Below are 98,972 nucleotides of genomic sequence, written 5' to 3' on the forward strand. Positions count from 1 at the left end.
CTTCGACAAGCCAGAACCTAGGCAGGACAACGGCGTGCGCCATCACCGACGCGCCCAACCACCCACAAACACGTCACAAGACCCATATTTATGACGGAGAGGTATACCGCTGGAGAGTGGACTGCCATCGTGCGGACATGACGGAGAGTCGCCTGGTCCGGCAGATCGCCCATGCCCTACGGCACGAACGCGAACGGGCCGGCCTCACCCAGCAGGCGCTGGCCGCCCGGGCCGGGCTGAGCCAGGCCGCCGTCGCGCGGATCGAGCGAGGTGATCGGCTGCCCAGCCTGACCACTGCGGAGCGCCTGCTCACCGCGCTCGACCGCCAGCTGCGGATCGACGTCGAACCACTGGACAGCCACCTGGACGCGGCACTCGACGAGATCGCCGGGGCCGACCTGGGCGAACGGCTCGAGAGTCTCGGACTGGACCGCCTGGTCGACGCGCTCGGCGACCTGCCGTACGTGCTGGCCGGCAGCACGGCGGCCGTGCTCCAGGGCGCGCCGATACCGGTGGAGGCGGTCGAGGTCGCGGTGCGCTGGCGGGACTCTCCCGCGTTCACCGCGTTCCCGGAGCGGGCCCACGCGCAGCGGTGGAACGCCCGCTGGGAGGAGTGGGGCGGAGTGCGCCACGAGCCCGAGGAGCGGGGCGAGCACCGCTGGCTGACCCGCCACGGCGAGCTGTGGGCCCGGATGGTCGACGAGCTGCCCGAGCCGATCGAGGTGCGGCTGGGCGAGCGGACCTACCCGGTCGAGCCGCTGGTCCAGGTGGAGGTGGCCGACCGGCGCGCGGCCGAGCTGCTGCGCCGGCACCGGCTTCGCCTGTCGGCAGCCACCGGCGGCACCGGCGGCACCGGCGACACGACGGGCCACACCGGCGGCACCGGCGACACGACGGGCGGGGCCGGCGACGCGACGGCTGCGGCGGGCGGGTCAGCCGGCTGAGCGTGCCCAGTCGACGGTGGGCAGACCCGCGTCGGCGAGCGCCTTGTCGGCCGCGCTGAACGGGCGGCTGCCCAGGAAGCCCTTCGGATTCATCGGGCTGGGATGCCCGGCCTCCAGCACCACGTGCCGCGGGTTGGTGACCAGCGCCGCCTTCTTGCGCGCGTAGCCGCCCCAGAGCAGGAAGACCACCCGCTGGTCGAGCGCGTCGAGCGCCCGGATGGTGGCGTCGGTGAACTCCTCCCAGCCCCGGTTGGCGTGCGAGCCGGGGGTGGCCTGACGGACCGTGAGCACCGAGTTGAGCAGCAGCACGCCCTGGGCCGCCCAGCCGTCCAGATTGCCGCTGCGCGGCTTCGGCACGCCCAGATCGGCCTCCAGCTCCTTGAAGACGTTGCGCAGCGACGGTGGCACCGGCACACCCTCGCGCACGCTGAAGCTCAACCCGTGCGCCTGCCCCGCCTTGTGGTAGGGGTCCTGACCGAGGACGAGCACCCGGGTCTCGGTCGGGCCGCACAGCCGGTAGGCGGAGAACAGGTCCGCCAGCGGCGGGAAGACCGTGGCGGTCGCGTACTCCCGGGCGACGAACTCGGCCAGCGCCGCGGTGCGGGCCGGGTCGAGGTGCGGGGTGAGCGCCTCCCGCCACGGCTCGGGCAGGAGCGCCAACAGGTCGAGGGCGGGGGCGTCGTCGGGCATCGGCAACCTTTCGCAGTCGTCCCCGGGACTCTAGGCAGCGGGTACGACAGCGCTCAGTCGAGGGTGGCCAGCCGGGCCGTCCAGTCGCCGCCGACCGGTTCCAGCGTGACCACCCGGGTGTCGTCCTCGCGCCGGTCGATGCGCACCCGCAGGTGCGCGTCGACCAACTGCTCGACCATCCCCTCGCCCCACTCCACCACGGTGACCGCCTCGTCCACCGAGGCGTCCAGGTCGAGGTCGTCGATCTCGGCCCGGGGGTCGGCGGCCTCACCCAGGCGGTACGCGTCGGCGTGCACAAGCGTCACCCGACCGCCCCGCGCCGGGTCCGGCCGGTGCACCCGGGCGATGACGAAGGTCGGCGAGGTGATGTCGCCGCGTACGCCGAGGCCGGCGCCGACGCCCTGGGTCAACGCGGTCTTCCCGGCCCCCAGCGGACCGCTGAGCAGCAGCAGGTCCCCGGCGCGCAGCACACCGGCCAGCCGCCGGCCGAACTCGTGGGTGTCGTCGACGGTCTTCAGCTCCACCACCACGGTCACCGGGAAACCGCTTCCAGGAACCGCTCCAGCGCCGCGTTGACCTCGTCGGCGTGCTCCAGCATCACCACGTGCCCACTGTCGTGGATCTTCACGAACTCGGCGTCCGGCAGCCGCCGGACGATCTCCTCCGAGTGGGTCACCGGCGTGATCATGTCCTTGTCCCCCACGATCACCAGCACCGGCGTGCCGGCCAGCGCGGCCAGCGCCGGGAACCGCGAGTGGGTGGCCAGCGTTCGCAGGTAGCGGGTGACCGTGTCGGCCGAGGTGCGGGAGTTCATCGTCTCCACGTACGAGACCAGCGCCGGGCTGGGCTTCGGGGTGCCGAAGCCGTACTTGCGGGTGAGCAGCCAGGCCACGTTCGAGGTCGACCTGCGGGCCTTGTCGATCACCGTGCCGCCGTACCGGGTGGCGTTGCTCATCATGTAGAGCACCGGCGCGCCGACCCGGCCGAGCAGCGCGGGAGCCACCAGCTTCGTCTCCGCCGCCAGGCCGCCCGAGGTGGCCATCAGCACGGTGCCGGCCACCCGGTCGCCGAACAGCTCGGGGTAGAGCTCGGCCAGCGCCATGATCGTCATGCCGCCCATCGAGTGCCCGACCAGCACCAGCGGGCCCTCCGGGGCCACCTCGTCGAGCACCCGGCGCAACGTGCGGCCCAGCGCGGTCAGGTCGTACTCGCCGGTCTCCAGCCGTCCGGACCGGCCGTGCCCCGGCTGGTCGTACGCGACCACCCGGTAGTCGCCCCGCTCGGCGAGCATCCGGCGCTGGAAGTGGAACGTCCCCATGTCCAGGCAGAAGCCGTGCACCAGCACGACGGTCGGGTGCCCGGCGACCGGCCGGGTCGGCTCGACCACCTCCACGTGGATGTCGGTGCCGTCCGGCATCTCCAGCCGGTACGCCTCGTCATGACGCTGCTGACCGAAGACCTCGCGGGCGTACCGGTCGGCGGGGTCGTTCTTGAGCCGGCGGACCAGCACCCGCTCGCTGACCACGCCCGCCGCGAGCCCGGCGGCGGCCACCCCGACCGCGGCGCCGACCAGCCCGGCGACCTTGCCGGCGGCACCGCGCGGACGCGGCACCCGGAGACGCTGACTCATGGTGTCACCTCAGCTCTTCTCGCCGTCGTAGACGCGGGGCACCCGCACCCCGCCGAACCGGGTGACGATCTCGTAGTTGATGGTGCCGACCGCCTCGGCCCAGTCGTCGGCGGTGGGCTCGCCGTCCGCGCCGCTGCCGAACAGCGTCACCACGTCGCCGGCGGCCACCTCGTCGTCGCCGCAGTCGACCACGAACTGATCCATGCAGACCCGGCCGGAGATGGTCCGCCGCTCGCCGCCGATCAGCACCGGCCCGGTGTTCGACGCGTGCCGGGGCACCCCGTCGGCGTAGCCGAGCGGCACCACCGCCAGGTTGCTCTCGTTGTCGGTGAGGTAGGTGTGGCCGTAGGAGACGCCGGTGCCGGCCGGGACCCGCTTGGTCAGCATCACCCGGGCCCGGGCGGTCATCGCCGGGCGCAGCCCGAACCGCTCGCCCGCGATCGGCGAGAGGCCGTAGACGGCGATGCCGGGACGGACCAGGTCGAAGTGGGTGTCCGGCCGGGTCAGCGTGGCCGCCGAGTTGGCCAGGTGCCGGTAACGGGGCCGCAGGCCGGCCCGCGTCACCATCTCCAGCCCTTCGTGGAAGACCGCGAGCTGACGGTCCGTCGTGGGGTGGCCGGGCGAGTCCGCGTACACGAAGTGGCTCCAGACGCCGACCACCTCGACCAGGCCGTCGGCCTGGGCCTTCGCGGCGGCCGCCAGCAGCTCCGGCCAGTCGGCGACCGTGGCGCCGCCCCGGGAGAGCCCGGTGTCGATCTTGAGGTGCAGCCGGGCCGGGTGGCCCGCCCGGCGGCTCGCCTCGATCATCTCGTCGAGCTGGGTGAGGCTGGCGCAACCGAGGTCGACCCCGACCGTGATCCCGTCGTGCAACGGCAGGCCCGGATCGAGCAGCCAGGCCAGCACCGGCGCGGTGATCCCCTCCTGCCGCAGCCGGAGCGCCTCGTCGAGGGTGCAGACACCGAGCTGGTCCGCCCCGGCGTCGAGCGCCGCCCGGGCCGCCGGCAGCATGCCGTGCCCGTAACCGTCGCCCTTCACCACCGCCATCAGCTCGGCGCTGGTGCCGGCCTTGAGCCGGCCCACGTTCTCCCGGATCGCGTCGAGATCGACGCGCACCTCCGACTGCCACATTCCCCCAGCCTACTTCCGCCGGTGATCATCGTGGCCGTGAGCCGCTCGGCCGGTGCCCCGGCCGGCCCCGGATCAGCCCAGACGGGCCAGCACCGGACGCAGCGCGGCGGCCACGTCGGGCGCGGTCACCGGCCCGCCGCGCGCCGCCTCCCGCCCGGCCAGCCCGTGCAGGTACGCCGCCGCGGCGGCGGCCCGCTCGGGGGCCAGCCCGGCGGCGAGCAGCGAGCCGAGCAGCCCGGCCAGCACGTCTCCGGTGCCACCGGTGGCCAGCGCGGGGGTGCCGGTCGGGTTGACGTACGCCCGCCCGTCGGGCGTGCCGACGATCGTCCGGTCGCCCTTGAGCAGCACCACCGCGTTCATCCAGGCGGCCAGCCGCAACGCCGCGGCGACCCGGTCCTCGCCCGGCATCTCGCCACAGAGCCGGGCGAACTCCCGGTCGTGCGGGGTCACCACGATCGGGGCGTCCCGCCCGCGCAGCCGGTCGGCGAGCTTGCCGTCGACCAGCAGTGTCAGCGCGTCGGCGTCCAGCACCACCGGCACCGGCGCGGCCAGCACCGCGCGCAGCTCGGCGGCGGACTCCTCGCCGGTGCCGAGCCCCGAACCGCAGACCCAGGCCTGCACCCGGCCGGCGTCCGCGACCCGCCCGGTGGCGATCACCGACGGATGCTGGTGCACCACCTCGACCCGGGCGCCGCCGGCGTAGCGGACCAGGCCGGTGGGACCGGCCAACGCGCCACCGACCGAGAGCACCGCGGCGCCCGGGTAGGTGGCGGAACCGGTCGCCACCCCGACCACGCCCCGGGAGTATTTCTCCGACGAGGGACCGAGCGCCGGCCACCAGTCGACCACGTCGGACCACTCGGTCACCCGCAGCGCAGGCGCACCGCGCAACCACAGCGTCAGCCCGATGTCGACCAGGTCGACCTGCCCGGCCAGCGCGGCGGCCGGACCGACCACCAGGGCCGGCTTGAGCGCGCCGAAGGCCACGGTCACGTCGGCCCGGACCGCGCAGGGCCGCCCGGCGGCGGTCAGCGGGACGTGGCCGGTGTCCACCGCGACGCCGCTCGGCACGTCCACCGCGACCACCGTGGCCCGGGCGCCGTCCCGACCGAGGCGCTCGGTCAGGCTCGCGGCGAGCTGGTCGGCGGTCTCCCGCAGGCCGCCGGCGCCGCCGATGCCCACGATGCCGTCGAGCACCAGGTCGACCACGCCGGCCGGCCGGTCGACCACCCGCCCACCGGCGGCACGCAGCGCGGCCAGGCCCTCGGCGTGCGCCCGCCCGGGGGTGAGCAGCAGGGCGTCGACCGCCGCGCCCCGACCGGCCAGGCGAGCGCCCGCGTAGAGGGCGTCGCCGCCGTTGTCACCGGAACCGACCAGCACCAGCACGCGGGCGCCGTAGACCCCGCCCCGATCGGCCAGCACCAACGCGCAGCGGCGGGCCAGCCCGGCCGCGGCCCGTTGCATCAACGACCCGGACGGCAGGGTGGCCATCAGCCCCGCCTCCGCCGCGCGAACGTCCGCGACCCGCCACACCGGTCTCATGCCATCCCGTCCCGTTCGATCCCGCCGGCCGGATCGGCCACGATCACGGCCTCACCCTACCGGCGGTCCGGGGTCCCGGGCCGGCCGCCGAAGGTGCCTGTGGAAAACCCGGAGACGTTGTCCACAGGGTCGGCGCGGGCGGTTCCGCCGCCCCTAGCGTCCCCGCTGTCCGGGACCGGCCGGTGGGGCCGGCGGGGTGGGGAGGTCGTCGTGGTCGAAGAGCCGTTCGTCGTCGATCCGGAGCTGCTGCGCGCGGTGGCCCGGGGGCTGGCCGACGACGCGTACCGGCTGGCCCACGGGCCGGGTGGGGCCCCGGGCCCGGTGGCGCCGCCGCCGGACGGGTGGCGGGCCGGTGCGGCGCTGGACGAGCTGGAGGCCGCGGTGCGCCGCTGGTCCGGCACGCTCGCGGCCCGGGTGGCGGCCACCGCCGGGGCGCTGCGCGGCGGCGCGGACGGATACGAGGCGGTGGACGAGCGGGCCGCCCGCCGCCTCGCCGGGACCACGAGATGAGCGGCGCCGGCGTGCGCGTCGGCCCGCGCCCGGTACGCGTCGACCCCGGCCCGGTCGGCTACGCGCAGCTCTGGCGGGCCGATCCGGGTGCCTGGCTCGCCGCCGGTGCGGCCTGGCGCGGGCTCGCCGACCCGGTGCGCCGGCGGGCCGACGGTCTGGCCGCGCACGCCGACGCCCTCCGGCCGGGCTGGTCCGGCGCCGCCTCGGCGGCCGCGCAGCGGCGGATCGGCGAGCTGCGCACCACGCTCACCGACGTGTTGCCCGTCCTGTTCGAGGTCGATCAGGCCCTCGCCGAGTTCGCCGCCCGGGTGGGCGCGGCGAAGGCCCGACTCGGCGCCGAGGTGGCCCGGGCCGAGACCGGCGGCCTGACGGTGGACCGGACCGGCGCGGTGCGGACCGACCCGGCCCGACCTCCCGACCGGGCCGGCCCGGCGGTGGTCCGGGCACAGGCCGGGATCCGCGGCGCGCTGGCGCTGGCCGGCGCGGCGGACCGCGAGGCGGCCGGCCGGCTGGGCGAGCTCGCCACGGCGGCGCTGAGCGGCTGGGTCAGCGTTCCGCCCGCCGGGCGGCCGGGGCCCGGGGCCGGGCCGGCCGAGGTGAGCCGCTGGTGGGCCGGCCTGAGCCCGGCCGAGCGGCGCTGGCTGGTCGGGCGCGAGCCGGGCCGCGTCGGCCGGCTCGACGGGGTGCCCGCGGGTGCCCGCGACCAGGCCAACCGGCTGCTGCTCACCGACCGGCGGGCGGAGCTGCTCGCCCGTCGCCGCGCGCTGCTGTGCCCGCTGCCGGCCGGCCCGCTCGAGGTGACCCGGCGCGCCCGGCTGGCCGGGGTGGAGGCGGCGCTGCGCGGCCTGAACGGGCTGGGCGAGCGGCTGGCCACGCCGGGCGCGCCGCGGGCGTACCTGCTGGGGTTCGACCCGGCCGGGGACGGGCGGGCGGTGGTGGCGTTGGGCAACCCGGACCGGGCCGGCGCGGTGCTGACCTACGTCCCCGGCATGACCGCCGATCTCGCCGACGCACCCGCCGAACTGGGCCGGGCCGCCCGGGTGCTGGAGCGGTGCGCGGCCATCGGGCCGGGCGAGGAGACGGCGGCGGTGCTCTGGCTCGACTACGACGCGCCGGACTTCCTTCCCGAGGCGGCCGGCGCCCGGCAGGCCGAGGACGCCGGCCCGGCCCTGCACCGGTTCCAGGAGGGGCTGCGGGCGACGCACGAGGGGCCGCCGGCCCGGCAGACGGTGCTCGGGCACAGCTACGGCTCGCTGGTGGTGGGCGCCACCGCCCGCGACCACGGGTTGGGCGCCGACGCGCTGGTCTTCGTCGGCTCACCCGGGGTCGGCGTCGACCACGCAACCGAGCTGCGGATGCCGGCCGGGCAGGTCTGGGCGTCCACCGCGCCCGACGACGTGATCCGGCTGGCCCGCCAACCGGACGAGCTGGCCCGCCGCGCCGTGCTGGCCGGCACGCCGCTCGGCCCGGCGCTGGCCGTGCTCGACCCGCACGCCGACCGACTCTGGTACGGCGCCGACCCGAGCGCGCCCGGCTTCGGCGGCCGGCGCTTCCCGAGCGCCCGGCACGGTCACACCGGTTACTGGGACGCCGACAATCCGGCGCTCGACGGGATGGCCCGGATCGTGCTGGGCCGGTGAGCCGCCGGGAAACGGCCCGGCCCCCGCCGCGTGGTGGGCGGAGAGGGCCGGGGCGTCGAGCCGAGCTACTCGACCGTGACCGACTTGGCGAGGTTCCGCGGTTGGTCGACGTCGTGTCCCCGGGCCGCGGCGATCTCGGCGGCGAGCACCTGCAGCGGCACGGTGGTCACCAGCGGCGCCAGCAGCGTCGGCGTACGCGGCACGTAGATCAGGTGGTCGGCGTAGCGGACCACGGCCTGGTCGCCCTCCTCCGCGATCACGATGGTGCGGGCGCCCCGGGCGCGCACCTCCTGGATGTTGGAGACGACCTTGTCGTGCAGCATGCCCCGGCCGACCGGCGACGGCACGATGCAGATCACCGGGGTGCCCTTGTCGATCAGCGAGATCGGGCCGTGCTTCAGCTCACCGGCGGCGAAGCCCTCGGCGTGCATGTACGCCAGCTCCTTGAGCTTCAGCGCGCCCTCCAGGGCGACCGGGTAGCCCACGTGCCGGCCGATGAACAGCACGGTCGGCTCGGACTTCAGCTCGCGGCCGAGCTCGCGGACCGGCTCGATCCGGTCCAGCAGCTCGCGCAGCTTGCCGGGCATCTCCTGGAGCTGGGACACCACCGCGCCCACCTCGTCGGCGAACTTGATGCCCCGCACCTGGGCCAGGTGCAGCCCGATCAGATAACAGGCGACGACCTGGGTGAGGAACGCCTTGGTGGAGGCGACCGCGATCTCCGGGCCGCCGTGGGTGTAGAGCACCGCGTCGGACTCGCGCGGGATGGTGGAGCCGTTGGTGTTGCAGATGGCGAGCACGCGGGCCTTCTGCTCCTTGGCGTGGCGCAGCGCCATCAGCGTGTCCATCGTCTCGCCGGACTGCGAGATCACCACGATCAGCGTGGACCGGTCCAGCACCGGGTCGCGGTAGCGGAACTCGCTGGCCAGCTCCACCTCGCAGGGGATCCGGGTCCAGTGCTCGATGGCGTACTTGGCGACCAGGCCGGCGTGGTAGGAGGTGCCGCAGGCGACGATGAAGATCTTGTCGACGTCGCGCAGGTCCTGCTCGCTCAGACGGACCTCGTCGAGCGCGATCTCGCCGCTCTCGGTGAGCCGGCCGAGCAGCGTGTCGGCGATGGCCTGGGGCTGCTCCTCGATCTCCTTGAGCATGAACCAGTCGTAGCCACCCTTCTCGGCGGCGGACGAGTCCCAGTCGATGTGGAAGTCCTTGCCGGTCGCGGGCTGGCCGGCGAAGTCGGTGATCTCGATGCTGTCGCCGGTGATCAGGACGATCTGGTCCTGCCCCAGCTCGACCGCGTCCCGGGTGTGCTCGATGAACGCGGCCACGTCGCTGGCGAGGTAGTTCTCGCCGTCGCCCCGGCCCACCACCAGCGGCGAGTTGCGCCGCGCGCCGACCACCGCGCCGGGGATGGCGGCGTCCACGGCGAGCAGCGTGAACGCCCCTTCGAGCCGCTCGCAGACGACCCGCATGGCCGAGGCGAGCAACTGCGGGCCGTCGGCCTCACCGGCGGACCGCAGGTCGGCCAGCGCGCGGGCGATCAGGTGCGCGGCGCACTCGGTGTCGGTGTCGCTGGTGAACTCGACGCCCTCGTTCTCCAGCTCGGTGCGCAGCTTCGCGAAGTTCTCGATGATGCCGTTGTGGATCACCGCGACGCGGCCGTCCGGGGAGAGGTGCGGGTGGGCGTTGCGGTCGGTCGGCCCGCCGTGCGTGGCCCACCGGGTGTGGCCGATGCCGGTGGTGCCGTCGCCGATGCCGATCGGGCTGGCGGCGCAGTCCTCGGGGTTGTCGGCGGCCCGCTCGGAGAGCACCTTCTCCAGGTTGGCCAGCTTGCCGGCCTTCTTCTCGGTCAGCAGTTCGTCGTCGCAGACGACGGCGACGCCGGCCGAGTCGTAGCCGCGGTATTCCAGCCGCCGAAGTCCGTCGAGCACGATGCCGAGCGCCGGGCGCGCACCGGCGTAACCCACGATTCCACACATGGTCCGCAGCCTAACCCAGTTTCGCTCACCGCGCGTGCGCGGAAGGCCGGTCAACGATCACTGGCCATGAGCGAACCGGTCAGCTGAGCTCACCCACCGGACAAAACACGCAGCTTCCGCACACGATCGACCCGGCGCCCGTAACGGATCCGTGGGCCTTGGCGGGTCCCGGACAGGCGGGAAGGCGGAACGACGGGTCCGCGGGGATGGCCGCCACGACCTACATTGAGGGCCCGTTCCACCCCTCCGCGGTCGTCCGCGCCGTACCCCTGTGAGCTGAGCCGATGTCCGAGACGACCCCCTCCCCCGAGCCGGCCCCCGGCCCGACGGACCCGACCGCGGCGCCGGCCGCCGGGGAACCCGCCGCCTGGATGCCACCGGATCCGCTGGCCGCGCCGCAGCCGTGGACACCGCCCGCGCCGTGGTCACCGTCACCCTCGGACGCCACCGCCCGGTCCGGCGCGACAGGCGAGGCCGCCGGTCCAGGAGCACCCGACGCGCCGGACTGGCCGCCGGCCGCGCACCCGGGCGGGCCGTACCCGCCGGGGCCACCTCCGGCCGGGCCGTACCCGACCGGGCCGTACCCGCCGGGGCCACCCCAGGCCGGGCCGTACCCGACCGGGCCGTACCCACCGGGGGCGTACCCGGCCGGGCCGTACCCACCGGGGGCGTACCCGGCCGGGCCGTACCCGTCGGGGGCGTACCCGGCCGGCCCGTACCCACCGGGGCCGTACCCTCCGCCCGCGTATCCCGGCGCGACGCCGCGCCGGTCGGGCGGGCGTTGGGTGCTCGGGCTGGTGATCGCCGTCGTGGTCGCGGTGGTGCTGGCCGTCTGCGGCTGCGTCGGGCTGGGCGCGCTCGGCGGCTTCGTCCAGGGGACGACCTCGTCCGGCGAGCCCTACGACAAGCCGTACATCTACGGGCCCGACGAGCCGACCCCGGCGCCGTCCACCCCGGTCACCACCCCCTCCAGCGGCCCCGGCCGGTTCACCGTCGTCTACGAGGTGACCGGGGCCGACCAGGTCTACCTGCAGTTCTACGACGCGGACGCCAACTTCCTCCAACTCGACGACGTGGACGCGCCCTGGCGGCTGCGGTTCACCGCGAACGACCGCGAGCGGGTACAGGTCATCGTGAGCCCGTCCGAGTCCGGTGCGGTTACCTGCCGGATCACCGTCGACGGCAAGGTCGTCTCGCGGGACTCGGGGGAATACGGCGCGACCTGCTTCGGCTGGTGAGGGCCCGGAGGTGGGCCGTAGGCTGGCCGCCGTGACGACGACCGATCCGCTGGTGGCCCGGATGCGGCCGTTCGGCACCACCATCTTCGCCGAGATGTCGGCGCTGGCCGTGCGCACCGGCGCGGTCAACCTGGGGCAGGGCTTCCCCGACACGGACGGGCCGCCGGAGATGCTGGCCGCCGCCGCGGAGGCGCTGCGCACCGGCCACAACCAGTACCCGCCGGGCCCGGGGATTCCCGCGCTGCGCGCGGCCGTGGCGGCCCACCAGCGCCGGTTCTGGGATCTGGAGTACGACCCGGACGGCGAGATCGTGGTGACCGCCGGCGCGACCGAGGCGATCGCGGCGAGCATCCTGGCGCTCTGCGAGCCGGGCGACGAGGTGGTCTGCTTCGAGCCGTACTACGACTCGTACGCCGCCTCGATCGCGTTGGCCGGCGCGGTGCGCCGCCCGGTGACGCTGCGCCCGGGCGGCGACGGCCGGTACGCCTTCGACCCGGCCGAGCTGCGCGCGGCGTTCGGTCCGCGGACCCGGCTGGTGCTGCTGAACTCGCCGCACAACCCGACCGGGAAGGTCTTCACCGCCGACGAGTTGGCGCTGGTCGGCGAGCTGTGCGAGGAGCACGGCACGTACGCGGTCACCGACGAGGTCTACGAGCACCTCGTCTTCACCGACGCCGCCGCGCCGCACGTGCCGCTGGCCACCCTGCCCGGCATGCGGGAGCGGACCCTGCGCGTCTCCTCGGCCGGCAAGACGTTCTCCTGCACCGGCTGGAAGGTCGGCTGGGTGAGCGGCCCGGCCTCGCTGGTCGCCGCGGTGCTGCGGGTGAAGCAGTTCCTCACGTTCGTCAACGCGGGTCCGCTGCAACCGGCGGTGGCGGTGGCGCTCGGGCTGCCGGACGCGTACTTCGCCGATTTCCGGGACGACCTGCAACGCCGGCGGGACCGGCTGGTGGCCGGGCTCGCCGACGCCGGGTTCGGCGTGCTCGCGCCGGAGGGGACCTACTTCGTCACCGCCGACGTCGCCCCGCTCGGCGGCCGGGACGGGGTGGAGTTCTGCCGGGCCCTGCCGGAGCGGTGCGGGGTGGTGGCGGTGCCCACGCAGGTCTTCTACGACGACGTGGCGGCGGGCCGCCGGTTGGTCCGGTTCGCGTTCTGCAAGCGGCCGGAGGTGCTCGCCGAGGCGGTGACCCGGCTGGGCCGGCTCCGGGAGGAAGGATGAGCGACGGGTACGCCGAGCGGCTGCGCCGGCTCGCCGCCCAGCGCGGCTGCGACACGATGCTCTCCGGCGTACGCCCGGCCACGGCGCGGGAGCAGCTGGCCGCGCTCGACGCGATGGCCGGCGACGACCTGCCCGACTTCTACGGCGAGGGCGGCGCGGTGGCGGAGCTGGAGGCGCGGGTCGCCGAGCTGCTCGGCGCGGAGTCGGCCGCGCTGTTCCCGTCCGGCACCATGGCCCAGCAGGTCGCCGTGCGCTACGGCGCGGAGCTGACCGGCCGACCCGGCGTCGGCCTGCACCCGCTCAGCCACCCGCTGCTGCACGAACGTGACGCGTACGCGCTGCTCGCCGGCGTGCGGGCGGTGCGCACCACGACCGCGCCGCGCAATCCGACGGCCGGCGAGGTGGCCGCGCTCGACGAGCCGATCGGCACGCTCTGCCTGGAGTTGCCGCTGCGCGACGCCGGCTTCGTGTTGCCGACCTGGGACGAGCTGGTCGCGGTCGTCGCGGCGGCGCGGGCCCGGGGCGCCCGGGTGCACTTCGACGGCGCCCGGCTCTGGGAGTCGACAGTCCACCTCGGCTACTCGACGGCCGAGATCGCGGCGTTGGCCGACAGCACGTACGTCTCGCTCTACAAGTCCCTGGGCGGCCACTCCGGCGCGGTGCTGGCCGGCGACGCGCAGCTGGTCCGGTACGCCCGCGCCTGGCGGCACCGGTACGGCGGCACGCTGTTCCAGCAGTGGCCGGTGGCGCTCGCCGCGCTGGCCGGGCTGGAGCGGGAGCTGCCCCGGCTCGGCGGCTACGTGGGGCACGCGAAGGTGGTGGCCGAGGCGCTGGCCGGCCTGCCCGGCGCCCGGGTCCACCCGACGCCGCCGCACACCCATCAGTTCCGGTTCTGGCTGCCGTACCCGGCGGCGGTGCTCGACTCGGCGAACGTCGCGCTCGCCGAGGAGGAGCGGGCCTGGTTCGTCGGCGGCTGGCGGGACAGCGAGGTGCCGGGGCTGGCGCTGGCCGAGGTGACGATCGCCGGGCCGGCCCTGGAGCTGGACGCCGACGGCGTACGCGAGCTGGCCGCCCGCTTCCTGCGCCGCCTCCGGACGAACTGACCGGCGGGTCGCAGGAGCGGACGGCCGGGTCGGTCAGGCGACCGGGCTGGCGGTCCGGACGTGCCCGGCGATGCGCTCGGCGACCTCGCGCGCGGTGGCCTCGGTGGCCGCCTCGACCATGACCCGCACCAGCGGCTCGGTGCCGGACGGGCGGAGCAGCACCCGGCCGGTCTCGCCCAGCTCGGCCTCGGCCCGCTCGACCTCGGCGCGGACGGCCGGCGCGGCGGCGCCGACGGTACGGTCGCCGACCGGCACGTTGATCAGCACCTGGGGCAGCTTGGTGACCACGGCGGCCAGCTCGGCCAGGGAGGTGCCGGTGGCGGCCATCCGGGCCATCAGGTGCAGGCCGGTGAGCACGCCGTCGCCGGTGGTGGCGTACGCGGGCAGCACGATGTGGCCGCTCTGCTCGCCGCCCAGGGCCAGGCCGGAGGCGCGCAGCTCCTCCAGCACGTACCGGTCGCCGACCTTGGTCTCGACCAGCCGGATGCCGTGCGCGGACATGGCCAGCCGCAGGCCGAGGTTGCTCATCACGGTGGCGACCAGGGTGTCCTGGGTCAGCTCGCCCGCGTCGCGCATGGCCAGGGCGAGGATCGCCATGACCTGGTCGCCGTCGACCTCCTCGCCGTCGGCGGTGACCGCGACGCACCGGTCGGCGTCGCCGTCGTGCGCGAGGCCGAGGTGCGCGCCGTGCTCGACCACGGCGGCGCGCAGCGCCTCGATGTGGTTGGAGCCGCACTCGTCGTTGATGTTGAGCCCGTCCGGCTCGGCGTGGATGGCGATCACCTCGGCGCCGGCCTCCCGGTAGGCCACCGGGGCGACGTCGGCGGCCGCGCCGTTGGCGCAGTCGACCACGACCTTGATCCCGTCGAGGGGGTGCGGCACGGTGCCGACCAGGTGCTGGACGTAGTGGTCGGCGCCGTCGAGCAGGTCGTTCACCCGGCCCACGCCGGCGCCGATCGGGCGTTCCCAGGCGGTGGTGGCGTTCGCCTCGACGGCCGCCTCGATCCGCATCTCGATCTCGTCGGGCAGCTTGTGCCCGCCGGCGGCGAAGAGCTTGATGCCGTTGTCCGGCATCGGGTTGTGCGAGGCGGAGAGCATGACGCCGAGGTCGGCCTTGATCTCGGCGGTGAGGAACGCCACCGCCGGGGTGGGCAGCACGCCGACCCGGACCACGTTGGCGCCGGCGCTGGTCAGGCCGGCGACGACGGCCGCCTCCAGCATCTCGCCGCTGGCCCGGGTGTCCCGGCCCACCACCGCGAGCGGCGGATGGCTCCGGTCCGTCTCGGCCAGTTTGTGTGCCGCGGCCACCGCGACCGCGAGCGCCAACTCGGGGGTGAGATCCGCGTTCGCCCGCCCGCGTACGCCGTCCGTGCCGAACAACCGGCCCATACCCGCCAACCTCCGTGGAACTGCCGTTGAGGAGAGAGAAACGCGGAACGGCCGGGCCGCCCCCCGGGAAGGGAGGCGGACCCGGCCGTCCGTCAGAAGTACAAGACGCTGTAGGAGATCAGCGCTTCGAGTACTGGGGAGCCTTACGGGCCTTCTTGAGACCGTACTTCTTGCTCTCCTTGACCCGGGCGTCACGGGTCAGGAAGCCGGCCTTCTTCAGGGCCGGGCGGTCGTCGGGCTCGTTGACGATCAACGCGCGGGCGATGCCCAGCCGGAGCGCACCGGCCTGGCCGGTGGTGCCACCGCCACGCAGGTTGGCGATCACGTCGAACTGCTCGAGCTTCTCGGCGGTGACCAGCGGGTCCTTGATGAGCTGCTGGTGCACCTTGCTCGGGAAGTACGCCTCGAGGTCCTGGCCGTTGCAGGTGATCTTGCCGGTGCCCGGGACGATCCGGACCCGGACGATGGCTTCCTTGCGCCGGCCAACGGTCTGGATCGGGCGGTCACCGCGGGGCGCGCGCGCGACTGGCGCCGGCGCCTCGGTGGCCTCGGGGGCGACCTCGGTCTCGGTGATGTCGGTCATGCTGCTTCCTTCGCCCGCGCTCACTGCGCGATCTGCTTGATCTCGAACGGCGCCGGCTGCTGCGCGCCGTGCGGGTGCTCGGCACCGGCGTAGACCTTCAGCTTCTTGATCAGCTGACGGCCCAGCTTGTTGTGCGGGAGCATGCCCTTCACGGCCAGCTCGACGGCCCGCTCGGGCCGCTTGGTGAGCAGCTCGTCGTAGCCGACCCGCTTCAGGCCACCCGGGTAGCCGGAGTGGCGGTAGGCGACCTTGGTCTGGCGCTTGTTGCCGGTCAGCGCGACCTTGCCCGCGTTCACGATGACGACGAAGTCGCCCGTGTCGACGTGCGGCGCGAAAGTCGGCTTGTGCTTGCCACGCAGCAGCGTGGCGGCGTGGGTCGCGAGGCGGCCCAGCACGACGTCAGAGGCGTCGATGACGTGCCACTGACGCTCGATCTCACCCGGCTTCGGGCTGTACGTACGCACAGGTCTACCTTGTCTCGTCGTCGGTCTGGGGTCGCGCGCCGAGGTAACCGGGGCTCCCCAGTCGAACCAGCGCGCACGAACGACCAAGCGTACCTGATGCGGCACGCCTAAGAATGTCGTACAACAGCAGGCAACGATACCCGGCTGCCCGGCGGCAGGTCAAAACGGGGTCACCTCACGCCGGCCTGCGCCAATGCATGGCGCCTGTCACACGCCGGCCAGCCTACCCGGCCCCGGCCGCAGGTAGACCGCCCAGGTCACCAGGAAGCACAGCGCGTACCAGCCGATGAAGGCCAGGTAGGCCGCGTCGGCGGTGCCCGAGGTCAGGAACGACTGCCGGAACGCCACGTTCACCAGCACCCCGCCGGACGCGCCGACCGCCCCGGCGATGCCGATCAGCGCCCCGCAGAGGCGTCGGGCCCGACGCTGCGCGGCCTCCGGGTCGCCGGTCCGCTCCACCTCGGCGGCGGCCCGGGCCCGGAAGATCGCCGGGATCATCTTGTAGGTGGAGCCGTTGCCGATCCCGGAGAACACGAACAGCGCCAGGAACCCGGCCAGGTAGAGCGGGAAGGACCGGTCCCGGGCGGCGGACAGCACCAGCGCCGCGCCGCCGGCCATCGCCACGAAGTTCCAGAACGTGACCCGGGCCCCGCCGAGCCGGTCGGCGAGCTGGCCCCCGAGCGGCCGGACCAGCGAGCCGACCAGCGGCCCGAGGAAGGTGAGCCAGGCCGCGTCGACCGGGGTCGGGAACCGGTCGTGGAACTGGAGCTGAAGCACCTGGCCGAAGGCGAAGCCGAAGCCGATGAACGAGCCGAAGGTGCCGACGTAGAGCAGCGACATCACCCAGGTGTGCGGGTCGCGGGTCGCCGCGCGCAGCGCGCCCGGCTCGTTGCGCGCCCCCGGCACGTTGTCCAACCAGCGCGCCGCGGCCAGCGCCGCGAGCACGATCAGCGGCAGGTAGACGGCCGGCACGAGCCGGGGGTACGCGGCCCCGGCGGTCGCCAGCACCGCCAGCCCGACGAGCTGCACCACCGGTACGCCGAGGTTGCCACCGCCGGCATTGAGCCCCAGCGCCCGACCCTTGAGCCGCTCCGGGAAGAACAGGTTGATGTTCGCCATCGAGGAGGCGAAGTTGCCGCCGCCCACGCCGGACAGGCAGGCCAGCACCATCAGCGTGGGGTACGACACACCGGGGGTGATCAGCAGCGCCATCGGCACCGCCGGCACCAGCAGGAGCAACGCGCTGACGATGGTCCAGTTCCGGCCGCCGAACCGGGCCACGGCCAGCGTGTACGGCAGCCGCAGCACCGCGCCCAGCGCGGCCGGCACGGCGGTGAGCAGGAACTTCCCGGCCGGGTCGATGCCGTACTCCGGGCCGAGGAAGAGCACCGTCACCGACCAGAGGCTCCACACCGAGAAGCCGACGTGCTCGGCGAAGATCGACACGTACAGGTTGCGCCGCGCGGTCCGGGCGCCGCCGGCGGCCCAGAACGCCGGGTCCTCCGGACGCCATTCGGTGATCCGCCCCGGCCGGCCGGTGGCGACCGGCGCCGGGGTCGTGCTGGTGCTGGTGCTGGTGGCGAGCGTGCTCACGGCGACTCCTCCTCGTCGGGTGACGAGGGGGACGCTAGGAACGGCCGGTTTCCGCGGGGTGCCCCGCGCGCGTCGGCACGGATACGGAGATCGCACGTCCGCCGCGCGGCGACGGTGAGGCGGTCACAGCTCCTGGAGGATCCGCAGCGCCCGGCCGACCCGCTGCATGGTCTCGGTGTCGGCCACGTCCACGCACTCGGAGAACCACTTCTTCATCGGCGAGGAGAGCCGGTCGGGCATCACCACGAAGTCACCCGTGCGTACGGCCAGCGGCGAGTCGCGCAACAGCGACTCCTCGACCACCTCGGCCACGATCACGATCGGCACGGCGGTGGCGTTGTAGACGTCCGAGCTGATGACCAGGCCGAACCGTTCCCGGGCGCCGGAGATGCGCCAGACCTCTCCCCTACGCAGCACGCGGGCGTCCACCGCCGAACAGGGCGTCGTCGACCATGCCGGCCTCCTGGGCGTCGGCCAGGGCGGCGGATTCCAGGTCCAGGCCGGCCCGATTGACCGCGTCGGCGTGCGCGGTGAACACCTCGCGCAGCGCCTTCTCCCGGGCGGCCCGGTCCATCCAGGCGGAGAGGGAGAGCCCTTCCCGCTTGGCGAACCGGCGCGCTTCCTCGATCGTCTCGTCGGAGAACGACAGTGTCACCTTGGCGGTCATGCCGAGCAGACTACCCACTGGTATGACCGCCAGTCATCCCCGCTCGCGCCGATCGGGGAACCGGACAGCCGGGGTCACCGGGGACGGCGACCGCCGAGGACGGCGAAGCGCCACTCCTTGAAAAAGCAGTCCACGTCCGCCAGCCCGGCCTCGACGAGCCAGCGGCACTGGTCGGCCACCGTGGCCGGCCGGTCGTACCGCATCCGCCCCCGGGAGGCGGCGATCTCCTCGGCGTCCGAGCCCAGTTCGGCGATCCGCGCCATCCACACCTCGTCGTAGCGCCGCTCCAGGGCCGGGGTCGGGCCGGCCACCTGCTCGGCGTTGACGAAGACCCCGCCGGGCGCCAGCGCGTCGGCCGCCCGCCGGTAGAGCGCCCGCTTGCCGTCGTCGTCCAGGTGGTGGATGGCCAGCGCGGAGACCACCGCGTCGTACCGGCCGGCGGGCAGCGGGTCGGTCAGGTCGGCGTGGACCGTGCGGTGCGGCACGCCGCGGGCGGCCAGGTGGCCGGTGGCCACCGCCAGCATGCCGGGCGCGCCGTCGACGAGCGTCAGCCGGACGCCCGGGACGGCCGCGGACAGCAGCAGGGAGAGCAGGCCGGTGCCCGCGCCCAGGTCCAGCACCTCGGGGGCACGCCCGGCGGCGAGCGCCGCCCGCAGCGGCGGCGCGGCCACCTCGACGGCTGCGCCGTAGAAGGCGTCGAAGCAGGGCACCAGCCGGCGTCGGGCCTCGTCGTAGCTGCCGGCCACGGCGTCGAACGCGTCCGTCACGCTCATGATCGTCTCCCAAACTATGAGACAGTTTTCTCACATTCTAGACCTTGCGGCCCGTCTCGTCACGCCCGTGCGGTGTGAGGCGCTCTTGACAGGACCGAAACAGAAGGGACCCGGACCGGAAACCGCCCGGCGGCACGCTTTTCCGACATGACAGACGGTGCACGCACGGCGACGCAACCGGGGGTGCGCCCCCGGGAGGCGGCCACGCACTGCCCGTACTGCGCGCTCCAGTGCGGCATGGTGCTGCGCGACTCCGCCGACGGCGTCGAGGTCGCGCCGCGCGACTTCCCCACCAACCGGGGCGGGCTGTGCCAGAAGGGTTGGACCGCCGCCGAGCTGCTCGACCACCCGGAACGGCTGACCACACCGCTGCTGCGCGACCGGCTCGGCGGCGAGCTGCGCCCGGCCGGCTGGGACGAGGCGCTCGACCGGATCGCCGCCGCGCTGCGCACGATCGCCGGCCGGCACGGCCCGGACGCGGTCGCGGTCTTCGGCGGCGGCGGGCTCACCAACGAGAAGGCGTACGCGCTGGGCCGGTTCGCCCGGGTGACGCTCGGCACCCGGCACATCGACTACAACGGACGCTGGTGCATGTCGTCCGCCGCGGCGGCCGGGAATCGCGCCTTCGGCATCGACCGGGGGCTCCCGTTCCCGCTCACCGACCTGGACCGGGCGGACACGCTGCTGCTGGTCGGCGCGAACCCGGCCGAGACCATGCCGCCACTCATGCGGCACGTAGCCGACCAGCGCGAACGCGGCGGCCGGCTGATCGTGGTCGACCCGCGGGCCACGGCCACCGCGCGCCAGGCCGACCTGCACCTGCAACCGCTGCCCGGCACCGACCTGGCGGTGGCGAACGCGCTGCTGCACATCGCACTCACCGAGGGTCTCGTCGACCGCGCGTACGTGTCGGCGCGGACCACCGGCTTCGACGAGGTCCGGCGGACGGTGGCCGGCTGTTGGCCGGCGGAGGTGGAACGCCTCTCCGGGGTGCCGGTGGCCGATCTGGAGACCGCCGCCCGGGCACTGGCCACCGTGGACCGGGCGATCATCCTCACCGCCCGGGGCGCGGAACAGCACGCCAAGGGCGTGGACACGGTCACCGCCTTCGTCAACCTGGCGCTCGCGCTGGGCCTGCCCGGCCGACCCGGCTCCGGCTACGGCTGCCTGACCGGCCAGGGCAACGGGCAGGGCGGCCGGGAACACGGGCAGAAGGCCGACCAGCTCCCCGGCTACCGGCGGATCGACGACCCGGCGGCCCGGGAGCACGTGGCCCGGGTGTGGGGGGTCGACCCGGCGACGCTGCCCGGGCCGGGGGTGCCGGCCTACCAACTGCTCGACTCGCTCGGCACCCCGTCCGGGGCGCGGGCGCTGCTGGTGTTCGGCTCGAACCCGGTGGTCTCCGCGCCGCGCGCGGCCCGGATCGAGTCCCGGCTGCGCGACCTGGACCTGCTCGTGGTCGCCGACTTCCTCCGCTCGGAGACCGCCGAGCTGGCCGACGTGGTGCTGCCGGTGGCGCAGTGGGCCGAGGAGGACGGCACGATGACCAATCTGGAGGGTCGGGTGCTGCGCCGCCGCGCGTTCCGTGAACCGCCCGCCGGCGTCCGTACCGACCTGGAGGTCCTCGCCGCGCTCGCGGCCCGCCTCACCGGCGGCGAGCCGTTGCCGACCGACCCGCGTGCGGTGTTCGAGGAGCTGCGGCGGGCCTCGGCCGGCGGTCCGGCCGACTACGCCGGCATCACCTGGGACCGGATCGACGCCGACACCGGCGTCTTCTGGCCCTGCCCGGACCCCGACCGGCCGGACCGCCCCCGCCTCTTCGCCGACCGGTTCCCCACCCCGGACGGCCGGGCCCGCTTCCACCCGGTCACCCACCGCCCGGCCGCCGAACCGGTCTGCGCCGAGTATCCGCTGCACTTCACCACCGGCCGGGTGCTCGCGCACTACCAGTCCGGCGCCCAGACCCGCCGGGTGGCGGCGCTGCGCCGGGCCGCTCCCGGCGGGTTCGTCGAGCTTCACCCCGACCTGGCCGCCCGGCTCGGCGTGACCGAGGGGACGCCGGTGCGGGTGGTCTCCCGCCGGGGCGAGCTGTGCGCGCCGGCCCGGCTCAGCCCGGCGATCCGGCCGGACACCGTCTTCGCCCCGTTCCACTGGCCCGGCGCGGCACGGGCCAACTCGGTCACCAACGACGCCGTGGACCCGGTCTCCGGGATGCCGGAGTTCAAGGTCTGCGCGGTCCGGGTGGAGCCGGCATGACCGGGCGGATCGTCGTCGTCGGTTACGGCATGGCCGGGGCCCGGCTCGTCGCCGAACTGCACGCGCGGGGCGGCGACCGGCGGATCACCGTGCTCGGGGCCGAGCCGCACCGGGCGTACAACCGGATCATGCTAGCCACGCTGCTGGCCGGGAAGGTCGACGAGGCGGACGTGGAGCTGGTCGAGGCCGGCGGCCCGGGCGTGGACGTGCGGACCGGCACGCCGGTCGCCGCGATCGACCGGGCCGCCCGGGAGGTACGCACCGGCGACGGCGGCCGGCACGGATACGACCATCTGGTGCTGGCCACCGGCAGCCGGGCCGTGGTGCCGCCGCTGCCCGGGCTCGACCCGCTGCCCGACCGGGTGGTCCCGTTCCGCACGCTCGCCGACTGCCGGCGGATCCTCGCCGCCGCCCGGGGCGCCCGCCGCGCCCTGGTGCTCGGCGGCGGGCTGCTCGGCCTGGAGGCGGCCCGCGGCCTCGCCACCCGAGGGCTCGACGTGACCGTGGTCCACCCGGTCGGGCACCTGATGGACCGGCAGCTCGACCCGACCGCCGGCGCGGTCCTCGCGGCCACGCTCGCCGGACTGGGCGTCCGGGTGCGCCTCGGCGTACCGGCGACCGGGGTGACCGTCGACGCCGGCGGCGTCCGGCTGCGCCTGGCCGACGGCGCACCGCTCACGGCCGACCTGCTGGTCCTCTGCTGCGGCGTACGCCCCGACACGGCGCTGGCCGCGTCGGCCGGGCTCACCGTCGACCGGGGCGTGGTGGTGGACGACCGGATGCGGACCAGCGACCCACGGATCTCGGCGATCGGCGACTGCGCCCAGCACGACGGGACGCTGACCGGGCTGGTCGCGCCGGCCTGGGCGCAGGCCCGGGTGGTGGCCGACGTGCTCACCACCGCCGATCCGCTGGTCCGCTACCGGCCCCGGCCGGTGGTGACCCGGCTCAAGGCGGCCGGCATCGACCTGGCCGCGATGGGCGACGTGGCCGGCGGGAACGGCCCGGGCGAGGTGGCGGGCGCGCCGAGGGCCGGCGCGCCGGGCGGGAGCGGTCCGGTGGAGGAGTTGACGTTCGCCGACCCGGCCCGGGGCACCTACGCCCGGCTGCGGATCCGCGACGAGCGACTGACCGGCGCGATCCTGCTCGGCGACAACCCGGCGGTCGGTGCCGTGGTGCAGCTCTTCGACCGGGGCGCCCCGGTGCCGGCGGACCGGCGTTCGCTGCTGCTCGGCCGGGCGTCCGGCACGGTTCCGGCCGAGCCGGCCGGCTCCCCGGCGCTGATGCCGGACGCGGCCACCGTCTGCCGGTGCAACGACGTGACCAAGGGCGCGCTGGTGGCGTGCTGGCGGGCCGGCGCGCGGACGGTCGCGGCGCTGTCCGCGGCGACCCGGGCCGGCACCGGCTGCGGCGGCTGCCGGGACGCGGTGGCCGGCATCGCCGGCTGGCTCGCCGAGGCCGACCCGCCCGCGAACGCGGAGGAACGGGACGGGGACCCACCGGCCGGCGCGGGCTGGGCCGGGGACGAACGAGGCGCGGGGACGGACCGCGCGGTGGTGGAGGTGACGCGATGAGCGAGCGAACCGGCAGGCTGGTGGTCGTCGGCAACGGCATGGTCGGGCAACGCTTCGTCGAGGCGCTGCGGGCCCGCGACCGGGACGGGCGCTGGCGGGTCACGGTGCTCGCCGAGGAGCGGTGCCCGGCGTACGACCGGGTGCGGCTCTCGGCCGTCTTCGACGGCGTCGGCGCCGACGAGCTGAGCCTGCACATCCCGGACGACGGGGTGGACCTGCGGCTGGGCGAGCCGGCCACCGGCATCGACCGGGCGCGGCGGGTGGTGACCACGGCGACCGGGGAGCATCCGTACGACGCGCTGGTGCTGGCCACCGGGTCGTCCGCGTTCGTGCCGCCGGTGGACGGCGCCGACCTGCCGGGGGTCTTCGTCTACCGGACCCTGGACGACCTGAGCGCGATCCGGGAGCACGCCCGGGGCCGGCGCACCGGCGCGGTGATCGGCGGCGGCCTGCTCGGCCTGGAGGCGGCGAACGCGCTGCGCCTGCTCGGGCTCGCCACCGCCGTGGTCGAGTTCGCGCCCCGGCTGATGCCGGTGCAGGTGGACGACGCCGGCGCGGCGATGCTCCGCCGGTACGTGGAGGAGCTGGGCGTCACCCCGTACCTCGGGGTGGCCACCACCGCGCTGCGGCCCGGGCCGGACGGGACGGTGGCCGCGCTCGCCCTCGCCGACGGCCGCGCAGTGGACGCGGAACTGGTCGTGGTGGCGGCCGGGATCCGGCCCCGCGACGAGCTGGCCCGCTCGGCCGGGCTGCCGCTGGGCCCGCGCGGCGGGGTGCTGGTGGACGCGGCCTGCCGGAGCGCGGACGAGCGGATCTGGGCGGTCGGCGAGTGCGCGGCGGTGGACGGCACCTGTCACGGGCTGGTCGCGCCCGGGTACGCGACCGCCGAGGTGGTCGCCGACCGGCTGCTCGGCGGGGCGGCCACGTTCCCCGGCGCGGACACCGCCACCAAGCTCAAGCTGCTCGGCGTCGACGTGGCCTCGTTCGGCGACGCGCACGGCGTCACCGCCGGCAGCCTCGACGTGACGTACACCGATCCGGTCACCCGGTCGTACGCGAAGCTGGTCCTCTCCGACGACGCGCGGACGCTGCTCGGCGGCGTGCTGGTGGGGGACGCGAGCGCCTACCCGACGCTGCGGGCGAGCGTCGGCGGCCCGCTGCCCGCTCCCCCGCTGGCGCTGCTCGCCCCGGCCGGCGGCCCGGGCGCCGGCGCCGGCGCGCTGCCGGCCGCCGCGCAGGTCTGCTCGTGCAACGCGGTGACCCGGGCCGACCTGGACGCGGCGATCGCCGGCGGGGCGACCGACGTGCCGGCGCTGAAGGCGTGCACCCGGGCCGGCACGAGCTGCGGCTCCTGCGTGCCGATGCTGAAGCAGCTGCTGGACGCCGCCGGGGTGCGGCAGTCCACCGCGCTCTGCGAGCACTTCGACCTCAGCCGGCAGGAGCTGTTCGACCTGATCCGGGTCCGGGGCGTGCGCACCTTCTCCCGCCTCGTCGCCGAGCACGGGCGCGGGCGCGGCTGCGACATCTGCAAGCCGGTGGTGGCCTCGATCCTGGCCTCCCTCGGCGCCGGTCACGTGCTCGACGGCGAGGCGGCGTCCCTGCAGGACACCAACGACCACTTCCTGGCCAACCTGCAACGCGACGGCAGCTACTCGGTGGTGCCCCGGATCCCCGGCGGGGAGATCACCCCGGAGAAGCTGATCGCGATCGGCGAGGTGGCCCGCGACTTCCAGCTCTACACCAAGATCACCGGAGGGCAGCGGATCGACCTGTTCGGCGCGCGGGTCGACCAGCTGCCGCAGATCTGGCGCCGGCTGGTGGACGCCGGCTTCGAGTCCGGCCACGCGTACGGCAAGGCGCTGCGCACGGTGAAGTCGTGCGTCGGTGACACCTGGTGCCGGTACGGGGTGCAGGACGCGGTCGGGCTGGCGGTCGCGCTGGAGCTGCGCTACCGGGGCCTGCGCGCCCCGCACAAGCTGAAGTCGGCGGTCTCCGGCTGCGCCCGCGAGTGCGCCGAGGCGCGCGGCAAGGACTTCGGCATCATCGCTACCGAGACCGGGTGGAACCTGTACGTCGGCGGCAACGGCGGCTTCCGACCCCGGCACGCCGACCTGTTCGCCACTGATCTGTCGACGGACGCGCTGATCACCCTGATCGACCGGTTCCTGATCTACTACATCCGGACGGCGGACCGGTTGCAGCGCACGGCCCCCTGGATCGAGGCGATGGACGGCGGCCTCGACCACCTCCGGTCGGTGCTCGTGGACGACTCGCTCGGGCTCTGCGCCGACCTGGACGCGGCCATGGCCCGGCACGTCGCCACCTACTCCGACGAGTGGCGGGCCGTGCTGGACGACCCGGCGCGGCTGCGCCGCTTCACCTCCTTCGTCAACGCCCCGGACGTGCCGGACCCGTCCATCACCTTCGCCGTGGAGCGGGGCCAGCCGGTGCCGGCCCGCGGCGCGCCGCCGGGCCCCGAACGCCGCCGCCAGCCCGTCGTGCTGGGCCTGCCGGAGGTACGGCGATGAGCCCGGCCACGACGCTGGCCTGGACGCCGGTCTGCCCGCTCGACCGGCTCGACCTGGACCGCGGCGTCGCCGCCCTGGTCGACGGGGTGCAGGTCGCGCTCTTCCGGACCGCCGCCGGGCTCTTCGCGGTGGACAACCTGGACCCGGTCGGCGACGCGTACGTGATGTCACGGGGCCTGGTGGGCAGTCGCGGCGGTGTGCCGACGCTCGCCTCCCCCCTGCACAAGCAGGTCTACGACCTGACCACCGGCCGCTGCCTGGACCTTTCGGGGGTGGTGCTGCGGCGGCACCGGGCGCGCTGCCGGGACGGCCTGGTCGAGGTGCGGCTGCGGCAGGAGGAGTGAATGCGGGACGAACTGGCGGGCTTCACCATCGGGGTCACCGCGGACCGGCGGCGCGACGAACTGGCCGCGCTGTTCCAGCGCCGCGGCGCCCGGGTGGTGCTCGCCCCGGCGCTGCGGATCGTGCCGCTGGCCGACGACAGCGACCTGCGCGAGGCCACCCGGGCCTGCCTGGAGCACCCGCCGGACGTGTTGATGGCCAACACCGGCATCGGGATGCGGGGCTGGCTGGAGGCGGCCGAGGGCTGGGGGCTGGCCGAGCCGCTGCACGCCACGCTCGCCCGCGCGTACGTGGTGTCGCGCGGGCCGAAGGCGACCGGGGCGATCCGCGCCGCCGGGCTGCGTGAGCACTGGTCGGCCGCCTCGGAGAGCTGCGACGAGGTGGTCGAGCACCTGGTCCGGCGCGGGGTGGCCGGCCAGGTGGTGGCGTTGCAGCTGCACGGCGACCGGCAGCCGGAGTGCACCGGGGCGCTGGTCGCGGCCGGCGCCACGGTGATCGAGGTGCCGGTCTACCGCTGGGCGCCGCCGGCCGACCCGGCGCCGCTGCACCGCCTCATCGACCTGGTCGCCGGGCGGCTGGTCGACGCGGTCACGTTCACCTCCGCCCCGGCGGCCGAGGCGCTGCTCCGGGCGGCCGGGGACCGGACCGAGACGGTGCTGGCGGCGCTGCGCGGCGACGTACTGGCCGGGTGCGTGGGCACGGTCACCGCCGAGCCGCTGGTGCGGCGCGGGGTGCCGGTGAGCGCGCCGAGCCGGGCCCGGCTCGGCGCGCTGGTCCGGACGATCGTCGAGGAGCTGCCCCGCCGCACCGTCTCGGTGAAGGCGGCCGGCCACGTGCTCACGTTGCGCGGTCACGCCGCCGTGGTGGACGGGGAGCTGCGCCAGCTGGCGCCGGCCCCGATGGCCGTGCTGCGGGCGCTCGCGGCGTCACCGGGGAAGGTGCTCTCCCGCACCGCGCTGCTGCGGACCCTGCCGCGCGGTGCCGACGAGCACGCCGTCGAGATGGCGGTGGCCCGGCTGCGGGTGGGGCTGAGGGCGCCCCGCGTGGTGCAGACCGTGGTGAAGCGCGGCTACCGCCTGCGGGTGGACTGACCCCGGCTCAGCCCCGTCGCGTCGCGCGTCCGCCGCCCCCGCCGCCGCCGACCTGAAGGTCGACCAGGGCGAGCAGGAACGCCGACGCGTGGCGGGCCTCGTCGTGCGCGATCTCGGCGAACAGGTCCGCCGCCTCGTCCTCACCCACCGAGGCCGCCTGCCGGGAGAAGGCCGGGTACATGGTGCCCGCCTCGTAGACCTCGCCGTCGACCGCGTCGCGGAGGTTGTCGGCGTCGGTGCGTACCAGCCCGGCGAGCGTGGCCGCCTCGGCGAAGTGCTCGCCGAGTTCCTGGCCGGCGGTGTTCTCCCAGAGCTGGGCCAGGCGCGGCCGGCCGCCGTCGCGGGCGTGCCGGGCGTAGAGGGTGTACTTCGCGTACGCGAACGCCTCGCCGCGCACCGTCGCCTCCAGGTTGTCCTGGGTCGCGCCGGAGCAGACCGGCCGACCGGCGACGATGGCCACCGGCGGGACGGCCTCGCCGACCGGTATCCCCACGCCGGAGCCCGGGTGGGTGATCGCGTACGACGCGAGGCGGAAGCGGGCGGCGTGCCGGGCCTCGTCGGCGGCCAGTTCCTGGAACAGCCGCGCGGCGCGGGGGCAGCGGTCCCGGCGGGCCTGCTGGGCGTAGCCCGGGTAGACCACGGTGGCCTCGTGCCACTCGCCGTTGATCGAGTCGCGCAGGTTCGCCTCGTCCGAGCCGACGAAGCCGATCAGCGCGGCCTCCTCGGTGAAGTGCTCGTTCAGCTCGGTGTCGCCGGTGGCCCGGAACAGGTCGGCGATGTCGTCATGGCCGTTGCCTGCCGCCTCCGCGCCGTACGCCAGGTACTTGGCGTGGGCGAAGGCCTCCCCCTCCATCGCCGTCAGCGTGTTGGCGCGGGTCCTGGCGTCCGTCACCGCGGCCTGCGCGGGCGCCGCCGTCAGGCCCGCACCGAACAGGGCGCCGACGACCAACGCGGTGATGCCTCTGACTGTCCGCATCGGGATTCCCCTCTCACTTGGCACGCCGTGAAGAGTCATTCACACAGCGTGACGATGTCCGGGGGAATCCTAAGTTTGCGCAGGTCAGTGGCGGAACAACCGCGATCCGGCGGGTCGCCCGGCCACTGCGGGCGCCGCCGCGAACAACGACAAATCCGGCTCAGCCCACCGAGGCCGGGTAGCCGTGCTCGGCCTGGAGCCGGAGCATGGCGTGCTCCACCACGGTCACCAGCACCTGCTTGACCGAGTCCCGCCGCCGGGCGTCGCACATCACCAGCGGCACGTCCGGCGAGATGGCGAGCGCCTCCCGGATCTCCTCCAGTTCGTAGTGCGGCGCGTCGTCGAACCGGTTCAACGCCACCACGTACGGCAGCTTGCGGTTCTCGAAGTAGTCCAGCGGCGCGAACGCGTCGGTGATCCGGCGGGTGTCCACCAGCACCGCCGCGCCCACCGCGCCCCGGATGATCTCGTCCCACATGAACCAGAAGCGGGTCTGGCCCGGCGTGCCGAAGAGATAGAGGATCAGGTCCTCGGCCATGGTGATCCGGCCGAAGTCCATGGCGACCGTGGTGGTCTCCTTGCCCGGCACCTTCGACGGATCGTCGATGCCCACGCCGGCCGCGGTCATCAACGCCTCGGTGGTCAGCGGCTGGATCTCGGAGATCGCCCCGACCAGGGTGGTCTTGCCCACCCCGAAGCCACCCGCGATCACGATCTTCGCGGAGATGATCTCCCGGCCGCGGCTCGCCCCGTCGGGGTCATAGTTCGCGAAGTCCACTTAGCACCCTTCCAAGCAGGTTCATCCGCGCCGCGAAACCCGTCGCGGGAGCGGCACTGTGTAGCGTCAGCAGGCCCTCGGCCACCATGTCGGCGACCAGCACCCGGGTGACGCCCAGCGGCATCCGGGTGTAAGCGGCGATTTCCGCCAGCGACTGTGCCCGGCCTTCACAGACCGAGGAGATGCGGTACTTGTCGTGCCCGGCGAAGCGCGCCTCGGCGGACTGGGTGGCCGTGCTCGACAGCACCGCCTCGAGCGCGATGTTCTGCAACGGCTCGGTGCGGCCGCGGGTGACCGCGTACGGTCGCACCAGCGCGCCGCGCGGATCACGTCGCGGTTCCATCTCGCGATCACCTCCCCTCGTACGGAGCCGGACCGGCCCCGGCTCACCCGGTCAATCAGCCGGTCAGGACCGGACGGCGTCCCTGGGCAGCGGCACCAGCGCCTGGCCGACCCGCTCCACCAGCAGCGCCATCTCGTAGCCCACCTGGCCGACGTCGCAGCTGCGCGCCGCGAGCACGGCCATCGACGAACCGTCGCTGATGGACATCAGGAAGAGGTATCCGCTGTCCATCTCGATCACGGTCTGCAACACCCCGCCGGCGCTGAACATCCGCGCCGCGCCCTCGGTGAGGCTGACCACGCCGGAGGTGATCGCGGCGAGCTGGTCGGCCCGGTCACCGGGCAGGTCCCGGGAGGAGGCGAGGAGCAACCCGTCCGCGGACACCGCCACCACGTGGGCGATGCCCGCCACGCTGTCGGCGAAGTTGGTGAGCAACCAACCCATGTCCTGCATGGCCGCAGGCCTGTTCATCGGTTCGTCTCCTTGGTCGAGGTGCTGTTCAGGTCGGTGCCGGCCGTACGGCCCCGCTGGACGCCACGGTGGTAGGCGGAAAGCAGACCCCGTACCTCGTCCGGCGTGCGCCGGCTGCGGTCCCGGCCGCTCTTCGGTTCGATCCCGCCGGGCACGAGCTGCGCCTGCGGCACCCGCTTGGGCAGGCCGGAGCGGGTGGTGCCGCCGGTGGTGGGGTCCGCGGCCTGGCTGGCCCGGCTCCATCCGTCGTCGGCCGCCGTCCGCCAGGCCTCCGGGTCGATCGCCGGGGCCGCGGCGGGCGCCGGCGCCGGCGCGGGCGTCACCGGCCTGGCCGGCGCGGCCGGCGGCGGCGCCGCCGGTGTGCTCGGGACCGCAGGCGGGCTGTACGCGGGCGGGGTGGTCAGCCCGGACGCCTGGGCGCCCGGGGTACGGGTGGGCAGCGGTGGCCGCGCGGCCGCGGCGGGTTGCGCCGGGGCGGGCGGCGGCTCGTCGAACCGGGGCCGGGTGAAGATGGTGGTCTCGTCCTCTCCGTGCGAGCGGAACCAGACCGCCTCCATCTCCCGGAATATCGGCGCCTCGGCCGGCCGGTCCGGTCGGGCCACCACCGGCGCGGCCGGCGTGGTCTCGACCGCCGGCGCGGCGGCGAGCGGCTGGTAGGCGGGCGGGGCCGGCGCGGCGGCCGGCTCGGCCTCACCGCCCGGCGTCCGCTTGGGCAGCGGGTCCAGGGCGGGGTACGCGACCGTCGGCCCGCCCGCCGACCAGCCCGCGGCGGCGGCCGGGGCGGCGGCGGCCGGGGCGGCGGCGGACAGCCCGCCGAACTGCACGGCCGGGGTGGTGTCCCGCACCTCGGCGGGCGTCTGCCACCGCGCGGGCGGTGGGGTGGTCGTGTTGCGCCACTGGTCGGCCAGGGTGGCGGTGCCGCCCCGGCCGGCGCCGGCCAGCGCGTCGGCCGCGCTGACCTGGCTGAGCGGCGACGGCTCCACGGCCAGCGGCTGGCGCGGCCGGGTCAGCGGAGCCTGACCCCGGTTGGCCGGCAGCACCACGGTGGAGTTCGGCAGGGTGACCTGGGCGACCGTGCCGCCCTCGACGTTACGGCGCAGCTCGACCCGGATCCCGTAGCGGGAGGCGAGCCGGCTGACCACGGCCAGACCCATCAGCCGGAACGCGGCCACGTCGACGGTCGGCGGCGCGGCCAGACGCCGGTTGAGCGAGTCGAGCTGGTCGTCGGTGAGGCCGAGGCCCCGGTCCTCGACCTGGATCAGCACGTAGTCGCGGATCCGCCGGCCGTCGGCCACCACCACGGTGTTCGGCGGCGAGAACCGGCTGGCGTTGTCGAGCAGCTCCGCGACCAGCCGGACCACGTCGTTGACGGCGTGCGCGGCCACCGAGATGTCGGTGTCCACGGTGCCGAACTCGATCCGGTTGTAGAGCTCCACCTCGGACTGGGCGGCGCGCAGCACGTCGACCAGGAGCGCGTCGTCGCGGCGCGGCACGGCCGAGTCGGCCCCGGCCAGGACCAGCAGGTTCTCGTCGTTGCGGCGCATCCGGGTGGCCAGGTGGTCCAGCTCGAAGAGCTGGGCGAGCCGCTTCGGGTCCTCCTCGCCGCGCTCGATCGCGTCGAGTTCGCCGATCATGCGGTCGACCAGGCTCTGCGAGCGGCGGGCCAGGTTGAGGAACATCGCCGAGACGCTGGTCCGCAGCGCGGCCTGCTCGGCCGCGACCCGGACCGCCTCCCGGTGGACCACGTTGAACGCCACCGCCACCTGGCCGATCTCGTCGCGGTTGGTCAGCTTGATCGGGTCACGCACCTGCTGGACGATCTCGTCCACGCCGCCGTCGCCGATGGCGTTGACGTTCTGCAGCCGGCTCACCGCGTCCGGCAGGTCGTGGTTGGCCACCGAGAGCGCGCCCTCACGCAGCCGGCGCAGCGAGTCGTTGAGCGAGCGGGCGAGCACCACCGCGAGCGTCACGGCGACGGCCAGGGTGAGCAGCACGAGCAGGCTCTCCACGAAGGCCTGCCGGATCACGTCCGTGCGCACCGCGTCGGCGTCGGCGAGCAACTCGTCCAGGAGTTGGATCTCCGCCCACCGCATCAGGTCGTCGACCGCGCCGACGGCCTCGGACGCCTGCTTCCCGGTCACCAGCGCGGGCCTGCCGACCGACCGGGACAGGTCGCCGGCGACCCGGTCGGCGAGCTGGACGGCGTCACCCGAGACGGTGCGGTCCACCAGGGCCCGCTGCTCGGGGGTGGCGGACCGGGAGAAGGAGAGCAGCGCCTCCTGCTGGCCGGTCAGCGTGGCCACGAAGGAGGAGAACTGCTCCTCGTCGATCCGGCCGCCGGCGGTGAGCGCGGTGAAGGCGACCGCTTCCTCCTCCTGCACCTCGGCCTTGGCGTGGGCGAACGCGGCCACCGCGCGGCGGGCGTCGGCGAGGCTCTCCGCGCCGGGCTGCTGGGCCAGCGTGTCGCCGTACGCGACCAGGTCGTCGAGGACGATGCCGTAGCGCAGGCTGGCCTCGGCCACCGGCATCTGCGTGCGGTCGAGCACCTCCTGGCGGGTGCCGTTCAGCGTCTCCAGGTGGTCGTCGATCACCTTGAGCCGGTCCCGGACCGCGGCCGGCACGTCGCCGAGCGTGCCGCGCTCCTCCTTGTACGCCGCGATCCGCTCGTCGGTCTGACGCACCCGCAGGTTGTAGGCGTCCGGCTTCTGGGTCGGGTCGGCCAGGAAGACGGCCGCCGCCATCCGCTCCTTGTGCAGGTCCTGGGTGAGCGCCGAGACGTCGACCGAGACCGCGGTCAGCGCGCGGACCTGGTCCGCCTCGTACGCGCCCTGACCCACGGAAATGAGTCGGATAGTTGCCAGTGCAATGACAGCCGCCACCGGAACGACCAGGATGAGGGCGAGTTTGGAGCGGATCCGCGCGTCACGCAGCCGGGGCAGGAGCCGTCGCCGGTTCCGCTGATCGGCGTTGGGGCTCCCGGGCAGGGTCGTAGGTCCGGTGCTCACGACATCGCCTCCGTCGTTTCTTCCCCGCGTGGCCCGCTGACCCGTGCCTGGTGCAGCGGCCAGCGCCACACGCGGCACGGCCGCGATTTCATCAGACGAGATCCTTTTTGGGAAGCCGCGGTGAGGCAGGAAACGGTCGGTGTCGTCGCAAGCCGTGATCCGGTCACCTAATACCTTCTTTTCTCCAACGCCCTGAACTGGGGTTGTCACTCCAGAGTGGTCACACGTATCTGAGCAGTAATTGTCAGTTAACGTTTCGTGTCCCCAACATGTGGGATGAGCGTCCCGAAACGACATCCGGCCGCCGCGCTTGACCGCAGGGCCCGGCATTGGCAAGGTTTTGCAGGCTTCGCGCACACCGTACGGCACACCAAACCCGTCGCTCTACTGAGGACGGACAAGCGGCGGTGGTCGGGCGCCGGCCCGTGCCGCACCATGGAGGACTGAGTTGAGCCCCATCCGCTCCGCCCGCATCGCGGCGCTCGCATCGGCCGTACTGGCCACCACGCTCACCGGCTGCGGGATCGGCGGGGAACCGCAGGACACCAGCCCGATCGTGATCGCCGCCGACCTCGAACTCTCCGGCGCTTCCGCGCCCATCGGCAAGGTCTACCAACGGGCCCTGGAACTGAAGGTCGACCAGATGAACGCCTCCGGCGCGCTGGGCGGCCGGAAGATCGACCTGAGGGTCAAGGACAACCGCTCCGACGCGGCCGAGTCCTTGCGCAACATCAATGATTTCAGCGGCGACTCACGGGTGGGCGCCGTCATCATGGGCGGCTGCAACGAATGCGCCGTCGGCGCGGCCCGTACGATCAACGACAAGCGCATTCCGACCATCGCGCTGGCTTCCGCCGGCGCGGTCACCGAACCGGTCGACCAGCGTCGCTACGTCTTCAAGCTGGCGCCGAATGCGGCCGACAGCGCGGCGGCCCTCGCCACCGAACTCACCCGACGCGGCATCCGCAAGGTGGCGGTGCTGCACAGCGCCGACGGGTACGGCCAGGAAGGGCTCACCGCACTGCGCCGCGAATTCGACAAGACCACATTGCGGCTGGTCGCCGACGAAGCCGTGCGCATCACCGACACCGAGGTGAGCGCGCAGATCGGTGACCTGATCGACAAGAAGCCGCAGGCCCTGATCCTGTGGACGCCCCCGGAACAGGCGACGCTGGCCGCCACGACGGCGCGGCAGAGCAAGTTCGGCGGGTCGCTCTTCTTCGACGCCTCGGCGGCCGGGGACCTGTTCCTCGGCCCGTCAGCCCGCTCCACCGAGGAGGCCACGCTGATCTTCACCCAGACGATGGTGATCGACGACGTGATCGCCACCACCCCGGCCAAGGCCGCCCGGCGACAGTGGTTCCAGGACTACACGGCCCGGTGGGGTGGCTACAACGGCTTCTCCTCGTTCGCGGCGGACGCCGTCCAGCTGATCGTCGACGCCGAGCAGCGCGCCGGCGGGAAGCCGGGCGAGGTCGACCGGGACGCCCTGCGCGAGGTCCTGGAGACCTCGCAGCTCGACGGCCTCTCCGGACCGATCCGGATGACGCCGGACAACCACTCGGGGTTGATGCCGCAGGCTCTGACGACGCTTGTCGCTCGTGGTGGTCGGTGGCGTCTCGCCGGGTAGTCACCGTGGTGGGTGTGGCCCCACCGCAACCGGCTCCGGGCGGGCTTGATCCCTCCGCCGGTTGCGGTGGGTCAGCGGGCGGAGGTGGTGGCTCGAACCCAGGGGAGGGCGAGCCGCTCGATCGCGCTCAGGGCCGCGTAGAGCACGATGCTCATCAGCGCCACCAGCACGATGGCCGCCCAGGCGGTCGCCGTGTCGCCGACGCCGTTGTACTGCAGGATCTGGTAGCCCAGGCCGGGCCGGTCCGAATAGAACTCCCCGATCACCGCGCCGATCGCGGCCAGCGGCATGGCGACCTTGAGGCCGACGAAGATCTGCGGCAACGCGGCCGGCAGGCGTACCTTGCGGAACGACTGCCACCAGGAGGCGTTGAGCGACCGGCCCAGCTCCGCCAGGTCGGCCGGGGTGGTGGTCAGCCCGGTGGCGGTGGACAGCACGATCGGGAAGAAGCAGAGCAGGAACACCATGGTCAGGATCGGCTTCTGGCCGAAGCCCACGGCCACCGCCAGCAGCGGGCCGAAGGCGATCTTGGGGACCGCGTTCACGGCCACCAGCAGCGGCGCGAACATCCGTTCCACCCGGCGGGACGCCGCCAGCGCCATCCCGATCAGTACCCCGGCGGCCGTCGAGAGCAGGAACCCGAACAGCGTCATCCAGGTGGTGATCCCCAGCGCGGGCAGCAGCACCTCGGTGGTGTCGGCCAGCGAGCGGGCCACCGCCTGCGGCGGCGGCAACGCCGCCGGGTGCACCAGGTGCAGCCCGGAGGTGACCAGCCACCAGACGGTCACCGCGATGACCAGCCCGAGCGCCGGCAACCCCAGCACGGTGGGGCGTGCGGCCCGGCCCGGCCGGGCGGGCGCCGGCGGGGTCGGCTCCTCCGGCGGCCCCGGCCGGGCCGCGGTCAACTGCGTCAACGTGTCCTCCTTCTCCGGCCGGTCGGGACGACCGGCACGCGCAGGGGGTGCGACCCACCGGGTGTCCGGCGGGTCGCACCCCCGTGGCCCGAGAGCCGACGGTCAGGACTTCGGCACCAGATCGAAGTCGATGATCTGGTCGGGGGTGAGGTTCTGCTTGAGCTGGCCCGCGCCCTGCAGCAGCGCGATGCTCTTGGCCACCCGACCGCTGTCCACCGTGCCGAGCGCGGTGCCGGAGTTGCTCGAACGGACGTACGCGGCCATGAGCCGAAGCTCGGCGGAGGCCGCGGCCGGGATGGCGGCCGGCACGTTCTTCTTCAGGATCTCGCCCGCCTCGTCCGGGTGCTCCAGCGCGTACTCCAGGCCCTTGAGCAGCGCGGCGGAGAACTTCTTCACCATCTCCGGCTTCTCCTTGGCCGTCTTGGTGGAGGTGACCAGCACGTTGCCGTACAGGTCCTGCATCACGTTGCTGTACGGCAGCAGGACGGCCTTCTTCTTGGTGACCGTCTCGATGGTGGGCTGGCCGACGACGAACTGGCCGATGCCGTCCACCGATCCGGAGCCCAGCATGCCGATCAGCGTCTGCGCCTCCCCGTTGACAAAGGTCACCTTGCTGGCGTCGATGCCGGCGAGCCGGGCGTACGTCGGAAAGAGGTTGCGCACGACGGAGGTCGGCGTGTCGGCGAGCTTCTTGCCCTCGAGGTCCTTCGGGGTGGCGATGTTCTTGCCCTCGACCGTGGCGATGGCGGCCATGGTGCGCTGCTGGATCGCCGCCACCGCGACGAAGTCCTTGGCCTGGCCGTTGGCGTACAGGAGGATGGCGCCGGTCAGGTCGACCGGGGCGAAGTCGGCCTGTCCACTGGCGACCTGGACCACCCCGCCCGTGCCCTGGCCGGGCTTGATGTCGACGTCGAAGCCGGCCTCCTTGAAGAAGCCCTTCTCCTTCGCCACCCAGGCGTAGGAGTCACGGCCGAAGTTGCCGAACGAGGTGAGGTAGGTCACCTTCTCCAGCGCCGCGCCGTTGCCGCCGCTGCCGCCCTCGGACTTGTCCGAGTCGCTGCTGCAGCCGCCCACGAGGGCGAGGGCGGTCGCCAGCGCCGCGGCGGCGACCGTACGGGTCAACCTTCTCATCAGTGCACCATGTCCTTTCCGACCAGGACATCTACGCCGGTCGGGTCGTGGGTCCGACGGGGTCGGCAGGAGGTTCGGCCGACTGGACCGTCGTGAGGGGACTCTTCGCGCGCAACAGCGTACGAGAAGGCTGATGACGCGCCGCAACCGTCCGGGTTGCGGAAAGGAAACGAAGTGGCGTGACGGGAAGCGGACTGACGTCCACCCCGGACGGTGCTATAAGCACAGTCCCGCTACGCTAGCCCGGCTCGCGTTCGCGACGATGTGGGAAGGGAGCCGGCGGGAGATGATCCGACTGTCCGGGGTGTCCCGCACCTTCGACGGCCGCTCGGGGCGGGTGGAGGCGCTGCGCGGCATCGACCTCGACGTCGCCGAGGGTGAGTTCGTCGCCGTCCTCGGGCGATCCGGCTGCGGCAAGTCCACGCTGCTGCGCATGATCGCCGGCCTGCTGCCGGTCACCGCCGGCGAGATCACCGTCGCCGGCACGCCGATCACGAAGCCACGTCAGGACGTCGCCATGCTGTTCCAGCGCCCGGCGCTGCTGCCCTGGCGCTCGGTGCTCGACAACGTCCTGCTCCCGGTGGAGATCTTCGGCTGGAGCCGGGCGAAGCACCGCGACCGCGCCCGCGAGCTGCTGGAGATGGCCGGGCTGGGCGGCTTCGAGAAGCGCCTCCCGCACGAGCTGTCCGGCGGGATGCAGCAGCGGGTCTCGCTGTGCCGCTCGCTGATCGGCTCGCCCCGGGTGATGCTCATGGACGAGCCGTTCTCCGCGCTCGACGCGCTCACCCGGGAGGAGCTCTCCGGCGAACTCCAGCGGGTGCACATGGACACCAGGGCGACCATCGTCTTCGTCACCCACTCGATCGACGAGGCGGTGCTGCTGGCCGACCGGGTCGTCGTGCTCAGCCCACGCCCCGGCCGGATCCGCGAGGTGGTCGAGGTGGCCGTCCCCCGGCCCCGCACCCTGGGCCGGCACGCGCACCTGGCCGACGTCGCCCGGATCAGCGCCGAGCTGCACGAACTGTTGATGGAGCGGGACGCCCCCGGCGTACCCGCGCCGGCCGGACCGGCGCAACCGCCGGCCGCGCCGGCCGAGGCGCCGCCGCGGGCCGCGGCGGCGGGAGGACGGTGAACATGCGGGTCTCGGTCTTCACCGAACCCCACCGCGGCGCGGACTACGAGGATCAACTCCGGTTCGCCCGGCTGGTCGAGGAGACCGGCTTCGAGGGCTTCTTCCGCGCCGACCACTACCGGGCGATGGGGGACGAGCCGGCGCTGCCCGGGCCCACCGACGCCTGGCTGACGCTCGCCGCGCTGGCCCGGGAGACGTCCCGCATCCGGCTCGGCACGCTCGTCACCTCCGCCACCTTCCGGCTTCCCGGTCCGCTGGCCGTCATGGTCGCCCAGGTCGACCGGATGAGCGGCGGCCGGGTGGAGCTGGGCATCGGCGCCGGCTGGTTCGAACGCGAGCACACCGCGTACGGCATCCCGTTCCCGACCGTCAGCGAGCGGTTCGACCGGCTGGCCGAGCAACTGGAGGTCGTCACCGGGCTGTGGCGCACCCCACCCGGTGAGACGTACAGCTTCAGCGGCGCGCACTACCGGCTGGTCGACGCGCCCGCGCTGCCCAAGCCGGTGCAGCGTCCCGGCCCGCCGGTGATCGTCGGTGGCCGGGGTCCGAAGCGCACCCCCGAGCTGGCCGCCCGGTACGCGGACGAGTTCAACATGCCGTTCAAGAGCGTCGCCGAGACGGCCGCCGCGTACGAGCGGGTCCGCGAGGCGTGCGACCGCACCGGGCGTGACGCGTCCGGGCGCGCGCCGCTGACGCTCTCCGCCGGGGTCGTGGTGGCGATCGGGCGCACCGACGCCGAGGCGCGGCGGCGGGCCGCCCCGCTGCACGTCACCAGCGCGCTCCCGCCGGAGGATCCGGTGGTCGGCTCCCCCGCCCAGCTCGTCGACCGGCTCGGCGAGTTCGCCGCGGTCGGCACCACCCGGGTGCACCTGCGGCTGATCGACTTCGACGACCTCGACCACGTGGAGCTCATCGCCGCCGAGGTGCTCCCCCAACTGGACGGAACGCGATGAGCGAGCTCTCCACCGACTTCGAACTCGGCCCGGTGGGCCAGGAGATCGTCTACGAGAACGACCGGGTCCGGGTCTGGCACATCCGGCTGGAGCCGGGTGAGCGGCAGCCGCTGCACCGGCACGACCACCCGTACCTGGTGGTGGCGGTGCAGGGCGCGAAGAACGTGGTGCAGACGATCGACGGCGCCACGATCGACGCCGACGAGCCCACCGGCGGGGTGGTCTACCGCGACCCGGGCGCGGTGCACATGCTGACCAACGTCGGCGACACCACGTACCTCGCCCGTCTGGTCGAGTTGAAGTAGCCACGCCGGCGCGGTTCGCCGCGCCGCGCGGTGGCAAGGTGGCGAACCACCCCACCGGGCCGTAACGTGCCCGACATGGCCTTTCGGACGTGGGGCAGGCTGCTGCTCACGGCGCTCGGGGTGAGTGTGCTGGCCGGTGCCGGCCAGCTGGGCATCGCGTACGGCTTCGGAGTCGTCCGCCTCGACGGCACGTTCGTCGACGGCTCGGTCAACCGGTGGCCCGCCCAGCTCGTCTGGGTCGCCTGGTTCGCCGCGGTCGCCACCGTCGCCGGGGCCGTCCTCACCGAGCGCCTCGCCCGCCGCGACGACCGTCCCGGTGGCACCACCGAGCTGCTCTCCATCGCCGGCGTCAGCGCGCTGGGCGCGATCGTGGTCGCCCCGCTCTGCATGCAACCGGCCCGCGCCGCCGAGCTGGGCGGCTCCGTCGACCCGGTGTGGGCGGCCGGCATCTGCGCCGCCCTGGGCGCCGTGGTGGGCGCGGGCGCCGCGATCGGCGTGCTGCTCAAACCACCGTTCGGCTGGGGCGTCGCGCTCACCGCCGGGATCGTCTGGCTGCTGGCCCTGCTCTCCGTCGCGCCCGCGATCGTCTCCAACCGGCCGCTGACCACCGTGCGGCTCGGCGTACTCGAGCCGTCCTGGCTCGACGCCGGGGCGGCGCAACGCCTGGCCATGCTGCTGCTGCCCACGCTGGCGCTGCTCGCGGGCGGCGCGCTCGGCGTGCTGGCCCGCCGGGCCGGGCACCCGCCGCTCGTCGGCGGCGCGGCCGGGGCAGCCGGGCCGGTGCTGGTGGCCTTCGCCTATCTGACCGCCGGCCCGGGCACGGCGACCGACCGCTACCAGTTGGCGCCCTACTACGGCGCGTTGATCGCGATCGTCGCCGGAGCGCTCGGCTCGACCGCCACCACGGTGCTCCCCCGGCCCGCCACCGGGACCGACGCCGTCGACCCCACCGACATCCTCGCGCCGCTGCCGCCCGGCGCGCCGCTGCCGGCCGGCACGTCCGACCCGGCGGCCGCCACGGCGACCCTGGCCACGGCCGGCGCGCCGGCCCCCGCGCACTGGGACTGGCCGGAGGCGGGTGGGTCGGCCACCGTTCCGTCCACCGCCCGGCACGTAGTGCCGGCGCCGCCCACCGCACCCGGCTCGCCCGCCCGCCCGGAGTCGTCGGCGTTGGCGCGGGACGGGGCGGGCCCGGCGCACGGCTCGCCGATGCCCGGCCTGCTGACGCCGGGGCGGCGGACCTCGGCCATCGACGTCCTCGCCGCCGGCCGCCCGGATCCGCAGCCGGCCGCCGGCGCGACCCCGGCCGACCACGACACACCCGGGCCGGGGATCGCCGCCCCCGCGCCGACGGCGGCCGTCGCCGAGCCGGTGGCAGCCGCCAGCAAGCCGACGGGTGACACCGTCCAGCCGACGCCCGACGCCTCCCCGCCGACAGCCGACGCCTCCCCGCCGACGGGGGACGCCCCCGGGCGGCCCGAGCCCGAGCCCGAGCCGCGAGCGGCGTCGGGATCGCCGGTGACCGGCACCGCGCCGGCCGACACCTCGTCCGCCGCCGGAGCCACGCGCGAGGCCGCCCCGCGCGCCACCCGGCCACGACGGAGCCGCGCCGCCGCCCGCGTAACGCCGCCGACTGACGAACCGTCGGCGACCGACGGCTCCACGTCACCGACCTCAGCCGAACCGACGCCGGCCGGCGGCTCCACCCCGGTGCCCGCCGGGAGCCGCCCCGCCACCGAGTGGCGGGATCCCGAGCCGGGCACGAAGAGCGACGCCGACGGGCGCCGCCCGCACGCGGCGGACCACGCCATCGACGGCCCGGCGCCCGGCGTGGAGGCGGCAGGGGTACCCCCCGTTCCCGGCCCGCCGACGACGGACACCGCAGCCGACGACCCGGCCGGAACCGCCCGGACCGCCCGTTCCCGGCGCACCCGCGCCCCGCGCGCCACCCGGAGCGACACCGACCCGGCAGCCGCGCCCCGGACCGACATCACCCGGACGCCCGCCGAGGCCACCGGGGCCGGCGCGCCCGCACCGACACCGGGCGGCACGCCCGCCCCGACGACAACCGGCACCCCCGTCCCGACGACAACCGGCACGCCCGTCCCGTCGGGAGCCGGCACGCCCGCCCCGTCGGGAGCCGGCACGCAAGCCCCGCCGGCGGGCGGCACCGACGAGCCGGCCGAGTCACGGGCGGAGAAGCCGGCGGGTGGCCGGCGGAGCTTCTTCTTCGACCCCGGCCCGGCCGACCGACCCGCCACGTCGCCCCGGCCTCGATTCCCCATCTTCGAGGACGTGACCGAGCGACCGGGCGAGGTGCGGCCGGCCTGGCCGATCACTCCGGCGGCAGGCCCGCCGGCCCGGCCGTCCGGTGCCGCCGCGCCGGGCGCTCCGGCCACCGGTCGGGACGGCGACGACACGACCGCCCCGGCCGAGCCGGCGCCCCGCCCCCGGCACCAGGGCCTGCCCGAGCCCGGCCGGAGCACCGGGTGGGACGCGCTCGCCACGAACGCCCGCCCCGGCGGCCGGACGGCACCCGACGCGGCCGGGCCGGCCCGGGCCACCGACGCGGAACCGGGCGCGACCGTTCCGGCCCAGGCCGGGCCCGGCACCTCGGACACCGACGCCGAGACCGCCCGGGGCCGGCACGCCGGCGCGGACGACGCCGAGGCCGCCGGCGGGAAGTCGAAGGCCCGGCGTGGCCTCTTCCGGCGCAGCCGGGGCAAGGGTGAGCCGGAACAGGCCGACGAGGCGGTCGAGCCGAACGCCACCCCGGACGACGAGTACGTCGACTGGGTCGCCGGTCTCGCGTCGGACGACAACGCCGACGACGCCCGGTCCCTGCGTACCGGCCGGCACCACCGCGACTGACCGGCCGGGGGCCGGGCCATCGACGGCCCGGCCCTCGGGCGGCTCAGGCCAGCGGCAGGTAGACCCGGGAACCGGCGGCGACGAACTCCTCGGACTTGCCGCGCATGCCCCGCGCCGCGTACTCCTTCAGCTCCTGGGTGATCTTCATGGAGCAGAACTTCGGCCCGCACATCGAGCAGAAGTGCGCCGTCTTCGCGGGCTCGGCCGGCAGCGTCGCGTCGTGGTACGCCCGCGCCGTCTCCGGGTCCAGCGCCAGGTTGAACTGGTCGGACCAGCGGAACTCGAACCGGGCCCTGGACAGCGCGTCGTCCCAGGCCTGCGCGCCCGGATGCCCCTTGGCCAGGTCGGCCGCGTGCGCGGCGATCTTGTAGGCGATCACGCCCGCCTTCACGTCGTCCCGGTCCGGCAGCCCGAGGTGCTCCTTCGGGGTGACGTAACAGAGCATCGCGGTGCCGAACATGCCGATCATCGCGGCGCCGATGGCGGAGGTGATGTGGTCGTACGCGGGCGCGATGTCGGTGGTCAGCGGACCGAGCGTGTAGAACGGCGCCTCGTGGCACCACTCCTGCTGAAGGTCCACGTTCTCCTTGATCTTGTGCATCGGCACGTGCCCCGGGCCCTCGATCATCACCTGGACGTCGTGCTCCCAGGCCACCTTCGTCAGCTCGCCGAGCGTGCGCAGCTCGGCGAACTGGGCCTCGTCGTTGGCGTCCGCGATCGAGCCGGGGCGCAACCCGTCGCCGAGCGAGAACGTAACGTCGTAGCGGGCGAGCAGCGCGCACAGCTCGGCGAAGTGGGTGTAGAGGAAGTTCTCCTCGTGGTGCGCCAGGCACCAGGCCGCCATGATCGAGCCGCCCCGGGAGACGATGCCGGTCACCCGGTCCACCGCGAGCGGCACGTACGGCAGCAGCACACCGGCGTGCACCGTCATGTAGTCGACGCCCTGCTCGGCCTGCTCGATCACCGTCTCGCGGAACACCTCCCAGCTCAACCTCACCGGGTCACCGCCGACCTTCTCCAACGCCTGGTAGATCGGCACGGTGCCGATCGGCACCGGGGAGTTCCGCACGATCGCCTCGCGGGTCTCGTGGATCCGCTTCCCGGTGGACAGGTCCATCACGGTGTCCGCGCCCCACCGGGTCGCCCAGGTCAGCTTCTCCACCTCGTCGGCCACCGACGACGTCACCGCCGAGGTGCCGATGTTGGCGTTCACCTTCACCAGGAACGCCTTGCCGATGATCGCCGGCTCGCACTCCGGGTGGTTGACGTTGAGCGGCAGCACCGCCCGGCCGGCCGCGATCTCGTCCCGGACGAACTCGGGCGTCACCCCCTCCCGGATCGCCACGAACTCCATCTCCGCCGTGACGGTCCCGGCCCGGGCGTACGCGAGCTGGGTCGGCCGCTTCCCGTCCACCCCGGCCAGCGGCGTGCCTGCGCCCCGGACCGGCGCGACGTCGCCCCGCTCGGCGATCCACGGCCCGCGCAGCGCGGGCAGCCCCACCTCCGGGTCGGAGCCGGGACCGGAGGTGTCGTAGAGCCGTACCAGTGGGTTGTCCCCGGTCAGCGTCACCTCGGCGAACGGCACCCGGACCCCCGGCCGGGTCCCCTCCACGTACACCTTGCGACGTGCCTGCATGACAGCCTCCCTGTCGCTCAAGCGGACCAGCCGAAGTGGTCCAGCGGGCCGTGACCCGCGCCCAGCGCCCAACTCCGCGCGCCGGTCAGCGCACGGGTCACGTACTCCTTGGCGGCGGCCACCGCGACCGGCGCCGCGTCGCCGGCGGCCAGCCGGACCGCGACGGCCGCCGCGAACGAGCAGCCGGTGCCGTGGTGGTGCCGCGTCACCACCCGGGGCGCGCGCAGCAGCCGCGTCGTCCCGCCGCCGGCCAGCACGTCCACCGACTCGCCGGCCGCGTCCACGTCGCCGCCGGTCACCACCACGAACGCCGGGCCGCGCGCCGCCAGCGCCTCGGCCGCGGCGACCATCTCCTCGACCGTGCCCACCTCGCGCCCGGTGAGGGCCGCGGCCTCCGCGCAGTTCGGCGTCGCCACCTCGGCGTACGGCAGCAGCCGCTCGACCGCCTCCACCACACCGAGCCGGTGCCCGCTGGTGGCGACCAGCACCGGGTCGACGACCAGGCGGGGCAGCCGCCCGTCCCGGGCCGCCTCGGCCACCGCCTCGGCGACCGCCGGGGTCCCGAGCATCCCGGTCTTCACCGCGCGGACGGCGAAGTCGCCGAGCACGCTGTCGAGCTGGTCGCGGACGGTCTGCGGAGGCAGCGGCAGGACCGCGTCCACACCCCGGGTGTTCTGCGCGGTGACGGCCGTGAGCACGCTGGTCCCGTACGCCCCGAGCGCGGCGAACGTCTTGAGGTCGGCCTGGATGCCGGCGCCGCCGCCGGAGTCGGAGCCGGCGATGGTGAGAACTGTTCTGGGCGTCACTGTCTCGTCTCTCCGGTGGTGGGGGTGGACGCCTCCTGGAAGGCTCTGCCGAGCGTGGTGGCCGTGTCGGTCGGGTCGGTGGCGCGCATGATCGTGCCGAGCACGGCGACGCCCGCCGCGCCCGCGGCGACGCACGCCCTGACCTGGTCCGGGGTTTCGATGCCGCCGAGGGCGAGCACCGGGACCGGGCTGACCGCGATCAGCTCGCGCAACCCGTCCGGGCCCAGCGCCGGGCCGTAGCCGGGTTTCGTGCGGGTCGGAAACACCGGCGACAGGGTCGCGTGGTCCTCGGTGGTGAGTCGGGCCAGTTCGGCGGCGTCGTGGCAGGAGCGGCCAACCAGCCCGAGGCGCGGCGGCGGGTACGGGCCGGCGGCGGGCAGGTGCACGGCGTCCCCGTCGAGCGGGTCGGAGCCGGCCACGATCAGGGTGCCGCCGGCGTCGGCGAGCACCGCGCGCAACTCGACGGCGAGGGCGAGGCGTTCGGCGCGGGGCAGGTCCTTCTCCCGGAGCACCACCCACCGCACTCCCCCGCCCACCGCCGCCGCGACGACCTCCACCAGCGCCCGTCGAGCCACCCACCGATCCGTCAGCAGCACCAGTCCGCTCGGGCGTCGGCGGACCTTGGTACCCATCCGCCCCTCGAGGGACGTGCGCGCACCAGGATCGCTCTCGATGGGCGTGCGCACGCCGGGATCGGTGGCGGCGGGGACGGTCACAGGTTCGGTCGGCCTTCGTCGGGGGTGGACGGGAGCGCGTGGTCGCGGCGCGGGATGCGACCCGCGCCGTACGCCAGGTGGCCGGCCTCGACCGCGTGCCGCATCGCGGTGGCCATCGCCACCGGGTCGGCGGCGCGGGTGACGGCGCTGGCCAGCAGCACCGCGTCGCAGCCCAACTCCATCGCGAGCGCGGCGTCGGAGGCCGTGCCGATGCCGGCGTCGAGGATCACCGGCACGTCCACGGCCTGCCGGATCAGCCGGATGTGGTGCGGGTTGCCGATGCCCAGGCCGGAGCCGATCGGCGAGCCGGCCGGCATCACCGCCGCGCACCCCACGTCGGCCAGCCGGCGGGCCAGCACCGGATCGTCCGAGGTGTACGGCAGCACGGTGAACCCGTCGGCGACCAGGTCCTCCGCGGCGCGCAGCAGCTCCACCCCGTCGGGCAGCAGCGTGCGCTCGTCGCCGATCACCTCCAGCTTCACCCAGTCGGTGTCGAACGCCTCCCGGGCCAGGTGCGCCACCTTCACCGCCTCCACCGAGGTCCGGCAGCCGGCCGTGTTCGGCAGCAGCCGTACGCCGCAGCGCTCCAGCAGGTCGAGCAGCCCACCCGTACCGCCCGGGGTGGTGTCCACCCGGCGCAGCGCCAGCGTCACCAGCTCGGCGCCGGAGGCGCGGATCGCCGCCTCCAGCACGTGCAGGTTGGCCGCGCCACCGGTGCCGAGGACGAGCCGGGAGCCGAACGCGACGCCACCGATCTCCAGGGACATCCCGCTCACCCGCCCTGCGCGGCGCTGAGCACCTCGACCCGGTCGCCGTCGCGCAGCACGCTCACCGGCCAGCCGCCGCGCGGCACCACCTCGCCGTTGACCGCGACCGCGAGGCCGCGCTGCTGCCCGGTGACCGCGCGGACCACCTCGGCCACCGTGACGCCGTCGGGCAGCGTCCGTCCCGTGCCGTTGACGATCAGTTCCACCTGGGCTCCTTCGGAAACCGGTCCGGGGTGAAGGGGGCGAGCGCCGGATCCGGCTCGCCGGTGACGATCAGTTCGGTGACGAGGTCCGCGGTGACCGGGGTGAGCACGATGCCGTGCCGGTGGTGCCCGGTGGCGGCGAGCACGCCGGTCCGGCCGGGCAGCGCCCCGATCACCGGCGCGTTGTCCGGGGTGCCCGGGCGCAGCCCGGCGACCGCCTCGACCAGCTCGTACTCGGTCAGCTCCGGAACCAGTTCGACGGCCGCGCGGAGCAGCCGCAGCACGCCGCCGGCGGTGACCTCGGTGTCCGCGCGTTCCTCGACGGTCGCCCCGACCACCACCTCGCCGCTGTTCCGGGGCACCAGATAGACCGGCTCGCCGTCGGCGTACCCCCGGATCACGTGCCGGAAGCCCGGCGGGCCGCCACCGGGCGCGCGGAGCCGGAGCACCTGGCCCTTCACCGGCCGCACCGGCAGCCCGGTCAGCGCGGCGGCGCCGCAGCCGGCCGCGACCACGGTGACCCGCGCGTCCACCTCGGACAGCGCGCCGACCCGGGCGGGCCGGAACACCACGCCGGCCCGTTCGGCCGCGACGCGCAACGCGGCGACCAGCCGGCGCGGGTCGACCTGGTGGTCGCCGGGAGCGACCGCGCCGCCGCGCACCCGGGTGGCGAGCGCCGGCTCGCGGTCGCGCAGCGCCGACGGACGCAGCGGCGTGATCGGCAGTCCCAACCCCCGCTGGTACGACCACAGCCGCCCCGCCTCGGCCAGGTCGTCGGCGGTGAGCCCGACCACAAGCGTGCCCTCGGTGCGGTGGCCGAGGTCGACGCCGCTCGCCTCGGCCAGCTCGGCGGCGAACCCGGGCCAACGTGCCGCGGACTCGACCAGCAGCGCGGTCAGCTCCTGCTCACCGAAGTACGCCTCGGCGACCGGGGAGAGCATGCCGGCGGCCACCCGCGACGCTCCCGACCCGGGCCGGTCGTCGTGCACACTCACCCGCAGCCCGCGCTGCGCGCACCGCCACGCGATCGCCAGCCCCACCGGCCCCGCCCCCACCACCCCCACCTCGGTAAGGAAGGGCCCCTTGTCAACGCTTCCGGTAGCGGAAGGGCCCCCGCTCAACACGTCAGCGCCCCGAGCAGCGCGGCGGTGGCGTGCGCGGGATCGGCCGCCGAGCTGAGCGCGCCGACCACCGCCACCCCGTACGCCCCGGCGGCCCGCAGCGCCGGCACCGACGCGGCGGTCACCCCGCCGATGGCGATCACCGGAACGGTCACCGCCCCGGCCACGGCGCGTACCCCGTCCGGACCGATCGGCGCGGGCAGGCCCGGCTTCGTGGTGGTGGCGTGGCACGGGCCCACGCCCAGGTAGCTGGCCCCGTCGGCCACCGCGGCCCGGGCGGTGTCCGCCTCCCGGGCGGTCGCGCCGAGCACCGCGTCGGCGCCGAGCACCCGGCGCGCGGCGGCCACCGGCAGATCGTCCGCCCCGACGTGGCCGCCGGACGCGCCCACCGCGAGCGCCACGTGCAGCCGGTCGTTGACCAGGCAGCGCGCCCCGTACGGCCGGCAGGCCTCGACCACCCGCCGGGCCAGCTCGTACGCCTCCCGGTCGGTGGCATCGTCCGCCACCCGCACCTGCACGACGAGTTCGGCGCGGGCCACCGGCAGGGCGGCACGCAGCACGCCGAGCGGATCCCGCCCGGGCCGGGTGTCGGTGATGAGATGCAGTCGTCCCAGGGACGGCACGGCAACGCTCCTCCCTGCGCCGGCATTACCCGGATCAGGTTCGACGGTCGGGGGCTGTCAGCCCCCCTCTCAGCCCGGTCCGTACCGGGCTCCCGTGGGTCACTTGCGGCCTACCGTACGACGGGTCCCCGGCCGGACGGAAGACCGGATGACGTTTTTCCCACGACGGCACCACTCGGCGGACCGGGACAGCGGGTGACCGTCGCATCACGACACGCTGCCCGGATGGCCACCTCCGCCCGTGTCCCGCCACGTCTGTCGTCCCTGCCGTTCCGGGGCAGCCGTGCCGTCGCCGAAGGACTGCTGACCTGGACGAAGCTGCGCGGGCCGACGTGGGTCCGCCTCCTGCCGGACGTGTACGTGCACCGGGGCGGACACCGCGCCGACGACCACCGGATGTGGTGCGAGGCGGTCGCGTTGCGGCTGCCGCCGGACGCGGTGCTGGCCAGCCGCAGCGCGGCCTACCTGTTCGGTGCCGACCTGCTCACCCGGGGCGATCCGGTGACCGTGCTCCTGCCGACGACAGCCCGGCTGCGCCCGCATCCCCGGCTGTCGATCGTGCGGTCACCGGCACCGGCACGGGATCGCACCCGGTTCGCCGGGCTGCCGGTCACCACCGCGCTGCGCACGGCGTTCGACCTGGGTCGCCTCGGTCCCCGGGTGGAGGCGCTGGTCGCCGTCGACGCGCTGCTGCGTCGCCGGGTGGTGGAACTCACCGCGCTGCGCGCCTACGCCGCGGACCGTCCCGGCTGGCCGGGCTCGTCACTGCTGCGCGAGGTGTTGACGCTGGCCGAGCCGCTGAGTGAGTCCCCGATGGAGACGCGCCTGCGGCTGCTCCTCCTCGACGCCGGCCTCGGCCCGCTGACCGCCCAGCACGAGGTGCGCCACGGCGGGCGCTTCGTGGCCCGGGTAGATCTGGCCTGGCCGACGCTGCGCATCGCGGTCGAGTACGACGGCGACCACCACCGGGAGCGGGCCCAGTTCCGGCGGGACGTGGCGCGCCTGAACGCGTTGCGCTCGGCGGGCTGGATCGTGCTCCGGTTCACCGCCGACGACGTGCTGCGCCGCCCCGAGGCCACTGTCGCCCTGGTCCACCAGGCCCTCGCCGAACGCCGCACCACCATGCCGGCCCGCTGACGCCCTACTGCCGCCGCTGGACCTCGTCGTGCTGCGCCGTGCCGGGCGACGCCGGGACATGCCGCGCCGGGGCGGGACACGACGCATCCGGCTGGGCGTCGCGACCCGCGCCCAGGTCGGACGGGCAGGGCCAGGAGGCAGGGGCCGGCAAGGCCGGGCCGGGCCGGCGCCCCGAGATACCCACAGCGTTCCACTCGCCAGGGTCGCCGTCCGTGAGTGGAACGCTATGGGTGTCAAAACGCACCGCAGACACCCATAGCGTTCCACTCACCCCTGGTCACGCCCCCCGGGCGGCGGGGGGCGAGGGCGGGGGCGGGGGGTGTCAGAGGAGGGCGTCGAGGGTGTCCAGGTCCTCGTCGGTGGGCTGCCAGGTGCCCGCGTCGGCGTTGGCGCGTACCTGCTCGGGCGTGGTCGCGCCGGCGATCACCGAGGTCACCGCGGGCCGGGCGGCCAGGCCACCGATGGCCACCTGGAGCATGCTCACCCCGCGCTCGGCCGCGTACGTCTCGATCGCCTCGATGGTGTCCCAACGTGCCGCGGCCAGCCGCTCGGCGTACCGGCCGCCGCCGGCGAGCCGGCTGCCCGCCGGTGGCTGCTGGCCCCGCCGGTACTTGCCGGTGAGCAACCCGTTGGCGAGCGGGAAGAACGGCAGCATGCCGAGGCCGAACCGCTCGCAGGCCGGGATCACCTCGTCCTCCACCCCGCGCTCCAGCAGCGAGTAGTGGTTCTGCGCGGAGATGAACCGGGTACGGCCCTGCGACGACGCGGTCCAGTCGGCGTCGGCGATCTGCCAGCCGGCGAAGTTGGAGTTGCCGAGGTAGCGCACCTTGCCGGCGGTGACCAGGTCATCGAGCGCGGCGAGCGTCTCGTCGATCGGCGTGCCCGGGTCGGGCTCGTGCATCTGGTAGAGGTCGATGTGGTCGGTGCCGAGCCTGCGCAGCGACGCCTCGACCGCGCGGGCGATGTAGCGGCGGGCGCCCCGGGCGCCGTGGTCCGGCCCGTTCGCCCCGTTCATGTCCATGCCGAACTTCGTGGCGACCACCACGTCGTCCCGGCGGCCCTTGAGCGCCTGGCCGAGCAGTTCCTCGGAGCCGCCCTGGGGTTCGCCGTAGATGTCGGCGGTGTCGAAGAAGTTGATCCCGGCGTCGAGCGCGGCGTCCACCACCGCCCGGGTGCCGTCGAGGTCGAGCTTGCGGCCGAAGTTGTTGCAGCCGATGCCGACCACGGACACCACGAGCCCGGAGTCGCCCAGCCGGCGATAGGTCATCTCACTCACGAGATCCACCCTATGCCCGCCACCGGCCGGTTCCTCGTCGATCACCCGACGTCCCAGACCGGCTCCGGCGTCTCCACCACGTCCCCGTCGCCCCGGAACAGCACGAACCGGTCGAAGGTGCGGGTGAACCACCGGTCGTGGGTGACCGCGATGACCGTGCCGTCGAACGCGCCCAGGCCGGCCTCCAGCGCCTCGGCGGAGGCCAGGTCGAGGTTGTCGGTCGGCTCGTCGAGCAGCAGCAGGGTGGCCCCGGACAGCTCCAGCAGCAGCACCAGGAAGCGGGCCTGCTGGCCGCCGGAGAGTGTGCCGAACCGCTGGTCGCCCTGGCCGGCCAGCTCGTAGCGGGACAGCACCCCCATGGCCGCGTGCCGGTCCATGCCGGCCCGGTGTTCGTCGCCCCGCCACAGGATCTCGACGAGCGTCCGCTCCGTCAGCTCCGGCCGGTCGTGGGTCTGCGAGAAGTGACCGGGCCGGACCCGGGCGCCGAGCCGGACCACGCCGCCGTGCGCGACCGGTGTGAGCGCGGCGGCGCCGTCGACCGGGGTGTTGCCCGGGTCGGGGTCGGAGCCGCCGCGGGCCAGCAGGCGCAGGAAGTGCGACTTGCCGGTCCCGTTCGCGCCGAGGACCGCGACCCGGTCGCCGTACCAGATCTCCAGGTCGAAGGGGTAGGTCAGGCCGTCCAGCTCGAGCTGCTCGGCGATCACCGCGCGCTTGCCGGTCCGCCCGCCGGTCAGCCGCATCCGGATGTCCTGGTCCTTCGGGGGTACGGGCGGCGGCCCGGCCTCCTCGAACTTGCGCAGCCGGGTCTGCGCGGCCTGGTAGCGGGAGGCCAACCCGTCGTTGTACGCGGCCTTCTGCTTGTACATCAGCATCAGCTCGCGCAGCTTCTGGTGCTCCTCGTCCCAGCGCCGGCGCAGCTCGTCGAGGCGGGCGTGCCGGGCCACCCGCGCCTCGTGCCAGCTCGCGAAGCCACCCGGGTGCACCCACGCGCTGCCGCCTTCCACGGCCACCACCCGGTCGGCGGTCTGCGCCAGCAGCTCGCGGTCGTGCGAGACGTAGAGCACCGACTTGCCGGACTCGCGCAGCCGCGCCTCCAGCCAGCGTTTGCCCGGTACGTCGAGGAAGTTGTCCGGCTCGTCGAGCAGCAGCACCTCGTCGGGGCCGCGCAGCAGCAGCTCCAGGGCGAAGCGTTTCTGCTGGCCGCCGGAGAGGGTGCGGACCGGCCGGTCCCGGGCGCTGTCCCAGGGCAGGTCCAGCACGATGGTGGCGACGGTGTCGAAGAGCACCTCGGCGTCGTACCCGCCGCTCTCGCCCCAGGCGGCCAGCGCGTCGGCGTACGCGAGCTGGGCCTTGCCGGCGGCGGAGCTGTACTTGCCGCGGACCTCGGCCGTCCGCATCGCCGTCTCGGTCTCGACGAGCCGCCGCCCGGCGTCGCGCAGCGCCGGCGGGGCGAGCGACAGGGCCAGGTCGGCGAGCGTCGACTCGTCGCCGATCATGCCGATGAACTGCCGCATCACACCCAGGCCGCCGGCGCGGGCGATCGCGCCGGTGCGCACCGGCAGGTCGCCGGCGACCATCCGGAGCAGAGTCGTCTTGCCGGCGCCGTTGGGGCCGACGAGCGCGACCTTGGCGCCCTCACCGACCCGGAACGACACCTCGCCGAACAGCTCCCGCCCGTCCGGGAGGATGTGCCCGACCGCTGCCACGTCCACGTATCCCACGCCGGCATCCTGCCCGAGTCGACGGGGCGGGCGACACCCGATTACCGGGTGACCCGGAGCACCCGGTAGCCCTTCTGGCTGGCGTGCCGCTCGACCTGCCAGCCCTGCTCGACGAGCCAGCGGTGCAGCGAGTCACCGCCGAGGTGGCGGGCGACGACGAGCCAGGCCACGCCGTCCGGGGTGAGCCGGGGCAGCCAGCGCAGCAGCAGGTCGTGCAGCTCGGCCTTGCCGATGTGGATCGGCGGGTTCGACCAGATCTGGGCGAACGTGACGTCCGGCGGCAGGTCGTCCGGCGCGACGGCCCGGACCCGGTCGGCGGCGCCGATCCGGGCGGCGTTGGCGGCGGTGAGGGCGCGGGCGCGTTCGTTGACGTCAACCGCCCAGACGGTGGCGGCCGGCGCGACGGTGGCCAGGACGGAGGCGATCGGGCCGAACCCGCAGCCGATGTCGAGCAGCGGGCCGGCGACGTCGGCGCCCGGCAGGTCGGCCTTGCGCAGCAGCACCGCGGTGCCGGGGTCGAGCCGGTCGGCGGAGAACACCCCGCCGGCCGAGGTGAGGGCGTAGTCACGCCCGGCGACGGAGAACTCGACCTCGCGCGGACGGGCCGGGGTCGCGGGTTCAGCGGTGAAGTAGTGGTCGCCGGTCACGACGGCATTCTCGCACCGCCGGACGGTGGGCCGGACGACGGTACGGCGGGCGGGGGCGGACGCCACTCCGCCGGAATTTCCCGATATTACCCCTGAAAGGGATAATCGGTCTTACTCTATCCCACATGGTGTACCGGTACGAGCCCGATGAGGACGCCTTCCTGGAGTACCCGGAGCCCGGGTACTCCCCGACCGGGCCCGCGGCCGCGACGCCGCCTCCGGCAGGCCCGTCGCCCTCCCGCTTCCCCACACCGTCGCTGCCGCCGGCCCGGACCACCCGGCCGGACCTCGACGACGAGGCCCGGGCGCCCGCCCCCGCGCCGCCCGCACCCGCACCCGCACCGACGCCCGGCCGACCCGCGCCGCCCGGGGAACCCTTCCCGGTGCCCCAACCCGCGCCGCCCACGCCGCAACCGGTGCCCGCCGCGACGACGCGCCCCACCGTGCCGATCCCGGCCAGCCCGGCCTTCCGTGCCACCGACGTGTCCGAGCTGCCCCGCAACCGGCGCGCCGACCGTCGCGGCGGCGGCCGGGTCTGGCAGACGCTGATCGGCGGCGCCGCGGTGCTGCTCCTGCTCTCCCTCACCGGCCTGGCCGTCGCGGCACTGCTCGACGAGCGGAGCGCCACACCCCCGGCGAGCGAGCCGACCCCGCAGCCGACGGTGGCGGAGACGAACCCGCCGAGTCGGTCCGACCTGGACTCCCGGGACACCGACCAGGCGTCACTCACCGTCAGGGAGCTCTTCCCCGGCAAACAACTGGTGGTCACCGACGGCAAGCCCGCCTACCGGGTGCTGAAGACCCAGACGAGTGCGAACTGCGCGGTCGCGGCCACCGGCGAGATCGCCGCTCTGCTGGCCCGGCTCGGATGCAACCAGGTCGTCCGGGGCACGCTCCGCTCCCCCGACGGCGACCACCTGCTCACCGCCGGCCTGTTCAACCTGACCGACCTGGCCAGCGCCCAACGGGTACGCGACCGGATCCGGCCGCTGCTGGACGACCGGCAGGGGCGGTTCCGGGGCTTGGCCGCGGGTGACGACACCGAGGCGGTGGAGAAGGCCGCCGCCCGGGTCGGCTGGCAGGTACGCGGGCACTACATCGCCTTCTGCCTGGTCACCCGCGCCGACGGGGAGCGGATCCCGACCGACGACGCCCGCGCCCGCGACATCATGTACGACCTGATCGAGCTGCACCTGAACCGGGGCGTGCTGGACCGGCGGGCCTCCGGCGGGACGGCCGGCCAACCCACCGACGGCCCGACCGAGGACAGCGCCGGTCAGCAGAGCACCGACTGAACCGAAAACAGCGACGGCCCGTCACCCGCTCCGGTGGCGGGCCGTTCCGCGCCGGCCGGTGGCGCGCGCTCAGCCCTCGGCGACCGGCACCCGCAGCCGGCGGGTGAGGTCCGCGCGGCGGGCGTAACCGGCCGGGTCGGCCGGGTACCCGACCTCGACCAGGGCGAGGCCGTGCGCGGGGGCCACGGTGACCTCGCTGGACCGTTCCCGGCGGGTCAGCAGGCCGGCCGGCCACCGCACCGGCCGCCGGCCGTCACCGGCGACCAGCATGGCGCCGACCAGGCTGCGCACCATGTTCTGGCAGAACGCGTCGGCCTGCACGGTGGCGACCAGGATCCCGTCCGGGTCGCGCCGCCAGTCCAGCCGGGTGACCTCGCGCAGCGTGGTGGCGTTCTCCTTGCGCCGGCAGTAGGCGGCGAAGTCGTGCTCGCCGACCAGACCGGCCGCGGCCTCGTTCAGCGTCGCCAGGTCCAGCGGCTTCGGCCAGGCCAGGGTGTCCCGCCGGCGCAGCGGCTCGGCGCCCCAGGGCGCGTCGGTGACCCGGTACTCGTAACGGCGGAAGGTGGCCGAGAACCGGGCGTCGAAGTCGGCCGGCACCTCGGTCATCGCGCGTACCCGGGCATCGGTGGGCAGCAGTCGGGCCAGCCGACGCAGCAGCCGCCCCTCGTGCGCGCGCCACACCTCGGTCGGCAGGTCGAGGTGGCAGACCTGCCCGGTGGCGTGCACCCCGGCGTCGGTGCGGCCGGCCACGGTCAGGCCGGTGACCGTGCCCGCGCCGAGGACGAGGTCAAGCGTCTCCATGAGCACCCCGGCCACCGTGCGCCGGGTGGGCTGGGGGGCCCATCCGGAGAAGTCGGTGCCGTCGTACGAGACGTCCAGCCGCAGCCGGGTCCGCTCGTCCACCTCGTACCTCCCGTTGACGGCGTCGGGCCCGGCACCCCGCGAGGGGATGCCGGGCCCGACGATGCTGCCTGCGATCAGGCCTTGTCGTTCTCGGTGGCCTCGTCGCTGTCCTCACGGGCGGCGGCGGTGTCGCCGGAGGCGGAGACCGGAGCCTCCGCGTCCTGGTCACCGGCGCTCGTCTTCGGGGCCTCCTCGGCCGGGGCCAGGGCCTCGACCTTGTCCTGCTGGGCGGCCTTGCGGGCGGCGGTCTTCTTGTTCGCCTTCGGCTCGGCGACCTGAAGCTCCTCCACCAGCTCGATGATCGCCATCGGAGCGGCGTCACCCTTGCGCGGACCGGTCTTCACGATCCGGGTGTAGCCACCGTTGCGGTTGGCGTACCGGGGCGCGATCTGGTCGAACAGGGAGTAGACCACGTCCTTGTCCTTGACGACGCCCGCCACCCGCCGGCGCGAGGCGAGGTCGCCACGCTTGGCCTTGGTGATGAGCTGCTCGGCCAGCGGACGGAGCCGCCGGGCCTTCGTCTCGGTGGTCTGGATCTTGCCGTGCTGGAACAGCGCGGTGGCCAGGTTGGCCAGCATCAGCCGCTCGTGCGCGGGGCTGCCGCCGAGGCGGGGGCCCTTGGTGGGCGTGGGCATGCTTGGTGCTCCTCAGGTGTGGCGGCAGCGCGGACTAGAGCTGCTCGGTCTCGCGGTAGTCGTCGGTGTCGTAGTCGGCCTCGCCGAAGGCGTCCACGACGTGCGCCGGGTCGAAGTTCGGAGCCGAGTCCTTCAGCCCCAGGCCCATCCCGGCGAGCTTCATCTTGACCTCGTCGATCGACTTCTGACCGAAGTTGCGGATGTCGAGAAGGTCGGCCTCGGTACGCCCGATCAGCTCACCAACGGAGTTGATGCCCTCGCGCTTGAGGCAGTTGTAGGAGCGGACGGTCAGGTCCAGCTCCTCGATCGGCAGAGCCAGGTCCGCCGCCAGCTGGGCGTCCTGCGGGGACGGCCCGATGTCGATGCCCTCGGCGGTCTCGTCCAGCTCGCGGGCGAGGCCGAACAGCTCCACCAGCGTCGAGCCGGCGGAGGCCAGCGCGGTACGCGGGCCCATCGACGGCTTGGTCTCGACGTCGATGATCAGCCGGTCGAAGTCGGTCCGCTGCTCGACGCGGGTCGCCTCGACGCGGTACGTCACCTTGAGCACCGGCGAGTAGATCGAGTCGACCGGGATCCGGCCGATCTCGGCGCCCGCCTGCTTGTTCTGCGCCGCCGTGACGTAGCCCCGGCCCCGCTCGACGGTCAGCTCCATGTCGAGCCGGCCCTTGCCGTTGAGGGTGGCGAGCTTCAGGTCCGGGTTGTGCACCGAGACACCGGCCGGGGGCTGGATGTCACCGGCGGTCACGTCGCCCGGGCCCTGCTTGCGCAGGTACATGCTGACCGGCTCGTCGTGCTCGGAGCTGACGCACAGCTCCTTGATGTTCATGACGAGCTCGACCACGTCCTCCTTGACCCCGGGGATCGTGGTGAACTCGTGCAGGACACCGTCGATCTTGATCGAGGTGACCGCCGCACCGGGGATGGAGGACAGCAACGTACGCCGCAGCGAGTTGCCGAGCGTGTAGCCGAAGCCGGGCTCCAGCGGCTCGATGGTGAACCGGGACCGGGTCTCGTTGATCGACTCTTCGGAGAGAGACGGTCGCTGGCTGATGAGCATCTTTTCTCTTCTCTTCCGGGGCGCCCGCTATTTGACGCCCACGACACAACTGTTCCGGTGGCCCGCCCCGCGGGGCGGGCCACCGCAACGAGCCCTTACTTGGAGTAGAGCTCGACGATCAGCTGCTCCTGGACCTGGGTGTCGATCACCTGGCGGGCCGGGAGCGAGTGCACGAGGACCTTCATCTGGCTGGGGATGGCCTCGAGCCACGCCGGAACGGTCTTGGAGCCGGCCTCGGCCTGCGCGACGATGAACGGGGTGAGTTCCTTGCTCTTGCCCCGGACCTCGACGATGTCGTGCTCCTTGACGCGGTACGACGGGATGTCGACCTTCTTGCCGTTCACCGTGAAGTGACCGTGCTTGACCAGCTGGCGGGCCATGTCCCGGGACTTGGCGTAGCCGGCCCGGTAGACCACGTTGTCCAGCCGCGACTCGAGGATCTGCAGCAGAACCTCGCCCGTCTTGGCCTTCTTGCCCACGGCCTCTTCGTAGTAGCCGCGGAACTGCTTCTCCAGCACGCCGTAGACACGACGGGCCTTCTGCTTCTCACGGAGCTGGAGCAGGTACTCCGTCTCCTTGGTGCGGCCGCGGCCGTGCTGCCCGGGCGGGAACGGCCGGGACTCGAACGGGCACTTCGGACCATCGCACTTGCTGCCCTTGAGGAACAGCTTCATCTTCTCCCGCCGGCAACGGCGGCAGTCAGCACCGGTGTAACGAGCCATCTCTCTCTAACCTCTCAGACCCGGCGACGCTTCGGCGGACGGCACCCGTTGTGCGGCTGCGGCGTGACGTCGGAAATCTGCCCGACCTCGAGGCCCGCGGCCTGCAGCGAACGGATGGCGGTCTCCCGGCCGGAGCCGGGACCCTTGACGAACACGTCGACCTTGCGCATGCCGTGCTCCATGGCCCGACGCGCGGCGGCCTCGGCGGCCAGCTGCGCGGCGAACGGGGTCGACTTGCGGGAGCCCTTGAAGCCCACCTGGCCGGACGAGGCCCAGGAGATGACCGCACCGGTCGGGTCCGTGATGGACACGATGGTGTTGTTGAAGGTGCTCTTGATGTGCGCCTGCCCGTGGGCGACGTTCTTGCGTTCCTTGCGCCGGACCTTCTTGACAGCGGCTCCGGCACGAGCCTTCGGTGGCATAAGTCTGTGCGCTCCTAGTTACTTCTTGCCGGGCTTCTTCTTGCCGGCCACGGTCCGCTTCGGGCCCTTCCGGGTCCGCGCGTTGGTCTTGGTGCGCTGGCCACGCACGGGCAGACCGCGGCGGTGCCGGATACCGGCGTAGCAGCCGATCTCGACCTTGCGGCGGATGTCAGCGGCGACCTCGCGGCGCAGGTCGCCTTCAACCTTGTAGTTGCCCTCGATGTGGTTCCGGAGCTCGACGAGCTCCTCGTCCGTGAGGTCCCGAACGCGCTTGTCCGGCGAGATGCCGGTCGCGGCGAGCGTCTCCAGGGCGCGGGTACGACCGACCCCGAAGATGTAGGTGAGCGCGATCTCCATCCGCTTCTCGCGGGGAAGATCCACGCCGACTAGACGTGCCATGTGCGGGCGTACTCCTCATGATTGTGGCGGAGGTGTGGACCCGTCCCACCCCGCTGCCCGAGCGGGCCCCGGCCTCCGACCGGGGGTCAACCACGAGGGGTACGCGGTGCGCGCACCGTCCGCGGCTGGGACGAGCTTGGTGATGTGGGGCGTCAGCCCTGGCGCTGCTTGTGGCGCGGGTCACTGCAGATGACGATGACCCGACCGTGCCGGCGGATCACCTGGCACTTGTTGCAGATCCTCTTGACGCTCGGCTTGACCTTCACGGTTGCCTTACTTCCCATCTGGCCCGGAGACGCGACGATGCGCGACCCGGACGTCGAAGACGGACACGGGGACGTCCCGGCCGTCGTCAGGCTTACTTGTAGCGGTAGACGATGCGCCCGCGGGTCAGGTCGTACGGCGAGAGTTCGACGACGACCCGGTCCTCCGGCAGGATGCGGATGTAGTGCTGCCGCATCTTGCCGCTGATGTGAGCCAGCACCTTGTGGCCGTTCGCGAGCTCCACCCGGAACATAGCGTTCGGCAGAGGCTCGATGACCCGACCCTCGATCTCGATGGCTCCGTCTTTTTTCGGCATGTACTCCGCTGTCCTGACGTCGGTTGCTCCGGACGGCCCACAACGTCTTACACGGGCCACCCGACCAAGATCAGGAAGCCCGCGCCAGCCGCGGCTCCGACTCCCACCGAAGCGCAGGGTGGGCATGGCGGAGTGGACGCTGTGCGCCGATCTGAAAGTCTACGCCCGCCCGCGCACCGTCGCCAAACCGGCCGGCCCGGACATCGCCCGGACGGCGGATTTTCCCGCCAATTGTGACCAGCGGCACAGCTCAGCGCCGGCGGTCGGACCGCTTCCGCCCGTGATCCACGCCGATCAGCCCCACCGACTGCATCAGCACCAGGCCGCCCCACGGCCCCAGCACCCAGAGCGGCCAGCCGCCGGCGACATGGCCGGTGGTGATCACGCCGATCAGCCAGATCGGCAGCAGCAGCGCGGCGACCCGCAGCCAGGGCATCCAGAGCCCGAGCAGCCGGGAGCGGGTCTCCGGCTCGGCCGGCGCCTCCGGCCCGGCAACCTCGTCGCGCGCCCCGGGCCCGGAGGTCGTGGCCGGCACCCCGGAGGACGCGCCGGACCCGGCGGGCGTCCCCGGAGCGGTGGGAGTCGCAGGCGCGGCGGGCGGAGCCGCTGCGGCGGGCACCACGGCCGACCGCTCGGCGGTCGCCGGCCCCGGCAGGTCCGCCACCACCTCGTCCAACTCGGCGTAGGTGCGGGCGCCGTACGTGCGACCCAGCCGCTCGTCGTACTCGTGCAGGCCGAGCCGGCCCTCCTCCAGCGCCACCCGGAGCCGCTCCGCGGTGGTCTCCCGGTCGCTGTCGGCTGCCCGCAACTGCCGCTGCCCGTCCATGCAGGCAAGGATGCCACCGAAGCGCCACCGGACGAAATCCGCTGCCGCACGGACCGCAGCCGGCCTCGCCCGCAGCGCCCGGTAGCGTCCCGGCGGGCCCGTCGCGCCGGATGACGCGGCGGGGCCGAGCGACGGCCGGCGGGCCGGTCGGGTGACGGACCGGTCAGCGGGCCGGGGAGTCCGCGGGCTGGCGGGAGGTGACCAGGTCGCCGAGGCGGGCCCGGCCGCCGTCGACGGCGGTCAGCACCCACACCCCGTCGTCCAACAGCGCCATCGAATGCTCGACGTGCACCGCCGTCGAACGGTCCCGCGTCACCACCGTCCAGCCGTCGGCCAGTTCGACGGTACGCGGGGAGCCAGCCGTGATCATCGGCTCGATGGCGAGCGCCAGGCCGGGCACCAGGCGCGGACCCTTGCCCGGGCGGCCGTGGTTGAGCACGTGCGGGTCCTGGTGCATCTCGGTGCCGATGCCGTGGCCGCCGTAGCCGTCCACGATGCCGTACCGACCGCCCTTGCGGACCGCCGTCTCCACCGCGTGCGAGATGTCGGTGAGCCGGCCCCGACCCGAGGCAGCGCCCCGGGCCGCGGCGGCGATCCCGGCCCACATCGCGTCCTCGGCGACCTCGGCCATCCGCAGCAGCGCCGGGTCGACCTCCCCCACCGCCACCGTGACGGCCGCGTCGCCGTGCCAGCCGTTCAGCACCGCGCCGCAGTCGATCGAGATCAGGTCACCCTCGCGCAGCACCTGTCGCGGGGACGGGATGGCGTGCACCACCTGCTCATTGACCGAGGAGCAGATCGACGCCGGGAAGCCGTGGTAGCCCTTGAACGACGGGACGGCACCGGCCTCCCGGATGGTGGCCTCGGCGATCGCGTCGAGGTCGGCCGTCGTCACGCCGGGCGCGACCGCATCCCGCATCCGGGAGAGGGCGCGGGCGACCACCAGACCGGCGGCCCGCATCAGCTCGATCTGCTCGGGGGTCTTCAGCTGGATGTCCAGCTGGGGACGGCGCATGACGGCGTTCACCTTTCGTTACACAGAACAGCGGGGCACGTCGCGCGTACCCCGCTGTTCGTACTCTATCCGCCGCGCGGCGGCGTCAGGTCAGCCGCCGTACGAGCGCAGCGCGTCGATGGCACGGACGGTGACGTCCTCCACCGGCCCGGCCGCGTCGATGCCGACCAGCTTGCCCTGGGCGCCGTAGTAGTCGACCAGCGGCGCGGTCTTCTCGGCGTACTCCCGGAGGCGGGCGGCGATCGTCTCCGGCTTGTCGTCGTCCCGCTGGAACAGCTCCGCGCCGCAGCGGTCACAGACGTCCTCCCGGTTGGGGGCGTCGAACTCGACGTGCCAGATCTTGCCGCAGCCGCGGCAGGTGCGCCGACCGGAGAGCCGCCGGATCACCTCGTCGTCGTCGACGACCAGCTCCAGCACCAGGTCCAGCGAGCTGCCCAGGTCGGCGAGGAGCTTGTCCAGCTCGGCCGCCTGCGGCGTGGTCCGCGGGAAGCCGTCGAGCAGGAAACCCTCGCCGGCGTCCGGCTCGGCGAGCCGGTCCCGGACCATGTTGATGGTGACGTCGTCCGGAACCAGCTTGCCGGCGTCCATGTAGCGCTTGGCCTCGACGCCCAGCGGCGTGCCCTGGGTGACGTTGGCCCGGAAGATGTCGCCGGTGGAGATCTTCGGCACCGAGAGGTGGGCGGCGATGAACTCCGCCTGTGTGCCCTTGCCCGCGCCCGGCGGGCCAACCAGAACGAGTCGCATCTACCGCAGGAACCCTTCGTAGTTCCGCTGCATGAGTTGGCTCTCGATCTGCTTCACGGTCTCCAGACCGACGCCGACCATGATGAGCACGGCGGTGCCGCCGAACGGGAAGTTCTGGAACTGCTGGTTGTCCAGCCAGATGAAGAAGAAGTTCGGCAGGATCGCGACGATGCCCAGGTAGAGCGCGCCCGGCAGGGTGATCCGGCTGAGGATGAAGTCGAGGTACTCGGCGGTCGGCTTGCCGGGGCGGATGCCCGGCACGAAGCCGCCGTACTTCTTCATGTTGTCCGCGACCTCGGTCGGGTTGAACGTGATCGACACGTAGAAGTACGTGAAGAAGATGATCAGCAGGAAGTAGATCGCGATGTGCTCCGGCGCGCTCGCCTTCACGATGTGGTTCTGGATCCAGGCCTGGGTCTTGCCCGGGTCGTTCTGGTCGAAGAACTGGAGCGCGAGCGTCGGCAGGTAGAGCAGCGACGAGGCGAAGATGACCGGGATGACGCCGGCCTGGTTCACCTTCAGCGGGATGTAGGTCGACGTGCCGCCGTACATCCGCCGGCCGATCATGCGCTTCGCGTACTGGACCGGGATCCGGCGCTGCGCCTGCTCGATGAAGGTGACCGCGGTGATGACCACCAGCACCAGGACGATGACGAGGAGGAACATCCCCCAGCCCTTGGTGGTCTTGATCTTCCAGCCCTCGGCGGGGAGGCGGGCCGCGATCGAGGTGAAGATCAGCACGGACATGCCGTTGCCGACGCCCCGGTCGGTGATCAGCTCGCCGAGCCACATCACCACGCCGGTGCCGGCGGTCATGGTCAGCACCAGGACGGAGAGCGTGAGCCAGTCCGGGATGCCGGTGCCCCTGGGCACGATCGGGAACTGGTCGCACTGGTTGTTGAACAGCTGCCCGGAGCGGGCCAGCGCCACGAACGCCGAGGACTGGAGGACGCCCAGGCCCAGCGTGAGGTAGCGGGTGTACTGGGTGATCTTCGCCTGACCGGCCTGGCCCTCCTTGCGGAGCTGCTCCAGGCGCGGGATCACCACCGTCAGCAGCTGCAGGATGATCGACGCGGTGATGTAGGGCATGATGCCCAGCGCGAAGACCGAGAGCTGGAGCAGCGCGCCACCGGAGAAAAGATCCAGCAGGTTGAGCACGCCGGTGCTGCCCTGGATGGTGTCGAGGCACTTCTGCACGTTGCCGTACGAGACGCCCGGGCTGGGCAGCGTGGCGCCCAACCGGTAGACCGCGATGATGCCTACTGTGAACAGCAGCTTCTTGCGCAGATCAGGCGTACGGAACGCACTGAGAAAGGCGGACAGCAACTTCTTCCTCCTGCGCGACGCGGGCCGCCGGTGACGATCCCTGGCGGGGCGGGGTGAATGCCGGGCCCAGTGCCCGGTATCCATGGCTGGCAACGGACTCTAACAGCCCGATCCCGGTCCGGGCAGATGTGCCCGGCTACATAAACCGAATCCGATGTTACCTGGCGCACACACGGCCGGTAGACCATGACGCCCGCCCAGTTGCGAACAACTGAGCGGGCGCCACGAACGTGCCTACAGCTCGGTGACCGAGCCGCCGGCCGCGGTGATCTTCTCCTTGGCCGACGCGCTGAACGCGTGCGCCGACACCTGGAGGGAGACACCGCCGAGGTCGCCGGTGCCGAGCACCTTGACCGGGTGGCCCTTGCGGACCGCGCCGGACTCGACCAACTCGACCGGGCCGACCTGGCCGCCGTTCGGGAAGAGCTCCGCCAGCCGGTCCAGGTTGACCACCTGGAACACGACCTTGAACTTGTTCTTGAAGCCCTTCATCTTCGGCAGGCGCATGTGGATGGGCATCTGCCCACCCTCGAACGCCGGCGAGATGTTCTTCCGGGCCTTCGAACCCTTGGTACCGCGACCGGCGGTCTTGCCCTTCGAGCCCTCACCGCGACCCACGCGGGTCTTGTCGGTCTTGGCTCCGGGTGCCGGGCGCAGGTGGTGCACCTTGATCGTCATTACTCGACCTCCTCGACCTTCACGAGGTGGTTGACCGTGAAGATCATGCCACGGATCTCCGGCCGGTCCTCCTTGACCACCACGTCGTTGATCCGCTTGAGCCCGAGCGAACGCAGCGAGTCACGCTGGTTCTGCTTGCGCCCGATCCCGGACCGGACCTGGGTGACCTTCAGACGTGCCATCAGGACGCCACCCCCGCACGCGACGCCAGCATGGCGGCCGGCGCGACGTCCTCCACCGGCAGACCACGACGCGCCGCGACCTGCTCGGGGGACTCGAGCCCCTTCAGGGCCGCCACGGTGGCGTGCACGATGTTGATCGGGTTGGACGAGCCGAGGCTCTTGGAGAGCACGTCGTGGATGCCCGCGCACTCCAGCACGGCACGCACCGGACCACCGGCGATGACACCCGTACCGGCGGAGGCCGGCTTGAGCAGCACCACACCGGCGGCGTCCTCGCCCGTGACCGGGTGCGGGATCGACTGACCGATCCGCGGCACCTTGAAGAAGTGCTTCTTGGCCTCCTCGACGCCCTTGGCGATCGCCGCGGGCACCTCCTTGGCCTTTCCGTAGCCCACGCCGACGGTGCCGTCGCCGTCGCCCACGATCACGAGGGCGGTGAAGCTGAAGCGACGACCACCCTTCACGACCTTGGCGACGCGGTTGATCGCGACGACCCGCTCGAGGTGCGGGGTCTTCTCGACGGGCGCGTTTCCGCGGCCGCCCTCACGGCGGTTGTCGCGGCGACCACCCTCGTTGCCACCGGACCCGCCGCCACGGCGCTGTTGACCTGGCATCAGCAGCCTTCCTTCTCTCTCGTGACGGGGTTTCTAGAACTCGAGCCCGGCTTCGCGGGCGGCGTCGGCAAGCGCGGCGACCCGCCCCGCGTACCGGTTGCCACCGCGGTCGAAGACGACCTTCGAGACGCCGGCGGCCTTGGCACGCTCGGCGAGCAGGGCGCCGACCTTGCCGGCCAGGGCGCTCTTGTCGCCCTCGGCGCCGCGCAGCGAGGCGTCCATGGTCGAGGCCGACGCCAGGGTGTGACCCTTGGTGTCGTCCACGACCTGGGCGACCATGTGCCGCAGGGAGCGGGTGACGACGAGGCGGGGACGCTCGCCGGTGCCGCTGACGTTCTTGCGGACCCGGAAGTGCCGACGCGCACGCCCGACGGCACGCTTGGCGGCAACGCCGCGGCGGCGCTTGAGCAGCGTGGCGCTCACTTCTTACCTGCCTTTCCAGCCTTACGGCGGATGACCTCGCCCTGGTACTTCACGCCCTTGCCCTTGTAGGGCTCCGGCGGACGGATCTTCCGGATGTTGGCGGCGACCTCGCCGACCAGTTGCTTGTCGATGCCGGCGACGTGGAACAAGGTCGGCCGCTCGACCGTGAAGGTGATGCCGTCCGGTGCCGGCACCACGACCGGGTGCGAGAACCCGAGCGCGAACTCCAGGTCCTTGCCCTTGGCGGTCACGCGGTAACCGGTGCCGGCGATCTCCAGGCTCTTGCGGTAGCCCTCGGTCACCCCGACGATCATGTTCGCCACCAGGGTACGGCTCAGGCCGTGCAGTTCCTTGGCCTTGCGCTCGTCGTTGGGCCGGTTGACGTTCACCTCGCCGTTCTCGCTGCGCTCCGCCGTGATCGGCTCGGCCAGCACGTGGCTCAGCTCGCCCTTGGGGCCCTTGACCTTGACGGTCTGGCCGTCGATCGTGATGTCGACGCCGGAGGGCACCGGGATCGATTTACGTCCAATACGCGACATTTCTACCTGTCTCCCGTTACCAGACGAAGGCGAGGACTTCCCCGCCAACGCTCCGCTTGCGGGCCTGCCGGTCGGTCAGCAGCCCCTGGGACGTCGAAATGATCGCCACACCCAGCCCGCCGAGCACCCGCGGGAGCCCGTCCGACTTGGCGTACACCCGGAGACCGGGCTTGGACACGCGCTTGATGCCGGCCAGGCTCCGCTCGCGGCTCTGGCCGTACTTCAACTCGACGACCAGTCGCTTGCCGACGGCACCCTCCTCGGGGTCCTCGACCGACCAGGTGGCGATGTAACCCTCGGCCTTGAGGACCTCGGCGATGTTCGCCTTGATCTTCGAGTAGGGCATCGTCACCCGGTCGTGGTACGCCTGGTTGGCGTTACGCAGACGCGTGAGCATGTCTGCGATCGGGTCGGTCATCGTCATGAAAACTCGTCAACCTTTCTCGCCGGGGTTCCCCGGGCCAGGCCCGGGGCCTACGGCGAAGAGACAGTTCAGCTGACGCGCCGGAGCGCGCCGGGCTATTACCAGGAAGCCTTGGACACGCCGGGCAGCTCACCGCGGTGGGCCATCTCCCGGATGCACACCCGGCAGAGACCGAACTTGCGGTAGACCGCCTTCGGACGCCCGCACCGCTGGCAGCGGGTGTACGCGCGAACCGAGAACTTCGGCTTCGCGGCCGCCTTAAGGATCAGCGCCTTCTTGGCCATCTCAGTTCTCCTTGAACGGGAAGCCCAGGAGCTTGAGCAGCGCCCGGCCCTCGTCGTCGGTCGTGGCGGTCGTGACCACCGTGATGTCCATGCCCCGCTGGCGATCGATCTTGTCCTGGTCGATCTCGTGGAACACCGACTGCTCGGTCAGACCGAACGTGTAGTTGCCGTGCCCGTCGAGCTTGCGCCCGTCCAGACCGCGGAAGTCACGGATACGCGGCAGCGCGATGGACAGCAGCCGGTCCAGGAACTCCCACATCCGGTCGCCCCGCAGGGTGACCTTCGCGCCGATCGGCATGCCCTCGCGGAGCTTGAACTGCGCGATGGACTTGGTGGCCCGCCGGACCAGCGGCTTCTGGCCGGTGATGGTGGCCAGGTCGCGGACGGCGCCGTCGATCAGCTTGGCGTCCCGAGCGGCCTCGCCGACACCCATGTTGACGACGATCTTGACCAGGCCGGGCACCTGCATGGGGTTGCCGTAGGCGTGCTGCTCCTGCAGCTTCGCCACGACCTCGTTGCGGTACCGCTCCTTGAGACGCGGCAGGGTCTTCGTTTCGGTAGCCGTGGTCATCACAGGTCCTTACCGGTGCTACGCGCGATGCGGACCTTCTGGCCGTTGTCGTCGATCCGGTAGCCGACGCGGGTCGGCTTGCCGTCGGAGTCCATGACCATCACGTTCGAGACGTGGATGGGGGCCTCCTGGGTGACGATGCCACCGGTCTTGGCGCCACGCTGAGTGGTGCTGATGCGAGTGTGCTTCTTGACCCGGTTCACGCCCTCGACCAGGACCTTGTCCTGCCGCGGGTAGGCCGCGATGACCTTGCCCTTGGCACCCTTGTCCTTGCCGGCGATGACGACGACCGTGTCGCCCTTCTTGACCTTCACGGTCACAACACCTCCGGCGCGAGAGAGATGATCTTCATGAACCGCTTGTCCCGCAGCTCGCGGCCCACCGGGCCGAAGATGCGGGTACCGCGCGGGTCCCCGCCGTCCTTGATGATGACGGCGGCGTTCTCGTCGAAGCGGATGTACGACCCGTCCGGCCGCCGCCTCTCCTTGGCGGTCCGAACGACGACGGCCTTGACGACGTCGCCCTTCTTCACACCAGCACCGGGGATCGCGTCCTTGACCGTGGCCACGATGACGTCGCCGATGCTCGCGTAGCGCCGACCGGAGCCACCGAGAACCCGGATGCACAGGATCTCCCGGGCACCCGTGTTGTCGGCGACGCGCAGTCGCGACTCCTGCTGAATCACGTCTATCTCCTATGTCTGCCGGTTCTCCGGCCGCCGGGGGCGGCCGGAGCCTGGCGGAACCTTCGCCCGACCGATACCGGCCGAGCTCGAGCCTTCGCTACTTGGCCTTCTCAAGGATCTCCACGATCCGCCACCGCTTGGTGGCGGAGAGCGGCCGGGTCTCCATGATCAGGACCCGGTCGCCGATGCCGGCCGAGTTCTGCTCGTCGTGCACCTTCAGCTTGCGGGTACGGCGCATGATCTTGCCGTACAGCGCGTGCTTGACCCGGTCCTCGACCTCGACCACGACGGTCTTGTCCATCTTGTCGCTCACCACGAGGCCCTCACGGACCTTACGGCGGGCCCGCACGGTGGCGGTGGCGTTCTCGTCACTCATGATGCAGTCACCTCAGTCGGCGCGGTCGAGAGACCCAACTCACGCTCACGCATGATCGTGTAGATCCGGGCGATCTCCCGACGGATGACCTGCAGCCGCCGGTTGTTGTCCAGCTGCCCGGTTGCGCCCTGCACGCGGAGGTTGAACAGCTCCGCCTTCGCCTCGCGCAGCTTCGTGACCAGCTCCTCGTCGGAGTGCTCACGCAGCTCGGAGGCCTTGACGCCCGCTGCCATCAGGATTCACCCACTTCGCGCGTAACAATGCGGCACTTCATCGGGAGCTTGTGGATCGCGCGACGCATCGCCTCTCGCGCGATCTGCTCGTTGGGGAAGGACATCTCGAAGAGGACCCGCCCCGGCTTCACGTTGGCGACCCACCACTCGGGCGAACCCTTGCCGGAACCCATCCGGGTCTCGGCCGGCTTCTTGGTGAGGGCCTGGTCCGGGAAGATCGTGATCCAGACCTTGCCGCCACGCTTGATGTGACGGGTCATCGCGATACGCGCCGACTCGATCTGGCGGTTGGTCACGTACGCCGGCTCGAGAGCCTGGATCCCGAACTCGCCGAACACCACCCGGTTACCACCCTTGGACGCGCCACTGCGGTCCGGGTGGTGCGGCTTGCGGAAGCCCTTCGGAGGCTTGCGCGGCATCAGCATCTGTCAGCCCTCCTGCTGCTTTTCTGCCGGCTGGGACTCGGCCGGGGCGGACGCAGCCGCGGCGACAGCAGCGCTGTCGACCGGCTCGCCGCTCGGCGTCTCGGCCTGCTGCGCGATCGTGGTCGCGGCAGCCCGGCCAGCCTCGGTGCCACCGGCGGTGGTGCCGGACGAACCCGACCGGCCACGGCGCGGCCGCTCGGGACGGTCGCCACGGTCACGGCGCGGGCGCGACGGACCGGTCTCGGCCGGAGCCTCCCGGCCCGGGACGGCGTCGCCCTTGTAGATCCAGACCTTCACGCCGATCCGGCCGAACGTGGTACGGGCCTCGAAGAAGCCGTACTCGATGTTGGCCCGCAGCGTGTGCAGCGGGACCCGGCCCTCGCGGTAGAACTCGGTCCGGCTCATCTCGGCGCCGCCGAGACGGCCCGAGACCTGAACCCGGATGCCCTTGCAGGCCGGGTTCTTCATCGCGGACTGCATCGACTTGCGCATGGCCCGACGGAAGCTGACCCGGCTGGACAGCTGCTCGGCGACGCCCTGGGCGACCAGCTGAGCGTCCGCCTCGGGGCTCTTCACCTCGATGATGTTCAGCTGAACCTGCTTGCCGGTGAGCTTCTCCAGCTCGCCGCGGATCCGGTCGGCCTCCGCACCCTTACGGCCGATGACGATGCCCGGCCGGGCGGTGTGGATGTCGACGCGGACCCGGTCCCGGGTGCGCTCGATGTCGACCTTGGAGATGCCGGCGCGCTCGAGGCCCTTGGACATCATCCGGCGGATCTTGACATCCTCGCCGATGTAGTCCTTGTAGAGCTTGTCCGCGAACCAGCGGGACTTCCAGTCGGTCGAGATGCCGAGCCGGAACCCGGTCGGGTGAACCTTCTGACCCATTACTCGGCACCCTCCGTCGTGCTCTGCCCCTGCGCCGGCTCGGCCTGCTTGGCCGGAGCGGCCTTCTTGGCCGACTTCTTCGGCGCGGCCGGAGCCACAGCCTCGACCGCCACGGTGATGTGGCAGGTCCGCTTGCGGATCCGGTAGGCCCGGCCCTGCGCCCGCGGCCGGAACCGCTTCATCGTCGGGCCCTCGTCGACGAACGCCTCGCTGACGAGCAGCGCGTCGGGGTCCAGCCGCTCGTTGTTCTCCGCGTTGGCGATCGCACTCGCGAGCACCTTGTACACCTGCTCGCTCGCAGCCTGCGGCGCGAACTGCAGCACCGTGAGCGCCTCCTTCGCGGGCAGGCCGCGGACGAGGTTGACCACCCGGCGCGCCTTCATCGGCGAGATGCGCACGTGCCGCGCAACCGCCCGCGCGCCCGGAAGCACCGGAGCGTCGCCCTTTCCTGGCATCGCTGTAACCCCTTGTTCCTCTATCCGTATGCCCGCGGCGTCAGCGCCGGCGGCTCTTCCGGTCGTCCTTCTCGTGACCCTTGAACGTGCGGGTCAGCGCGAACTCGCCGAGCTTGTGCCCGACCATGGCCTCGGTCACGAAGACCGGGACGTGCTTGCGTCCGTCGTGCACGGCGATCGTGTGACCCAGCATCTCCGGGATGATCGTCGAGCGCCGCGACCAGGTCTTGATCACGTTCTTCGAGCCCTTGTCGTTCTGCGTCTCCACCTTCTTGAGCAGGTGGTCGTCGACGAACGGGCCCTTCTTCAGGCTGCGAGGCATGTCTTATCTCCCTCAGCCGCGCTTACGCGTGGCGTAGCGGCGGCGGACGATCAGCCGGTCGCTCGGCTGGCCCTTACGACGGGTGCGGCCCTCGGGCTTACCCTGCGGGTTGACCGGGTGGCGACCACCGGAGGTCTTACCCTCACCACCACCGTGCGGGTGGTCGACCGGGTTCATGGCGACACCACGGACGGTCGGGCGCTTGCCCTTCCACCGCATGCGGCCGGCCTTGCCCCAGTTGATGTTCGACTGGTCGGCGTTGCCGATCTCGCCGACGCTGGCGCGGCAGCGCACGTCGACCCGCCGGATCTCGCCGGACGGCATACGCAGGGTCGCGTACGCGCCCTCACGGCCGAGCAGCTGGATGCCGACGCCGGCCGAGCGGGCCAGCTTGGCGCCACCGCCCGGACGCAGCTCCACGTTGTGGACGGTGGTACCCACCGGGATGTTGCGTAGCGGCAGGTTGTTGCCCGGCTTGATGTCGGCGCCCGGACCGGACTCGACGCGGTCGCCCTGCTTCAGGTCCTTCGGCGCGAGGATGTAGCGCTTCTCGCCGTCGGCGTAGTGCAGCAGCGCGATGCGCGCGGTGCGGTTCGGGTCGTACTCGATGTGGGCGACCTTCGCCGGCACGCCGTCCTTGTCGACCCGCTTGAAGTCGATCAGACGGTACTGCCGCTTGTGACCGCCACCGTGGTGCCGCGTGGTGATCCGGCCGTGGGCGTTGCGTCCGCCCTTCTTCGGCAGCGGAGCCAGCAGCGACTTCTCCGGCGTGGACCGGGTGATCTCGGCGAAGTCGGCGACGCTCGAACCGCGCCGGCCCGGCGTCGTCGGCTTGTACTTACGGATAGCCATTGTCTACACCCCTCAGCTGACCGGGCCGCCGAAGGCCTCGATACGGTCACCGTCAGCCAGCTTCACCATCGCGCGCTTGGTGTCCTTGCGCTTGCCGAACCCGGTGCGGGTCCGCTTGCGCTTGCCCTCGCGGTTGAGCGTGTTGACCGTCAGGACGCGGACGTTGAAGATCTGCTGGATAGCGATCTTGATCTCGGTCTTGTTCGCGTCCGGGTGCACCAGGAAGGTGTACCAGTTCCGGTTCAGCTCGCTGTAGCTCTTCTCCGAGACGACCGGCGCGACGATGACGTCACGCGGATCGGCGATCGTGCTCACTTGCCACCCTCCTCGGTGGTCTCGGCTGGCACGCCCAGGAACTCGTCCAGGGCCTCCTTGGTGAAGACCACGTCGTCGGCCACCAGCACGTCGTAGGTGTTGAGCTGGCCGGCCTCGATCAGGTGCACCCGGCTGTCCCGCGCGTTGCGCAGGTTCCGCAGCGACACCCAGTTCAGCTCGTCCGTGCTGCTCAGCACGACCAGGACCCGACGGGCCTGGGTCAGCTTGGTCAGCGTGGCCAGGGCCGCCTTGGTCGACGGCTGCTCGCCCGAGACGAACGCCTCGACGACGTGCACCTGGCCGGCGCGAGCCCGGTCGGAGAGGGCGCCACGCAGGGCGGCGGCCTTCATCTTCTTCGGGGTCCGCTGGCTGTAGTCGCGCGGCACCGGGCCGTGGACCACGCCACCGCCGGCGAACTGCGGCGCGCGGGTCGAGCCCTGGCGGGCACGACCGGTGCCCTTCTGCTTGTAAGGCTTCCGGCCACCGCCGGAGACCTCGCCGCGGCTCTTGGTCTTGTGCGTGCCCTGTCGGGCCGCCGCGAGCTGAGCCACCACGACCTGGTGCATCAACGCGATGTTCGCCTGCACGTCGAAGATGTCGGCCGGCAGCTCGACGGAGCCGCTCCTGCCGCCTTCGACGTTCAGGACGTCAACGGTGGTCACTTGGCCACACCGCCCTTCTTCACCCTCGCCTTGGCCGCGGTGCGGACCAGGACCAGCGCGCCCTTCGGGCCAGGGATGGCGCCGCGGACGAGCAGGAGGTTGTTCTCGGTGTCGACCGCCTGGACGGTCAGGTTCTGGACGGTGTAGCGCACGCCACCCATCCGGCCCGCCATCCGGGTGCCCTTGAAGACGCGACCCGGGGTCGCGCAGGCGCCGATGGAGCCGGGCGAGCGGTGCTTGCGCTCGACACCGTGGCTGGCGCGCAGACCGTGGAAGCCGTGCCGCTTCATCGGGCCGGCGTAGCCCTTGCCCTTGGTCCGGCCGGTGACGTCGATCACGGCGCCGACCGGGAACTCGTCGACCGTGACCTCCTGGCCCGGTGCGTAGTCCGCGGCGTCGGCGGTGCGCAGCTCGACGATGTGCCGGCGCGGCGCGACGTCCGCCTTGGCGTAGTGCCCGGCGACCGGCTTCTTGACCTTGCGCGGGTCGATGGCTCCGTAGGCGAGCTGAACGGCGGAGTAGCCGTCCTTGTCGGCGCTACGGACCTGGCTCACGACGCACGGGCCGGCCTCGACCACGGTCACGGGGACGACCTTGTTGTTGTCCCAGACCTGGGTCATGCCGAGCTTGGCGCCCAGGATCCCCTTGACTTGCCTGTCCATTTGATCGATCCCTACAGCTTGATCTCGATGTCGACGCCAGCCGGCAGGTCGAGGCGCATGAGCGAGTCGACCGTCTTCGGGGTCGGGTCGATGATGTCGATCAGACGCTTGTGCGTGCGCATCTCGAAGTGCTCGCGCGAGTCCTTGTACTTGTGCGGCGAGCGGATGACGCAGAAACGGTTGATCTCCGTGGGCAGCGGCACCGGGCCAGCGACCTGCGCCCCGGTACGCGTCACCGTCTCGACGATCTTCCGAGCCGAGGAGTCGACGACCTCGTGGTCATAGGCCTTGAGCCGGATGCGGATCTTCTGTCCCGCCATGGTGGCTTCTGTTCCTTCTCTCGATGCCGCTGTGTTGCGGGCACCTGTACCGGCTGGTACAGGCCCACTTCCGCCGACCCCCGCGGTCGGGCGTGTCGCGCCCGTGGACCAGGCTCCGCCCCGAGGCTCCGGAGCGATTCTCTGACCGCGCGGTGGGTCATGGCGTCGATCGCGGTTACCGCGACCTGGACGCCGCGCGAGGGTGGTTGACCACTGATGGCGGTCAACCACCCCACGCGAGACAGTCTGACTCCCGGAGGTCCAGCCTCAGCCGGACGCGGTCGACCTACTGTCGTTACGCAACCTGACTAGTATGCCGCACGACCGGCGGCGACGCTAATCGGGGTTACCCAGCTCACTTGATGATCTTGGTGACGCGACCCGCGCCGACCGTACGACCACCCTCGCGAATCGCGAACTTCAGGTTGTCCTCCATGGCGATGGGCTGGATCAGCTTCACCGACATCGAGGTGTTGTCGCCCGGCATGACCATCTCGGTGCCCTCGGGCAGCGTGACGACGCCGGTGACGTCCGTGGTCCGGAAGTAGAACTGCGGACGGTAGTTCTGGAAGAACGGGGTGTGGCGGCCACCCTCCTCCTTGGAGAGGATGTAGACCGTCGCCTCGAACTCCGTGTGCGGGGTCGTGGTGCCCGGCTTGATGACGACCATGCCGCGCTCGACGTCCTCGCGCTTGGTGCCACGCAGCAGCAGACCGACGTTCTCGCCTGCGCGGGCGTCGTCCAGGGTCTTCCGGAACATCTCGATCGCGGTGACCTTGGTCTTGAAGCCCTTCTCGCGGATGCCGACGACCTCGACGTCCTCGTTCGGGAGCAGCACGCCGCGCTCGACACGACCGGTGACGACGGTGCCACGACCCGTGATCGTGAACACGTCCTCGACGGGCATGAGGAACGGCCGCTCGGTCTCGCGCTCCGGCTGCGGGATCGCGGTGTCGACCGCGCTCATCAGCTCGAGCAGCTTCTCGGTCCAGACCGGGTCGCCCTCGAGCGCCCTCAGCGCGGAAACCTGGACGACCGGCAGGTCGTCACCCGGGTACTCCTGCGAGGAGAGCAGCTCACGGACCTCGAGCTCGACGAGCTCCAGAAGCTCCTCGTCGTCGACCATGTCGCTCTTGTTGAGCGCCACGACGATGTACGGCACACCGACCTGACGGGCCAGCAGCACGTGCTCGCGGGTCTGCGGCATCGGGCCGTCGGTCGCCGCCACCACCAGGATCGCGCCGTCCATCTGCGCGGCACCGGTGATCATGTTCTTGATGTAGTCGGCGTGACCGGGGCAGTCGACGTGCGCGTAGTGACGCGCCTCGGTCTGGTACTCGACGTGCGAGATCGAGATCGTGATGCCGCGGGACTTCTCCTCCGGCGCCTTGTCGATCTCGTCGAACGGCGTGTACGGGTTCAGGTCCGGGTACTGGTCGTGCAGGACCTTCGTGATGGCCGCCGTCAGCGTCGTCTTACCGTGGTCGATGTGACCAATGGTGCCGATGTTGACGTGCGGCTTAGTCCGCTCGAACTTCGCCTTCGCCACTGGTGTCCTCCTGGTGGACTTTCTTGGTTCGTTCGCCCCGGTGCGCCGGTCGGCGCGTAGGACTCTGTCGACAGCCTTTCCGGCCGCACGGCCGGATAGCCTTTGTGGGTTCTGCGGCGATGAAGCCTACAGGCCCGGATTCACACAACCCGACCGAGGTGGCCGCGGGCGGGAGATCCCTCCCGCGACCGCCCCCGGATCATCGGGTCAGCTCGGGGTGAGCGTCACTCACCCGTCGCCTTGGCGATGATCTCCTTCGCCACGCTCTGCGGCACTTCGGCGTAGGAGTCGAACTGCATGCTGTAGCTAGCCCGGCCCTGGGTCTTCGACCGCAGGTCGCCGACGTAGCCGAACATCTCCGACAGCGGCACCAGAGCCCGGACGACGCGAGCGCCGCTGCGCTCCTCCATCGCCTGGATGATGCCGCGACGGGAGTTGAGGTCGCCGATGACGTCACCCATGTTCTCCTCAGGAGTGGTGACCTCAACGGCCATCATCGGCTCGAGCAGTGCGGGGTCGGCCTTGCGGGCCGCCTCCTTCATCACCATCGAACCGGCGATCTTGAACGCCATCTCGGACGAGTCGACCTCGTGGTACTGGCCGTCCAGCAGCGTCAGCTTGAGACCCACCAGCGGGAAGCCGGCGAGAATGCCGTACTGCATGGCGTCCTGGGCGCCCGCGTCCACCGAGGGGATGAACTCCCGGGGGATGCGGCCACCGGTGACGGCGTTCGCGAACTCGTAGGTCGGCGAGTCGTTGCCCATGGGCAGCGGCTCGAGGCTCACGATCACGCGGGCGTACTGGCCGGAGCCACCGGTCTGCTTCTTGTGGGTGTACTCGACCTTGTCCACCTTGCGGCGGATGGTCTCACGGTACGCCACCTGCGGCTTGCCGATGTTCGCCTCGACGTTGAACTCGCGGCGCATCCGGTCGACCAGGATGTCCAGGTGCAGCTCGCCCATGCCGGAGATGACCGTCTGACCGGTCTGGTCGTCCAGCTTGACGCGGAAGGTCGGGTCCTCCTCGGCCAGCCGCTGGATGGCGGTGCTGAGCTTCTCCTGGTCGGCCTTGGTCTTCGGCTCGATGGCCACCTCGATGACCGGCTCCGGGAAGGTCATCGACTCGAGGATGACCGGCTTCGCCGGGTCGCACAGGGTGTCACCGGTGGTGGTCTGCTTCAGACCCTGGACCGCGATGATGTCGCCGGCCTTGGCGGTGCTGCGCTCCTCCCGCTTGTTGGCGTGCATCTGGTAGATCTTGCCGATGCGCTCCTTGCGGTCCTTGGTGGAGTTGATCACCTGAGAACCGGACTCGAGCGTGCCGGAGTAGATCCGGACGTACGTCAGCTTGCCGAGGTGCTTGTCGGTCTGGATCTTGAAGGCCAGGCCGGAGAACGGCTCCGAGGTCGACGGCTTGCGCAGCATCGGCGTCTCGCCGTCGGTGGCCGTACCCTCGATTGCCGGGACGTCCAGCGGCGACGGCAGGTACGCGACGACCGCGTCCAGCATCGGCTGGATGCCCTTGTTCTTGAAGGCGGTACCGGTGAGGACCGGGTTGGCCTTGCCGGCGATGGTGGCCCGGCGGATGGCGGCCCTGATCTCCTCGGCGGAGATCTCCTCGCCCTCGAGGTACTTCTCCATCACCGAGTCGTCGACGTCGGCGAGGGTCTCCATCAGCTTCTCGCGCCACTCGGCGGCGGAGTCGGCGAGGTCGGCCGGGATCTCCTCGACCGCGTAGTCCTCACCCTTCTGGGTCTCGCCGCGCCAGGTGAGCGCGCGCATCTCGACCAGGTCGACCACGCCGATGAAGTCGGACTCGGCACCGATCGGGATCTGGAGCACCAGCGGGGTGGCGTTGAGCCGGTCGATCATCATCTGCACGCAGCGGAAGAAGTCGGCGCCGGTCCGGTCGAGCTTGTTGACGAAGCACATCCGGGGGACGTTGTACTTGTCCGCCTGACGCCAGACGTTCTCCGTCTGGGGCTCCACACCGGCCACGCCGTCGTACACCGCGACCGCACCGTCCAGAACACGCAGCGACCGCTCCACCTCGACCGTGAAGTCGACGTGACCGGGCGTGTCGATGATCTGGATCGTGTGGCCCTTCCACTCGCACTTCGTGGCGGCGGAAGTGATCGTGATACCGCGCTCCTGCTCCTGCTCCATCCAGTCCATGACGGCGCCGCCCTCGTGGACCTCGCCGATCTTGTACGTGATGCCGGTGTAGAAGAGGATTCGCTCGGTGGTCGTGGTCTTACCGGCATCGATGTGCGCCATGATGCCGATGTTGCGTACGTTGGCGAGCGCGTCTGCGGCGGCCACTTCAATCCCTACTTATCGTCGTCTCGACACAACTGGTGGTGGTTCCGGCGCCCGATGGGCGCCGAAACCTCAGGTGTTACCAGCGGTAGTGCGCGAAGGCCTTGTTGGACTCGGCCATCTTGTGCGTGTCCTCGCGCCGCTTGACGGCGGCGCCGAGACCGTTGCTCGCGTCCAGCAGCTCGTTCATCAGCCGCTCGATCATGGTCTTCTCACGCCGGGCCCGGGAGTAGGTCACCAGCCAGCGCAGACCGAGGGTGGTCGCGCGGGTCGGCCGCACCTCGACCGGAACCTGGTAGGTGGCGCCACCGACCCGGCGGCTGCGCACCTCGAGCGTCGGCTTCACGTTGTCCATCGCCCGCTTGAGCGTGACGACGGGGTCGGTGCCGGACTTCTCGCGGCAGCCCTCCAGGGCGGCGTACACGATGCGCTCGGCGAGCTGACGCTTGCCGCGCATCAGGATCTTGTTCACCAGCTGGGTGACCAGCGGCGAGTTGTACACCGGGTCAGCGACCAGCGGATTCCGCGGAGCGGGTCCCTTACGCGGCATATCAGCTCTTCTCCTTCTTCGCGCCGTAACGGCTGCGAGCCTGCTTGCGGTTGCGGACACCCTGGGTGTCCAGCGAGCCGCGCACGATCTTGTACCGCACGCCGGGGAGGTCCTTCACACGGCCGCCGCGCACGAGCACGATCGAGTGCTCCTGCAGGTTGTGGCCGACGCCCGGGATGTAGGCGGTCACCTCGATCTGGCTGCTGAGCTTGACACGAGCGACCTTGCGCAGCGCCGAGTTCGGCTTCTTCGGGGTGGTGGTGTACACGCGGGTGCACACGCCGCGCCGCTGGGGGGACCCCTTGAGTGCCGGGGTCTTGCTCTTGGTCGTCTTGGCCTGTCGGCCCTTTCGGACCAGCTGCTGAATGGTGGGCACCGGGCTTCTCCGCTCCCTTCGGCCGCTGCGAGGCGACCGCGCCGTCTGCTCTAGCCGGCCTGATGGACGGCTCTCCTACATTCCAGCCGGGGCCGCCTGACGGGGTCCCAGCACCCGCGGTCGGGCGTGTCGCCCGAGTCACGGCCCGGTCGCGCCGCTTACGCGTCGTACCGGATCTTTGGTCTTGGTGGTGCGACCGCGCGATCACCGGCTGACCGGCTCCAGCGCACGCACGCATTGCCCGGGCTGGCCCGGGCGCAAGGGGAAAGAGTACCTATCACAGCCGCGCCGGTCAAAACGGATCGGCTCGGGAGGACCGCGTCGCAGCCCTGCCGGCCGGCTCCCGCGTCACCGGCGCGCCCTCGATGGGCACCTACGTCGTCAAGTGTACCGGCTCGTCCCGGGCACGACCCGGCGGCCCCGATCTCCCCCTTGCCCTCCAATCCCGGGCATTTCGGCCAGAACCGGCCTGGACTCCGGCCCGGCTCACGTGATCTGCACCACCAGGGCGATACCGAGCCCGACCACGCTCAACAGCAGCCCCACCGCACCGCAGCCGAGGCCGGCCACGGCCAGCCCGCCGCCGGTGAACCGGACCGCCGGCGGTGGCGCCGGCCGCCGGATCTGCCGGCGGGCGAACAGCCAGGCCACGATCGCCCCGACGCCGGCGAGCGCGCCGAGCACGGTGAAGGCGCCGGCCGCCCAGGCGCCCCCGTAGTCGGGACCGGCCACGCCGAAGCAGAAGACAAGCAGCGACACCAGGATCGAGCCGATGCCGGTGACCAGCGAGCCGATGGCCAGGCCGGACGTGACCGGCGGCACGTCGAGGTGGACCACCCCGAACGGGGTGCCCGGCACCGCGTCGACCCGCTTCGGCGGCCGGGGCGCCTCCCGCGGGGGCGGCGGGAACGCCGGCCCGCCGGCCGGTCCCCAGCCGCCGCCGGGCGCGCTCCCCGGCGTCCCCCAGCCACCGCCGTGGGCCGGCCCGCTACCCGGGTACGCCCCGAGCGCCGGCCCGGAACCGCCGTACCCGGCCTGCCCCGGGTGGTACGCCGAACCGTGCGCCCCGGGCGGGTACGGCCCGGCCGGCCCACCCTGCGCGCCCGGCGGGTACGGCCCGGCCGGCCCCGAGCCCTGCGCGCCCATCTGATCCGGCGCAGCGGACCCGGCGTGCGGGCCCGGCGGGTACGGTCCCGCCGGCGGCCAGGGGCCGGGCGGCGCGGAGTGCGGAGGCGGCGCCGATTCCGGCGGCGCGGAGTGCGGAGGCGCAACGTGCTGCCCGGACCCCGGAGGCGGCGCCGAGTGCGGCGCCGACTCCGACGGAGGCGCGGAGTGCGGCCAGGGCGAGGCGTGCGGGGCGGCCCACGGGCTGACCGCGTCGGCGGCCGGCGGCGGGGCGGGATCCGGCCCGGCACCCGGGCGGGTCGGGTCGCCTCCCGGCGGGGCCGGTTCCGTCACGGCGTCCTCCTGTCCACATGGCTCACCCGCCACGCGGCGGACACCGGCCAGGCTACCGTCGCGGGTCACCACCGGGTGGGCGGGCGCGGGCCCGCTCCCCCGCCGGGTCAGTCGAAGTTCGGGGCGTAGTCGTGCCCGAACGAGGCGTCCGCGTGCCGAACCACTCCGATCACCACCGCCGCCACCACCGCGACCGCGCCCAGCACCAGGCCGACCCGGGCCAGCCGCTCACCGCGGCGCAGCCAGTCGGCGCCGGTGAGGTAACCCCCCGAGGCGTACGCCTCCCGGCGGGCCTGCCGGGCCAGGGTGAGCGCGAGCGTGGCGGGCACCACCCCGCCGACGAAGAAGCCGGTAAGCGCGCCGATCAGGCCGAGGGCGAAGACGGCGCGGGCCTTCGTGGAGCGGACCGGCTCAGGATCGTGCGGATGGCGTTGCGCCTGCGGCACGACGGGCACCTGCTGCCCGGGCACGGTCGTCATGCCCTCCATCATGCCTCCGGCCCGGCGTGCCGGCGCACCAGCCCGCCGAGGTGGCGGCATCCGGGCCCGTCGACCCCACCACCTCGGCGTACTGGTGTGGATCAAACGGTCCCGGACGCGACGAGGCCCCCGGCGGGTGCCGGGGGCCTCGTCGTTCGTGCGGTTTAGCGGTACGACCCGAAGTCGAAGTCGTCCAGCGGCACCGCCTGGCCGCTGGCCGGCCCGAAGCCGTAGTCGGTCTCCGGGTAGCCGGTCATCGAGTAGACCTTGGCCTTCGCCTCCTCGGTCGGCTCGACCCGGACGTTGCGGTACTTGCTGATGCCGGTACCGGCCGGGATGAGCTTACCGATGATCACGTTCTCCTTGAGGCCGATCAGCGAGTCGCTGCGGGCGTGGATCGCCGCGTCCGTCAGCACCCGGGTGGTCTCCTGGAAGGAGGCCGCCGACAGCCAGGAATCCGTGGCCAGCGAGGCCTTGGTGATACCCATCAGCACCGGGCGACCGGCGGCGGGCTCGCCACCCTCACCGACGAGTCGGCGGTTCTCCGACTCGAACAGCGCCCGGTCGACCAGCACGCCCGGCAGGAACTCGGTCGAGCCGGAGTCGATGACCGTCACCCGCTTGAGCATCTGGCGGATGATGATCTCGATGTGCTTGTCGTGGATGAGCACACCCTGCGAGCGGTAGACCTCCTGGACCTCCTGGGTCAGGTGGACCTGGACCGCGCGCGGGCCGAGGATGCGCAGCAGCTCGTGCGGGTCGATGGTGCCCTCGGTGAGCTTCTCGCCGACCTCGACGTGGTCGCCGTCGTGCGCCCGGAGCCGGACCCGCTTGGAGATCTTGTCGTAGACGATCTCGTCGCTGCCGTCGTCCGGGATGACCACGATCTTGCGGGACCGCTCGCCGTCCTCGATCCGGATCCGGCCGGGGGTGTCGGCGATGGGCGCCTTGCCCTTCGGCACCCGGGCCTCGAAGATCTCCTGGACACGGGGCAGACCCTGGGTGATGTCCTCACCCGCGACACCGCCGGTGTGGAAGGTACGCATGGTCAGCTGCGTACCCGGCTCACCGATCGACTGGGCGGCGATGATGCCGACCGCCTCGCCGACGTCCACGGTCTTGCCGGTCGGCAGCGAGCGGCCGTAGCACGCACCGCAGACGCCCAGCTTCGACTCGCAGGTGAGCACGCTCCGCACCCGCACCGTCTCCACCCCGGCCGCCACGATCGCGTCGACCCCGATCGAGTTGATGTCCTGGCCGCGGTGCGCCACCACGGTGCCGTCCGGCCCCTTGATGTCGTCGGCCAGCGTCCGGGCGTGCACGCTGGTCTCGGCGTGCTCGTGCACGACCAGCTTGCCGTCCAGCTGCTCACCGATCTGCATCGGGATGGCACGGTCGGTGCCGCAGTCCTCCTCGCGGATGATGACGTCCTGCGAGACGTCCACCAGACGACGGGTCAGGTAACCCGAGTCGGCGGTACGCAGGGCGGTGTCCGCGAGACCCTTCCGGGCGCCGTGCGTGGAGATGAAGTACTCCAGCACGGACAGACCCTCCCGGTACGAGGCCTTGATCGGCCGCGGGATGATCTCGCCCTTCGGGTTGGCCACCAGACCACGGATCGCCGCGATCTGCCGGAGCTGGAGCAGGTTACCGCGGGCACCCGAGTGGATCATCTTCCACAGCGGGTTCTCCTGCGGCAGCGCGGTGTCCATCTCCTTGGCGACCTCGTTGGTCGCCTTGGTCCAGATCTCGATGAGCTCGCCGCGACGCTCCTCGGCGGTCATCAGACCACGCTGGTACTGCTTGTCGATCCGGTCGGCTTCCTTCTCGTACCGCTCCAGGATCTCCCGCTTGCGCGGCGGAGCGATGACGTCCTCCATGCCGATGGTGACGCCGGACCAGGTGGCCCAGTGGAAACCGGCCTCCTTGAGCCCGTCCAGGGTGGCCGCCAGGGCCACCTTCGGGAAGCGCTCGGCGAGGTCGTTGACGATCGCGGAGAGCTGGCCCTTGCGGATCTCGTAGTTCACGAAGCGGTAGCCCGGGGGCAGCGTCTCGTTGAACAGGACCCGACCCAGGGTGGTCTCGACGGTCACCGTTCCGCCCTCGACCCAGCCCTCGGGCGCGGTCCACGGCTCGGCGCCGGCGCCGTTGTCGACACCGACCACGTCGTGCAGCCGGATCCGGACCGGGGTCTGCAGGTGCAGCTCACCGCTGTCGTACGCCATCCGCGCCTCGGCGTCCGAGCTGAACGCGCGGCCCTCGCCCTGACCCCCCGGAGTGAGGTGGGTGAGGTGGTAGAGACCGATGACCATGTCCTGGGTGGGCATGGTGACCGGCTTGCCGTCGGCCGGCTTGAGGATGTTGTTCGACGACAGCATCAGGATCCGCGCCTCGGCCTGGGCCTCGGCGGACAGCGGCACGTGGACCGCCATCTGGTCACCGTCGAAGTCGGCGTTGAACGCGGTGCAGACCAGCGGGTGGATCTGGATGGCCTTGCCCTCGACCAGCTGCGGCTCGAAGGCCTGGATGCCCAGCCGGTGCAGGGTCGGCGCCCGGTTCAGCAGGACCGGGTGCTCGCCGATGACCTCTTCCAGCACGTCCCACACGACCGGCCGCTGCCGCTCGACCATCCGCTTGGCGGACTTGATGTTCTGCGCGTGGTTGAGGTCGACCAGCCGCTTCATCACGAACGGCTTGAACAGCTCCAGCGCCATCTGCTTGGGCAGGCCGCACTGGTGCAGCTTGAGCTTCGGGCCGACCACGATGACCGAACGGCCGGAGTAGTCGACGCGCTTGCCCAGCAGGTTCTGGCGGAACCGGCCCTGCTTGCCCTTGAGCATGTCGGAGAGCGACTTCAGCGGCCGGTTACCCGGGCCGGTGACCGGACGACCACGACGACCGTTGTCGAACAGCGCGTCGACGGCCTCCTGGAGCATCCGCTTCTCGTTGTTGACGATGATCTCGGGCGCGCCGAGGTCGATCAGCCGCTTGAGGCGGTTGTTCCGGTTGATCACACGCCGGTACAGGTCGTTCAGGTCGGAGGTCGCGAAGCGGCCACCGTCGAGCTGCACCATCGGGCGCAGGTCCGGCGGGATGACCGGGACGCAGTCCAGCACCATGCCGAGCGGCGAGTTCCGGGTGTTCTGGAACGCCGCGACGACCTTCAGCCGCTTGAGCGCACGGATCTTCCGCTGGCCCTTGCCGGAGCGGATGGTCTCGCGCAGGTTCTCCGCCTCGGCGGTGAGGTCCATGTTCTGGACCAGCGCCTTGATGGCCTCGGCGCCCATGCTGCCGGTGAAGTACTCACCGAAGCGGTCGCGCAGCTCGCGGTAGAGCAGCTCGTCGGTGACCAGCTGCTTCGGCTCCAGCTTGCGGAAGGTGTCGAGAACCTCGTCGAGACGGTCGATCTCGCGCTGGGCCCGGTCGCGGATCTGGCGCATCTCGCGCTCTCCGCCCTCCTTGACCTTGCGCCGGACGTCCGCCTTCGCGCCCTCGGCCTCCAGCTCGGCGAGGTCGCCCTCGAGCTTGGCGGCCCGCTTCTCGATCTCCGAGTCGCGGCTGTTCTCGGCCTGCCGCTTCTCGGCCAGGATCTCGTTCTCGATGGTCGAGAGGTCGCGGTGACGCGCTTCGGCGTCCACGCTCGTCACGACGTACGAGGCGAAGTAGATGATCTTTTCGAGGTCCTTCGGGGCGAGGTCCAGCAGGTAGCCCAGCCGGCTCGGCACGCCCTTGAAGTACCAGATGTGGGTCACCGGAGCGGCCAGCTCGATGTGACCCATCCGCTCCCGGCGAACCTTGGAGCGGGTCACCTCGACGCCGCAGCGCTCGCAGATGATGCCCTTGAAGCGGACCCGCTTGTACTTACCGCAGTAGCACTCCCAGTCCCGCTGCGGACCGAAGATCTTCTCGCAGAAGAGCCCGTCCTTCTCCGGCTTGAGGGTGCGGTAGTTGATGGTCTCGGGCTTCTTGACCTCGCCGTGGGACCACTGACGGATGTCGTCGGCGGTGGCGAGACCAATGCGCAGCTCGTCGAAGAAGTTGACGTCGAGCACTGTGTCCCCTATGTCGTCGTCTGTACTGCTAGCTAACGGGCGGGATCGGGGGCCGGCGAGCCGGCCCCCGAATCACCGCCTCAGACCTCTTCGACCGAGCTCGGCTCGCGCCGGGACAGGTCGATGCCCAGCTCCTCCGCCGCCCGGAACACCTCGTCGTCGGTCTCGCGCATCTCCAGGGCCACACCGTCGCTGGAGAGCACCTCGACGTTGAGGCACAGCGACTGCAGCTCCTTGAGCAGCACCTTGAACGACTCCGGGATGCCCGGCTCGGGGATGTTCTCGCCCTTGACGATCGCCTCGTAGACCTTGACCCGGCCGAGGACGTCGTCCGACTTGATGGTCAGCAGCTCCTGCAGGGCGTAGGCGGCGCCGTACGCCTGCATGGCCCAGCACTCCATCTCACCGAAGCGCTGGCCACCGAACTGCGCCTTACCACCCAGCGGCTGCTGCGTGATCATCGAGTACGGGCCGGTCGACCGGGCGTGGATCTTGTCGTCGACCAGGTGGTTGAGCTTCAGGATGTAGACGTAGCCGACCGCGATCGGGTCGGGCAGCGGCTCGCCGGAACGACCGTCGAACAGCTGCGCCTTGCCGGTGCGCCCGATCAGCTGGTTGCCGTCCCGGTTGGGCAGGGTCGACGCCAGCAGACCGGAGATCTCCTCCTCGCGGGCACCGTCGAAGACCGGGGTGGCCACGTTGGTGTCCGGCTCGGACTCGTGCGCGTTGATCGACTTGAGCTGGCGCTTCCACTCCTCGTCGTCACCGTCGACGCTCCAGCCGGTCTTGGCCACCCACCCGAGGTGGGTCTCCAGGACCTGGCCGATGTTCATCCGGGACGGCACACCGAGCGGGTTCAGCACGATGTCGACCGGGGTGCCGTCCTCCAGGAACGGCATGTCCTCGATCGGCAGGATCTTGGAGATGACGCCCTTGTTGCCGTGGCGGCCCGCGAGCTTGTCACCGTCCTGGATCTTGCGCTTCTGGGCCACGTAGACCCGCACCAGCTCGTTCACGCCCGGGGGCAGCTCGTCGCCGTCCTCGCGGGAGAAGGTACGCACGCCGATGACCGTGCCGGTCTCGCCGTGTGGCACCTTCAGCGAGGTGTCACGGACCTCGCGCGCCTTCTCACCGAAGATCGCGCGGAGCAGCCGCTCCTCGGGGGTCAGCTCGGTCTCGCCCTTCGGCGTGACCTTGCCGACCAGGATGTCGCCGGGGACGACCTCGGCGCCGATCCGGATGATGCCGCGCTCGTCGAGGTCGGCGAGCATTTCCTCGCTGACGTTCGGGATGTCGCGGGTGATCTCCTCCGGACCGAGCTTGGTGTCCCGGGCGTCGACCTCGTGCTCCTCGATGTGGATCGAGGTGAGCACGTCCTGCTGCACGAGGCGCTGCGACAGGATGATCGCGTCCTCGTAGTTGTGGCCCTCCCAGCACATGAACGCCACCAGCAGGTTGCGTCCGAGCGCCATCTCGCCCTCGTCGGTGCACGGCCCGTCGGCGACGACCTGACCGGCCTCGACGCGGTCGCCCTCGAAGACGACCGGCTTCTGGTTGACGCAGGAGCCGGCGTTGGAGCGGCGGAACTTGTGCAGCAGGTACGTCCGGCGGTGGCCGTCGTCCTGGTGGACGGTGACGTAGTCGGCGCAGAGGTCCTCGACCACACCGCCGACCTCGGCGACGACCACGTCGCCGGCGTCCACGGCCGCACGGTATTCCATGCCGGTGCCGACCAGCGGGGCCTCGGCCTTGACCAGCGGCACCGCCTGACGCTGCATGTTCGCGCCCATGAGCGCGCGGTTCGCGTCGTCGTGCTCCAGGAACGGGATCATCGCGGTGGCGACCGAGGTCATCTGCCGCGGCGACACGTCCATGTAGTCCACGGCCCCGGGCGCCACGTCCTCGGTCTCGCCGCCCTTACGGCGGACCAGGACGCGGTCCTCGGCGAACGTGCCGTCCGACCTCAGCGGCGCGTTGGCCTGCGCCTTGACGAACCGGTCCTCCTCGTCCGCGGTCAGGTAGTCGATCTGGTCGGTGACCCGACCGTCGATGACCTTCCGGTACGGCGTCTCGATGAAGCCGAACGGGTTGACCCGGGCGAAGGTGGAGAGCGCGCCGATCAGGCCGATGTTCGGGCCTTCCGGCGTCTCGATCGGGCACATCCGGCCGTAGTGGGACGGGTGCACGTCGCGGACCTCGAAGCCGGCCCGCTCGCGGGACAGACCACCCGGGCCGAGCGCGCTCAGCCGGCGCCGGTGGGTCAGACCCGCCAGCGGGTTGGTCTGGTCCATGAACTGGGACAGCTGCGACGTACCGAAGAACTCCTTGATCGCCGCCACCACCGGGCGGATGTTGATCAGGGTCTGCGGCGTGATCGCCTCGACGTCCTGGGTGGTCATCCGCTCGCGGACGACCCGCTCCATCCGGGAGAGACCCACCCGGACCTGGTTCTGGATCAGCTCGCCCACGGTGCGCAGGCGACGGTTGCCGAAGTGGTCGATGTCGTCGGCCTCGTAGCCCTCCTCACCGGCGTGCAGCCGGCAGAGGTATTCCACGGTGGCGACGATGTCGTCCTCGGTCAGCGTGCCGGTGTTCATCGGCACGCCCACTTCGAGCTTCTTGTTGAACTTGTAGCGCCCGACCTTGGCGACGTCGTACCGCTTCGGGTTGAAGAAGAGGTTGTCGAGCAGGGTCTGGGCGTTCTCGCGGGTCGGCGGCTCGCCAGGGCGGAGCTTGCGGTAGATGTCGAGCAGCGCCTCGTCCTGCCCGGCGATGTGGTCCTTCTCGAGCGTGGTCATCATGAGTTCGGACCAGCCGAACTTCTCGCGGATGCGCTCCGCGGACCACCCGATGGCCTTGAGCAGGACGGTGACGGCCTGCCGACGCTTGCGGTCGATGCGTACGCCGACCGTGTCGCGCTTGTCGATGTCGAACTCCAGCCAGGCACCCCGACTCGGGATGACCTTGACGCTGGAGAGGTCGCGGTCGGAGGTCTTGTCCGGCTGCTTGTCGAAGTAGACGCCCGGCGAGCGGACGAGCTGGCTGACCACGACGCGCTCGGTGCCGTTGATGATGAAGGTGCCCTTGGGCGTCATCATCGGGAAGTCACCCATGAACACCGTCTGGCTCTTGATCTCGCCGGTGGTGTTGTTGGTGAACTCCGCGGTCACGAACAGTGGCGCGCAGTAGGTCAGGTCCTTCTCCTTGCACTCCTCGATCGAGGCCTTGACCTCGTCGAAGCGCGGAGCGGAGAAGGACAGCGACATGGTGCCGGAGAAGTCCTCAATGGGACTGATCTCTTCGAGGATCTCCGCGAGACCCGAGCGTGCGTGCGGGTCGTCCGCCGACCGGCCCTGCCATCCCTCGTTGCCGACGAGCCAGTCGAACGACTCGTTCTGAATGGCGAGGAGGTTGGGGACCTCGAGGTGTTCGGTGATCCGACCGAAAGAAACTCGGCGGGGCGCGAAAGCGCTCGACGTACGACTGGTCTTCGCAGGGCGGGAAGCTGCCAAGATGCGTCCTTCCGAGGACCGGTGCTGCAGAACGGCTGGTACGCGTGCACTCCAATGACCCCACCAGAAATATCCACAATCGGACATTTCCGAGCAGGGGTCAAGTCGGAAGGCAGCGCAAACTAGCAGTGTAGCCGAGAGGCTAACCGCTGTCCAGCCCACCCCGCAGGTCGTCGCGGAACAAGCCCTGGGACCTCGGAAAACCGGGTCCGCCGGGCCGCTCGGAACGCGACGCTCCTGCCGGTCCGCTCGTGGTGCGGCGGCGGTGGTGCTGCCGTTGCCTTACCCGAGTGGCGGCCGTTGCAAGCGCGGAAGGTCTTGCTGATGTCAGCGTGCCTGCACTGCCGGTGCCGCGTCAAGGGCCGGTTACCGCTCGGGGTGTCTTTCCCACCGACGGACTACCGGCGGGCATCGCTGAGAGGCCGGTACGAGAAACCTGTACGCCCTGCTCACGCCGCTGCCGCCGGGGAGCACCAACACGGCGGGCGGTGATCCGCTTCCGGATCACCGCCCGCCGCGACGCGGTGGTGCCCCGGCTCACAAGAGCCGGACGCGCGTCAGGTCAGACCAACGTCACTTGAGGGTGACCTTGGCGCCCTCGCCCTCGAGCTTGGCCTTGGCCTTCTCGGCGGTCTCCTTGTTGGCCTTCTCCAGGACGGCCTTCGGAGCGGCCTCGACCAGGTCCTTGGCCTCCTTGAGGCCCAGGCCGGTCAGCTCGCGCACGACCTTGATGACCTGGATCTTCTTGCCACCGTCGGCGTCGAGGATGACGTCGAACTCGTCCTTCTCCTCCTCGGCCGGGGCGGCAGCGCCACCGGCGGCACCGCCGGCCGCGGCAACCGCGACCGGAGCGGCGGCGGTGACCTCGAAGGTCTCCTCGAACTGCTTCACGAACTCGGAGAGCTCGATCAGCGTCATCTCCTTGAACGCGTCGAGCAGCTCGTCGGTGCTGAGCTTCGCCATGGCTGGCGTCCTTTCTGCAAGTGGAAACTAAGAATGTGGTGCGCCGTGCGGCCTCAGGCCGCCTCGGCGCCCTCCTGCTCGCGCTTCTTGTCCGCCAGGGCGGCCGCCGCGCGGGCGGCCTTGGAGAGCGGAGCCTGGAACAGGGCCGCGGCCTTGCTCAGGTTGCCCTTCATGGCGCCGGCCAGCTTGGCCAGCAGCACCTCGCGGGACTCCAGGTCGGCGAGCTTCGTGACCTCGGCCGCGGAAATGGCCCTGCCCTCGAAGACACCGCCCTTGATGACGAGCTTCGGGTTGGCCTTCGCGAAGTCGCGAAGCCCCTTCGCCGCCTCGACGACGTCGCCCGAAACGAAAGTCAGCGCGGTAGGACCGGTGAACAGCTCGTCGAGGCCGGAGATGCCCGCATCGGCCGCGGCACGCTTGGCCAGCGTGTTCTTCGCGACCGTGTAGCTGGTCTCCTTGCCGAGCGTGCGCCGCAGCTGGGTGAGCTGCGAAACCGTGAGCCCGCGGTACTCGGTCAGCACGGTGGCCCCCGAAGAGCGGAAGCTCTCGGTCAGCTCGGCGACGGCCGTGGCCTTGTCGGCCCGGATCGGCTTGTCCGCCATGTCCCTCCTCTCTCGTTGCTCGGAGCTGGCACGCCGGCGGCGAGAGAACTCGCGACGGCGCCGGAGGAGCCACGACAACGAAAAAGCCCCGGCGCGGGGCGCACGGGGCGAGGGCCGGGATCATGGGCACAGTCGGCGGACCGTGTGTGACACCGAGTTTCGCTTGCCGCCCTGCGCGGGTCGCCCGTCGTCGCGGGACCTTCGACCGTGCCAGGGCACGGTGACCAGCGGTCTGTGGGTGGAACTACCGCATCAGGCTACGCGACCAGGGCCGGCCCGCCAAATCGCCTCCGGGTGCTCCCGGTCACCCGCCGGTCAGGCGCGGCTCCGGCGAGCCCAGGCGTAGCCGGCCAGCGCCACCGCCGACCAGAGCGCCGCCCAGCCGGTGAGCAGCAGCCCGGTGCCGAGCGCGACCGGCCCGGTGACCGCCCGCGCGGTCGCCATCACCGGCGGGACCAGCCACGGCGCCACCGAGCCGGACAGCCCGAACACCACGAACCCGACCGCGCCGACCGCCAGCACGGCCACCCCGTAGCCGGCGCTGCGGGTGATCGCCCGGCTGGCCAGCGCACCGAGGGCCACCGCCGCCGGCAGGGCGAGCAGGTGCGCCCACAGCCCGAGCGCCACGCCGACCAGGGCCGGCCGCCCGTCCGGACCGGCCGCCGTGGTGAGCCCGCCGATCGGCCACGGCAGCACCAGCGCGACCAGCACCACGGCGAGCCCGGCCACAAGCGCCGCGAGCAGCCCGGCCGCCCGCTCCCGGGCCGGCCCGACCACCACCCGGGCCAGCCGGCGCTGCACGTCGGGCTCGACGTCGAGCAGGATCTTGGACTGCCAGGCCAGCACCGGGAAGAGCACCGCCGCGGAGACCCCGTAGGCCTCCGCCGGCCGGGCCCGACCGCCGCCGTAGAGGATGCCGAGGGCGAGCAGGCCGGCCAGCACCGGCGCCAGCGCCCGTCCGGTACGCACGAAGCCGGCCAGCCGCAGCCGCACGAGCGCGATCACCGGCTCACCTCCGACGCCTTTCCGGACGAGATGCCCTCGGCATCCGGTGGGCCCGCGACGGGTTGGCCGGGTGACTCGGCGGCGGGGACGGCGTGGTCGCGTACCCGAAGGATCTGGTGGCCGTCGGCGCGCAGGCGGGCGACGGCGGTGGCGAGGCCCGCGGTCGGCACCGCCAGCTCGACCACCGCGACGGCCGAGCCCTCCGACGGCGCCGTCTCGGTCAGCGTGCCGTCGGCGACCGACCACTGCCGGGCGCCGGGCAGCCGGACCGTCTCACCCCGGTGGTCGCTGACCAGCACCGCACCGCCGCCGGCCAGCACCTCGCCGATCATCTCGGGGACCAGCTCGCGGGCGGCCGCGTCCAGCCCCTCCCAGGGTTCGTCGAGCACCAGCAGGCCGGGCGGGCGCAGCAACGCCTGCGCCAGGCCGACCTTCTGGGCGGTGCCCTTGGACAGCTGCGGCAGGCGGACGTCGCGGAAACGGGTCAGGCCCAGCCGCTCGACCCAGTGGCGCACCGCTCGGTCGGCGGCGGGACCGGGCAGCCCGGCGACGCGGCCCATCGCGGACAGGTAGGCCCCGACGGTGAACGGCTGGTCGGCGGGGAAGCGCTCCGGCACCCAGCCGACCGTCGCCGGCCGGTCGGTCACCCGGCCCCGGCTCGGTCGCAGCACCCCCGCGGCGAGCTGGAGCAGCGTGGACTTGCCGGCCCCGTTGCGGCCGAGCACGACCGCGACCTCACCGACGCCGATCGCCACGTCGACCTGCCGCAGCACCCACGGGCCGTGCCGTCGGTAGCGGAGCCAGACCTCGTCGAGCCGCATGCGCCGAGCCTGCCACAACGGACAGACGAACGGGGCCCCGCCACGGCGTGGTGGCGGGGCCCCGTCCGGGGAGTGTGGCTGCTCAGGCCTCGGCCGAGCCCTCCCGCAGGTTCTTGACGATCTTCGGGTCGACCGGGACGCCCGGGCCCATGGTGGTGGTCAGGGTGATCTTCCGGAGGAAGGTGCCCTTGGCCGCGGACGGCTTGGCGCGCAGCACCTCGTCCAGCACCGCGGCGTAGTTGTCGACCAGCTGGGTCTCGGAGAACGAGGCCTTGCCGATGATCAGGTGCAGGTTGGAGTGCTTGTCCACCCGGAAGGTGATCTTGCCGCCCTTGATGTCCGCGACCGCCTTGGTGACGTCCATGGTCACGGTGCCGGTCTTCGGGTTCGGCATCAGGCCGCGCGGGCCCAGGATCCGCGCGATCCGGCCGATCTTGGCCATCTGGTCCGGGGTGGCGATCGCGGCGTCGAAGTCCAGCCAACCACCCTGGATGCGGGCGACCAGCTCGTCGGTGCCCACCTCGTCCGCGCCCGCCGCGGCGGCCTCCTCGGCCTTCGCGCCGGCGGCGAAGACGATCACGCGGGCGGTCTTACCGGTGCCGTGCGGCAGGTTGACCGTGCCGCGGACCATCTGGTCCGCCTTGCGGGGGTCGACGCCGAGGCGCATCGCGACCTCGACCGTGGCGTCGAACTTGACGTTGGTGTTCTCCTTGGCCAGCTTGACGGCCTCGGCGGGGGCGTAGAGCTTCGAGCGGTCGATGACCTCGGCGGCCTTGCGGTAGCTCTTGCTGCGCTGCATTTCTGGTGACTCCTGTGGTCTCTGGCGGGCGCGCGGGATCGCGGCCCTCCCACGAACGGATCGGGCGGAGCGGTGGAGCGAGATCAGTCGCCGACGGTCAGGCCCATCGACCGGGCGGTGCCGGCGATGATCTTCTCGGCCTGGTCGATGTCGTTGGCGTTGAGGTCCGCCATCTTCTTCTCGGCGATCTCACGCAGCTGGGCGCGGGTCACCGAGCCGACCTTCTCCTTGTGCGGGACGCCCGAGCCCTTCTGCACACCGGCGGCCTTGATCAGCAGCCGGGCGGCGGGCGGGGTCTTCAGCACGAAGGTGAAGGTGCGGTCCTCGTAGACGCTGATCTCGGCGGGGACGACGTCGCCCCGCTGGGACTCGGTCTGCGCGTTGTAGGACTTGCAGAACTCCATGATGTTCACGCCGTGCTGGCCGAGCGCGGGGCCGACCGGCGGCGCCGGAGTGGCCTGGCCCGCCGGCAGCTGAAGCGTGAACGTCTTGACGAGCTTCTTCTTCGGAGGCATGTCTCTTCCTGGGGCTTGAAACTGGGATTCTCCGCCGCCCGCGGGCGCGCACGGTCAGCGCGGTGCGGACGGCCGACGTTCTAGGATAGCGCAGTCTCACGCGACACCGGCGGCCGGCCCGCGAGGACCGACCGCCGGTGCGGGCGTACGTCAGATCTTGGCGACCTGGTTGAAGTTCAGCTCGACCGGCGTCTCCCGGCCGAAGATCGACACCAGCACCTTGAGCTTCTGCTGGTCGGCGTTGATCTCGCTGATCGTCGCTGGCAGCGACGCGAACGCGCCGTCGGTGACGGTGACCGAGTCACCGACCTCGAAGTCGAGGACCTTGATCTCGGGCTTGGCCTTCTTCTGCTCGGTCTCGACCGCAGGCGCGAGCCACTTGAGCACCTCGTCGAGGCTCAGCGGCGCCGGCCGGTCGGCCCGGTCGGTGGCGCCGACGAAGCCGGTGACCCCCGGGGTGTTCCGGACACAGGAGTAGGACTCGGCGGTCAGCTCCATCCGGACCAGGATGTAGCCCGGGAAGACCTTCGCCTGGACCTGCGACCGCTTGCCGTTCTTGACCTCGACCTCTTCCCGGGTCGGCACCTCGACCTGGTAGATGTAGTCCTCCATGTCGAGGGACGTGATCCGGGTCTCGAGGTTGGTCTTGACCTTGTTCTCGTAGCCGGCGTACGAGTGCACCACGTACCAGTCGCCGGGCGCGTAGCGCAGCTTCTGGCGCAGCTCGGCGACCGGGTCGAAGTCTTCCTCCGGGGCCGGCTCGGTGGTCGGGAACTCCGGCTCGCTGGCGGCCTCGACCGACTCGTTGCTGTCCGCCGTCGCCACCGCGGACTGCTCGTCCGGGGTCTCGGCGGTCTCGTCGTACTCAGGCACGCTCGCTCACTTCCGTCAGTATCGCTGTCCGCAGGTCAGCTGGGGTTGCCGAAGACCCACAGCACCGCCTTGGCGAAGCCGTAGTCCAGGCCGGCCACGATCGCCAGCATCACCGCGACGAAGGTGACCACCACCGCCGTGTAGGTCAGCAGCTCCTTGCGGGTCGGCCAGATGACCTTACGCAGCTCGGCCACGACCTCGCGGAAGAACCGCGCGATGCGGGCGAAGAGCCCGATCCGCTCGGTGTCCTTGCGGGTCTTCCGGCCCTCGGCCGGCTCGGCGTGCGCCCGCTTGCGGGTCGCGGTGCCGCCCCGGGAGACCGGCTCGTCCGCGTCGGCGGCGTCGTCGGCCACATCGTCGTCGGCAACGCCGTCGACAGTCGCGTCGTCGTTAAGACGCTCGTCGCCGTCGTCCTCGCCGCGCCGCTTCTTCTCGGCCACTTCGCCCTCCGTGCGGGGTATGGGGTCGCACGCCGGGTGGCGTACGCAGCGTGTTGGTCACGCCGGCCGGACCAACCGTCCCGCGACGGGCCGCGGCCGGCGGACCGGACGGGAGGGCCCCGATCGCCTCGGAACCACCCCACCGGTGCCACCACCACGGGCCGGACGCCGCCGCGAACGGCGACGCGACCCACGGGAACGGTCAGGCCTGAGGCGCAGGGGTGACAGGACTTGAACCTGCAGCCTGCGGTTTTGGAGACCGCTGCTCTGCCAATTGAGCTACACCCCTGTGCGGCAACTCACCTCCACCCGGACACGTTGTGCCGAGCGGGGGTCACTTGCCCCACGGCGGACCAGTGTACGGGTAGTCGTACGACTTTCCCAACCGGTCTGCCCCTCGCGCGTCGGGCCGCCCCTCAGCGAGAAGTGCGGATCAGTGCCCGAGCCTGCGACAGCACCTTCTCACCGCGGCAGGTGGCGGTGATGTCGAGCCTGGTCAGCCCGTCCTCGGTGACCTCCTTGACCACCGCGGCGACCTCGATCTCGGTGCCCTCGTCGGTGTCCGGGACGACCACCGGGCGGGTGAAGCGGACGCCGAAGTCGACCACCGCGTCCGGCGCGCCGGCCCAGGTGGCGACCGCGCGGCCGACCAGGGCCATGGTGAACATGCCGTGGGCGATGACCCCGGGCAGGCCCACCCCGGTGGCGATCCGGTCGCTCCAGTGGATCGGGTTGAAGTCGCCCGAGGCGCCCGCGTAGCGGACCAGGTCCGCCCGGGTCACCCGGTAGGTCTGCACCGGCAGTTCCATGCTCACCTCTCCCCGCGTACGACGATCTTGGCCCAGACCGCGACCACCGGCTCACCGTCCACCGTGCTCACGTCCGTGCGGGTGGTCAGGAAGCCGTGCCCACCCCGGGTGGTCACGTCCTCGATGGTGTTCACACAGACCAGCTCGTCCCCGGCCACCACCGGCCGGGTGTACGCGAAGCGCTGGTCGCCGTGGACGACCCGGCTGTAGTCGACGCCCAGCTCCGGATCGTCGACGATCTGCCGGCTGGCCGCCATGGTCACGAGCACCGGGAAGGTCGGCGGCGCCACCACGTCGGCGTGGCCCAGTGCCCGGGCCGCCTCCGGGTCGTGGTGCGCCGGGTCGGTCGCCCCGACGGCGGTGGCGAACTCGCGGATCTTTTCTCGGCCCACCTGGTAGGGGGCGGTCGGCGGATAGGTCCGGCCGACGAAGGACGGGTCCAGGGACATGCCGCGAACCTACACGGAAACACGAACGCCGATCCGCCCGGTCGGGTGGCCCTCAGGCCGTCGACCGGGCGGATCGGCGTCGGTGAAGCTGCTGCGGGGCCGGCGGCGCCGGCCGGCGTCAGCGGGTCTCGCGGTGGACGGTGTGCTTGCCGTCCCGGGGGCAGAACTTCTTCAGCTCGATGCGGTCCGGGTCGTTACGACGGTTCTTGCGCGTGATGTAGTTGCGCTCCTTGCACTCCACACACGCCAAAGTGATCTTCGGCCGGACATCGGTCGCCTTCGCCACGGCGGAGTGCCTTCCTCGCTCAGGAGTATCAACTACAGCGTGTCAGCGTACGCGCTGACGACGCGGACATGCAAAGTGGGCGCCTGTGGCGCCCATCCCACCGGCCACCGGGCGGACCCGGAGGACGAGAGTAGCGGTGGCCGGACTTGAACCGGCGACACAGCGATTATGAGCCGCTTGCTCTGCCATCTGAGCTACACCGCCGTGGCGGGTCCAGCCGGACCCTTTGAGCCCCCTTACGGAATCGAACCGTAGACCTTCTCCTTACCATGGAGACGCTCTGCCGACTGAGCTAAGGGGGCCTGCTCGATCACCCTTCGGGTGTCGCGCAGAGGAAACAGTACACGACCTCGTCCCCGAGGTGAAATCGGATCCCCCCGACAGGTGTAGCGCCTGATCAGGGCACCACGCGCAGGCGCGGAAGCTCCCCGGGGGCGATCGTCTCGGGGTCGACCTGGGCGCCGAACCAGGCCTCCAGACGCTCGTACGGCAGCGGCCGGCTGAACAGGAAGCCCTGGCCGATCTCGCAGCCGATGTCCTGGAGCAGCTCCAGGGTCAGCTCGCTCTCCACACCCTCGGCGACCACCGTCAGGCCGAACTGCTGGGAGAGCGTCACCACCGCGTTGACGATGGCCAGGTCGCCCGGGTCGGTCGCCATCCCCTGCACGAACGACCGGTCCACCTTGACCTCGTGCACCGGCAGCCGGCGCAGTTGGGCCAGGGACGAGTTGCCGGTGCCGAAGTCGTCGACCGAGAGCCGGACCCCGAGGTCGCGGAGGCTGCGCAGGGTCGGGATGGGACGTTCGGTGCCGTCCAGCACGCCCGACTCGGTGATCTCCAGGGTGAGCCGCTGCGGAGGGACCCCGTACTCCGCCAGCAGGTCGCGTACGAGCGCCGGGAAGTGCTGGTCGTTGAGCGTACGGGCGGCGAGGTTGACCGAGACGGAGAGCGCCTGCTCCCCGTGGCTCCAGTCGCGGCTGCGCCGCAGGCTCTCCCGCAGCACGAACTCGGTGAGCCGCTCGAGCTGGCCGGTGTGCTCGGCCACCGCCACGAAGTCGTCCGGCTCGACCGCGCCGTGGGCGGCGTGCTCCCAGCGCGCCAGGCACTCGACGCCCACCAGGCGGCGGTCCCGCAGCGTCACCTTGGGCTGGAAGTAGACCTCCAGGTCGCCGGCCGCCAACGCCCGCTCGAGGTCGCCGGCGAGGCCGAGCCGACGCAGCGAGCGGGACTCCAGCGCCGGGCTGTAGAGCTGCACACTGCCCGGCACCGACTTGGCCGCGGTGGCGGCCAGGTCGACGCGCTGGAGCAGGGCCACCGCGTCGCCGCCGTGGTCGGGGTGGACGGCCACGCCGACGGCGGTGTCCACGTCCAGGGTGAGCGTGTCGAAGACCATCTCGTCGCGGATCTGCTCGCGGAGCTGGGCGGCCAGTTCCAGCGCCGCGTTCGCGCTCTCCAGCCGGAGCGTCACCAGGAACTCGTCGCCGCCGGCGCGGCCCACCAGCGCCGAGGAGGGCGCGCAGGCGCGCAGCCGCTCGGCCACCTCGACCAGCACCTTGTCGCCGGCCGCATGCCCCAGCGACTCGTTGACCTGGCGCAGCCGGTCGACGTCGAAGAGCAGCAGCGCCACCACCTCGTCCGGCGCCTTGATCTTGATCGCCTCGGCCACCGCCGACGTGAGCCGCCGCCGGTTGGGCAGCTTGGTGAGCGCGTCGTGGTCGGCATCGTGCCGGAGCCGGTCGACGAGGCGGGAGTTTTCCAGGGCGACCGCGGCGTGCGCGGCGACCGTCTCGAAGACGGGCAGGTCGCGCGGCGTGAAGTGGCCGACGTCGCTGATCCGGTTGACCACCTCGAGCGTCCCGATCACCGCCTGCCCCGACCGCAGCGGCACCACGATGGCGTCCTTGACCTGCTTCACGTCCGCCACGCCGCGCAGCGCGGTGTCGGCCCCGATCTGCCGGCCGGTGGTCAGCGTACGGCCCAGGCTGCGCGCCTGCTCCCGGAACACCGCCGGGGTCGGGGCGACGTCCAGCAGCCCCGGCGCGTCGACCCGGGCGGTGAGCAGCACCTCCGGGTGCCGGCCCTGGGCGGGCAGCCAGAGCGTGGCGTATTCCGCCTGCATCAGCGCGCGGACCCGGTCGAGCAGCACGTCACTCAGGGCGCCCTCGGCGCTGTTGGTGATCAGGCGGGCCAGGTCGTACATGCCGGCCAGCGTGCGGTGCTGCTGGAAGAACTGGGAGTAGGAGCGGTAGACCTGGCCGAGCGCGACGAAGAGGGCGCCGAGCAGCAGCGCGGACCACCAGGTCGTCTCCAACGCGATCAGGATGAGCAGACCGATCGAGGCGTTGATCGACGAGGTCAGGAAGACGGACGGGGCGGTGCGCAACGCCTCGCGGCCGGGCTGCCAACCCTGGAGGAGCACATGCACGCCGACCACGGACAGCAGGCTGACCAGGGTGATGGCGTTGATCGCGACGAAGAGGCTGGCCCAGGTGACGGGGCGGTCGACGCCCTGCAACGCCGGCAGGGCCAGCAGGACGAGACCGGCCAGCGAGGTCGCGGCGGCGGCCTTGGCCGCGTTGAACCAGAGTTTCGCCGACGTGAAGCGGTGCCAGACGCACCAGCCGAGCGTCGACAGCGTGTAGATGAGGACCACCGTCAGTGGTGGCAGGTAGAACAGTGCCACCACCAACGGCACTTCGGTCAACGTCACGGCCACCGACTGGCGCCGGACGACGAAGTTGAGAACGGGGACGCTGACCGCCGTCATCACGACGAGCAGCACGAGGGCCCAGGCCCAATCCCCGATGGGATGGTCCGCGATGATTGCGATCGCGGTGCTGAAGACGACCGCACCGAGCGTCAGGGGTGCGGTGATGAGCCAGGCCCGCTCCGTCGATCTGCGTCCTTGGTTCCGGCCGGCCATACCACTCCCCTGTGCCGCACGAGGCGGTCCTTGGGTCACCGGAGGATGTTGGCGGCCCAGATGACGTCGCCCAGTTGCGCTTCCGAGGTGCCGATGGCACCGGAACCGACCAGAACGGCGGCGAGCACGAGGAGCGAGCCGAGCAGCCGGCCCAACCTTCGACCAGACATGATTGCTCCTGTCGGGAGAGTGTCACAGGGATGGTGGAGGTTCCACGATCGTGCCACACCGGTCAGGGGCAGAAAAGGCGTGAAGCCCCGTGCAGCCCGAGTAGCTGTCAGGTTCCGCCGTTCGGCCCAGGCACCCACCACGGGCAGCCAGGTCATTGGCTTGGGAGATGGCCGCCGGGTCCGTCCACTGCGGATTCCGACGTTCACCGCGAAGCGATCAAGACACGCGAAAACTTCGTCCCACCAGCGCTCATGCTCGGCTGGCCCACGACCCGTCGGCAAGACGAGGTCGGCTCCGGCCATAGACCACCATACCTGCATTCGGCATGAGCGCCAGAGGGTGATTCCCTCACTCACGGCGAAATCCACCTGACGTACGCCACCCCTGGCGCGACCGTCAACGCCGGGCACGGAAACCGACCCGACCAAGCAGTGCGAGCACGATCGCGGTCAGTCGCCGGCCGTCGCCGGCTTCGGGGTACGTGTTGACCCCGCTGATCGAACGGCGACCGGGCACTGACATGTATCGCTGAATACCCGGACTTCGCACCCTCGCAAACCGTTACCGCCGCACGACTCCGTTGGCGGATCATGTGGCGATGCTCGCCGATGCCGCCCGCACCCGACTCCAGGAGACCGCGATCCTCTGGAGCACCGGCCCGGGCACCGCCGCCCAGGTGATCGAAGCCGCTTGCGACTGCCTCGCGGCAGGCGTGGACAGCCCCACCCTCAGGATCCTCGCCGGAGCCTCCTGCGCGAAGGGCGAGGAGCACGACGAGCTGCGGCGGTGGCTCCCGGACGCCCTGACGGAACTCTCTCTCACCTATTACCCGGAGGGGAGCCGAGAGGGCGAGGAGGCGGCCGTCCGGCTCATGGCCCGGCGATTGCTCGCGCACGAGATCGCACCTCGCGAGCTGACGGTCTGGGCGTACCTGCACATCACCTGGGACGGCACTCCCCTGGCCGCCGATCTGGTCGCGCTGGATAACGCCTACGAGTACGCGGAGTACGGTCCGGGCGCCGACGCCATGACCGCGGACGTCGACGCGGACGTGATCAGCGAGGCCCGACGCCTGATCGACGGGCACCGCTGATCCGGCGGCCACCCGCACCTCACTCTTCTCGATCGCGGTTCAGGTCGCGATGCTCGCGCATTTTGGGGCGGCGGCTCACGCGGGCCTCAGCGAGCATCCGCTCCTTGTGCTCGGCCACCTCGACTTCGTCGAGGTTCATCCGAGAGCGGGTGTCCTGCCAACTGCGCACCATCAGCGCTGTTCCTCCAACGTCCCTCGGCTAGATCGCCGCCGGGTCTGACTGCTGTTCCCGGCCTCAACCCGCGTCGCAGCACGAAGATCGAGCGACGAGCCACCGCGTCACCCCGCTCGTCGAGCTGGTATCCGTCCAGCCAGGTCCAGCCGTCGTAGGTGGTCCAGTCCAGAACGCGGATCAACCGGAAGTGGAACGGCTTCACGAACTGGACGCTTGCCGCCCTGCTGATGAGGAGCAGCGTGCCGGACCTCAGCTCCGCCACTGGTCGCGAACCCGGCGCCAGGCGCGGATGCGGGCCCGCGCCACCACGACCCGAGGACACCAGCCGTACGGGCGGCAGCGGGAGCATGTGTACGCCACGTGGTAGTCGATGATCGCCCAGGACAACGCCACCAGGAAGGGCGTGTCCAGCCGCCGCTCCGGCGTCACAGCTCGCCGATGGAGTCGGTGGGCGGCATCGCCCGGTTCAGTCATCTCGCCTCCCGCCAGTGAAGGAGCACGCAGGCACCCCATCAGCCGTCGCTGGGAGACGGGGCACCCACGGCGGGACGACCCGGCCGCCAAGCTGGGAGGCCCCACGAGCAACTTAAGACGCAATGCGCGCAGGGTCAACAGCTACGACACATAGCGTTGTAAGTCGAGCCGGAGATGTGGTCTGCTTGCACCAGCCGCCAAGCTGGGAGCACCACCTATGTCTGAAGCTGCCTACCTACAGGTCGCCCGGGATATCCGAGAGCAGGTCAGCTCCGGCCGGTTGAAGCCGGGCGACAAGCTGCCCTCGTGAGGTTCCCCCGGTTTGCCGGAGGGTTGGTTACCTGGCGCCGGTGGGCTCAGGCTGAACGATAGTTGGCTCGTCGTGCCGTGCCTGGTGGGTG

The 98,972-nt window shown here is 72.3% G+C and carries 105 protein-coding genes, 3 tRNA genes, 1 pseudogene and 1 riboswitch; of the genes and pseudogenes, 20 read left to right on the forward strand and 89 right to left on the reverse strand.

The annotated features are described in order from the left end of the window. The first annotated feature begins 137 nt into the window (after positions 1-137). Positions 138-944 (forward strand): helix-turn-helix domain-containing protein, encoded by an 807-nt coding sequence (locus tag ACGFI2_RS26330; protein ID WP_393521760.1) that lies wholly within the window; start codon positions 138-140, stop codon positions 942-944. Here the strand turns inward: ACGFI2_RS26330 and ung are convergent. The 5 genes from ung to ACGFI2_RS26355 form a co-directional block, all read right to left on the reverse strand. Next, positions 933-1,634 (reverse strand): uracil-DNA glycosylase, encoded by a 702-nt coding sequence (ung, locus tag ACGFI2_RS26335; RefSeq protein ID WP_393521762.1) that lies wholly within the window; start codon positions 1,632-1,634, stop codon positions 933-935. The genes ACGFI2_RS26330 and ung overlap by 12 nt on opposite strands. 53 nt (positions 1,635-1,687) lie before the next feature. Further along, positions 1,688-2,170, reverse strand: coding sequence for a tRNA (adenosine(37)-N6)-threonylcarbamoyltransferase complex ATPase subunit type 1 TsaE (gene tsaE, locus ACGFI2_RS26340; RefSeq protein ID WP_393521764.1), 483 nt, complete (start codon positions 2,168-2,170; stop codon positions 1,688-1,690). Next, positions 2,167-3,264, reverse strand: a complete 1,098-nt coding sequence (locus ACGFI2_RS26345) for an alpha/beta fold hydrolase (protein WP_393521766.1) — start codon at positions 3,262-3,264, stop codon at positions 2,167-2,169. The genes tsaE and ACGFI2_RS26345 overlap by 4 nt, the downstream gene beginning before the upstream one ends. Before the next feature lie 9 nt (positions 3,265-3,273). Next, positions 3,274-4,392: an alanine racemase gene (gene alr, locus ACGFI2_RS26350; RefSeq protein WP_393521768.1), complete on the reverse strand. Its 1,119-nt coding sequence runs from the start codon at positions 4,390-4,392 to the stop codon at positions 3,274-3,276. Between the two features lie 72 nt (positions 4,393-4,464). Beyond that, positions 4,465-5,934, reverse strand: coding sequence for an NAD(P)H-hydrate dehydratase (locus ACGFI2_RS26355; protein WP_393521770.1), 1,470 nt, complete (start codon positions 5,932-5,934; stop codon positions 4,465-4,467). A 210-nt stretch (positions 5,935-6,144) separates the two neighbouring features. Between ACGFI2_RS26355 and ACGFI2_RS26360 the strand changes: the two genes are divergently transcribed. Then, positions 6,145-6,444, forward strand: a complete 300-nt coding sequence (locus ACGFI2_RS26360; RefSeq protein ID WP_393521772.1) for a hypothetical protein — start codon at positions 6,145-6,147, stop codon at positions 6,442-6,444. Further along, on the forward strand, positions 6,441-8,084 hold the full coding sequence (locus ACGFI2_RS26365; RefSeq protein WP_393521774.1) for an alpha/beta hydrolase: 1,644 nt from the start codon (positions 6,441-6,443) through the stop codon (positions 8,082-8,084). The genes ACGFI2_RS26360 and ACGFI2_RS26365 overlap by 4 nt, the downstream gene beginning before the upstream one ends. 65 nt (positions 8,085-8,149) lie before the next feature. Here the strand turns inward: ACGFI2_RS26365 and glmS are convergent, their stop codons facing one another. Beyond that, on the reverse strand, positions 8,150-10,063 hold the full coding sequence (gene glmS / locus ACGFI2_RS26370) for a glutamine--fructose-6-phosphate transaminase (isomerizing) (protein ID WP_393521776.1): 1,914 nt from the start codon (positions 10,061-10,063) through the stop codon (positions 8,150-8,152). 284 nt (positions 10,064-10,347) lie between these two features. Here glmS and ACGFI2_RS26375 point away from each other — a divergent pair, with 284 nt between their 5' ends. From ACGFI2_RS26375 to ACGFI2_RS26385, 3 genes are read left to right on the forward strand one after another with little or no spacing between them, the layout of a single operon-like run. Next, positions 10,348-11,301: an MmpS family transport accessory protein gene (locus ACGFI2_RS26375; protein WP_393521778.1), complete on the forward strand. Its 954-nt coding sequence runs from the start codon at positions 10,348-10,350 to the stop codon at positions 11,299-11,301. Positions 11,302-11,332: 31 nt separating this feature from the next. Beyond that, positions 11,333-12,520 carry a pyridoxal phosphate-dependent aminotransferase gene (locus tag ACGFI2_RS26380; protein WP_393521780.1) on the forward strand — a complete coding sequence of 396 codons (1,188 nt, stop codon included), beginning with the start codon at positions 11,333-11,335 and terminating at the stop codon, positions 12,518-12,520. Then, positions 12,517-13,623, forward strand: a complete 1,107-nt coding sequence (locus ACGFI2_RS26385) for a threonine aldolase family protein (protein WP_393521782.1) — start codon at positions 12,517-12,519, stop codon at positions 13,621-13,623. The genes ACGFI2_RS26380 and ACGFI2_RS26385 overlap by 4 nt, the downstream gene beginning before the upstream one ends. 33 nt (positions 13,624-13,656) lie before the next feature. Here ACGFI2_RS26385 and glmM read toward each other — a convergent pair whose 3' ends face one another. The 7 genes from glmM to ACGFI2_RS26420 all read right to left on the reverse strand — a co-directional run bounded on the left by glmM (position 13,657) and on the right by ACGFI2_RS26420 (position 19,092). Beyond that, positions 13,657-15,012 carry a phosphoglucosamine mutase gene (gene glmM, locus ACGFI2_RS26390; RefSeq protein WP_393521784.1) on the reverse strand — a complete coding sequence of 452 codons (1,356 nt, stop codon included), beginning with the start codon at positions 15,010-15,012 and terminating at the stop codon, positions 13,657-13,659. 118 nt (positions 15,013-15,130) lie between these two features. After that, a complete protein-coding gene (rpsI, locus tag ACGFI2_RS26395) occupies positions 15,131-15,595 on the reverse strand; it encodes a 30S ribosomal protein S9 (RefSeq protein WP_393521786.1) in 465 nt (154 codons plus the stop codon). Positions 15,596-15,615: 20 nt separating this feature from the next. Beyond that, positions 15,616-16,059 carry a 50S ribosomal protein L13 gene (rplM, locus tag ACGFI2_RS26400; protein WP_393521788.1) on the reverse strand — a complete coding sequence of 148 codons (444 nt, stop codon included), beginning with the start codon at positions 16,057-16,059 and terminating at the stop codon, positions 15,616-15,618. A gap of 207 nt (positions 16,060-16,266) precedes the next feature. Further along, positions 16,267-17,652, reverse strand: a complete 1,386-nt coding sequence (locus ACGFI2_RS26405; protein WP_393521790.1) for an MFS transporter — start codon at positions 17,650-17,652, stop codon at positions 16,267-16,269. A gap of 123 nt (positions 17,653-17,775) precedes the next feature. Next, positions 17,776-18,081, reverse strand: a complete 306-nt coding sequence (locus tag ACGFI2_RS26410) for a hypothetical protein (protein WP_393521792.1) — start codon at positions 18,079-18,081, stop codon at positions 17,776-17,778. Beyond that, complete coding sequence (locus ACGFI2_RS26415; RefSeq protein WP_393521794.1) at positions 18,059-18,319, reverse strand: DUF6364 family protein; 261 nt, start codon at positions 18,317-18,319, stop codon at positions 18,059-18,061. Before ACGFI2_RS26415 ends, ACGFI2_RS26410 begins: the two co-directional genes overlap by 23 nt. Before the next feature lie 74 nt (positions 18,320-18,393). Further along, positions 18,394-19,092 carry a class I SAM-dependent methyltransferase gene (locus tag ACGFI2_RS26420; protein WP_393521796.1) on the reverse strand — a complete coding sequence of 233 codons (699 nt, stop codon included), beginning with the start codon at positions 19,090-19,092 and terminating at the stop codon, positions 18,394-18,396. Positions 19,093-19,239: 147 nt separating this feature from the next. On the opposite strand from ACGFI2_RS26420, the gene ACGFI2_RS26425 reads away from it, so the two are divergent. From ACGFI2_RS26425 to ACGFI2_RS26445, 5 genes are read left to right on the forward strand one after another with little or no spacing between them, the layout of a single operon-like run. Beyond that, the gene (locus ACGFI2_RS26425) at positions 19,240-21,348 is read left to right on the forward strand and encodes a molybdopterin oxidoreductase family protein (RefSeq protein ID WP_393521798.1); all 2,109 of its coding nucleotides are present in this window, start codon (positions 19,240-19,242) and stop codon (positions 21,346-21,348) included. Continuing rightward, positions 21,345-22,922: an FAD-dependent oxidoreductase gene (locus ACGFI2_RS26430; protein WP_393521800.1), complete on the forward strand. Its 1,578-nt coding sequence runs from the start codon at positions 21,345-21,347 to the stop codon at positions 22,920-22,922. The genes ACGFI2_RS26425 and ACGFI2_RS26430 overlap by 4 nt, the downstream gene beginning before the upstream one ends. Beyond that, positions 22,919-25,450, forward strand: a complete 2,532-nt coding sequence (gene nirB, locus ACGFI2_RS26435) for a nitrite reductase large subunit NirB (protein WP_393521802.1) — start codon at positions 22,919-22,921, stop codon at positions 25,448-25,450. The genes ACGFI2_RS26430 and nirB overlap by 4 nt, the downstream gene beginning before the upstream one ends. Further along, complete coding sequence (nirD, locus tag ACGFI2_RS26440; protein WP_393521804.1) at positions 25,447-25,794, forward strand: nitrite reductase small subunit NirD; 348 nt, start codon at positions 25,447-25,449, stop codon at positions 25,792-25,794. The genes nirB and nirD overlap by 4 nt, the downstream gene beginning before the upstream one ends. Beyond that, positions 25,795-26,883 (forward strand): uroporphyrinogen-III synthase, encoded by a 1,089-nt coding sequence (locus ACGFI2_RS26445; RefSeq protein WP_393521806.1) that lies wholly within the window; start codon positions 25,795-25,797, stop codon positions 26,881-26,883. 7 nt (positions 26,884-26,890) lie between these two features. Here the strand turns inward: ACGFI2_RS26445 and ACGFI2_RS26450 are convergent, their stop codons facing one another. The 5 genes from ACGFI2_RS26450 to ACGFI2_RS26470 all read right to left on the reverse strand — a co-directional run bounded on the left by ACGFI2_RS26450 (position 26,891) and on the right by ACGFI2_RS26470 (position 32,456). Then, positions 26,891-27,859, reverse strand: a complete 969-nt coding sequence (locus ACGFI2_RS26450) for a ferritin family protein (protein ID WP_393521807.1) — start codon at positions 27,857-27,859, stop codon at positions 26,891-26,893. Between the two features lie 160 nt (positions 27,860-28,019). Further along, positions 28,020-28,637 carry an ATP/GTP-binding protein gene (locus tag ACGFI2_RS26455; protein ID WP_091065903.1) on the reverse strand — a complete coding sequence of 206 codons (618 nt, stop codon included), beginning with the start codon at positions 28,635-28,637 and terminating at the stop codon, positions 28,020-28,022. Beyond that, positions 28,618-28,980 (reverse strand): DUF742 domain-containing protein, encoded by a 363-nt coding sequence (locus ACGFI2_RS26460; protein WP_091065900.1) that lies wholly within the window; start codon positions 28,978-28,980, stop codon positions 28,618-28,620. The genes ACGFI2_RS26455 and ACGFI2_RS26460 overlap by 20 nt, the downstream gene beginning before the upstream one ends. A 63-nt stretch (positions 28,981-29,043) precedes the next feature. Next, positions 29,044-29,451, reverse strand: a complete 408-nt coding sequence (locus ACGFI2_RS26465; RefSeq protein WP_013288588.1) for a roadblock/LC7 domain-containing protein — start codon at positions 29,449-29,451, stop codon at positions 29,044-29,046. Further along, on the reverse strand, positions 29,448-32,456 hold the full coding sequence (locus ACGFI2_RS26470) for a nitrate- and nitrite sensing domain-containing protein (RefSeq protein WP_393521810.1): 3,009 nt from the start codon (positions 32,454-32,456) through the stop codon (positions 29,448-29,450). The genes ACGFI2_RS26465 and ACGFI2_RS26470 overlap by 4 nt, the downstream gene beginning before the upstream one ends. Positions 32,457-32,904: 448 nt before the next feature. On the opposite strand from ACGFI2_RS26470, the gene ACGFI2_RS26475 reads away from it, so the two are divergent. Continuing rightward, the gene (locus ACGFI2_RS26475) at positions 32,905-34,086 is read left to right on the forward strand and encodes an ABC transporter substrate-binding protein (RefSeq protein ID WP_393521812.1); all 1,182 of its coding nucleotides are present in this window, start codon (positions 32,905-32,907) and stop codon (positions 34,084-34,086) included. 71 nt (positions 34,087-34,157) lie between these two features. Here the strand turns inward: ACGFI2_RS26475 and ACGFI2_RS26480 are convergent, their stop codons facing one another. Both ACGFI2_RS26480 and ACGFI2_RS26485 read right to left on the reverse strand, forming a co-directional pair. After that, complete coding sequence (locus ACGFI2_RS26480) at positions 34,158-35,000, reverse strand: ABC transporter permease (protein WP_393521814.1); 843 nt, start codon at positions 34,998-35,000, stop codon at positions 34,158-34,160. Positions 35,001-35,102: 102 nt separating this feature from the next. After that, on the reverse strand, positions 35,103-36,131 hold the full coding sequence (locus tag ACGFI2_RS26485; protein ID WP_393521816.1) for an ABC transporter substrate-binding protein: 1,029 nt from the start codon (positions 36,129-36,131) through the stop codon (positions 35,103-35,105). Positions 36,132-36,417: 286 nt separating this feature from the next. Between ACGFI2_RS26485 and ACGFI2_RS26490 the strand changes: the two genes are divergently transcribed. The 4 genes from ACGFI2_RS26490 to ACGFI2_RS26505 all read left to right on the forward strand — a co-directional run bounded on the left by ACGFI2_RS26490 (position 36,418) and on the right by ACGFI2_RS26505 (position 41,392). Beyond that, the gene (locus tag ACGFI2_RS26490; RefSeq protein ID WP_393521818.1) at positions 36,418-37,263 is read left to right on the forward strand and encodes an ABC transporter ATP-binding protein; all 846 of its coding nucleotides are present in this window, start codon (positions 36,418-36,420) and stop codon (positions 37,261-37,263) included. A 2-nt stretch (positions 37,264-37,265) separates the two neighbouring features. Further along, on the forward strand, positions 37,266-38,216 hold the full coding sequence (locus ACGFI2_RS26495) for an LLM class F420-dependent oxidoreductase (RefSeq protein ID WP_393521820.1): 951 nt from the start codon (positions 37,266-37,268) through the stop codon (positions 38,214-38,216). Beyond that, a complete protein-coding gene (locus ACGFI2_RS26500) occupies positions 38,213-38,521 on the forward strand; it encodes a cupin (protein ID WP_393521822.1) in 309 nt (102 codons plus the stop codon). The genes ACGFI2_RS26495 and ACGFI2_RS26500 overlap by 4 nt, the downstream gene beginning before the upstream one ends. A gap of 75 nt (positions 38,522-38,596) precedes the next feature. Further along, complete coding sequence (locus ACGFI2_RS26505; protein ID WP_393521824.1) at positions 38,597-41,392, forward strand: hypothetical protein; 2,796 nt, start codon at positions 38,597-38,599, stop codon at positions 41,390-41,392. 43 nt (positions 41,393-41,435) lie between these two features. On the opposite strand, the gene thiC is transcribed toward ACGFI2_RS26505, so the two are convergent. The 7 genes from thiC to thiE all read right to left on the reverse strand — a co-directional run bounded on the left by thiC (position 41,436) and on the right by thiE (position 47,264). Then, entirely contained in the window at positions 41,436-43,028 is a 1,593-nt protein-coding gene (gene thiC, locus ACGFI2_RS26510) for a phosphomethylpyrimidine synthase ThiC (protein ID WP_393521826.1), read from the reverse strand. A gap of 17 nt (positions 43,029-43,045) precedes the next feature. Further along, entirely contained in the window at positions 43,046-43,834 is a 789-nt protein-coding gene (gene thiD / locus ACGFI2_RS26515; protein ID WP_393521828.1) for a bifunctional hydroxymethylpyrimidine kinase/phosphomethylpyrimidine kinase, read from the reverse strand. Further along, positions 43,831-44,466, reverse strand: coding sequence for a thiamine phosphate synthase (locus ACGFI2_RS26520; protein WP_393521830.1), 636 nt, complete (start codon positions 44,464-44,466; stop codon positions 43,831-43,833). The genes thiD and ACGFI2_RS26520 overlap by 4 nt, the downstream gene beginning before the upstream one ends. Positions 44,467-44,546: 80 nt before the next feature. Continuing rightward, entirely contained in the window at positions 44,547-45,326 is a 780-nt protein-coding gene (locus ACGFI2_RS26525) for a thiazole synthase (protein WP_393521832.1), read from the reverse strand. Continuing rightward, positions 45,323-45,523 (reverse strand): sulfur carrier protein ThiS, encoded by a 201-nt coding sequence (gene thiS / locus ACGFI2_RS26530; protein WP_393521834.1) that lies wholly within the window; start codon positions 45,521-45,523, stop codon positions 45,323-45,325. The genes ACGFI2_RS26525 and thiS overlap by 4 nt, the downstream gene beginning before the upstream one ends. Then, positions 45,514-46,641 (reverse strand): glycine oxidase ThiO, encoded by a 1,128-nt coding sequence (gene thiO / locus ACGFI2_RS26535; protein WP_393521836.1) that lies wholly within the window; start codon positions 46,639-46,641, stop codon positions 45,514-45,516. Before thiO ends, thiS begins: the two co-directional genes overlap by 10 nt. Continuing rightward, entirely contained in the window at positions 46,638-47,264 is a 627-nt protein-coding gene (gene thiE, locus ACGFI2_RS26540) for a thiamine phosphate synthase (protein WP_393521838.1), read from the reverse strand. Before thiE ends, thiO begins: the two co-directional genes overlap by 4 nt. Next, positions 47,259-47,370: riboswitch (TPP riboswitch) on the reverse strand. Its footprint overlaps the gene before it by 6 nt. A 119-nt stretch (positions 47,371-47,489) precedes the next feature. On the opposite strand from thiE, the gene ACGFI2_RS26545 reads away from it, so the two are divergent. Continuing rightward, positions 47,490-48,401 carry a DUF559 domain-containing protein gene (locus ACGFI2_RS26545; RefSeq protein WP_393521840.1) on the forward strand — a complete coding sequence of 304 codons (912 nt, stop codon included), beginning with the start codon at positions 47,490-47,492 and terminating at the stop codon, positions 48,399-48,401. Between the two features lie 322 nt (positions 48,402-48,723). On the opposite strand, the gene ACGFI2_RS26550 is transcribed toward ACGFI2_RS26545, so the two are convergent. The 3 genes from ACGFI2_RS26550 to ACGFI2_RS26560 are packed head-to-tail and all read right to left on the reverse strand — an operon-like array spanning position 48,724 to position 52,045. Beyond that, positions 48,724-49,686, reverse strand: coding sequence for an aldo/keto reductase (locus ACGFI2_RS26550; protein WP_393521842.1), 963 nt, complete (start codon positions 49,684-49,686; stop codon positions 48,724-48,726). Positions 49,687-49,718: 32 nt separating this feature from the next. Beyond that, positions 49,719-51,398, reverse strand: coding sequence for an ABC-F family ATP-binding cassette domain-containing protein (locus ACGFI2_RS26555; protein ID WP_393521844.1), 1,680 nt, complete (start codon positions 51,396-51,398; stop codon positions 49,719-49,721). A 41-nt stretch (positions 51,399-51,439) separates the two neighbouring features. Further along, positions 51,440-52,045: a class I SAM-dependent methyltransferase gene (locus ACGFI2_RS26560; RefSeq protein WP_393521846.1), complete on the reverse strand. Its 606-nt coding sequence runs from the start codon at positions 52,043-52,045 to the stop codon at positions 51,440-51,442. A gap of 125 nt (positions 52,046-52,170) precedes the next feature. Between ACGFI2_RS26560 and ACGFI2_RS26565 the strand changes: the two genes are divergently transcribed. Continuing rightward, positions 52,171-53,340 carry a hypothetical protein gene (locus ACGFI2_RS26565; RefSeq protein ID WP_393521848.1) on the forward strand — a complete coding sequence of 390 codons (1,170 nt, stop codon included), beginning with the start codon at positions 52,171-52,173 and terminating at the stop codon, positions 53,338-53,340. Between the two features lie 69 nt (positions 53,341-53,409). Here ACGFI2_RS26565 and truA read toward each other — a convergent pair whose 3' ends face one another. The 57 genes from truA to ACGFI2_RS26850 form a co-directional block, all read right to left on the reverse strand. Beyond that, positions 53,410-54,243: a tRNA pseudouridine(38-40) synthase TruA gene (gene truA, locus ACGFI2_RS26570; RefSeq protein ID WP_393521850.1), complete on the reverse strand. Its 834-nt coding sequence runs from the start codon at positions 54,241-54,243 to the stop codon at positions 53,410-53,412. A gap of 74 nt (positions 54,244-54,317) precedes the next feature. After that, complete coding sequence (gene rplQ / locus ACGFI2_RS26575) at positions 54,318-54,878, reverse strand: 50S ribosomal protein L17 (RefSeq protein WP_393521852.1); 561 nt, start codon at positions 54,876-54,878, stop codon at positions 54,318-54,320. Between the two features lie 34 nt (positions 54,879-54,912). Beyond that, on the reverse strand, positions 54,913-55,935 hold the full coding sequence (locus ACGFI2_RS26580; RefSeq protein WP_007073009.1) for a DNA-directed RNA polymerase subunit alpha: 1,023 nt from the start codon (positions 55,933-55,935) through the stop codon (positions 54,913-54,915). Positions 55,936-56,030: 95 nt separating this feature from the next. Beyond that, positions 56,031-56,657 carry a 30S ribosomal protein S4 gene (rpsD, locus tag ACGFI2_RS26585; protein ID WP_091065834.1) on the reverse strand — a complete coding sequence of 209 codons (627 nt, stop codon included), beginning with the start codon at positions 56,655-56,657 and terminating at the stop codon, positions 56,031-56,033. Between the two features lie 14 nt (positions 56,658-56,671). Next, on the reverse strand, positions 56,672-57,079 hold the full coding sequence (gene rpsK / locus ACGFI2_RS26590) for a 30S ribosomal protein S11 (protein ID WP_014440747.1): 408 nt from the start codon (positions 57,077-57,079) through the stop codon (positions 56,672-56,674). Positions 57,080-57,097: 18 nt separating this feature from the next. Beyond that, positions 57,098-57,478, reverse strand: a complete 381-nt coding sequence (gene rpsM, locus ACGFI2_RS26595; RefSeq protein WP_013288614.1) for a 30S ribosomal protein S13 — start codon at positions 57,476-57,478, stop codon at positions 57,098-57,100. 152 nt (positions 57,479-57,630) lie between these two features. Further along, positions 57,631-57,744 (reverse strand): 50S ribosomal protein L36, encoded by a 114-nt coding sequence (gene rpmJ / locus ACGFI2_RS26600; RefSeq protein WP_046567181.1) that lies wholly within the window; start codon positions 57,742-57,744, stop codon positions 57,631-57,633. 92 nt (positions 57,745-57,836) lie between these two features. Continuing rightward, positions 57,837-58,058 carry a translation initiation factor IF-1 gene (infA, locus tag ACGFI2_RS26605; RefSeq protein WP_007073013.1) on the reverse strand — a complete coding sequence of 74 codons (222 nt, stop codon included), beginning with the start codon at positions 58,056-58,058 and terminating at the stop codon, positions 57,837-57,839. Positions 58,059-58,308: 250 nt separating this feature from the next. Further along, a complete protein-coding gene (locus ACGFI2_RS26610) occupies positions 58,309-58,884 on the reverse strand; it encodes a DUF1707 domain-containing protein (RefSeq protein ID WP_393521855.1) in 576 nt (191 codons plus the stop codon). A 163-nt stretch (positions 58,885-59,047) separates the two neighbouring features. After that, entirely contained in the window at positions 59,048-59,899 is an 852-nt protein-coding gene (gene map / locus ACGFI2_RS26615; RefSeq protein ID WP_393521857.1) for a type I methionyl aminopeptidase, read from the reverse strand. A gap of 90 nt (positions 59,900-59,989) precedes the next feature. Beyond that, a complete protein-coding gene (locus ACGFI2_RS26620) occupies positions 59,990-60,643 on the reverse strand; it encodes an adenylate kinase (protein ID WP_393521859.1) in 654 nt (217 codons plus the stop codon). After that, complete coding sequence (secY, locus tag ACGFI2_RS26625) at positions 60,644-61,969, reverse strand: preprotein translocase subunit SecY (protein ID WP_393521861.1); 1,326 nt, start codon at positions 61,967-61,969, stop codon at positions 60,644-60,646. A 234-nt stretch (positions 61,970-62,203) separates the two neighbouring features. Beyond that, entirely contained in the window at positions 62,204-62,647 is a 444-nt protein-coding gene (gene rplO / locus ACGFI2_RS26630) for a 50S ribosomal protein L15 (RefSeq protein ID WP_181570330.1), read from the reverse strand. After that, the gene (gene rpmD / locus ACGFI2_RS26635; RefSeq protein ID WP_091065818.1) at positions 62,647-62,829 is read right to left on the reverse strand and encodes a 50S ribosomal protein L30; all 183 of its coding nucleotides are present in this window, start codon (positions 62,827-62,829) and stop codon (positions 62,647-62,649) included. Before rpmD ends, rplO begins: the two co-directional genes overlap by 1 nt. Beyond that, the gene (rpsE, locus tag ACGFI2_RS26640) at positions 62,829-63,443 is read right to left on the reverse strand and encodes a 30S ribosomal protein S5 (RefSeq protein WP_013288621.1); all 615 of its coding nucleotides are present in this window, start codon (positions 63,441-63,443) and stop codon (positions 62,829-62,831) included. The genes rpmD and rpsE overlap by 1 nt, the downstream gene beginning before the upstream one ends. Positions 63,444-63,476: 33 nt before the next feature. Continuing rightward, a complete protein-coding gene (gene rplR / locus ACGFI2_RS26645; RefSeq protein ID WP_181570331.1) occupies positions 63,477-63,866 on the reverse strand; it encodes a 50S ribosomal protein L18 in 390 nt (129 codons plus the stop codon). Next, positions 63,863-64,405: a 50S ribosomal protein L6 gene (gene rplF / locus ACGFI2_RS26650; RefSeq protein WP_393521864.1), complete on the reverse strand. Its 543-nt coding sequence runs from the start codon at positions 64,403-64,405 to the stop codon at positions 63,863-63,865. Before rplF ends, rplR begins: the two co-directional genes overlap by 4 nt. A gap of 16 nt (positions 64,406-64,421) precedes the next feature. Beyond that, entirely contained in the window at positions 64,422-64,829 is a 408-nt protein-coding gene (gene rpsH / locus ACGFI2_RS26655; protein ID WP_393521866.1) for a 30S ribosomal protein S8, read from the reverse strand. Positions 64,830-64,927: 98 nt separating this feature from the next. Next, positions 64,928-65,113, reverse strand: a complete 186-nt coding sequence (locus ACGFI2_RS26660) for a type Z 30S ribosomal protein S14 (protein ID WP_007073023.1) — start codon at positions 65,111-65,113, stop codon at positions 64,928-64,930. Position 65,114: 1 nt separating this feature from the next. Next, complete coding sequence (gene rplE / locus ACGFI2_RS26665; protein WP_393521868.1) at positions 65,115-65,684, reverse strand: 50S ribosomal protein L5; 570 nt, start codon at positions 65,682-65,684, stop codon at positions 65,115-65,117. Then, positions 65,684-66,004 carry a 50S ribosomal protein L24 gene (gene rplX / locus ACGFI2_RS26670; protein WP_181570334.1) on the reverse strand — a complete coding sequence of 107 codons (321 nt, stop codon included), beginning with the start codon at positions 66,002-66,004 and terminating at the stop codon, positions 65,684-65,686. Before rplX ends, rplE begins: the two co-directional genes overlap by 1 nt. Next, on the reverse strand, positions 66,001-66,369 hold the full coding sequence (rplN, locus tag ACGFI2_RS26675) for a 50S ribosomal protein L14 (protein WP_007465279.1): 369 nt from the start codon (positions 66,367-66,369) through the stop codon (positions 66,001-66,003). The genes rplX and rplN overlap by 4 nt, the downstream gene beginning before the upstream one ends. Positions 66,370-66,466: 97 nt before the next feature. Further along, positions 66,467-66,745, reverse strand: a complete 279-nt coding sequence (rpsQ, locus tag ACGFI2_RS26680; RefSeq protein ID WP_393521870.1) for a 30S ribosomal protein S17 — start codon at positions 66,743-66,745, stop codon at positions 66,467-66,469. Next, the gene (gene rpmC / locus ACGFI2_RS26685; RefSeq protein WP_343445064.1) at positions 66,742-66,978 is read right to left on the reverse strand and encodes a 50S ribosomal protein L29; all 237 of its coding nucleotides are present in this window, start codon (positions 66,976-66,978) and stop codon (positions 66,742-66,744) included. The genes rpsQ and rpmC overlap by 4 nt, the downstream gene beginning before the upstream one ends. After that, complete coding sequence (gene rplP / locus ACGFI2_RS26690; RefSeq protein WP_007465292.1) at positions 66,978-67,403, reverse strand: 50S ribosomal protein L16; 426 nt, start codon at positions 67,401-67,403, stop codon at positions 66,978-66,980. The genes rpmC and rplP overlap by 1 nt, the downstream gene beginning before the upstream one ends. 3 nt (positions 67,404-67,406) lie before the next feature. Then, entirely contained in the window at positions 67,407-68,291 is an 885-nt protein-coding gene (gene rpsC / locus ACGFI2_RS26695) for a 30S ribosomal protein S3 (RefSeq protein WP_393521873.1), read from the reverse strand. Then, positions 68,291-68,746 (reverse strand): 50S ribosomal protein L22, encoded by a 456-nt coding sequence (gene rplV, locus ACGFI2_RS26700; protein ID WP_181570337.1) that lies wholly within the window; start codon positions 68,744-68,746, stop codon positions 68,291-68,293. The genes rpsC and rplV overlap by 1 nt, the downstream gene beginning before the upstream one ends. Positions 68,747-68,786: 40 nt before the next feature. Further along, positions 68,787-69,068 carry a 30S ribosomal protein S19 gene (rpsS, locus tag ACGFI2_RS26705; RefSeq protein ID WP_007073032.1) on the reverse strand — a complete coding sequence of 94 codons (282 nt, stop codon included), beginning with the start codon at positions 69,066-69,068 and terminating at the stop codon, positions 68,787-68,789. A gap of 12 nt (positions 69,069-69,080) precedes the next feature. Continuing rightward, positions 69,081-69,920: a 50S ribosomal protein L2 gene (gene rplB / locus ACGFI2_RS26710; protein ID WP_278109425.1), complete on the reverse strand. Its 840-nt coding sequence runs from the start codon at positions 69,918-69,920 to the stop codon at positions 69,081-69,083. 12 nt (positions 69,921-69,932) lie between these two features. Beyond that, positions 69,933-70,235, reverse strand: a complete 303-nt coding sequence (gene rplW, locus ACGFI2_RS26715; protein WP_013288632.1) for a 50S ribosomal protein L23 — start codon at positions 70,233-70,235, stop codon at positions 69,933-69,935. Next, entirely contained in the window at positions 70,232-70,897 is a 666-nt protein-coding gene (gene rplD / locus ACGFI2_RS26720) for a 50S ribosomal protein L4 (protein WP_393521876.1), read from the reverse strand. The genes rplW and rplD overlap by 4 nt, the downstream gene beginning before the upstream one ends. Further along, positions 70,894-71,559, reverse strand: coding sequence for a 50S ribosomal protein L3 (gene rplC, locus ACGFI2_RS26725; protein ID WP_393521878.1), 666 nt, complete (start codon positions 71,557-71,559; stop codon positions 70,894-70,896). Before rplC ends, rplD begins: the two co-directional genes overlap by 4 nt. Before the next feature lie 11 nt (positions 71,560-71,570). Beyond that, positions 71,571-71,879: a 30S ribosomal protein S10 gene (rpsJ, locus tag ACGFI2_RS26730; RefSeq protein WP_007073037.1), complete on the reverse strand. Its 309-nt coding sequence runs from the start codon at positions 71,877-71,879 to the stop codon at positions 71,571-71,573. 355 nt (positions 71,880-72,234) lie between these two features. Beyond that, positions 72,235-73,428 carry an elongation factor Tu gene (gene tuf, locus ACGFI2_RS26735; RefSeq protein ID WP_393521880.1) on the reverse strand — a complete coding sequence of 398 codons (1,194 nt, stop codon included), beginning with the start codon at positions 73,426-73,428 and terminating at the stop codon, positions 72,235-72,237. A gap of 224 nt (positions 73,429-73,652) precedes the next feature. Then, positions 73,653-75,749: an elongation factor G gene (gene fusA / locus ACGFI2_RS26740; RefSeq protein WP_393521882.1), complete on the reverse strand. Its 2,097-nt coding sequence runs from the start codon at positions 75,747-75,749 to the stop codon at positions 73,653-73,655. Positions 75,750-75,825: 76 nt separating this feature from the next. Further along, the gene (gene rpsG, locus ACGFI2_RS26745; protein ID WP_393521884.1) at positions 75,826-76,296 is read right to left on the reverse strand and encodes a 30S ribosomal protein S7; all 471 of its coding nucleotides are present in this window, start codon (positions 76,294-76,296) and stop codon (positions 75,826-75,828) included. A gap of 1 nt (position 76,297) precedes the next feature. Continuing rightward, a complete protein-coding gene (gene rpsL, locus ACGFI2_RS26750; protein WP_393521886.1) occupies positions 76,298-76,672 on the reverse strand; it encodes a 30S ribosomal protein S12 in 375 nt (124 codons plus the stop codon). 486 nt (positions 76,673-77,158) lie between these two features. Then, positions 77,159-77,530 (reverse strand): hypothetical protein, encoded by a 372-nt coding sequence (locus tag ACGFI2_RS26755; RefSeq protein WP_393521916.1) that lies wholly within the window; start codon positions 77,528-77,530, stop codon positions 77,159-77,161. A gap of 707 nt (positions 77,531-78,237) precedes the next feature. Beyond that, the gene (locus ACGFI2_RS26760; RefSeq protein ID WP_393521888.1) at positions 78,238-78,609 is read right to left on the reverse strand and encodes a hypothetical protein; all 372 of its coding nucleotides are present in this window, start codon (positions 78,607-78,609) and stop codon (positions 78,238-78,240) included. A gap of 164 nt (positions 78,610-78,773) precedes the next feature. Beyond that, entirely contained in the window at positions 78,774-82,661 is a 3,888-nt protein-coding gene (locus tag ACGFI2_RS26765) for a DNA-directed RNA polymerase subunit beta' (RefSeq protein ID WP_393521890.1), read from the reverse strand. Positions 82,662-82,741: 80 nt separating this feature from the next. After that, a complete protein-coding gene (locus ACGFI2_RS26770) occupies positions 82,742-86,173 on the reverse strand; it encodes a DNA-directed RNA polymerase subunit beta (protein ID WP_393521892.1) in 3,432 nt (1,143 codons plus the stop codon). A 573-nt stretch (positions 86,174-86,746) separates the two neighbouring features. Then, complete coding sequence (gene rplL / locus ACGFI2_RS26775) at positions 86,747-87,136, reverse strand: 50S ribosomal protein L7/L12 (RefSeq protein WP_278109418.1); 390 nt, start codon at positions 87,134-87,136, stop codon at positions 86,747-86,749. Between the two features lie 53 nt (positions 87,137-87,189). Further along, the gene (gene rplJ / locus ACGFI2_RS26780; RefSeq protein ID WP_181570347.1) at positions 87,190-87,738 is read right to left on the reverse strand and encodes a 50S ribosomal protein L10; all 549 of its coding nucleotides are present in this window, start codon (positions 87,736-87,738) and stop codon (positions 87,190-87,192) included. Between the two features lie 315 nt (positions 87,739-88,053). Next, a complete protein-coding gene (locus ACGFI2_RS26785) occupies positions 88,054-88,743 on the reverse strand; it encodes a hypothetical protein (RefSeq protein WP_393521894.1) in 690 nt (229 codons plus the stop codon). After that, positions 88,740-89,564 (reverse strand): ATP-binding cassette domain-containing protein, encoded by an 825-nt coding sequence (locus tag ACGFI2_RS26790; protein WP_393521896.1) that lies wholly within the window; start codon positions 89,562-89,564, stop codon positions 88,740-88,742. Before ACGFI2_RS26790 ends, ACGFI2_RS26785 begins: the two co-directional genes overlap by 4 nt. A gap of 82 nt (positions 89,565-89,646) precedes the next feature. After that, a complete protein-coding gene (gene rplA / locus ACGFI2_RS26795; protein WP_393521898.1) occupies positions 89,647-90,363 on the reverse strand; it encodes a 50S ribosomal protein L1 in 717 nt (238 codons plus the stop codon). Between the two features lie 83 nt (positions 90,364-90,446). After that, entirely contained in the window at positions 90,447-90,878 is a 432-nt protein-coding gene (rplK, locus tag ACGFI2_RS26800) for a 50S ribosomal protein L11 (protein WP_393521900.1), read from the reverse strand. Positions 90,879-91,028: 150 nt separating this feature from the next. Next, a complete protein-coding gene (gene nusG / locus ACGFI2_RS26805) occupies positions 91,029-91,751 on the reverse strand; it encodes a transcription termination/antitermination protein NusG (RefSeq protein ID WP_393521902.1) in 723 nt (240 codons plus the stop codon). Between the two features lie 35 nt (positions 91,752-91,786). After that, on the reverse strand, positions 91,787-92,191 hold the full coding sequence (secE, locus tag ACGFI2_RS26810) for a preprotein translocase subunit SecE (protein ID WP_091065734.1): 405 nt from the start codon (positions 92,189-92,191) through the stop codon (positions 91,787-91,789). A 216-nt stretch (positions 92,192-92,407) separates the two neighbouring features. Beyond that, positions 92,408-92,480 (reverse strand) — tRNA-Trp (locus ACGFI2_RS26815). A 127-nt stretch (positions 92,481-92,607) separates the two neighbouring features. Then, on the reverse strand, positions 92,608-93,000 hold the full coding sequence (locus tag ACGFI2_RS26820) for a MaoC family dehydratase (RefSeq protein ID WP_393521918.1): 393 nt from the start codon (positions 92,998-93,000) through the stop codon (positions 92,608-92,610). A gap of 2 nt (positions 93,001-93,002) precedes the next feature. Next, positions 93,003-93,449: a MaoC family dehydratase N-terminal domain-containing protein gene (locus tag ACGFI2_RS26825; RefSeq protein WP_393521904.1), complete on the reverse strand. Its 447-nt coding sequence runs from the start codon at positions 93,447-93,449 to the stop codon at positions 93,003-93,005. Between the two features lie 118 nt (positions 93,450-93,567). Next, positions 93,568-93,735, reverse strand: a complete 168-nt coding sequence (rpmG, locus tag ACGFI2_RS26830; protein WP_013288652.1) for a 50S ribosomal protein L33 — start codon at positions 93,733-93,735, stop codon at positions 93,568-93,570. A gap of 131 nt (positions 93,736-93,866) precedes the next feature. After that, a tRNA-Met gene (locus ACGFI2_RS26835) sits at positions 93,867-93,939 on the reverse strand. Between the two features lie 25 nt (positions 93,940-93,964). Continuing rightward, positions 93,965-94,037 (reverse strand) — tRNA-Thr (locus ACGFI2_RS26840). 95 nt (positions 94,038-94,132) lie between these two features. Beyond that, a complete protein-coding gene (locus ACGFI2_RS26845) occupies positions 94,133-96,658 on the reverse strand; it encodes a putative bifunctional diguanylate cyclase/phosphodiesterase (protein WP_393521905.1) in 2,526 nt (841 codons plus the stop codon). Between the two features lie 35 nt (positions 96,659-96,693). After that, complete coding sequence (locus tag ACGFI2_RS26850; RefSeq protein WP_393521907.1) at positions 96,694-96,828, reverse strand: hypothetical protein; 135 nt, start codon at positions 96,826-96,828, stop codon at positions 96,694-96,696. Between the two features lie 599 nt (positions 96,829-97,427). Here ACGFI2_RS26850 and ACGFI2_RS26855 point away from each other — a divergent pair. Continuing rightward, complete coding sequence (locus ACGFI2_RS26855) at positions 97,428-97,922, forward strand: hypothetical protein (RefSeq protein ID WP_393521909.1); 495 nt, start codon at positions 97,428-97,430, stop codon at positions 97,920-97,922. 86 nt (positions 97,923-98,008) lie between these two features. On the opposite strand, the gene ACGFI2_RS26860 is transcribed toward ACGFI2_RS26855, so the two are convergent. Further along, entirely contained in the window at positions 98,009-98,359 is a 351-nt protein-coding gene (locus tag ACGFI2_RS26860; RefSeq protein WP_393521911.1) for a hypothetical protein, read from the reverse strand. Then, a complete protein-coding gene (locus tag ACGFI2_RS26865; protein WP_393521913.1) occupies positions 98,347-98,526 on the reverse strand; it encodes a hypothetical protein in 180 nt (59 codons plus the stop codon). The genes ACGFI2_RS26860 and ACGFI2_RS26865 overlap by 13 nt, the downstream gene beginning before the upstream one ends. 262 nt (positions 98,527-98,788) lie before the next feature. Here ACGFI2_RS26865 and ACGFI2_RS26870 point away from each other — a divergent pair. Next, positions 98,789-98,878: pseudogene (locus ACGFI2_RS26870) on the forward strand (GntR family transcriptional regulator); the annotation flags it as partial. Positions 98,879-98,972: the final 94 nt, after the last annotated feature.

Origin of the sequence: Micromonospora sp. NPDC049282, assembly GCF_043197045.1 — a bacterium.
GTDB lineage: Bacteria > Actinomycetota > Actinomycetes > Mycobacteriales > Micromonosporaceae > Micromonospora.

Coding starts and splice junctions, on each gene's coding strand:
- alr (WP_393521768.1), bottom strand. CDS start 4,392: ATGTGGCAGTCGGAGGTGCGCGTCGATCTCGACGCGATCCGGGAGAAC.
- ACGFI2_RS26660 (WP_007073023.1), bottom strand. CDS start 65,113: ATGGCCAAGAAGGCGCTGATCCTTAAGGCGGCCGCGAAGCCGAAGTTC.
- ACGFI2_RS26845 (WP_393521905.1), bottom strand. CDS start 96,658: ATGGCCGGCCGGAACCAAGGACGCAGATCGACGGAGCGGGCCTGGCTC.
- rpmD (WP_091065818.1), bottom strand. CDS start 62,829: ATGGCACGTCTGAAGGTCACCCAGGTCCGGTCCGGGATCGGGCGCAAG.
- ACGFI2_RS26345 (WP_393521766.1), bottom strand. CDS start 3,264: ATGAGTCAGCGTCTCCGGGTGCCGCGTCCGCGCGGTGCCGCCGGCAAG.
- map (WP_393521857.1), bottom strand. CDS start 59,899: ATGCGCCGTCCCCAGCTGGACATCCAGCTGAAGACCCCCGAGCAGATC.
- ACGFI2_RS26445 (WP_393521806.1), top strand. CDS start 25,795: ATGCGGGACGAACTGGCGGGCTTCACCATCGGGGTCACCGCGGACCGG.
- ACGFI2_RS26385 (WP_393521782.1), top strand. CDS start 12,517: ATGAGCGACGGGTACGCCGAGCGGCTGCGCCGGCTCGCCGCCCAGCGC.
- glmM (WP_393521784.1), bottom strand. CDS start 15,012: ATGGGCCGGTTGTTCGGCACGGACGGCGTACGCGGGCGGGCGAACGCG.
- rpsJ (WP_007073037.1), bottom strand. CDS start 71,879: ATGGCGGGACAGAAGATCCGCATCCGGCTCAAGGCCTATGACCACGAG.
- rplJ (WP_181570347.1), bottom strand. CDS start 87,738: ATGGCGGACAAGCCGATCCGGGCCGACAAGGCCACGGCCGTCGCCGAG.
- ACGFI2_RS26580 (WP_007073009.1), bottom strand. CDS start 55,935: ATGCTCATCAGCCAGCGACCGTCTCTCTCCGAAGAGTCGATCAACGAG.
- rpsG (WP_393521884.1), bottom strand. CDS start 76,296: ATGCCGCGTAAGGGACCCGCTCCGCGGAATCCGCTGGTCGCTGACCCG.
- ACGFI2_RS26365 (WP_393521774.1), top strand. CDS start 6,441: ATGAGCGGCGCCGGCGTGCGCGTCGGCCCGCGCCCGGTACGCGTCGAC.
- ACGFI2_RS26450 (WP_393521807.1), bottom strand. CDS start 27,859: ATGCGGACAGTCAGAGGCATCACCGCGTTGGTCGTCGGCGCCCTGTTC.
- ACGFI2_RS26760 (WP_393521888.1), bottom strand. CDS start 78,609: ATGACGACCGTGCCCGGGCAGCAGGTGCCCGTCGTGCCGCAGGCGCAA.
- ACGFI2_RS26375 (WP_393521778.1), top strand. CDS start 10,348: ATGTCCGAGACGACCCCCTCCCCCGAGCCGGCCCCCGGCCCGACGGAC.
- rpsK (WP_014440747.1), bottom strand. CDS start 57,079: ATGCCACCGAAGGCTCGTGCCGGAGCCGCTGTCAAGAAGGTCCGGCGC.
- rpsC (WP_393521873.1), bottom strand. CDS start 68,291: ATGGGTCAGAAGGTTCACCCGACCGGGTTCCGGCTCGGCATCTCGACC.
- glmS (WP_393521776.1), bottom strand. CDS start 10,063: ATGTGTGGAATCGTGGGTTACGCCGGTGCGCGCCCGGCGCTCGGCATC.
- ACGFI2_RS26505 (WP_393521824.1), top strand. CDS start 38,597: ATGGCCTTTCGGACGTGGGGCAGGCTGCTGCTCACGGCGCTCGGGGTG.
- ACGFI2_RS26545 (WP_393521840.1), top strand. CDS start 47,490: ATGGCCACCTCCGCCCGTGTCCCGCCACGTCTGTCGTCCCTGCCGTTC.
- ACGFI2_RS26430 (WP_393521800.1), top strand. CDS start 21,345: ATGACCGGGCGGATCGTCGTCGTCGGTTACGGCATGGCCGGGGCCCGG.
- ACGFI2_RS26495 (WP_393521820.1), top strand. CDS start 37,266: ATGCGGGTCTCGGTCTTCACCGAACCCCACCGCGGCGCGGACTACGAG.
- ACGFI2_RS26425 (WP_393521798.1), top strand. CDS start 19,240: ATGACAGACGGTGCACGCACGGCGACGCAACCGGGGGTGCGCCCCCGG.
- ACGFI2_RS26485 (WP_393521816.1), bottom strand. CDS start 36,131: ATGAGAAGGTTGACCCGTACGGTCGCCGCCGCGGCGCTGGCGACCGCC.
- ACGFI2_RS26460 (WP_091065900.1), bottom strand. CDS start 28,980: ATGGAACCGCGACGTGATCCGCGCGGCGCGCTGGTGCGACCGTACGCG.
- ACGFI2_RS26465 (WP_013288588.1), bottom strand. CDS start 29,451: ATGAACAGGCCTGCGGCCATGCAGGACATGGGTTGGTTGCTCACCAAC.
- ACGFI2_RS26520 (WP_393521830.1), bottom strand. CDS start 44,466: ATGGGTACCAAGGTCCGCCGACGCCCGAGCGGACTGGTGCTGCTGACG.
- ung (WP_393521762.1), bottom strand. CDS start 1,634: ATGCCCGACGACGCCCCCGCCCTCGACCTGTTGGCGCTCCTGCCCGAG.
- rplV (WP_181570337.1), bottom strand. CDS start 68,746: ATGCCAGGAAAGGGCGACGCTCCGGTGCTTCCGGGCGCGCGGGCGGTT.
- nirB (WP_393521802.1), top strand. CDS start 22,919: ATGAGCGAGCGAACCGGCAGGCTGGTGGTCGTCGGCAACGGCATGGTC.
- ACGFI2_RS26490 (WP_393521818.1), top strand. CDS start 36,418: ATGATCCGACTGTCCGGGGTGTCCCGCACCTTCGACGGCCGCTCGGGG.
- rplO (WP_181570330.1), bottom strand. CDS start 62,647: ATGACGATCAAGGTGCACCACCTGCGCCCGGCACCCGGAGCCAAGACC.
- rpsQ (WP_393521870.1), bottom strand. CDS start 66,745: ATGAGTGACGAGAACGCCACCGCCACCGTGCGGGCCCGCCGTAAGGTC.
- rpsM (WP_013288614.1), bottom strand. CDS start 57,478: ATGGCACGTCTAGTCGGCGTGGATCTTCCCCGCGAGAAGCGGATGGAG.
- rpmC (WP_343445064.1), bottom strand. CDS start 66,978: ATGGCAGCGGGCGTCAAGGCCTCCGAGCTGCGTGAGCACTCCGACGAG.
- ACGFI2_RS26825 (WP_393521904.1), bottom strand. CDS start 93,449: ATGTCCCTGGACCCGTCCTTCGTCGGCCGGACCTATCCGCCGACCGCC.
- rplK (WP_393521900.1), bottom strand. CDS start 90,878: ATGCCTCCGAAGAAGAAGCTCGTCAAGACGTTCACGCTTCAGCTGCCG.
- thiC (WP_393521826.1), bottom strand. CDS start 43,028: ATGCAGGCACGTCGCAAGGTGTACGTGGAGGGGACCCGGCCGGGGGTC.
- infA (WP_007073013.1), bottom strand. CDS start 58,058: ATGCCGAAAAAAGACGGAGCCATCGAGATCGAGGGTCGGGTCATCGAG.
- rplE (WP_393521868.1), bottom strand. CDS start 65,684: ATGACCACGGCTACCGAAACGAAGACCCTGCCGCGTCTCAAGGAGCGG.
- ACGFI2_RS26330 (WP_393521760.1), top strand. CDS start 138: ATGACGGAGAGTCGCCTGGTCCGGCAGATCGCCCATGCCCTACGGCAC.
- rplL (WP_278109418.1), bottom strand. CDS start 87,136: ATGGCGAAGCTCAGCACCGACGAGCTGCTCGACGCGTTCAAGGAGATG.
- ACGFI2_RS26500 (WP_393521822.1), top strand. CDS start 38,213: ATGAGCGAGCTCTCCACCGACTTCGAACTCGGCCCGGTGGGCCAGGAG.
- ACGFI2_RS26420 (WP_393521796.1), bottom strand. CDS start 19,092: ATGAGCGTGACGGACGCGTTCGACGCCGTGGCCGGCAGCTACGACGAG.
- rplP (WP_007465292.1), bottom strand. CDS start 67,403: ATGCTGATGCCGCGCAAGCCTCCGAAGGGCTTCCGCAAGCCGCACCAC.
- ACGFI2_RS26415 (WP_393521794.1), bottom strand. CDS start 18,319: ATGACCGCCAAGGTGACACTGTCGTTCTCCGACGAGACGATCGAGGAA.
- rpsD (WP_091065834.1), bottom strand. CDS start 56,657: ATGGCTCGTTACACCGGTGCTGACTGCCGCCGTTGCCGGCGGGAGAAG.
- rplA (WP_393521898.1), bottom strand. CDS start 90,363: ATGCAGCGCAGCAAGAGCTACCGCAAGGCCGCCGAGGTCATCGACCGC.
- ACGFI2_RS26820 (WP_393521918.1), bottom strand. CDS start 93,000: ATGGAACTGCCGGTGCAGACCTACCGGGTGACCCGGGCGGACCTGGTC.
- ACGFI2_RS26850 (WP_393521907.1), bottom strand. CDS start 96,828: ATGTCTGGTCGAAGGTTGGGCCGGCTGCTCGGCTCGCTCCTCGTGCTC.
- ACGFI2_RS26790 (WP_393521896.1), bottom strand. CDS start 89,564: ATGCGGCTCGACGAGGTCTGGCTCCGCTACCGACGGCACGGCCCGTGG.
- rplQ (WP_393521852.1), bottom strand. CDS start 54,878: ATGCCCACGCCCACCAAGGGCCCCCGCCTCGGCGGCAGCCCCGCGCAC.
- rplF (WP_393521864.1), bottom strand. CDS start 64,405: ATGTCGCGTATTGGACGTAAATCGATCCCGGTGCCCTCCGGCGTCGAC.
- ACGFI2_RS26620 (WP_393521859.1), bottom strand. CDS start 60,643: ATGCGACTCGTTCTGGTTGGCCCGCCGGGCGCGGGCAAGGGCACACAG.
- rplC (WP_393521878.1), bottom strand. CDS start 71,559: ATGGACAGGCAAGTCAAGGGGATCCTGGGCGCCAAGCTCGGCATGACC.
- ACGFI2_RS26565 (WP_393521848.1), top strand. CDS start 52,171: ATGGTGTACCGGTACGAGCCCGATGAGGACGCCTTCCTGGAGTACCCG.
- rpsH (WP_393521866.1), bottom strand. CDS start 64,829: ATGACGATGACCGACCCGATCGCAGACATGCTCACGCGTCTGCGTAAC.
- ACGFI2_RS26355 (WP_393521770.1), bottom strand. CDS start 5,934: ATGAGACCGGTGTGGCGGGTCGCGGACGTTCGCGCGGCGGAGGCGGGG.
- rpsI (WP_393521786.1), bottom strand. CDS start 15,595: ATGACCGACATCACCGAGACCGAGGTCGCCCCCGAGGCCACCGAGGCG.
- nirD (WP_393521804.1), top strand. CDS start 25,447: ATGAGCCCGGCCACGACGCTGGCCTGGACGCCGGTCTGCCCGCTCGAC.
- rplB (WP_278109425.1), bottom strand. CDS start 69,920: ATGGCTATCCGTAAGTACAAGCCGACGACGCCGGGCCGGCGCGGTTCG.
- rpsS (WP_007073032.1), bottom strand. CDS start 69,068: ATGCCTCGCAGCCTGAAGAAGGGCCCGTTCGTCGACGACCACCTGCTC.
- rpsE (WP_013288621.1), bottom strand. CDS start 63,443: ATGCCAGGTCAACAGCGCCGTGGCGGCGGGTCCGGTGGCAACGAGGGT.
- ACGFI2_RS26610 (WP_393521855.1), bottom strand. CDS start 58,884: ATGGACGGGCAGCGGCAGTTGCGGGCAGCCGACAGCGACCGGGAGACC.
- ACGFI2_RS26855 (WP_393521909.1), top strand. CDS start 97,428: ATGCTCGCCGATGCCGCCCGCACCCGACTCCAGGAGACCGCGATCCTC.